Origin of the sequence: Priestia flexa, assembly GCF_021441905.1 — a bacterium.
GTDB classification, from domain to species: Bacteria; Bacillota; Bacilli; order Bacillales; family Bacillaceae_H; genus Priestia; species Priestia flexa.
Genome location: NZ_CP090431.1, coordinates 2413934 through 2529276, shown reverse-complemented (window position 1 = coordinate 2529276; position 115343 = coordinate 2413934). Strand labels below are relative to the sequence as shown.

The 115343-nt window shown below is 37.1% G+C and carries 118 protein-coding genes, 2 pseudogenes and 2 riboswitches; of the genes and pseudogenes, 88 read left to right on the top strand and 32 right to left on the bottom strand.

The genetic code is table 11. The annotated features are described in order from the left end of the window. Positions 1-15 precede the first annotated feature (15 nt). A complete protein-coding gene (locus LZP85_RS13055) occupies positions 16-621 on the top strand; it encodes an FMN-binding negative transcriptional regulator (RefSeq protein ID WP_061786052.1) in 606 nt (201 codons plus the stop codon). A 143-nt stretch (positions 622-764) separates the two neighbouring features. On the opposite strand, the gene LZP85_RS13050 is transcribed toward LZP85_RS13055, so the two are convergent. Continuing rightward, positions 765-905, bottom strand: a complete 141-nt coding sequence (locus LZP85_RS13050) for a DapH/DapD/GlmU-related protein (RefSeq protein WP_224840213.1) — start codon at positions 903-905, stop codon at positions 765-767. Next, positions 906-1325 (bottom strand): maltose acetyltransferase domain-containing protein, encoded by a 420-nt coding sequence (locus tag LZP85_RS13045; protein ID WP_224840211.1) that lies wholly within the window; start codon positions 1323-1325, stop codon positions 906-908. It abuts the gene before it with no gap. Between the two features lie 335 nt (positions 1326-1660). Between LZP85_RS13045 and LZP85_RS20895 the strand changes: the two are divergent. Both LZP85_RS20895 and LZP85_RS13040 read left to right on the top strand, forming a co-directional pair. Beyond that, a pseudogene (locus tag LZP85_RS20895) lies at positions 1661-1793 on the top strand (VOC family protein); the annotation flags it as partial. 195 nt (positions 1794-1988) lie between these two features. Continuing rightward, entirely contained in the window at positions 1989-2966 is a 978-nt protein-coding gene (locus LZP85_RS13040; RefSeq protein ID WP_025908326.1) for an HD domain-containing protein, read from the top strand. Between the two features lie 61 nt (positions 2967-3027). Here LZP85_RS13040 and LZP85_RS13035 read toward each other — a convergent pair whose 3' ends face one another. Then, a complete protein-coding gene (locus LZP85_RS13035; RefSeq protein WP_061786054.1) occupies positions 3028-3549 on the bottom strand; it encodes a cupin domain-containing protein in 522 nt (173 codons plus the stop codon). Between the two features lie 425 nt (positions 3550-3974). Between LZP85_RS13035 and LZP85_RS13030 the strand changes: the two genes are divergently transcribed. Next, the gene (locus tag LZP85_RS13030) at positions 3975-5222 is read left to right on the top strand and encodes an MFS transporter (protein WP_206833542.1); all 1248 of its coding nucleotides are present in this window, start codon (positions 3975-3977) and stop codon (positions 5220-5222) included. Positions 5223-5239: 17 nt separating this feature from the next. Here the strand turns inward: LZP85_RS13030 and LZP85_RS13025 are convergent, their stop codons facing one another. Both LZP85_RS13025 and LZP85_RS13020 read right to left on the bottom strand, forming a co-directional pair. Beyond that, a complete protein-coding gene (locus tag LZP85_RS13025) occupies positions 5240-5563 on the bottom strand; it encodes a DUF3889 domain-containing protein (RefSeq protein WP_025910949.1) in 324 nt (107 codons plus the stop codon). 519 nt (positions 5564-6082) lie between these two features. Then, a complete protein-coding gene (locus LZP85_RS13020) occupies positions 6083-7183 on the bottom strand; it encodes a GerAB/ArcD/ProY family transporter (RefSeq protein WP_119544009.1) in 1101 nt (366 codons plus the stop codon). A 418-nt stretch (positions 7184-7601) separates the two neighbouring features. Here LZP85_RS13020 and LZP85_RS13015 point away from each other — a divergent pair, with 418 nt between their 5' ends. Further along, on the top strand, positions 7602-7784 hold the full coding sequence (locus LZP85_RS13015; RefSeq protein WP_119544010.1) for a CsbD family protein: 183 nt from the start codon (positions 7602-7604) through the stop codon (positions 7782-7784). A gap of 250 nt (positions 7785-8034) precedes the next feature. Here LZP85_RS13015 and LZP85_RS13010 read toward each other — a convergent pair whose 3' ends face one another. Next, positions 8035-8577 (bottom strand): recombinase family protein, encoded by a 543-nt coding sequence (locus LZP85_RS13010; protein WP_226639033.1) that lies wholly within the window; start codon positions 8575-8577, stop codon positions 8035-8037. Between the two features lie 175 nt (positions 8578-8752). Between LZP85_RS13010 and LZP85_RS13005 the strand changes: the two genes are divergently transcribed. Continuing rightward, the gene (locus LZP85_RS13005; RefSeq protein WP_226639031.1) at positions 8753-10216 is read left to right on the top strand and encodes a SulP family inorganic anion transporter; all 1464 of its coding nucleotides are present in this window, start codon (positions 8753-8755) and stop codon (positions 10214-10216) included. 120 nt (positions 10217-10336) lie between these two features. On the opposite strand, the gene LZP85_RS13000 is transcribed toward LZP85_RS13005, so the two are convergent. After that, positions 10337-10810, bottom strand: coding sequence for an HPP family protein (locus tag LZP85_RS13000; RefSeq protein ID WP_224840269.1), 474 nt, complete (start codon positions 10808-10810; stop codon positions 10337-10339). A 369-nt stretch (positions 10811-11179) separates the two neighbouring features. Between LZP85_RS13000 and LZP85_RS12995 the strand changes: the two genes are divergently transcribed. Then, entirely contained in the window at positions 11180-13228 is a 2049-nt protein-coding gene (locus tag LZP85_RS12995; protein WP_226639030.1) for a glycosyltransferase family 39 protein, read from the top strand. A 44-nt stretch (positions 13229-13272) separates the two neighbouring features. Here the strand turns inward: LZP85_RS12995 and LZP85_RS12990 are convergent, their stop codons facing one another. Then, positions 13273-14190 (bottom strand): iron-hydroxamate ABC transporter substrate-binding protein, encoded by a 918-nt coding sequence (locus LZP85_RS12990; RefSeq protein WP_206833579.1) that lies wholly within the window; start codon positions 14188-14190, stop codon positions 13273-13275. 134 nt (positions 14191-14324) lie between these two features. After that, entirely contained in the window at positions 14325-14573 is a 249-nt protein-coding gene (locus LZP85_RS12985; RefSeq protein ID WP_206782472.1) for a SunI/YnzG family protein, read from the bottom strand. A gap of 102 nt (positions 14574-14675) precedes the next feature. Here LZP85_RS12985 and LZP85_RS12980 point away from each other — a divergent pair. From LZP85_RS12980 to LZP85_RS12970, 3 genes and pseudogenes are all read left to right on the top strand, one after another. After that, positions 14676-15067: pseudogene (locus LZP85_RS12980) on the top strand (group-specific protein). Next, on the top strand, positions 15060-15524 hold the full coding sequence (locus LZP85_RS12975) for a hypothetical protein (RefSeq protein WP_119543338.1): 465 nt from the start codon (positions 15060-15062) through the stop codon (positions 15522-15524). The pseudogene LZP85_RS12980 and the gene LZP85_RS12975 overlap by 8 nt, the downstream one beginning before the upstream one ends. Positions 15525-15647: 123 nt before the next feature. Further along, on the top strand, positions 15648-16220 hold the full coding sequence (locus LZP85_RS12970) for a hypothetical protein (RefSeq protein WP_119543339.1): 573 nt from the start codon (positions 15648-15650) through the stop codon (positions 16218-16220). 64 nt (positions 16221-16284) lie between these two features. On the opposite strand, the gene LZP85_RS12965 is transcribed toward LZP85_RS12970, so the two are convergent. After that, complete coding sequence (locus LZP85_RS12965) at positions 16285-16968, bottom strand: CPBP family intramembrane glutamic endopeptidase (protein WP_025910965.1); 684 nt, start codon at positions 16966-16968, stop codon at positions 16285-16287. A 143-nt stretch (positions 16969-17111) separates the two neighbouring features. On the opposite strand from LZP85_RS12965, the gene LZP85_RS12960 reads away from it, so the two are divergent. Beyond that, positions 17112-18068, top strand: a complete 957-nt coding sequence (locus LZP85_RS12960; RefSeq protein WP_078989430.1) for a GH25 family lysozyme — start codon at positions 17112-17114, stop codon at positions 18066-18068. 21 nt (positions 18069-18089) lie between these two features. Here the strand turns inward: LZP85_RS12960 and LZP85_RS12955 are convergent, their stop codons facing one another. Further along, positions 18090-19535, bottom strand: a complete 1446-nt coding sequence (locus LZP85_RS12955; RefSeq protein ID WP_226639028.1) for a magnesium transporter CorA family protein — start codon at positions 19533-19535, stop codon at positions 18090-18092. A gap of 106 nt (positions 19536-19641) precedes the next feature. Then, entirely contained in the window at positions 19642-20262 is a 621-nt protein-coding gene (gene lexA / locus LZP85_RS12950) for a transcriptional repressor LexA (RefSeq protein ID WP_025908269.1), read from the bottom strand. 145 nt (positions 20263-20407) lie between these two features. Between lexA and yneA the strand changes: the two genes are divergently transcribed. The 8 genes from yneA (at position 20408) to LZP85_RS12910 (ending at position 28602) form a co-directional block, all read left to right on the top strand. Beyond that, positions 20408-20743 carry a cell division suppressor protein YneA gene (gene yneA / locus LZP85_RS12945; RefSeq protein WP_025908270.1) on the top strand — a complete coding sequence of 112 codons (336 nt, stop codon included), beginning with the start codon at positions 20408-20410 and terminating at the stop codon, positions 20741-20743. Between the two features lie 75 nt (positions 20744-20818). Further along, entirely contained in the window at positions 20819-21490 is a 672-nt protein-coding gene (locus LZP85_RS12940; RefSeq protein WP_076512714.1) for a YneB family resolvase-like protein, read from the top strand. Positions 21491-21551: 61 nt separating this feature from the next. Next, entirely contained in the window at positions 21552-21782 is a 231-nt protein-coding gene (locus LZP85_RS12935) for a DUF896 domain-containing protein (protein ID WP_025908272.1), read from the top strand. Positions 21783-21962: 180 nt separating this feature from the next. After that, positions 21963-23969, top strand: coding sequence for a transketolase (gene tkt, locus LZP85_RS12930; RefSeq protein ID WP_061786652.1), 2007 nt, complete (start codon positions 21963-21965; stop codon positions 23967-23969). Positions 23970-24111: 142 nt separating this feature from the next. Continuing rightward, on the top strand, positions 24112-24552 hold the full coding sequence (gene sirA / locus LZP85_RS12925; protein ID WP_076512715.1) for a sporulation inhibitor of replication protein SirA: 441 nt from the start codon (positions 24112-24114) through the stop codon (positions 24550-24552). Positions 24553-24642: 90 nt separating this feature from the next. Beyond that, on the top strand, positions 24643-24855 hold the full coding sequence (locus tag LZP85_RS12920; RefSeq protein WP_025908276.1) for a YneF family protein: 213 nt from the start codon (positions 24643-24645) through the stop codon (positions 24853-24855). 230 nt (positions 24856-25085) lie between these two features. Next, on the top strand, positions 25086-26852 hold the full coding sequence (locus LZP85_RS12915) for an ABC transporter transmembrane domain-containing protein (RefSeq protein ID WP_226639027.1): 1767 nt from the start codon (positions 25086-25088) through the stop codon (positions 26850-26852). Further along, positions 26842-28602 carry an ABC transporter ATP-binding protein gene (locus LZP85_RS12910; RefSeq protein WP_404825976.1) on the top strand — a complete coding sequence of 587 codons (1761 nt, stop codon included), beginning with the start codon at positions 26842-26844 and terminating at the stop codon, positions 28600-28602. The genes LZP85_RS12915 and LZP85_RS12910 overlap by 11 nt, the downstream gene beginning before the upstream one ends. Positions 28603-28614: 12 nt before the next feature. On the opposite strand, the gene LZP85_RS12905 is transcribed toward LZP85_RS12910, so the two are convergent. Then, a complete protein-coding gene (locus LZP85_RS12905) occupies positions 28615-28791 on the bottom strand; it encodes an aspartyl-phosphate phosphatase Spo0E family protein (protein ID WP_076512718.1) in 177 nt (58 codons plus the stop codon). A 130-nt stretch (positions 28792-28921) separates the two neighbouring features. On the opposite strand from LZP85_RS12905, the gene LZP85_RS12900 reads away from it, so the two are divergent. From LZP85_RS12900 to LZP85_RS12885, 4 genes are all read left to right on the top strand, one after another. Next, positions 28922-29629 carry a cytochrome c biogenesis CcdA family protein gene (locus tag LZP85_RS12900; protein ID WP_100347012.1) on the top strand — a complete coding sequence of 236 codons (708 nt, stop codon included), beginning with the start codon at positions 28922-28924 and terminating at the stop codon, positions 29627-29629. Positions 29630-29748: 119 nt separating this feature from the next. Then, on the top strand, positions 29749-30108 hold the full coding sequence (locus tag LZP85_RS12895) for a response regulator (protein ID WP_025908280.1): 360 nt from the start codon (positions 29749-29751) through the stop codon (positions 30106-30108). A 144-nt stretch (positions 30109-30252) separates the two neighbouring features. Then, a complete protein-coding gene (locus LZP85_RS12890; RefSeq protein WP_025908282.1) occupies positions 30253-30816 on the top strand; it encodes a DUF2179 domain-containing protein in 564 nt (187 codons plus the stop codon). Positions 30817-30865: 49 nt separating this feature from the next. Next, on the top strand, positions 30866-31369 hold the full coding sequence (locus tag LZP85_RS12885) for a CcdC family protein (RefSeq protein WP_061786311.1): 504 nt from the start codon (positions 30866-30868) through the stop codon (positions 31367-31369). Between the two features lie 30 nt (positions 31370-31399). Here LZP85_RS12885 and LZP85_RS12880 read toward each other — a convergent pair whose 3' ends face one another. Then, on the bottom strand, positions 31400-31828 hold the full coding sequence (locus tag LZP85_RS12880) for a DUF2621 domain-containing protein (RefSeq protein WP_025908284.1): 429 nt from the start codon (positions 31826-31828) through the stop codon (positions 31400-31402). A 259-nt stretch (positions 31829-32087) separates the two neighbouring features. Between LZP85_RS12880 and gabT the strand changes: the two genes are divergently transcribed. From gabT to LZP85_RS12860, 4 genes are all read left to right on the top strand, one after another. Beyond that, positions 32088-33443, top strand: a complete 1356-nt coding sequence (gabT, locus tag LZP85_RS12875) for a 4-aminobutyrate--2-oxoglutarate transaminase (protein ID WP_035320142.1) — start codon at positions 32088-32090, stop codon at positions 33441-33443. A gap of 127 nt (positions 33444-33570) precedes the next feature. Beyond that, the gene (locus LZP85_RS12870; RefSeq protein ID WP_206833572.1) at positions 33571-34953 is read left to right on the top strand and encodes a sigma-54 interaction domain-containing protein; all 1383 of its coding nucleotides are present in this window, start codon (positions 33571-33573) and stop codon (positions 34951-34953) included. Further along, entirely contained in the window at positions 34937-36361 is a 1425-nt protein-coding gene (locus LZP85_RS12865; protein ID WP_206833568.1) for an APC family permease, read from the top strand. The genes LZP85_RS12870 and LZP85_RS12865 overlap by 17 nt, the downstream gene beginning before the upstream one ends. 14 nt (positions 36362-36375) lie before the next feature. After that, the gene (locus LZP85_RS12860; RefSeq protein ID WP_025908288.1) at positions 36376-37800 is read left to right on the top strand and encodes an NAD-dependent succinate-semialdehyde dehydrogenase; all 1425 of its coding nucleotides are present in this window, start codon (positions 36376-36378) and stop codon (positions 37798-37800) included. 52 nt (positions 37801-37852) lie between these two features. Here LZP85_RS12860 and LZP85_RS12855 read toward each other — a convergent pair whose 3' ends face one another. Both LZP85_RS12855 and LZP85_RS12850 read right to left on the bottom strand, forming a co-directional pair. Continuing rightward, a complete protein-coding gene (locus tag LZP85_RS12855) occupies positions 37853-39307 on the bottom strand; it encodes a carbon starvation CstA family protein (RefSeq protein WP_119543346.1) in 1455 nt (484 codons plus the stop codon). A 110-nt stretch (positions 39308-39417) separates the two neighbouring features. Continuing rightward, positions 39418-39648, bottom strand: coding sequence for a hypothetical protein (locus LZP85_RS12850; protein WP_119543347.1), 231 nt, complete (start codon positions 39646-39648; stop codon positions 39418-39420). A gap of 133 nt (positions 39649-39781) precedes the next feature. Here LZP85_RS12850 and LZP85_RS12845 point away from each other — a divergent pair, with 133 nt between their 5' ends. Beyond that, complete coding sequence (locus LZP85_RS12845) at positions 39782-39949, top strand: hypothetical protein (protein WP_167556114.1); 168 nt, start codon at positions 39782-39784, stop codon at positions 39947-39949. 114 nt (positions 39950-40063) lie between these two features. After that, positions 40064-40549: a metal-dependent hydrolase gene (locus tag LZP85_RS12840; protein ID WP_025908291.1), complete on the top strand. Its 486-nt coding sequence runs from the start codon at positions 40064-40066 to the stop codon at positions 40547-40549. A 16-nt stretch (positions 40550-40565) separates the two neighbouring features. Here the strand turns inward: LZP85_RS12840 and LZP85_RS12835 are convergent, their stop codons facing one another. Both LZP85_RS12835 and LZP85_RS12830 read right to left on the bottom strand, forming a co-directional pair. Beyond that, the gene (locus LZP85_RS12835) at positions 40566-42131 is read right to left on the bottom strand and encodes a PAS domain-containing sensor histidine kinase (RefSeq protein ID WP_206782477.1); all 1566 of its coding nucleotides are present in this window, start codon (positions 42129-42131) and stop codon (positions 40566-40568) included. A gap of 121 nt (positions 42132-42252) precedes the next feature. Next, on the bottom strand, positions 42253-43689 hold the full coding sequence (locus LZP85_RS12830; RefSeq protein ID WP_206782478.1) for a cryptochrome/photolyase family protein: 1437 nt from the start codon (positions 43687-43689) through the stop codon (positions 42253-42255). Positions 43690-43845: 156 nt separating this feature from the next. Here LZP85_RS12830 and LZP85_RS12825 point away from each other — a divergent pair, with 156 nt between their 5' ends. The 14 genes from LZP85_RS12825 to LZP85_RS12760 all read left to right on the top strand — a co-directional run bounded on the left by LZP85_RS12825 (position 43846) and on the right by LZP85_RS12760 (position 60032). After that, positions 43846-44394, top strand: coding sequence for a pentapeptide repeat-containing protein (locus LZP85_RS12825; protein ID WP_407681856.1), 549 nt, complete (start codon positions 43846-43848; stop codon positions 44392-44394). Between the two features lie 347 nt (positions 44395-44741). Further along, positions 44742-45431 (top strand): copper homeostasis protein CutC, encoded by a 690-nt coding sequence (locus LZP85_RS12820; protein WP_078989439.1) that lies wholly within the window; start codon positions 44742-44744, stop codon positions 45429-45431. 198 nt (positions 45432-45629) lie between these two features. Continuing rightward, positions 45630-46994 (top strand): aspartate aminotransferase family protein, encoded by a 1365-nt coding sequence (locus LZP85_RS12815; RefSeq protein WP_119544082.1) that lies wholly within the window; start codon positions 45630-45632, stop codon positions 46992-46994. Position 46995: 1 nt separating this feature from the next. Then, entirely contained in the window at positions 46996-48519 is a 1524-nt protein-coding gene (locus LZP85_RS12810) for a pyridoxal phosphate-dependent decarboxylase family protein (protein ID WP_206782480.1), read from the top strand. Further along, complete coding sequence (locus tag LZP85_RS12805) at positions 48497-50239, top strand: IucA/IucC family protein (protein WP_119544080.1); 1743 nt, start codon at positions 48497-48499, stop codon at positions 50237-50239. Before LZP85_RS12810 ends, LZP85_RS12805 begins: the two co-directional genes overlap by 23 nt. Beyond that, a complete protein-coding gene (locus tag LZP85_RS12800; protein ID WP_119544083.1) occupies positions 50239-50835 on the top strand; it encodes a GNAT family N-acetyltransferase in 597 nt (198 codons plus the stop codon). The genes LZP85_RS12805 and LZP85_RS12800 overlap by 1 nt, the downstream gene beginning before the upstream one ends. Then, complete coding sequence (locus LZP85_RS12795; RefSeq protein ID WP_206782481.1) at positions 50814-52097, top strand: lysine N(6)-hydroxylase/L-ornithine N(5)-oxygenase family protein; 1284 nt, start codon at positions 50814-50816, stop codon at positions 52095-52097. Before LZP85_RS12800 ends, LZP85_RS12795 begins: the two co-directional genes overlap by 22 nt. A gap of 6 nt (positions 52098-52103) precedes the next feature. Next, positions 52104-53261 carry an MFS transporter gene (locus tag LZP85_RS12790; protein WP_234561737.1) on the top strand — a complete coding sequence of 386 codons (1158 nt, stop codon included), beginning with the start codon at positions 52104-52106 and terminating at the stop codon, positions 53259-53261. After that, the gene (locus LZP85_RS12785; protein ID WP_119542832.1) at positions 53258-55063 is read left to right on the top strand and encodes an IucA/IucC family protein; all 1806 of its coding nucleotides are present in this window, start codon (positions 53258-53260) and stop codon (positions 55061-55063) included. The genes LZP85_RS12790 and LZP85_RS12785 overlap by 4 nt, the downstream gene beginning before the upstream one ends. A 413-nt stretch (positions 55064-55476) precedes the next feature. After that, positions 55477-57027: a gluconokinase gene (gene gntK, locus LZP85_RS12780; protein ID WP_119542835.1), complete on the top strand. Its 1551-nt coding sequence runs from the start codon at positions 55477-55479 to the stop codon at positions 57025-57027. Between the two features lie 63 nt (positions 57028-57090). Next, complete coding sequence (purU, locus tag LZP85_RS12775; protein WP_025908304.1) at positions 57091-57993, top strand: formyltetrahydrofolate deformylase; 903 nt, start codon at positions 57091-57093, stop codon at positions 57991-57993. 351 nt (positions 57994-58344) lie between these two features. After that, positions 58345-59139, top strand: a complete 795-nt coding sequence (locus LZP85_RS12770; protein ID WP_206833566.1) for a thymidylate synthase — start codon at positions 58345-58347, stop codon at positions 59137-59139. Continuing rightward, on the top strand, positions 59136-59615 hold the full coding sequence (locus tag LZP85_RS12765; protein ID WP_025908306.1) for a dihydrofolate reductase: 480 nt from the start codon (positions 59136-59138) through the stop codon (positions 59613-59615). Before LZP85_RS12770 ends, LZP85_RS12765 begins: the two co-directional genes overlap by 4 nt. Positions 59616-59642: 27 nt before the next feature. Beyond that, a complete protein-coding gene (locus LZP85_RS12760; protein ID WP_119542830.1) occupies positions 59643-60032 on the top strand; it encodes a lysophospholipid acyltransferase family protein in 390 nt (129 codons plus the stop codon). Here LZP85_RS12760 and LZP85_RS12755 read toward each other — a convergent pair. Then, entirely contained in the window at positions 60029-60271 is a 243-nt protein-coding gene (locus tag LZP85_RS12755; RefSeq protein WP_119542829.1) for a hypothetical protein, read from the bottom strand. The two genes, LZP85_RS12760 and LZP85_RS12755, sit on opposite strands and share 4 nt — an antisense overlap. 164 nt (positions 60272-60435) lie before the next feature. On the opposite strand from LZP85_RS12755, the gene ilvA reads away from it, so the two are divergent. The 7 genes from ilvA to LZP85_RS12720 all read left to right on the top strand — a co-directional run bounded on the left by ilvA (position 60436) and on the right by LZP85_RS12720 (position 67167). Then, positions 60436-61707 (top strand): threonine ammonia-lyase IlvA, encoded by a 1272-nt coding sequence (gene ilvA / locus LZP85_RS12750; RefSeq protein ID WP_119542828.1) that lies wholly within the window; start codon positions 60436-60438, stop codon positions 61705-61707. 172 nt (positions 61708-61879) lie between these two features. Next, entirely contained in the window at positions 61880-62131 is a 252-nt protein-coding gene (locus tag LZP85_RS12745) for a DUF2535 family protein (protein ID WP_025908502.1), read from the top strand. Positions 62132-62298: 167 nt separating this feature from the next. After that, positions 62299-63141, top strand: a complete 843-nt coding sequence (locus tag LZP85_RS12740) for a DegV family protein (protein WP_119542827.1) — start codon at positions 62299-62301, stop codon at positions 63139-63141. Between the two features lie 146 nt (positions 63142-63287). Then, a complete protein-coding gene (locus LZP85_RS12735) occupies positions 63288-64910 on the top strand; it encodes an ATP-binding protein (RefSeq protein WP_119542826.1) in 1623 nt (540 codons plus the stop codon). 48 nt (positions 64911-64958) lie between these two features. Next, a complete protein-coding gene (locus tag LZP85_RS12730; protein ID WP_078990521.1) occupies positions 64959-65516 on the top strand; it encodes an SCO family protein in 558 nt (185 codons plus the stop codon). A 214-nt stretch (positions 65517-65730) separates the two neighbouring features. Next, positions 65731-66582, top strand: a complete 852-nt coding sequence (locus LZP85_RS12725; RefSeq protein ID WP_119542825.1) for a GDSL-type esterase/lipase family protein — start codon at positions 65731-65733, stop codon at positions 66580-66582. Positions 66583-66594: 12 nt separating this feature from the next. Next, complete coding sequence (locus tag LZP85_RS12720) at positions 66595-67167, top strand: YpmS family protein (RefSeq protein ID WP_119542824.1); 573 nt, start codon at positions 66595-66597, stop codon at positions 67165-67167. A 45-nt stretch (positions 67168-67212) separates the two neighbouring features. Here LZP85_RS12720 and LZP85_RS12715 read toward each other — a convergent pair whose 3' ends face one another. Next, entirely contained in the window at positions 67213-67968 is a 756-nt protein-coding gene (locus tag LZP85_RS12715; protein ID WP_119542823.1) for a DUF4397 domain-containing protein, read from the bottom strand. Positions 67969-68270: 302 nt separating this feature from the next. On the opposite strand from LZP85_RS12715, the gene LZP85_RS12710 reads away from it, so the two are divergent. The 4 genes from LZP85_RS12710 to LZP85_RS12695 all read left to right on the top strand — a co-directional run bounded on the left by LZP85_RS12710 (position 68271) and on the right by LZP85_RS12695 (position 72133). Continuing rightward, positions 68271-68681 carry a hypothetical protein gene (locus tag LZP85_RS12710; protein WP_119542822.1) on the top strand — a complete coding sequence of 137 codons (411 nt, stop codon included), beginning with the start codon at positions 68271-68273 and terminating at the stop codon, positions 68679-68681. A gap of 87 nt (positions 68682-68768) precedes the next feature. Next, positions 68769-68909, top strand: a complete 141-nt coding sequence (locus LZP85_RS12705; RefSeq protein WP_119542821.1) for a YjcZ family sporulation protein — start codon at positions 68769-68771, stop codon at positions 68907-68909. Between the two features lie 158 nt (positions 68910-69067). After that, positions 69068-70465 carry an ATP-binding protein gene (locus LZP85_RS12700; protein ID WP_119542820.1) on the top strand — a complete coding sequence of 466 codons (1398 nt, stop codon included), beginning with the start codon at positions 69068-69070 and terminating at the stop codon, positions 70463-70465. A gap of 198 nt (positions 70466-70663) precedes the next feature. Then, on the top strand, positions 70664-72133 hold the full coding sequence (locus LZP85_RS12695; protein ID WP_206782486.1) for an NAD(P)/FAD-dependent oxidoreductase: 1470 nt from the start codon (positions 70664-70666) through the stop codon (positions 72131-72133). Between the two features lie 33 nt (positions 72134-72166). Here LZP85_RS12695 and LZP85_RS12690 read toward each other — a convergent pair whose 3' ends face one another. From LZP85_RS12690 to LZP85_RS12675, 4 genes are all read right to left on the bottom strand, one after another. Then, complete coding sequence (locus LZP85_RS12690; RefSeq protein WP_119542818.1) at positions 72167-74077, bottom strand: ABC transporter permease; 1911 nt, start codon at positions 74075-74077, stop codon at positions 72167-72169. Beyond that, positions 74052-74822: an ABC transporter ATP-binding protein gene (locus tag LZP85_RS12685; RefSeq protein ID WP_061785109.1), complete on the bottom strand. Its 771-nt coding sequence runs from the start codon at positions 74820-74822 to the stop codon at positions 74052-74054. Before LZP85_RS12685 ends, LZP85_RS12690 begins: the two co-directional genes overlap by 26 nt. Positions 74823-74952: 130 nt before the next feature. Next, the gene (locus LZP85_RS12680) at positions 74953-75954 is read right to left on the bottom strand and encodes a sensor histidine kinase (RefSeq protein ID WP_119542817.1); all 1002 of its coding nucleotides are present in this window, start codon (positions 75952-75954) and stop codon (positions 74953-74955) included. Then, positions 75951-76652, bottom strand: a complete 702-nt coding sequence (locus LZP85_RS12675) for a response regulator transcription factor (RefSeq protein ID WP_025910007.1) — start codon at positions 76650-76652, stop codon at positions 75951-75953. The genes LZP85_RS12680 and LZP85_RS12675 overlap by 4 nt, the downstream gene beginning before the upstream one ends. Positions 76653-77223: 571 nt before the next feature. Next, positions 77224-77378: riboswitch (cyclic di-AMP (ydaO/yuaA leader) on the top strand. 213 nt (positions 77379-77591) lie between these two features. Here LZP85_RS12675 and LZP85_RS12670 point away from each other — a divergent pair. The 9 genes from LZP85_RS12670 to LZP85_RS12630 all read left to right on the top strand — a co-directional run bounded on the left by LZP85_RS12670 (position 77592) and on the right by LZP85_RS12630 (position 86922). Continuing rightward, positions 77592-78818 (top strand): dicarboxylate/amino acid:cation symporter, encoded by a 1227-nt coding sequence (locus LZP85_RS12670; protein WP_025910008.1) that lies wholly within the window; start codon positions 77592-77594, stop codon positions 78816-78818. A 201-nt stretch (positions 78819-79019) separates the two neighbouring features. Continuing rightward, entirely contained in the window at positions 79020-80384 is a 1365-nt protein-coding gene (locus LZP85_RS12665) for an aspartate aminotransferase family protein (protein WP_076512735.1), read from the top strand. Further along, entirely contained in the window at positions 80377-81078 is a 702-nt protein-coding gene (locus tag LZP85_RS12660) for a CoA transferase subunit A (RefSeq protein WP_226639022.1), read from the top strand. The genes LZP85_RS12665 and LZP85_RS12660 overlap by 8 nt, the downstream gene beginning before the upstream one ends. Further along, positions 81063-81725, top strand: coding sequence for a 3-oxoacid CoA-transferase subunit B (locus LZP85_RS12655; protein WP_025910011.1), 663 nt, complete (start codon positions 81063-81065; stop codon positions 81723-81725). The genes LZP85_RS12660 and LZP85_RS12655 overlap by 16 nt, the downstream gene beginning before the upstream one ends. 12 nt (positions 81726-81737) lie before the next feature. Further along, positions 81738-83006 carry a peptidase gene (locus tag LZP85_RS12650; protein ID WP_119542815.1) on the top strand — a complete coding sequence of 423 codons (1269 nt, stop codon included), beginning with the start codon at positions 81738-81740 and terminating at the stop codon, positions 83004-83006. A 27-nt stretch (positions 83007-83033) separates the two neighbouring features. Beyond that, a complete protein-coding gene (gene ablB / locus LZP85_RS12645) occupies positions 83034-83870 on the top strand; it encodes a putative beta-lysine N-acetyltransferase (protein ID WP_035320758.1) in 837 nt (278 codons plus the stop codon). Positions 83871-83962: 92 nt separating this feature from the next. Further along, positions 83963-85366, top strand: a complete 1404-nt coding sequence (gene kamA, locus LZP85_RS12640) for a lysine 2,3-aminomutase (RefSeq protein WP_100347041.1) — start codon at positions 83963-83965, stop codon at positions 85364-85366. 16 nt (positions 85367-85382) lie between these two features. After that, positions 85383-85658, top strand: coding sequence for a YokU family protein (locus LZP85_RS12635; RefSeq protein WP_025910015.1), 276 nt, complete (start codon positions 85383-85385; stop codon positions 85656-85658). Between the two features lie 113 nt (positions 85659-85771). Further along, a protein-coding gene (locus LZP85_RS12630) for an IS3 family transposase (RefSeq protein WP_163071374.1) occupies positions 85772-86922 on the top strand; the annotation gives its coding sequence in 2 pieces (ribosomal slippage) (positions 85772-86045 and positions 86045-86922; 1152 coding nt in all). A gap of 68 nt (positions 86923-86990) precedes the next feature. Here the strand turns inward: LZP85_RS12630 and dat are convergent. Then, on the bottom strand, positions 86991-87839 hold the full coding sequence (gene dat, locus LZP85_RS12625) for a D-amino-acid transaminase (protein ID WP_025910016.1): 849 nt from the start codon (positions 87837-87839) through the stop codon (positions 86991-86993). 128 nt (positions 87840-87967) lie between these two features. After that, positions 87968-89005 (bottom strand): acyltransferase family protein, encoded by a 1038-nt coding sequence (locus tag LZP85_RS12620; RefSeq protein WP_119542814.1) that lies wholly within the window; start codon positions 89003-89005, stop codon positions 87968-87970. Positions 89006-89386: 381 nt separating this feature from the next. Here LZP85_RS12620 and LZP85_RS12615 point away from each other — a divergent pair, with 381 nt between their 5' ends. The 3 genes from LZP85_RS12615 to LZP85_RS12605 all read left to right on the top strand — a co-directional run bounded on the left by LZP85_RS12615 (position 89387) and on the right by LZP85_RS12605 (position 90856). After that, the gene (locus LZP85_RS12615; RefSeq protein WP_025910018.1) at positions 89387-89602 is read left to right on the top strand and encodes a YozE family protein; all 216 of its coding nucleotides are present in this window, start codon (positions 89387-89389) and stop codon (positions 89600-89602) included. A gap of 172 nt (positions 89603-89774) precedes the next feature. Then, positions 89775-90464: a hypothetical protein gene (locus tag LZP85_RS12610; RefSeq protein ID WP_025911466.1), complete on the top strand. Its 690-nt coding sequence runs from the start codon at positions 89775-89777 to the stop codon at positions 90462-90464. Positions 90465-90688: 224 nt separating this feature from the next. Continuing rightward, positions 90689-90856: a YozD family protein gene (locus LZP85_RS12605; RefSeq protein ID WP_064484042.1), complete on the top strand. Its 168-nt coding sequence runs from the start codon at positions 90689-90691 to the stop codon at positions 90854-90856. Between the two features lie 60 nt (positions 90857-90916). Here the strand turns inward: LZP85_RS12605 and LZP85_RS12600 are convergent, their stop codons facing one another. Further along, positions 90917-91945, bottom strand: a complete 1029-nt coding sequence (locus LZP85_RS12600) for a DUF2515 family protein (protein ID WP_119542813.1) — start codon at positions 91943-91945, stop codon at positions 90917-90919. Between the two features lie 112 nt (positions 91946-92057). Here LZP85_RS12600 and LZP85_RS12595 point away from each other — a divergent pair, with 112 nt between their 5' ends. The 6 genes from LZP85_RS12595 to LZP85_RS12570 all read left to right on the top strand — a co-directional run bounded on the left by LZP85_RS12595 (position 92058) and on the right by LZP85_RS12570 (position 95420). After that, on the top strand, positions 92058-92267 hold the full coding sequence (locus tag LZP85_RS12595; protein ID WP_076512741.1) for a hypothetical protein: 210 nt from the start codon (positions 92058-92060) through the stop codon (positions 92265-92267). Between the two features lie 8 nt (positions 92268-92275). Further along, positions 92276-93094: a serine/threonine protein kinase gene (locus LZP85_RS12590; protein WP_206782488.1), complete on the top strand. Its 819-nt coding sequence runs from the start codon at positions 92276-92278 to the stop codon at positions 93092-93094. A gap of 30 nt (positions 93095-93124) precedes the next feature. Continuing rightward, entirely contained in the window at positions 93125-93898 is a 774-nt protein-coding gene (locus LZP85_RS12585) for a sporulation protein (protein ID WP_119542811.1), read from the top strand. A 60-nt stretch (positions 93899-93958) separates the two neighbouring features. Further along, the gene (locus tag LZP85_RS12580; RefSeq protein ID WP_153301137.1) at positions 93959-94096 is read left to right on the top strand and encodes a hypothetical protein; all 138 of its coding nucleotides are present in this window, start codon (positions 93959-93961) and stop codon (positions 94094-94096) included. A gap of 74 nt (positions 94097-94170) precedes the next feature. Beyond that, complete coding sequence (locus LZP85_RS12575) at positions 94171-94818, top strand: phosphatase PAP2 family protein (RefSeq protein ID WP_076512813.1); 648 nt, start codon at positions 94171-94173, stop codon at positions 94816-94818. Between the two features lie 281 nt (positions 94819-95099). After that, positions 95100-95420, top strand: coding sequence for a hypothetical protein (locus tag LZP85_RS12570; protein WP_025911459.1), 321 nt, complete (start codon positions 95100-95102; stop codon positions 95418-95420). 54 nt (positions 95421-95474) lie between these two features. Here the strand turns inward: LZP85_RS12570 and LZP85_RS12565 are convergent, their stop codons facing one another. Then, positions 95475-95627, bottom strand: a complete 153-nt coding sequence (locus LZP85_RS12565) for a hypothetical protein (RefSeq protein ID WP_167556116.1) — start codon at positions 95625-95627, stop codon at positions 95475-95477. 198 nt (positions 95628-95825) lie between these two features. Here LZP85_RS12565 and deoD point away from each other — a divergent pair, with 198 nt between their 5' ends. The 3 genes from deoD (at position 95826) to LZP85_RS12550 (ending at position 99725) form a co-directional block, all read left to right on the top strand. Then, positions 95826-96530, top strand: a complete 705-nt coding sequence (deoD, locus tag LZP85_RS12560; RefSeq protein WP_119542810.1) for a purine-nucleoside phosphorylase — start codon at positions 95826-95828, stop codon at positions 96528-96530. A 49-nt stretch (positions 96531-96579) separates the two neighbouring features. Continuing rightward, a riboswitch (yybP-ykoY riboswitch) is annotated at positions 96580-96739 on the top strand. Positions 96740-97170: 431 nt separating this feature from the next. Continuing rightward, a complete protein-coding gene (locus tag LZP85_RS12555; RefSeq protein WP_119542809.1) occupies positions 97171-98619 on the top strand; it encodes a SulP family inorganic anion transporter in 1449 nt (482 codons plus the stop codon). Between the two features lie 632 nt (positions 98620-99251). Continuing rightward, positions 99252-99725: a DUF2975 domain-containing protein gene (locus tag LZP85_RS12550; protein WP_119543502.1), complete on the top strand. Its 474-nt coding sequence runs from the start codon at positions 99252-99254 to the stop codon at positions 99723-99725. Between the two features lie 233 nt (positions 99726-99958). Here LZP85_RS12550 and LZP85_RS12545 read toward each other — a convergent pair whose 3' ends face one another. Then, positions 99959-101125: an FtsW/RodA/SpoVE family cell cycle protein gene (locus tag LZP85_RS12545; RefSeq protein WP_025911454.1), complete on the bottom strand. Its 1167-nt coding sequence runs from the start codon at positions 101123-101125 to the stop codon at positions 99959-99961. Between the two features lie 341 nt (positions 101126-101466). Between LZP85_RS12545 and LZP85_RS12540 the strand changes: the two genes are divergently transcribed. The 13 genes from LZP85_RS12540 (at position 101467) to LZP85_RS12480 (ending at position 112702) form a co-directional block, all read left to right on the top strand. After that, entirely contained in the window at positions 101467-102012 is a 546-nt protein-coding gene (locus LZP85_RS12540; protein ID WP_206833561.1) for a hypothetical protein, read from the top strand. A gap of 72 nt (positions 102013-102084) precedes the next feature. Beyond that, positions 102085-102510 carry a hypothetical protein gene (locus tag LZP85_RS12535; protein ID WP_025911450.1) on the top strand — a complete coding sequence of 142 codons (426 nt, stop codon included), beginning with the start codon at positions 102085-102087 and terminating at the stop codon, positions 102508-102510. A gap of 232 nt (positions 102511-102742) precedes the next feature. Next, entirely contained in the window at positions 102743-103369 is a 627-nt protein-coding gene (locus LZP85_RS12530; RefSeq protein ID WP_025911449.1) for an FMN-dependent NADH-azoreductase, read from the top strand. A 285-nt stretch (positions 103370-103654) separates the two neighbouring features. Next, positions 103655-104152 (top strand): PTS sugar transporter subunit IIA, encoded by a 498-nt coding sequence (locus LZP85_RS12525; protein WP_234561736.1) that lies wholly within the window; start codon positions 103655-103657, stop codon positions 104150-104152. Positions 104153-104189: 37 nt separating this feature from the next. After that, positions 104190-105017, top strand: coding sequence for a PRD domain-containing protein (locus tag LZP85_RS12520; protein ID WP_061786010.1), 828 nt, complete (start codon positions 104190-104192; stop codon positions 105015-105017). Between the two features lie 224 nt (positions 105018-105241). Beyond that, positions 105242-106627 (top strand): sucrose-specific PTS transporter subunit IIBC, encoded by a 1386-nt coding sequence (locus LZP85_RS12515; protein ID WP_061786009.1) that lies wholly within the window; start codon positions 105242-105244, stop codon positions 106625-106627. Between the two features lie 90 nt (positions 106628-106717). Next, positions 106718-107665: a carbohydrate kinase family protein gene (locus LZP85_RS12510; RefSeq protein WP_206782491.1), complete on the top strand. Its 948-nt coding sequence runs from the start codon at positions 106718-106720 to the stop codon at positions 107663-107665. 169 nt (positions 107666-107834) lie between these two features. Then, on the top strand, positions 107835-108098 hold the full coding sequence (locus tag LZP85_RS12505; protein WP_061786724.1) for a hypothetical protein: 264 nt from the start codon (positions 107835-107837) through the stop codon (positions 108096-108098). Positions 108099-108130: 32 nt separating this feature from the next. Next, positions 108131-108904 (top strand): membrane protein insertase YidC, encoded by a 774-nt coding sequence (gene yidC / locus LZP85_RS12500; RefSeq protein WP_206782492.1) that lies wholly within the window; start codon positions 108131-108133, stop codon positions 108902-108904. A gap of 231 nt (positions 108905-109135) precedes the next feature. After that, positions 109136-110332 (top strand): TolB domain-containing protein, encoded by a 1197-nt coding sequence (locus LZP85_RS12495; protein ID WP_206782493.1) that lies wholly within the window; start codon positions 109136-109138, stop codon positions 110330-110332. Positions 110333-110366: 34 nt separating this feature from the next. Beyond that, on the top strand, positions 110367-110867 hold the full coding sequence (locus LZP85_RS12490; protein WP_119543498.1) for a GNAT family N-acetyltransferase: 501 nt from the start codon (positions 110367-110369) through the stop codon (positions 110865-110867). A 303-nt stretch (positions 110868-111170) separates the two neighbouring features. Beyond that, positions 111171-112013 (top strand): ATP-binding cassette domain-containing protein, encoded by an 843-nt coding sequence (locus LZP85_RS12485; protein ID WP_025911433.1) that lies wholly within the window; start codon positions 111171-111173, stop codon positions 112011-112013. 2 nt (positions 112014-112015) lie between these two features. Next, positions 112016-112702 (top strand): hypothetical protein, encoded by a 687-nt coding sequence (locus LZP85_RS12480; RefSeq protein WP_025911430.1) that lies wholly within the window; start codon positions 112016-112018, stop codon positions 112700-112702. Between the two features lie 26 nt (positions 112703-112728). Here LZP85_RS12480 and LZP85_RS12475 read toward each other — a convergent pair whose 3' ends face one another. The 3 genes from LZP85_RS12475 to LZP85_RS12465 form a co-directional block, all read right to left on the bottom strand. Further along, on the bottom strand, positions 112729-113589 hold the full coding sequence (locus tag LZP85_RS12475; protein ID WP_119543497.1) for a glycerophosphodiester phosphodiesterase family protein: 861 nt from the start codon (positions 113587-113589) through the stop codon (positions 112729-112731). A gap of 141 nt (positions 113590-113730) precedes the next feature. Beyond that, positions 113731-114357, bottom strand: a complete 627-nt coding sequence (locus tag LZP85_RS12470) for a class F sortase (protein ID WP_224840266.1) — start codon at positions 114355-114357, stop codon at positions 113731-113733. Next, positions 114357-115163: a DUF4397 domain-containing protein gene (locus LZP85_RS12465; protein ID WP_206782494.1), complete on the bottom strand. Its 807-nt coding sequence runs from the start codon at positions 115161-115163 to the stop codon at positions 114357-114359. Before LZP85_RS12465 ends, LZP85_RS12470 begins: the two co-directional genes overlap by 1 nt. Between the last annotated feature and the right edge of the window lie 180 nt (positions 115164-115343).

Sequence of the window (115343 nt, the reverse complement as noted above, 5' to 3'; positions counted from 1 at the left end):
AGGGGACTGAGGTAAATGTATATACCGAAGCATTACATGATTCAGAGTGAAGATATCATTTATGAGATTATTGATCAGCACGGATTCGGCACTTTATTTTCTCAGCATAACGGTGAGCCTTGTGCTACGCATTTACCACTGAATTTAAATAAGGAAGAGAAAACCTTATATGGGCATCTTGCTCGAGCTAATGAACAGTGGAAAGATGCTGTCGATCAACAAGTGCTGGCTGTTTTTCAAGGTCCACACTGCTATATTTCACCTTCTTGGTATGAGACAAACAAAGCTGTACCTACTTGGAATTACGTTGCTGTTCATGTATATGGACAGTTAGAGATTATTAAAGATAACCGTACCATAGTTAAATCGTTAAGTAACTCTGTGGAGAAATATGAAAAACCCGAAAGTTCTTATCAGTTAAAAGATGTTGATGCTAGTTTCGTAGAAGGTTTAAGCAGAGGGATTGTTGCGTTTAAAATGAATATTACAAAAATTGAAGCGCAGGCCAAGCTAAGTCAAAATCATTCAGTTGAACGACGAAAAAGAGTGATTCAGCATTTAGAAGAGAGTTGTCAGCACGATAATATGCAAGTGGCAGAACTAATGAAGAGAGAGTTGTAATTAAAGGGATAAAATTTAAATTAAAAAAGAGTGATTGTTTTGTTGAATCACTCTTTTTTAGCTAATTAAGATAAAAGCTTTAAGACTAAAGCAGCTCGGAAAATGGTTATAACAAGGAAATAATAATACAAAGTGCGAGGAGTTTAAATTTCTTCAATAACTCGACACGGATTGCCCATTGCTAATGAATTTTCAGGAATTGATTTAGTCACAACGCTTCCAGCGCCAATAACAGAATTTTTACCAATGCTAATGCCAGGCAAAATTATTGCATTTCCACCAATTCAAAAGTTATCATCAATAGTTACAGGTTTAGTCAAAGTACGATAAGGTGCCTCGTTTGCCTTATGGTTCGAATTAATTCGTTCAACTGCTTTTAAAGGGTGAGTCGCCGTATAAATTTGTACGCTTGGTGCAATTAGAACATTTTCACCAATGACAATTTTATTAGTATCTAAAAAGACGCAATTAAAGTTGATAAATGTATTTTTTCCAATTGAAATATTTTTACCGTAATCGCAAAAAAACGGCTTTTCAATCCAAACGTTATCGCCAACAAACTCACAAAGATTTTTTAATATACTTGTTTTATCAGCTTCTGGATTGCTACCAGGCTTATTAAATTCATCCATATAATAGCGTACTTCTTGGGCCATCTTTAGTAACTCAGGGTCTCTAGCGTTATAATTTTCACCGTTTAGCATTTTTTCTTTTTCAGTCAGGGTTTAGCTCCTTTATTAGATGAGATATGTATCATTCAATTAATAGTTTATCCACTTTAAAATAAAAAAGCGAAAAGTAATGTTTGCTTTTAAGAAAATAAGCCTTTAGTAATAAATGACTTTTCCTTCAAAGTATTATGAGCTAATCGGTAAAGAGCTTTTCTAACTTACATGTAAGTAGAAGGCTCTTTTTTGTATTTAAAACAAGCTTGAAACCACACATCTAAATTTCTAGAATGACGGAAACATTGTGTTTAGCTCAGGGGTTCAAGTTGTTTGGGAAAAGTTTGCAAACTACTGGGATGTAGAGCAACGACATGATAAAAGGGTTATATGAAGCGCATTTGTCTGTAAAAGATCTATCGATTTCTATCTTGGTTTATGAGAAGCTAGGGTTAGAACTGGCTTGAGCTGTGGGAAGGGAATGACTATCAAACAGTATACCATCCATAACTAAGACACGTAGCATTTGAAGTAAGCTATGGTGGTTTACAGTAGTCTGTCCGTCGATGGCTTCGCTCACTTGGAATTGAAGTAGGACCATTTAAAAAGTAGCTTTGTTGAGGTTACTGAAGAGCTGAACAGCGTGGAAAGGAAAATAACAATTAAAGGGTGGACATACAAATATAAATAGAGGAGAACAAGATGCTTATATACGATAAAATCTACGGAGAGTTTGATATAACAGGAGTAGTAGAAGAGCTAATTTTAAGCGAGCCTGTGCAGCGCTTAAAGGAGATTCATCAAGGCGGGGCAAGTTATTTAATTAATAAGGAGTGGAACGTAACAAGATTTGAGCATTCTGTTGGAGTGATGCTCCTCATTAAAAAATTAGGTGGCTCTGTAGAAGAACAAATAGCAGGGCTGCTTCATGACGTATCCCACACGGCTTTTTCACACGTAGTAGATTATGTATTTGATAAAAGCAATGAAGATTATCATGAAGATATTTATGAAACAGTTATTTCTGAATCGAGTCTTCCAAGAATTTTAGCTAAGCATGGATATGATTATCGTGAAATTTTGCTTGATGAAACGAAGTGGACAATACTTGAGCAGTCAGCTCCTGAGCTATGCGCTGATCGCGTTGATTATACGCTACGAGACATGTATTCGTACGGTTATATCTCGCTGGCAGAAACACAGCGCTTCTTACAAGATATTGTGGTCATAAACGGAAAAATACACCTTCAACATATTGAAGTTGCCGAGTGGTTTGTAGAGACTTATTATAAAGAGGTAATTGATTTTTTTATGAATCCGTTAGGTATTTATGGTGGCGATCGGCTGGCAAAAGTATTAAAGCAGGCTTTAAATAAAAAAATCATTACCAAAGATGATTTTTTAACAACGGATGATCAGTTACTTCACAAAATAAAGGCTTCAAATGATCAAGAAGTAGTAAGTTTGTTAGGACAAATTCATCCAGATGTAGAGGTGGAAGTAAATGAACAAGAGTATGATATCCATCAAAAGAACAAAATTCGACTTATCAATCCATCTATCTGGATAAATAATAAATTTGTATCTGCTTCTGATTTATCTAATTATGTAAAAGAAATGAACGAAGTAGCGTTATTTAAAGCCGAAATCGGTATGTATGTAAAGCTAGTTAAAAGTTAATTTATGTTTTCTAACAAAAAAGAGGCAATAGGATAAACTATTGTCTCTTTTAACTAAACATTTATTCCGACTCTGCTTCCATTGCATCTTGTTTCGTTTGATGAACAGTTCCGAACGGATGATTTGGCGGGGCATAAATAGAATAGAGCTTTAGAGGTGTGTCTCCTGTATTCGTTAAGTTATGCCATGTTCCTGCAGGTACGATAATGGCAAAATCATCTGAAACGTCGGTTTGAAACGTTAAGTTATCTTTTCGACTGCCCATTTTGACAGACCCTTGCCCTTGTTCAACGCGTAAAAACTGGTCTACGTCTGGATGCATTTCTAAACCAATATCTTCTCCTGGTGCAAGACTCATTAGCGTTACTTGAAAATGCTTTCCGGTCCATAAAGCCGTGCGAAACGTTTCATTTTGCTTAGTCGCTTCGTTGATGTTTACAACAAGTGGATTTGGACCGTAATCTCTGATTTCTCTCGTTTGATGGTTTCGGCTGCTTGCTGCAGGTGCAGGGTAATAAGGTGGATGAAACTGCTGATACATTTGATGATACCACTGATGGTAATAAGGGGAATTTGGATACATTATTTTTCCTCCTCTAACTAGGTGTTTTCCCTGTTCATCATATGCAGATAATGCCAGAAAGGGAGGAGGTGTGCTGAAAATGGGCGCTAAAAAGTTTGTGTTTCAACTCATTTTTGTAGAGTATATGGAATTCTTTCAGTAGTTAGCAATTGCACAAAGCCATTGTAGTAAGGAAGCAATTCCTCTGCTGTTTTAAAATCAACCCATTGAACTTCTAAAATATTTTCTTCACTAGGAATTTGTTTCGGCGCTTTTATAATACTTCCTCGAAATGCAATGAAAAAGACAATGAAATTAGAATATTATGTAAAAAAAGGCGCTGATTATGATAAAATAAGAGCAATCAGAATGAGCGGGAGGAAGTCCGATGTAAACAATCTCTTACACTTATAAGCTAAAAACTAAATAAGATGTGAGGGATTTCTATGTCAACATTTCATAACGAACAATCATTTCGTTTTCTTTGGATTGGACAAATGCTAGCGAATTTAGGTGATGTGTTATATATTGTGAGCTTAACAGCAGTAGTATATCACATGACTAAATCAGTTACCTTCATGTCCTTGATTCCATTTGTTATTACGATGACAGCGTTAGTAAGCGGTATCGTGGCGCCTTTAATGATCGAAAAGTATCAGTTGAAAGCAATTCTATCTTACTCTCAGGTTGGGAAAACGATTTTTTTGCTAGTGCTTTGTCTTATGGCACTGCATATAAGCATAGACCGTTTATGGCTAGTCTATATAGTGATTGGATGCATTTCTTTTTTAGATGGAGCGGCATCACCGGCGCGCAATGCGCTTGTTCCAAGCCTAATCGATGACGAGCATCTTGTAAAAGCAAACAGCTTTTTAGCTATGATTGATCAAATAACAAGACTTGTCGCCTGGCCTGCTGGAAGCATACTAATGATATGGTGGGCCCAAGTTAATATGCTATGGCTCACTTTTTTGCTGTTTACTACTTCATCTATTTTTATGTGTTTGATTAAAGTGGAACCCATAGAAAAGAGCGCAGAAGCATCACCTAAGCTAGGCGTGATTAAGGAAGGGTGGCAAATTATTTGGAATTCAAAGCAGCTCCGGATAATCAACGTGATGACAGTGTTAGAAACTGTGGCTGGAGGAGTTTGGATTGCGGCCATTATACTTGTATTTGTCGAAGAGGCTCTGGATCAAACACAAGCGTGGTGGGGAATTATTAATGCAGCTTTCTTTGCAGGAATGTTATTAAGCGGAGCGCTTGTATATCGCTATTCTAAAGTAATGGAGAAGAATTTAGGTCAAGCGATGATGTGGTCATCATTCTTCCTAATGGTTCTTACTCTTTGGTTTGGAACGACTTCTATAGCATGGTTAGCCGCTATGATTTCACTATTGTACGGGTTACCACAAATGGCGAGAGATGTTGCAGAAGTGACCATTATTCAAAGAAATGCCAAAAAAGAGTTGCTGGCTAAAGTGTATTCAGCAAGAGATACACTAATATACGGGTCTTTTGGAATTTCTTCATTGCTCTTTGGGTATATAACAGATTATTTCGGTGTTCGCATAACGTTTACAACTGCAGCAGGTTTCTGTTTGCTTTCCTTTCTTATTGCAATTCTGAATAGAACCAACCTTGTCCGGATATCAGGCGTTAATAATAGAAATAGAACAAACCAAGCTGGCTAATTTGCCACTTGGTTTTTTTATTCTTCTTTAAAACTTATCTTTGAGACAGCTTCTGACGATGTGTTAAATTCAATTGAAACAATTACCGTGAATTTTTGGTTGTTTTCATTTAACCAAAGCTTAAAGGTTTCTTTTGACATATTACCTTGCTGTTCTCTTTTTACATGCAAATAGTCATAAATAGCGGCTTTCGGGTACTTTTCTTTTGTTTTTTGCATCGCAAGCTTTCCCCACTTCGCGTAAGCTGGTTCTCTGGATTCTACTGCATGAGCGGGAGAAAACCAAGCAAGGTTAGTGAACGAAATAAAAGTGAGTGTTAAGCATAAAAGTAACTTTTTCAATGAAATCACCCTTCCTAATTTAAATTGAAATAAATTACGTTTCTATAGCATTATTTTTTAATATCTATGGCTTGTTGGCTGTTTGCAAAAAGCACAGTATTAAAAAGAAAGGACCGTTTAACATTGTGCTAGCTATCGTTAGTTTGTGAAAGTTGTTGAAAATTATGTTGAAATTCTAAAAAGCGAATACATACATAAAAGATAATGGCCTCTGTAGTGAGAATTGTTACACCTCAGTACTTCTGAATGGCTTTTGGTTTATTTAACCTCCTGATTATAAACCAACCAACCAACCGGGTTCTGATATTTGAGAAGAACGCTCCAAAATTTTATTCATGATGCTCTTTGTCGGAGCATTCGAGAGGGTTCGGCTGGTAGTTATTTTTAGAGGTGATAGAAGAAATGCTATAAGGAATAATAACAATTTATCTTTGCTCATTTCAAAAATATCTGATGTAAACATTAGAGAGAGGACAAATCGTATCCTCATACCTGTGTTCTAGGTAGTCATACGTGTGATTATTTGCTAGGTTGACGTCTTTTACGAAATAATCCAACTATGAAAAGAAGCAGTGGATATATCAATCCAAAAATTAAGCTATAGGAAAGCCATGTCTCACTGTCCCATACTTTTTGATAACTGATGCTTGGATAGACGGTAATGGATAAAACGATAACCATAATGGCAAATGGAAGAGTAAAAGCCTTATACTCTTTTAATCCAAAAATTTGTGCAAAGCTTGAAACGGTACCGTAAAAGTAAATAGATAATTTAAAGTACAAAGAAATAAACCACATGATCGCAATTAAGATTTCAATTCCTTGCAAAAATGTCCCTATATTAATTCGCATCGCTAGTTCATAACTAGGGTAGGAAGCACTTGCAGAGACAAAGGGACCTAAAACTAAGGTGCTTAATAAAATAAGGATACACATGATGAATCCTCCTATAATGCCACCTTTTAAAAACGAAGATTTTGCTTTTTTGAATCGATTTATATGTGCAGGAAATAGCATAAGTAAAGCAGGAAAAGTAAGATAGCTAATGTTAACAAAAGTAAATGTAGAGCTGACGAGTGATTTTAGGTTTATATCCGTTATGGGCTGAAGATTTTTAAAATCGCTTTGTGGTGCAATAAAGCAGATTAACGCAATGAAGGGTATGACAAACCATGGAAACAAAATTTGAGCCGATCTCGCTAAATTTTCTACTCCCGATCGAACACCAATCGCTACAACAAGCATAAATGCGATATTAATTAATAAAATAGGGGTTTCGTCAATAACCTGTGTGGCTAAGAAGCTCCCTAAGTAGTATAGAACTTCACCACAAAATAAAAATACAGAAAGAAAAAAAAGAAGAGATACAGCCTTTCCAATCCACTTTCCAAGAAGATATTCATTTAATTCAATTAGCGTTTTATTTGGAGAAAGGTTCCCAATTGCAACGTACAACTGTACTAAAATAACCCCAATCATAATACCTAAAAAAGCTGAAATCCATGCGTCTTGTTTTGCATCAGCAGCTATGGCTGATGGTACAACAAGAATAGCGCTCCCTACACAGTGTAGCGTGACTAATATTCTAAACTGAGTAGAGGATATCTTATTTTTCTTCATAGTCTTTTCACCTATTTTTACCTTAAAATCTGAACTAGAATATCAGTAAGAGGTCTTAAAAGGAACGCAATCCCATTTAAAGGGTTAGGGACGTCCTGCAATATACCTCTAGCAATAACCATGCTAAAGCTAATTGAAAGCAAAAAAATAAGCACTTTGAATTCTTTGTGCATTTTTGCTTTTAGTAAACGAGGAGCGTCAATCTTTAGAATAAATATAGAAGCTAAGATTATGCAGATAATAGGAATCATTTTTACTTCATGCACTCCTGTTATGTTGGTTATTTATAGTTATTACCTTAGTGAACGGTTTTTATCAGTTTAGTTAAAAAATGCTTGTTTTAAAATTAGAAATTAGTTTCATCATGAGATGCGTCGGGTATACAAAATATAACAAATCAAATATAGGAGGGGTTTCAATGAGTAATCAAAACCAAGGATTGGGAGATAAAGTAAAAGGTGCTGTTAACAAGGCAAAAGGTGAAGTGAAGGATCAAGTAGGTAACGCTACAAATAATAAAAACCTTCAAGCAAGCGGTAAAAAAGATAAAGCAAAAGGAAAGGTACAAGAAGGCGTAGGGAAGTTTAAAGACGGTCAATAAAATAAAAAAGCAGGCTTTGTATTGGACAAGCCCGCTTTTTTAATTAAACAAAGTATTATGAAATTAAAGTAAGTGGATTTTATGAAGTGATGAATGCTACTATTACATTATTGGTACGAACAATACCACCATACCCCTTTGACTTAAAGTCAAAAAATCCCTAGTTATCCCCTTGATAACTAAGGCCTTACTGGTCAATTTTAGTTTGATGTAGATGGAAAAAGCGCTGCTTGCGAGCAGCGCTTTTTCGTTATCCTTCTAAATATCGATATAGCGTAGATTTGCTAATTCCCGTTTTTTCTTTAATATCCGCTAATGTGTAGCTTTTGCTTTGGTACATTTCAATTGCCTTTTTTACATTTTCATCCGGTTTTCGTGGACGCCCAGTCGAAATTCCTTTTTTCTTCGCGCGTGAGACCCCTTGCTTTGTTCGCTCACTAATAACATCGCTTTGGAAGTCTAAAAGATGTTTTACCGTATGTATAAATACCTTTCCATTAGATGAGCTCGTATCAATGTCTTCATCAAGAAACTGAACGTATGCTCCTTTTTCTTGAATTGTTTCAAGCAGCTCCAAAAGATGTCTGGTAGAGTCAGCTAGCGTGAAGAAACGTTTAACAACTAGCTGATCATTTGCTAAAAGACTATCAATTAAGTTTGCTAACTGAACTCGTTTTTTTGCAGAGCCATGTTCTTCTTTTATAATAGTATCGCATGGAATTTTTTGTAGAGATAGTTCTTGATTCTTACAGTTTATATCTCCTTCGTAAGGCCTCATGTATCCAATAATCATCTCACTGCTCCCTTGCTAATTAGTGCATGTCTTTTATCATACCACAAAGAAAATTATAAACAAAAAGTATCAAAAAGGTTCCATTTTGGGAAAAAGAGTGGTAGACTACTTTTTGTTGAAGACGAATTCGGCTTGCGAGTAGCGAGTCAAAATAAAAGGATAAGAGGTGCAGGATTTGGTAGATAAAATTAAGCAAGAATGGTTTTCAAACATCCGTGCTGACGTACTAGCAGGAATCGTAGTTGCTTTAGCACTAATTCCAGAAGCCATTGCATTTTCAATTATTGCAGGCGTTGATCCGATGGTTGGTTTATATGCTTCGTTTTGTATTGCCGTTATTATTTCATTCGTTGGTGGTAGACCAGGAATGATTTCAGCAGCAACAGGCGCTATGGCTTTGCTGATGGTGCCATTAGTAAAAGGCTACGGACTAAACTATTTATTAACAGCGACTATTTTAACAGGAGTGATTCAACTTTTATTTGGTATTTTTAAAGTAGCTAAGCTAATGAAATTTATTCCAAGAGCGGTTATGATAGGTTTTGTAAACTCTTTAGCTATTTTAATTTTTATGGCTCAGGTTCCACATTTTTTTGGAATCTCTACTTTAACATACGTGTTTGTAGCAATTACACTCATCATTGTGTATCTTGTACCACGATTTTTTAAAGCAATTCCAGCACCGCTTATTGCCATTGTCGTGTTAACCATTGTGGCTATATCAAGTGGTGCAGACTTACGTACAGTAGGAGACTTAGGAGTAATTAAACAATCCTTACCATCGTTTTTGATTCCAGACGTTCCGTTTACGTTTGAAACCCTTACTATTATCTTTCCGTACTCTCTTGCATTAGCGATTGTTGGATTATTAGAATCGCTTTTAACAGCGACAATTGTAGATGATATGACGAATACTGAAAGTGATAAAAATAAAGAAGCAAAGGGTCAAGGTATCGCTAACTTTGTGACAGGATTCTTTGGTGGAATGGCAGGGTGTGCGATGATTGGACAGTCGGTCATCAACGTTAAGTCAGGTGGTCGAAGTCGCTTATCGACTTTCGTAGCTGGAATGTTCTTGATGTTTTTAATTCTGATTTTAGGCCAACTTGTTGTGCAAATTCCAATGCCAGTACTCGCTGGAATTATGATTATGGTTTCCATCGGAACGTTCGATTGGTCTTCTTTTAGGTACGCTATTACCGCGCCAAAAGGTGATGTGATTGTAATGATTGTCACAATGGCAATTGTTGTGGTAACGCATGACCTATCAAAAGGCGTTATTGCAGGCGTAATTTTAAGTGCAGTATTATTCGTAGCAAAAATCTCAAAGATTAAGCTTTATCAAAAGGTGGAAGGTTCCAACTTACTTGTTAACGTAGAAGGTCCTTTGTTTTTTGCTTCAGTTGAAAGCTTCGTAAATGCTTTTGACTTTACAGCTGATGCTAAATCTGTCGTTATTAACTTTTCCAATGCCAAGGTTTGGGACGATTCAGCTGTAGGTGCTATTGATAAGGTTGTGATGAAATATCGTGAATATGGAACGAATGTCACGATAAAAGGGTTAGATTCGACCAGTAAAAGATTAGTAGATAAGCTCGCGGTTTATCATCGCTCAAATGCTAAACCATCAGCTCACTGAGGTTAAAACTTTATCATTGGAGATAGGCTAATAATTATAGTCTTGATCTTGTTTGGATTAAAAAAACGGATACGTGTGTATCCGTTTTTTTTTTGAAGTTCGGTTTATAAAGTAACAAAGCTAAAACCAATGTGTCGGATACTGCCTTGCACGAAAGGCGTTATTATAGATGGTTGAAATAAACACGACTACCAAAGCACCGAAAATAATGGGAAGTAGAAAATTCCAAGTTACTTCATTATTAATTGCAACGAGAGCACTAGCTGCTGCTGGCGGGTGCATGGTTTCTGTCAGAGCCATAAGAAATAAGACAAATGCCAATGCAAACACGAGAGAAAAAACGCTTTTACCTAGTAAACTAAGTATAATAATTGCGCATGTTGTAGAAAGAAGGTGTCCCCCAATAACATGTCGAGGTTGTGAAAGTAAGCCTTTGTGAGCACCGAAGACTAAAATGCAGCTTGCCCCAAGAGGAGCTAAAGCCATAGGGTAACTTAGGTGTAAGACGATAAAACTAACGACCAGCATGGCAATTAGTGCACCTGCAGCAGAAACAGTTGAATCTATGTAATCAACTTTTCCATGTTGTCTCATAGTTCCTTTCATTTTCTTAAAATATGAAATAAAAACATTAGTAGATTGGTGAGCGTACTTTGTAAGTTTTTTTTCCACAGTAGTAATTAAAGCTCCTTTCTAAAACAGTTAAGTTAAATATAGAATGTTTTATCTATTTAAATATTCTATAATAAAAACTAGTTTGTTCAAGGGGCTATCAATTTTTCAGACTAATAGAACATTCAAGCTTGTAGGTAATTATTTAAATAAAAGCATCCAAAACTCGAGAAGATGATTTTAATAATAGGCACTTAAATAGATAATCATTCATAAATTTTTCACCGTTCATTTTCAGTTCACATTTCCTTGCTAAACTGTGTAACAAATGATGAACAAAAGGAGAAGTTTATGAAAAAAATCACGCAACGATTGGATTTAGTATTAGTTTTAACCTTGGTAGCTGCATTAGTATTAAATACATATAACATTTGGCAGGACGGGGCTGCGAACCAATATTATTTAGCTGCGGTGAAAAGCATGACTCAGAGCTTTCACAATTTCTTTTACGCTTCATTTGACCCGTCTGGCTTCGTGACGGTGGATAAACCACCTGTTGTGCTATGGATTCAAACTATTTTTGCACTTTTGTTTGGCGTGCACACATGGAGCGTGATCCTACCCCAAGCCCTTGCTGGAGTAGGATCAGTTTACTTACTTTATAAAATGGTTCAACCGACGTTTGAAGATGGAGCAGCTCGAATTGCTGCAATTGTCATGGCGTTAACTCCTATTGCAGCAGCAGTAAGCCGAACGAATAATATTGACAGTCTGTTAGTATTTACACTTCTTTTAGGTACTTGGTGTTTAATGAAATCGCTGAAATCAGGAAAGCTCCTTTGGCTTATATTCGCTTTTGGACTAATTGGACTGGGCTTTAATATGAAAATGCTTCAAGCATTTATGGTATTACCAGCTTTTATCGTCATGTACGCTGTTGCTGCACGGAAGTCAGTAAAAAAAAGAATTTTATCACTTATACTGTCTATGTTTGTATTAGCAAGCGTTTCGCTATCGTGGGCTTTGGTAGTAGATTACGCGTCAGAAGATAATCGTCCTTACGTTGGTAGCAGCCAAACGAATTCAGTTTTGGAGTTAGCTTTTGGTTATAACGGTACGGAACGTCTTTTAGGGCAAACAACAGGAAATGCAAGAGCTGGAATGGGCGGATTTGGAGAACAAGGAAGTGTTCAGGCATCAAAGAATATATCAATTCCTGACGACTCAGAAAGTGACGATGCTCAAGGGACACCTCCGTCAATGAACGGAAATAATCAGCCGCCGCAAATGCCTCAAAATCAAGGGGATGGTGGACCTCCAGGAAACAATAATTCAAGAGGGCCACAAGGAAGTGTAGGACCTGGAGGTAGCCAAAGTATGAATATGTTTGGAACAGGTGAAGCAGGTCCACTTCGATTATTTCAGTCGGCTTTATCTGGGCAAATTAGCTGGATGTTGCCTTTTGCATTAATGGGAATTTTAGCGGTAGCACTGACCGCATTTCGTGAGCGAAGAAAGAAAGAATGGCAAGAAGCGATGTTTTGGAATGCATGGCTGGTTCCAGTAGCCGGGTTTTTTAGCGTTGCGGGATTTTTTCATCACTACTATTTAATTATGCTTGCTCCTCCAATTGCCGCTTTGTGCGGGATTGGCTGGAGTGCAATGTATCGCTTATACAAAGAGCGTAACGATTGGAAAAGTTATTTACTACCCGCAGCAGTGGGGGTTACTGTCATCTTTCAAACGTATATTCTAGGCTCTTACACAGAGCAAATTGGAAGCGTATGGATGTATACATTAGGTATTGTAGGTGTAATATTGACAGTTGCTTTTGTTATACTGAAGAGTCACGACATAGCTAGAAAAAGACTGTCAATTATCAGTTTATGTATCCTTTTGATAGCGCCAATGTATTGGTCTGTGACTCCTATCCTTTACGGTGGAAATAGTGTACTCCCCGAATCAGGGCCGCAGCTTAGCAACTCAATGAACGGAGGTGGAATGTTTAGCTCAAACGTGAATAGCGAGCTTCTTTCATACCTTCGCGAAAATAATACGGGAGAAGAGTACTTATTTGCGACGTTCACAACCGTTACGGCCGCACCTTATATTATTGATGCTAATGAAAGCGTCATGGCATTAGGAGGGTTCAACGGTACGGACCCTATTCTAACAACGAGTGAGCTAGAGGGTCTTGTAAAGAAAGGGAAGGTTAAATATTTTTTACTGAGCGGGGATAACTCAGGAAATAGCGAACTTGTTAAATGGATTAAAATTCATGGTGTCGAAATTTCACAAGAACACTATTTAAGTGAAGAAGACCAAGGGAAGAATAATCTTGGTATGGATCGAGGTTTTGGTAGTAGAAACCAAGAGGCGCTTTATAAAATAGAAATATAGAATGAAGTAAAGGTACGAGGTGTCAAACCTCGTACCTTTTTCTATTATTCTTTAAGGAATGACTTTTCATAAAAGCTTAAAAGATGTTCTAGCGTAATAGGGTCGCTGTAAGTTGATGCTTTGGCGTTAATTTCAAACACATGTCCATTTTTTACAGCAGGGATGTTTTTCCACACTTCTGTTTCTAAAAATGAATTGTCGCCGTCTGCATACTTACTTAAAATCATATAATCTCCAGCAAATTCAGGAAGAAGTTCGGCAGAAATCGTATGAATTCCAGATTTAAGCGCCGTTTCTTTTACTTTTTCAGGCATTTTTAAACCCATAGCTTGATATAAAACTTCTGTTCCACGGGCATAGTTGTTTCCAAATACATAAAATTCTTTGTTGCCACTTTCAATAACGGAAACCGTCGCGTCTTTACCAATTTTCGTACGGATTTTTTCACCAGCTGTTGCCGCGCGCTTTTTAAAGTCTTCTACCCACGCGGTAGCCTCAGCTTCTTTATTTAGCAGCTTTCCAATTTCAACTTGCTGTGATAAATAGTCTAGTTTCCCCCATGTAAAAGCAACGGTAGGGGCAATCTGACTTAGTTTTTTAATGTTTTTCATTTCAGAACCAGCAATGATTAGGTCAGGCTCTAGCTCCATAATTTTTTCTAAATCATCTTCTGATACGACTTCTACCCCTTTTACTTTTTCTTTAAAAAGTGGGTTTGCGCTGCTCCATTCATCAATTCCAACAAGTTTGCCATCTAGAGACATTACGTTAGGACCGTTAGAAAGAGCGATAATACGCTTGGGATCTTTAGGAACTTCAACAGAACCATTTTCAGCTTCATACGTAAATGTTTCACTTTTGTTTCCACCTTCATTTTGAGAGGCCGTTTCTGCATTGTTACCACAAGCACTCACTAGTAGCGTAAGCAACAGCAAAAATGGAATAGTTAATCGCTTCTTCAGTGTAATCTACTCCTTTATATGTATTGTTAATAATGATAATCATTTTCAATTATAAAGTAGAAGAAAACATTGTCAATAAGAAAATACGAAATAAAAACCTTTGATGGTAGTATCAAAGGTTTTTAGACGAAGCTTTATGAAATTTCTTTTAAGACAGCAGGTACATTTGTTGTGAAAATAAGGTAGGTTTGATTTTTGGTTTTGATATAAATTCGATCGGTCGTTCCATATGGTGTACCGATGCGAATTGCGTCAGCTTGCTGTCCACCATACGTTTCATCTTTTTTGACCTCAATAATGTCTTCAAGAGGAATCGTAAACGTAGAGAACTGCCACTTAATAGTTAACACTTCGTTTGTCTTAGTGATGTTAATGCTAAGCATCGTATCATCCTTTCAAAGTTTATACTATTATTTTACAATTAAGAAAGGTTAAAAAGATAGATATTTTCTATAATTTGGATTTAAAAAGGTAGGGAAGTTGCTATGAATTTTTATATCGCATCAAGTTTTAAAAACAAAGGGAGTGTCCAGCGTTTAGCAAAGCTTTTAGAAAAGCAAGGACACATTCACACGTACGATTGGACAAAGAATGAACGTGCTTCTTCTATTCAGGAGCTGAAAGAAATAGGGCAATGTGAAAAAGACGGAGTGCAGCGCGCAGACCTCTTTATTTTAATCCTTCCAGGAGGAAAGGGAAGTCATATTGGGCAATTGCGTTTGAAAAGAAGGTCTATTTGTACAGTGAAAACAGCGGGTTAAATGATCTTCAAAACACAAGTGCTTTTTATCACCTAGACAGAGTTGACAAGTTTATGGGAACGCTTGAAGAGTTTTTTCACTATTTAATGAAATGTGAGGTGGCAACCCATGTCTGAAATTACATTTTTAGCATCATATAAGCCATTTATTATTCCTGATGAAATCGAAGAATACAACAAAAAAACAAACTTTGAACGAATAGAGGACTTAATATATTTAGCTGTTTTTGATTTAAAAGATACGGGCTGGTATGAAGAAGTAGGCGGATTGTTTACACTGCCGTACTTATATGAAATCCGTGGTGCGGACAACCGTTTATTTTTACTGTACCTTGAAAAGTATATGGAAGAAGGAGATGTATTAGAGCTATGGCACCTTCCTAATCAGCATGCTTCTTCAGAATATGAAAGGCGTCTACTGTCTGCTGCTGAACCAATCAAGATCAATGTGGGTAGCTTGACTTATGAAAATCAAACAGGGGTGTATCACTTGAATGAAAAAAAGTGGGTTGAAGAACTAAGTCACCGTAATTTTCTTACACCGTATGGGATTACAACAATTGTGAAGTATTAAATTATCAAAAAATATGTTTTAAACAATCAAATGTCACTAAACAACTCTTTATCTTCAATATCCCCACATAAAAACAAAAAAAGAGGGCATAGATAAGTGTACATTCTATAGAGGGGGATTTTCATGAGTGAGGAACAGTATTGGCAAACGATTCATAAAACCCAAGATAAATTAAATCGTTTATTTTATGATTATTGGAAGCAGTATTCAGACTTTGGAAACTGGCAGTTTTGGACTGTTTTAGCATTAGCAGTATTACCGCTTGTGTTACTTTGCTTTACAGTAGATAGAAAGCGCATATTTGAGCTCTTTTTCTTTGGGTACACGGTGCATATCCTATGGACTTATATTGATATTGCGCTTGGGCGTAGTAACCATCTTATACATACGTATTTTCTAATTCCGATATTACCAAACGCATCTAACATCACCGCTTCTGTACTTCCAGTTGGCTTTTTACTTCTCTATCAATATTGTACAAACCATAATAAAAACTTTTATATTTATACCATTGTACTAAGCGCGCTCTTTGCTTTTGGTTTAGCACCGTTAGAGAAAAGTGTAGGGTTAATTGAAGCGCGTAAGAGTATGAATTTATTCTACGTGTTTTTAATTGACTTAGGTGTTGTTTACTTTGCTTATTGGCTTACAAAATGGCTGTTAAAGATCCAAAACAAAGAGCAAGCTATAGATTAAATAAAAAAGAATGTTGAGTACTCAACATTCTTTTTTATTTAAGAGGTACAAGTTTTACCAACTTTTAAGCCAAAGCTGCCAGCGTAATCGCAATTCCGTTAAAAACGCCGTGGATAATCATTCCAGGTACCACAGAACCTGTTTTTTCATAAACCCAGCATAGAATACCGCCAGATATAAAATTAACTAGCAATGTATTGTAGGTTGGCAAATGAGCCAGCGTAAACAATACCGAACTGATAAGAGTAGCAGGGAGCACGCCCCATCTTCGAAACCAGCGATATAAAAAACCTCGATAAAAAATTTCTTCATAAACAGGAGAGACAATGCTAGCTGATATAAAACCAATCATGAAATTCATAACGGTTAAACGTGATTGAAGGCTTTCAGTTTTTTTGTTACTTGTACCAATACCCAGCAGCTCCATTGCTAGAACGGCCATGATACTTATAATAATTAATAGAAGAGTTAGCCAAACAATACTTATCCAAGCTCTTGGAGGGAACGCTTTTAGGCCTACTTCTTTCCAAGAAAGGTGGTTGGGCTTTAAGGCTACTACGTAAACGCCTAATGTGAAAAGGATGGCCATCAGCAATCCTGTTAATGTACCAGCATATAAATCATTTTGTAAAATAGCGTTCAGCTTTTTTTTGAAAAGGTATTCAATTAAAACAGGTATAACAATAAACACAAGACCTAACAATAGCGTTAGTTCTCTCCGACTCCATATACGCTTATTCCAATTCATTTCTTCAACTCCTAAATAATGGATGTCTTTATGTATATTAGCTGTATATGGAAAATATCCTTTTTTAATTTTGGGTGAGGTTATTGCTTTGCATGGATGTTTTTTTCTGCTAGGGTAATACAAAAGCATAGGAGTGTGATGATATGCAAAATCGTAGTGTACATAATCCATTAATTATTGATGTATCTCATCATCAAGGGGAAATTGATTGGGAACGAGTGGCTCGAGCAGGAGTGCAAGGTGCATATATTAAGTTAACAGAAGGAAAAACATTTACAGATCCAAGGGTATATGAGAATTATGTTGAAGCTAAGCGAGTGGGTTTGCTTGTCGGCTTTTATCACTATGCACACTGTACCAACGACCCTAAACAGGAAGTGGCTTTCTTTTTGCAGCAGCTGCAGTCAATGAAGTTTGATTTTCCCCCATGCTTAGATTTAGAAGTAAATAAAGGGAAAAATGCTGAGTTTGTCTCTAGGTTTGGCCGAACGTGGCTAGAAGAAATGGAGAAAAATACTGGTGTACAGCCTTTGTTATATAGTGGGTATCACTTTGCTAAAACATACTTCACAAAGGAGCTTTCCTATTATCCTCTTTGGATTGCTCGCTATAGTAGCAGTAACCGAACGGAAGGATTTGATTGCCCGGGAAACCTATTTACTTGGTCAGAGTGGACCATGTTTCAATTTACCGATCAGGGGAAAGTTGACGGGATTTCAACATATGTCGATTTAAATGAAATGAACGCTGCTTTTTTTCAGTATGTCAAGGAGTCGAAGCCAAGCTTACTAAGTACCGTAAAAACGTCTTTTCAACAAATGAAAAGTCAATTTGTGAAAAGTTCTAATCCGTCTCTACCTAAAGGCATGTTAAAAAAGGGAGCGAGAGGAGAAGAAGTGTTTGTACTCCAAAAAGCGCTTGCTTCCGTTTACTTTTATCCCAATAAGTTCGCTCCTAATCATGGAATAGACGGAATTTATGGAGCCAATACAGCTAATGCTGTTGCTCGCTTTCAAAAAGTCTATTTGCCAAAAGAAGTGGATGGAATTTACGGACCGAACGTTCGATTAAAATTAGAAGAAGTGATGAAAGGAAAATAACGAGCATAGAACCTATGCTCGTTATTTTTGAAGACGGTCTTTAATTAGTTTATATAAAGCATTTATTCCTAGGCTAATGCTAATTGTAATTCCTGACAAAGCAACGATAAAGGCGATGTACTCAAACAATGAATAATCTTTTATTGCGCTCCAGTTTAGGTTTTTATTCCAGCTTTCAATAACTAAATTCATTCCGTAAATACCGGATAGCACAGTATAGATGGTCAAAATCAACAGTAGGTAATTATGACGTTTCCCTGCAATTTTTTCTTGATTTTGATATAAAGTCCCAAGTGTTTCCTTCACTTCTTGGTAGAGTGAATCAATGTGAAAGGTCTTTTTGAAAAGTCTAGAAAATTCTTGTCCTTCCGTTCGAGAACTGATTTCTAAAAACAAGTACTTACCTGAAAAGAGTGTGATAGAGCGGATGAGTCGCTCAATAGCGTTTTGGTCTTTTTCAAATGTAAGCTGCGAATATTGATAAGATAGTTTCAACAGTACAATTTTATAAAAGAAATGTAAAAATAGATTATAGTAGTGCTGACCAAATAGGTGATTCATTAACATTTGATTCGTCTCTTCATCGGCTGAATGTGAAATACAAGAAAAAACGTGGTCTGTTACAACATAGTATGTTTCGGGCGTCCATCGCTTGTAGACGTGTTGATCATTGTATTCATCAATATATTCTTGGTTTCTAGCTGAAATAAATGGTTTACCGCCAGTATCATAGCTGTTCAGTTGTCCAGTTCGAAATAAGGTGCCACTGCTAATAGGCTGTTCATTGTTGACGGTTACGTAACTTAGTACGTACATCCGTTCATCAATAAAATAAGGCAGGCTTCCAAAATGTTTGCTGTGCTGTGTTTCTTGCTCAATGTAAGGCTTTAGAAACGGTGTTAAGTTTGAAAAAATATAATCTTGTACTTTATCATAGGTTTTATTTTCGTATGTAATGGTCGCTCCGTGCTCTTCAGCTAATTTAGGCTCTAATACGCGAAACTGATTCATAAACTCAATGACGTCATCGTACGAATAATGGTTTCCCTTTACTTCGATACGAATCGTCATTACACCGATTTCAAATGGGCATAAAAAAATATCAATAGACAAAACTTCACTTAGAATTGTTGACGCTTTTGTTTCAAATGTAATTTCTTGATTCACCTTTTTTGAAAATCGAATGAGCCCTGTTTCTTTTGGTGATTGAGGAAAGAGAATACATTCGATATAAGGAAGAAAGTATTGATCAAGGCTAGCGTGGGAAACAAAATAGTCTTTGCTATAAAATTTCTTTTCTAAATCTGTATTCTCTAGAGAAAAAAAGTCAAATTCATGCTCATAAAGAGCTGAAACTAAATCTTTTTTCTCTTTTCGGTTAAAAGAAAAAGGAAACAAGAACATGTTCATTGCACGATTCGGTGTAATATCTTGAAAAGGAGAGTTCATTGCTTGCCACTTATCCACTGAGAAATTCCCTCCCTTATGCTTTTCATTATTGCTCTTTAAGTAATATACCTATATTTGACCAAAAAAAAACATAAAAAACCAGCTGGGTTCCAGCTGGTTTTTCTTAATGAATGGAGCGATATACTCCAATGACTTTTCCTAAAATAGTTACATGACGTAAGATAATAGGTGCCATTGTGGAGTTTTCTGGCTGTAAGCGAACGAAATTATCTTCTTTAAAGAAACGTTTGACAGTTGCTTCGTTGTCTTCCGTCATTGCTACAACAATATCGCCGTTATTAGCTGTTTGCTGTTGGCGAACAATGACCATATCTCCATCTAGTATACCGGCTTCAATCATACTTTCTCCCATAATTTCTAACATAAATACTTGCTCATCTGGAGAGGCGTACTTGTCAGGTAACGGAAAGTATTCTTCTACATTTTCAATTGCAGTAATTGGAAAGCCTGCCGTAACTTTACCGATAACAGGAACATTTATAACTGCACTTTGTGGAATGCTTACATCGGCCTCTGCTTGAAGAACTTCAATTGCTCTTGGTTTTGTGGGGTCTCTACGAATTAGACCTTTACTTTCTAAACGAGCTAAGTGCCCGTGAACTGTTGAACTAGATGCTAAACCAACTGCTTCACCAATTTCGCGAACAGATGGGGGATATCCTTTTAATTTCACTTCATGCTTAATGAAATCTAGTATTTCTTGTTGACGTTTTGATAGCTTCATACATTTCACCTCATTTTTAGCTATTCTTTGCTATAAATTATATCATGGCTATATATAATATACAAACATAAGTTCGAAAAAAACCCATTGACAGAAACGGATGTTCGCAATAAAATGAGAACATATATTCTTAGGGGGATTTGAAATGAGACCATTAATAGAATCTATTAAACATTATACTACCTTTTTTGTGGTTATCGCCGCACTTACATATGTCTTGACGTTGCTATTAGGAGCAGATAGAGTGGAGTTAGAAAAATACACAACTGTTACTATTGCAAAGGGTGACACTATTTGGGAATTATCTCAAGAATATAGTAAGCATCATAATTTATCACCAAATGAATTTGTAGAATGGGTCCAAAATATGAATGAGCTAACTGTTCCATCTACACAGTCGCTTTCTCCGGGAGATCAGTTATATATTCCGGTATTGAAATCTGATTTAGCAAGTGATCATCAGATTGCTTTTGATAAGTGAACTAGAGCTACGAGTCCTCTACTGAACGATGGTAGGGGTTTTAGTGTTTGGAAATGAAGAAAGGGAGCTAGAAAGATGAAAGCAGTTATCTATTGTCGAGTAAGTACGGATAAAGAAGCCCAAGAGACATCGTTAAAGAGGCAGGAAGAAGAGTTAATGCAACTTGCTAAGATGCATAATTTTACAGTTTGTGAAGTTATTTCTGAAAAAGCGAGCGGCTATGAAGTTGACCGAGAAGGAATATTAGAAGTCTTAGAATTATTAAAAGCAGAAGACGTTTCTACCCTGCTTATTCAGGATGAAACACGACTGGGGCGTGGAAATGCAAGGATTGCTTTACTACACGCGTTAAATAAAGAGAAAGTAGCAATTTACACGATTAGTCATCAGGGACAGCTACAGCTATCAGAAGCTGATTCCATGTTGTTAAACATCATTAGCTTGGTGGAAGAACATCAAAGAAAATTACATAATGCAAAAATTAAACGAGGTATGAAAAGAGCAGTTGCCAATGGGTATCACCCGGAGCATAATTTAAAAAACCAGCATGTAAACTCAGGTAGAGAACGAAAGGAAGTTCCCATAGAAGAAATTGTACAACTACGTAATAATGGCTTAACATTTGCAGAAATTGCTGTCACGCTAAAAGGCTTTGGTTATAAGGTATCAAAAGCAACTGTACACCGTCGCTATCAGGAGTACTGCGACGACCAAGGCGAGCTTCTTGCTAAAAAACAAGAGATTTAGTAAGATGTGTAGTATTGTATTATGGTTTAAACTGTATTAAAAAGCGAGGAGTTCTGACAAAATGTTGTCTAAAGATAAAATGGCACGAATCAATCAACTATCTAAAAAATCAAAGGCGGAAGGTTTAACAGAAGCTGAAGCACAAGAACAGCAAGAGCTTCGTAAAGAATATTTACAAACGTTCCGTCAATCAATGACAAATCACCTTCATACGATTAAAGTTGTTGATGAAAAAGGGAATGACGTAACCCCTAAAAAACTGAAAGATAGCAAAAAGAAGCGTCTACACTAAGGCGATGGTTTGCTGTGGTGCAAAAACTAGGGAAATGAGTTTCTCTAGTTTTTTTGTATATTTTTGCGTTTGGAAACGAAAAATGTAAAAGTACGAAAAAAAACGAATCAAATATTGTACAAAATCGTTAATCATTAGTATGATTACATATATACATAGTTTTGAAAGGAATGAAGAGTTATGACACAACGTATTGAAGATCTTTCAATTGCAACAATTCGTACTTTATCAATTGATGCTATTGAAAAAGCAAATTCAGGTCACCCAGGTATGCCAATGGGAGCAGCTCCAATGGCGTACACGCTATGGACAAAGTTTATGAATATTAACCCATCAAATCCAGATTGGTTTAACCGTGATCGCTTTGTTTTATCAGCAGGACATGGTTCAGCACTTCTATATAGCTTATTACACTTAGCAGGCTATGACCTATCAATTGACGATTTAAAAAACTTCCGTCAATGGGGAAGTAAAACACCAGGTCATCCAGAGTATGGTCACACAGCAGGTGTTGATGCAACAACTGGTCCATTAGGACAAGGAATTGCAATGGCAGTTGGTAAAGCGATGGCTGAGCGTCATTTAGCCGAAACATATAATAAAGAGGGACTTGAAATCGTTGATCACTTTACATACGGTATTTGTGGTGACGGAGACTTAATGGAAGGTGTATCAGCTGAAGCAGCTTCACTAGCAGCGCACTTAAAATTAGGTCGCCTTGTCGTGCTTTATGATTCAAACGACATCTCATTAGACGGAGATTTAGACCGTTCATTCTCTGAAAACGTAGAAGATCGTTTCAAAGCTTACGGATGGCAAGTAATTCGCGTAGAAGATGGAAATGACTTAGCAGAGCTTTCAAGTGCAATCGAAGCAGCTAAAGAAGATCTTTCTCGTCCAACTTTAATTGAAGTAAAAACAACAATTGGTTATGGTTCTCCAAACCATGCGGGAACATCAGGTGTTCACGGTGCGCCACTAGGTGCAGATGAAACAAAATTAACAAAAGAAGCGTATAGCTGGACGTTTGAAGAAGATTTCTATGTGCCAGAAGAAGTTTATGCACACTTTAAAGCAACGATTGCTGATGAAGGTGCAAAGAAAGAAAAAGAATGGAACGACGTTTTTGCTCAGTATAAAGAAAAACATCCTGAGCTAGCAGCTCAATTTGAATTAGCTGTACAAGGTAAACTTCCAGAAGGTTGGGAACAACAATTACCTGTATATGAAACTGGTTCAAGCTTAGCAACTCGTGCTTCATCAGGTGAAGTATTAAACGCAGTAGCACAAGCTGTTCCTCAATTCTTTGGTGGTTCAGCAGACCTTGCTGGTTCAAACAAAACAATGATCAAAGGTGCAGAAGACTTTACTGCAAAAGATTACAGTGGACGCAACATCTGGTTTGGTGTTCGTGAATTTGCAATGGGCGCAGCGCTTAACGGTATGGCTCTTCATGGTGGTGTAAAAGTATTCGGCGGTACGTTCTTCGTATTCTCTGATTACCTACGTCCAGCAATTCGTCTAGCAGCATTAATGAAGCTACCTGTTACGTATGTATTTACGCATGACAGTATTGCAGTTGGTGAAGATGGTCCAACACATGAGCCAATCGAGCAATTACCTTCATTACGCGCAATGCCTGGTCTATCAGTTATTCGTCCAGCAGACGCTAACGAAACGGCTGCAGCATGGCGCTTATCATTAGAGTCTACAGATACGCCAACAGCGCTTGTGTTAACTCGTCAAAACTTACCGACTCTTGAAGGTACGAGTGAAACTGCTTATGAAGGTGTTTCAAAAGGGGCTTACGTTGTATCAAAAGCAGGCAAAGAACAGGCGGATGCACTTCTACTTGCAACTGGTTCTGAAGTAAGCTTAGCAGTAGAAGCACAAAAAGCACTTGAAGCAGAAGGTGTTTCAGTAGCTGTTGTCAGCATGCCATCATGGGATCGCTTCGAGAAGCAGTCAGCTGAGTACAAAGAAAGTGTTATTCCAAAATCAGTGAAGAAGCGCTTAGGTATTGAAATGGCTTCGACATTAGGTTGGGAGCGCTATGTAGGTGACGAAGGTCAAGTTCTTGGCATTAACCATTTCGGTGCTTCTGCTCCTGGTGAAACAATTATGAAGGAATTTGGCTTTACAGTTGATAACGTTGTAGCAAGAGTAAAAAGCATGTTAAATGCATAATTGATAAAAAAGAGCAGGTCCTTCGGACCTGCTCTTTTTGTTTCGACAAAAAAACAAAAGAATTTTTGCATCAATAGACAACCATTGCAATGTGGACAAGCTATAATAAAAAAATAAAAAGGCGAAAGTAAGGAGGAGAAGTATGAGAACATATGAAGTATATTTAATGGAAGACGAAGTAGCAAAAGCATATTTTCAAAGAGAGAAGCTTGTTTTTCAACTATTTGTGGATTATAAAATGAAGAGAGGCTTAGAAGATCAATATCTTCAAAAGCAGGTTGAATACATTACAAGACCCCTTGCTATTTCATATATTCAGCGCGCGATACTTCAAATATTTTCTCAATACCCTCACTTCTTTATACACAATGATCATTTTGTTTTAGAATACCCACACAAAAAAAGCCGGGCTTCGCTGAAAATAAATAGTCGATGTATAACGATTGAAGGAGATGGAAATGTTGATGCAGAGACCGCTTTCTTTGAAGTGCTGCGAAAGCTTGATGCGTGCTATCTAGCAATTAATTACGGGACAGAAGAGTACGGATGGCTAAGGCCTGTTAAAACAAGAAAATATGTGTAATTATTTAAGGAAATTAGTCTGGAAATATTGTATATTGGCGAATGATTTAGTACACTGTAAGGTAGACAACACGAAGGAGGAAGTTGTAGTATGTGGCCATATATTCTAGTTGGTATTCTAGCATTGCTTGCTGGGGTAGCGCTAGGATTTTTCATTGCTCGTAAATACATGATGAGCTACTTTAAGAAAAATCCACCAATTAATGAACAAATGTTAAAAATGATGATGATGCAAATGGGCATGAAACCATCACAGAAGAAGATTAACCAAATGATGAAAGCGATGAACAGCCAAATTAAATAACGGTTAATTGGACAGACACTCTCAGCTTAAAGGGTGTCTTTTTTGTACACTAAGTATTTGTAAGAGGGAAAGGGATAACGCAAATATCGTTGCGTTATAAAGAGCTTTAACTGCTTACGCGTATATAATATAAGTATGTACTGACGATAGTATTTGATTGTGTTAAAATATGTAAGCAATATAATGTTTGAATTGTTAGAAAATATAGAAAAAACAGGGGTGGTGGGGTTATGAATATATTTCGTGATTTGGGATGGTTTTTTAAGCAAGAAAAGAGAGCGTATATCATAGGGATTTTACTTTTAATAGCGGTTGCTTTACTTCAGCTAGTGCCACCTCGTGTTATTGGGTGGGCAGTTGATGCTATTGAAAAAGGAAGTTTATCAAAAGAAACGCTCCTTCAGATGGTGCTCTTGTTAGGGGCAGCCGCTGTCGGCTCATATGGTATGAGATACATATGGCGAGTTATGATTTTTGGTGCTGCTGTTAAGCTGGCACGACAAATGCGCAATACGTTGTATGAACACTTCACGAAAATGAATCAAACATTTTATCAAAGTAAACGTACGGGTGACCTGATGGCTCACGCAACGAATGATATTCAAGCTATTCAACAAACAGCGGGAATTGGCGTTTTAACATTTGCGGATTCTGTTATTACGGGCAGTGTTGTTTTAATAACAATGGCTGTAACAATCAGCTGGAAGCTAACGCTAATTAGCTTATTACCCATGCCTTTAATGGCCTGGCTAACGAGTAAATATGGCACAATGTTACATCAAGGGTTTGGAGAAGCACAAGCGGCTTTTTCTTCATTAAATGATAAGGTACAAGAAAGTATAACGGGTGTAAAAGTTGTAAAAACGTTTGGAAAAGAAACCTCAGAAGTCGATATGTTTACGAGACAATCAGCTGATGTTGTTCAAAAGAATATGAAAGTAGCGAGAATTGATTCTTTATTTGACCCTACGATTTCTTTTATTGTGAGCTGGTCTTTTTTATTTGCTCTTATTTTTGGATCACGAATGGTCGTAAGCAATGAGATCACGTTAGGAGAACTAGTTACATTTACTACGTACCTTGGGTTGTTAGTGTGGCCGATGCTAGCGTTTGGTTGGCTTTTCAATATCGTAGAAAGAGGAAGGGCTTCATATGATCGAGTTTTTGCTCTACTACAAGAAAAAAATGAGATTGTTGAAAGTGAGAAACCTATTACAAAACGCCCTAATGGAGCGATTACGGTACAAATTGACCGCTTTGTGTATCCGGGTACAGATGAAGCAGTTCTTAAAGATATCCACTTTTCCTTACAGGAAGGCCAAACGCTTGGAATTGTAGGAAAAACAGGAGCTGGAAAAACAACTTTACTAAAGCTTCTTATTCGTGAATTCGATTTAACGGTTGGAGATATTTATTTTGATCAACATAGCATTAAATCTTATAGCTTTGATTCTTTATATAATAGTATTGGTTACGTTCCCCAGGACCATTTCTTATTTTCAACGACAGTAGGAGAAAATATTGCCTTTTCAAACCAAAATGCTTCCCATTCGGATATAGAGCGAGTGGCACAATTGGCACATGTTCATGAAGATATCACGTGCTTTACAGATGGATATGAAACCATTGTAGGAGAAAAAGGGGTTTCTTTATCAGGTGGACAAAAACAACGATTGTCGATTGCGCGTGCACTATTACAAGATCCTCAAATGCTTTTTTTAGATGACTCGCTTTCAGCAGTTGATGGGAAAACTGAAGCCCTTATTTTGAAATCTTTAAAGCAGCACCGCCGCAATAAAACAACGGTTATTACTACTCATCGACTGAGTGCAGTTGCACATGCAGATTTGATTTTGGTCATTAAAGGTGGACGAATCATTCAGCGGGGAAGGCATGAAGAACTTTTAAAAGAACACGGGTGGTATCAAGAGATGTATACAAGGCAGCAGCTAGAAGAGATTGTGGAAGCCGGAGGCTATGAATATCATGAAAAATAAACAAGTATTAAGGCGGTTAGTAAGATACGCAGTTCCCCATCGCAAATCCTTTGCGCTTGCATTTTGTTTATTGTTGGTGGCCACCACAGCGGATTTATTAGGTCCCATGCTTATTAAAGTGTTTATTGATACGTATTTAACAGAGCGTTACTTTCCTGTAGAGCCGCTCCTTTTATTAGGAGTTGGCTATATAAGTTTGAACATGATCAAGGTCGTTATTCAATACTTTCAGCAGCTCAAGTTTCAGGGAATTGCTTTAAACATTATTCAGCAAATAAGAATTGACGTGTTTTCACATGTACATAAGCTTGGGCTCCGCTACTTTGACCGAACGCCAACGGGTAGTCTAGTTTCACGAATCACAAACGACACGGAAGCAATTAAGGAAATGTTTGTCGAAGTGATTGCGGTATTTATTCAAAATGGTGTCTTTTTAATTGGTATTTTTATAGCCATGTTCATTTTAGATATGAAGTTAGCACTTTATTGCTTAGCGCTTTTACCATTCATTTTCGTATTAATGAAAACATATCAGCATTTTAGTGGGATTTATTATACACAGTTAAGAGAAAAGCTCAGCCAGCTCAATGCAAAGATTCACGAATCGTTACAAGGTATGGGGATTGTTCAGGTATTTAGACAAGAAAAGCGTCTAAGACGTGAATTTGGAGATATTAACGAATCACATTACCAAGCTGGTGTACGTAATTTAAAGTTAGACGGCTTACTTTTAAGGCCAGCAGTTGACGTATTATATGTTCTTGCAATTATTGGTGTACTTAGCTACTTTGGTATATCAGTTTTAGATAGCCCAGTAGAAGTGGGTGTGTTATATGCTTTTGTAAACTATTTGGAGCGCTTTTTTCAGCCAGTTAATGAAATGATGCAGCGCCTTTCAATGTACCAACAAGCCATGGTCGCTTCAAAGCGAGTATTTGAATTAATGGACGAAGGTGAAAAAGCACCGTCTTTTATGAAAGACTCACAAGCTACAATTAAACGAGGTATGATAGAATTTAGAGGAGTTACTTTTTCTTATGATGGAAAGACAAACGTTCTATCAAATATTTCCTTTTTAATAAAAGAAGGTCAAACCGTAGCGTTAGTGGGACATACAGGCAGTGGTAAAAGCTCAATCATTAATCTTCTTCTAGGATTTTATACGCCAAAGCAAGGTGAAATCCTAATTGATGGTCAGCCCCTTCAAACGTATAGTGAAGAAGAAATTAGAAGAAGAATTGGTTTGGTATTACAAGATTCATTTATTTTTGCTGATACGGTTAAAGCAAATATCTCTCTTCATGATCCTTTAATTTTAGAAGAAGATGTACGAGAAGCGCTGAGATTCGTACAGGCAACACCTTTTATTGAAGATTTACCGAAAAGCTATAATGAAGTGCTTGTTGAAAGGGGGGCAACATTGTCAAGCGGCCAGCGTCAACTCTTATCATTTGCTCGCACAATGGTACGTAAACCAAAAATACTAGTTCTAGATGAAGCAACAGCACATATTGATACAGAGACAGAAGATGCTATTCAAGCTGTTTTAGGGAAGATGAAGAGAAATAGGACAACGGTGGCAATTGCTCATCGATTGTCTACTATTCAACATGCAGACGCTATCCTAGTGCTACATAAAGGTGAAATTGTAGAAAGAGGTACTCATGCAGAGCTGTTAGAAAAGCAAGGTCTTTATTACAGCATGTATCGACTCCAGAACCATCAAGGAAAGGCTGGTGGAGAGATATAAAAAAACAACTTCTTAAGTAGAAGTTGTGTCGGAGTGCTGTGAAGGAGTGTTATTATAGATGTTTAGTAGATGATCTAATTCTTGACTATGCTTAATAGCAGGGGGAGAATTTAATCCACTAACTCGAACGACCCGAATCAGCTCTTCACGCTTCTTTTCAATCTCTAACAATATATTTTGTTTCAGCAATAGAACTGGTCCCTTCTCAATAAAACTTTTACCTAATTATACAAGATAATGGCACTTTTTGAAAAGGAATAGATGAGTCATTTTGATGACAAAATGGTAACAGATTCTAAACAAATGGAGTGAATCAGAAATGGCTGATGTGAATTTATTTTTAGCATTTGGAGCAGGATTTTTATCGTTTATTTCACCATGCTGTCTACCGCTGTATCCGGCTTTTTTATCGTATATTACAGGTGTCTCAGTAGGGGATCTGAAAGAAGGGAAAAACGTACATCAGCGCAAAGCTCTTTTACATACAACCTTTTTTCTACTAGGCTTTTGTTTAATCTTTATTGCAATTGGTTTTGGCACTTCTTTTATTGGAAGTTTATTTGCGAACTATGGAGATTTAATTCGTCAAGTGGGAGCCATACTCATTGTGTTTTTAGGGCTTGTAACAATTGGAGTCTTTAAGCCGAAGTTTTTAATGAAAGATCGCAAAGTACAGTTTTCTAATCGACCTACAGGTTTGTTAGGTTCTTCTCTTATCGGAATGGCTTTTGCTGCAGGGTGGACGCCATGTACAGGACCTATTCTTGTATCTGTTATGGCTCTAGCAGCTACTAATCCTAGCTCAGCTATGCTCTACATGATTGCTTATTCGCTAGGGTTTTCAATTCCATTTTTTATCATGTCGTTTTTTATAGGTAAAATGAACTGGATAAAGCGTCATATGAAAGCAATGATGACCGCTGGTGGATATGCAATGATTGGAATGGGAATCATTTTATATTTTGACTGGATGACCAAGATTATTATTTATACAACGAGCATCTTTGGAGGCTTTACAGGGTTCTAGATAACGAAGTGGTGTGGCTTGAAAAAAGTTGGAATCGTTGATAAAGTAATAAGTAAAAAGTCCTATTTCGTTTCGTTGGAAAAGACCAGAGGTAGATAGGGGAAGACGGAGGGCTATAATTGTCAAGAATACTAATTGTAGATGACGCAAAGTTTATGAGAGCAACGTTAAGAAGTATTATGGAGAATGCTGGTTACCACGTAGTTGGAGAAGCGGAAACAGGTAAAGAAGCCATCGAAAAATTTCATGACCTTCAACCTGATGTTATAACGATGGATATTACAATGCCGGAGCTAAATGGAATTGAAGCGGTTAAAGCCATCAAGCGAGTTGATCCGAATGCAAAAATTATTATGTGTTCTGCGATGGGACAACAAAAAATGGTTGTTGAAGCCATTGAGGCTGGTGCAAAAGATTTTATTGTAAAACCTTTTGAGGAGTCGTCAGTGTTAGAAGCTATGAAGCGCTTGCTAAACTAGTAAAAAAACAATAGTTAATTAAATTGAAGACGCTTATATTAAGCGTTTTTTTTGTTAATAAAAATTTATTTTTATGTATTCCTTAACGATATAGAGAGTGATACAATGAAACCGTGAAATTTGTATTTTAAAAGAGGTGTAGAAGTGAAAGAGATTATATTAATATTGATTTTGCAACTAGTTTATGTACCAATCTTAACGTTGCGAACGATTTTCCTAGTAAAAGGAATGAGTATGTACGCCTCGGCTTTTGGTTTTTTAGAAGCATTAGTATATGTATTTGGTTTATCCCTCGTCTTTTCAGGTGACCAAAGTATTGTAGCTATGATTGTATATGCTGTTGGATTTGGTGCTGGTATTATATTAGGTGGATATATTGAGTCACGCTTAGCGATTGGCTATACGACATTTTTAGTGAATTTAATGACAAAGAATGAAGAGCTAATTAACCGCCTTCGTCAAGAAGGTTTTGGAGTTACGGTCTATCAAGGTGAAGGAAGAGATAGCGCACGTTATCGTTTAGATATTTTAACAAAAAGAAGTCGTGAAGAAGAGCTATTAGATTTTATAGAAGAATATGAACCTAGAGCATTTATTATTTCGTACGAGCCTCGTAAATTTAAAGGCGGATTCTTATTAAAAGCAATGAAAAAGCAAAAAGTAAAATCTAAGCAGAAACCGAAAAATGACCCTTCGCATTTAAAGTAAGACAAGATTTCACATTCTTTTGCAGTTGTTTTATAATAGGAAGTATACTATGAGTAAAGAAGGGGTTACTTTGATTTATGCTTCCACGATTTTTGCTGTTTTAATGGGTTCATTCATTATTTTTATGAGGATGAAAGCATCTGAAAAGCCGGTAAATGCTAAAAAAATCATTTTACCACCTTTTTTTATGAGTACGGGAGCGTTGATGTTTATTTTTCCAGTTTTTCGAGTGACTGGAGCTGAATTTTTAGAGGCTTTGATAGTTGGCCTGTTCTTTTCATTATTTCTAATAAAAACATCAAAGTTTGAAGTGCGTGATGATGATATTTATTTAAAACAGTCAAAAGCGTTTATCTTTATTATTATTGCATTGTTACTCATTCGCGTTGTCATGAAACTATATTTAAGCTCAACAATCGATGTAGGCGCTCTTGGGGGGATGTTTTGGATTTTAGCGTTCGGTATGATTGTGCCATGGCGCATTGCGATGTATCGTTCGTATAAAAAACTTGAGCAACAGCTGCAGCACAACTTGATGAATAAAATGATTTAAAAAGGTGTCCATACGGGACACCTTTTTTGTCTATTCAAATAAATGTTGATACGGAGAATGATCGATACGTTGAGCTTTTAATGTTTTTAACAAAAACTTATGATCTCGTTTTGGAGTTGCCGTAATGTATCCTCGAATAATTAAATCTTCCGTAATACTTGCGGCTTGCTCTTGAAGTGCAAGTTCACCGATTTTACCGGCGATTTTTTGCCTAGCTACGTCGCGAAATAGCTCAGGAACAGGTTGTACAAGCGTTTCCAATAACTGTTTTTGTTCATTAGACCACAAGTGAATCGTTTGCTCTAAGTAATAGTCTTGCCAATCAAGAATTGACTTTCCATCTTCTTTTGGTAACCGCTTTAAAAATTTTCGAAACATAAAAAAGCCACCGATTGCAAACAAGCTAACCAATATGACAACCCATAGTACAATGAACCACAAAAACCATCCCTCAAGCATTTTATCCCCCCTATGTATTATGCTCTTAGCAATATATAGCTTTTGTCTTTATTATAGCGAGGAGTGGATAAACGTGGCAACAGCTAGTTTAGAAGAATAAAAAGTCTATATAAGTCACAAATGACTTGATTGAGTCATTTGTGACTTATATAGAAAAAGAAAATTGTTCAGAAATGTCGAAAAAATTAAACTTTTAGAGTTGGCACGCTTCTTGCATATTAAAAGAGTGAGGAAATTAACTAGTGAAAGGAAGATTATAATGAGCAGACAATTCAGTCAGGTAGATAAAAACTTTCCGGGTAAAAATGCAAAACAACTATTAGAGCGTAGACATAAAGCTGTGCCAAAAGGTGTGAGTTACGGTATTCCAACATTTGCTGAAAAGGCAGAAGGTGCTTTAGTAACAGATGTTGACGGCAATACGTTTATCGATTTTGTTGGTGCTATCGGAACAATTAATGTCGGTCATGGACATCCAAAAGTAAAAGAAGCGCTTCATAAGCAAGTTGATCGATTCATCCACACAGGTTTTAATGTAGTGATGTATGAATCATACGTAGCATTGTGTGAACGATTAGCAGCTATTGCACCAGGAAACTTTGATAAAAAAGTATTATTGTTAAACAGCGGTGCTGAAGCAGTGGAAAATGCTGTGAAAATTGCTCGTAAATATACAAAACGTCAAGGCATCATTTCGTTTACTCGTGGTTTCCATGGACGTACATTAATGACAATGACGATGACAAGCAAGGTAAAACCGTATAAGTTTGAGTTCGGACCATTTGCTCCAGAGGTATACAAAGCTCCTTATCCTTATGCATACCGTAGACCAGAAGGGTTAACTGAAGAAGCTTATGAGGACTATATCATTTCAGAGTTTAAAAACTTCTTGAATAATGAAGTAGCACCTGAAACAGTAGCAGCAGTAGTTATGGAACCAATTCAAGGAGAAGGTGGCTTTATCGTTCCTGGCAAGCGCTTCGTTCAGGAAGTATATAACGTATGTAAAGAGAATGGAATTTTATTTGTTTCAGATGAAATTCAAGCCGGTTTTGCACGAACAGGTCGTTATTTTGGAATTGAGCACTTTGATGTTGAGCCGGATTTGATCACAGTATCAAAATCATTAGGTGCTGGCGTACCAATTAGTGGCGTTATTGGTCGAGCTGAAATTATGGACGAATCTAATCCTGGGGAACTTGGTGGAACGTATAGCGGAAGTCCTTTAGGCTGTGAAGCAGCGTTAGCTGTATTAGATATTATTGAAGAAGAAGGGCTAAACGAGCGCAGTGATGTTCTTGGGGAAATTGTGCGCGCACGCTTTGAAAAGTTAAGCGAAAGCTATGATGTAATTGGCGATATCCGAGGTCTTGGATCAATGTGCGCCGTAGAATTAGTAAAAGATCGTGTTAAAAAAGAGCCAAATAAAGAATTAACGCAAAAAGTTGTGCAAGAAGCAAATAAAAGAGGGTTATTGTTGCTAAGTGCAGGGGTTTATGGCAACGTACTTCGCTTCTTAATGCCGATTGTCATCACGGATGAACAGCTTGAAGAAGGGCTGCAAATTGTGGAAGAATCGTTAGCTGCAAGTGTACAACAACTCGTGAATGTATAAAAATAAGAATGGTGAGACAAGGGCCACCCGCTTGTCCTTTGTCTCTTAATAGAAGTACCATTTTCGTTACCAAACTTTTCTGATAAAATGAATGAATACTATTTTTGATGAAAAGGTGATTTAGTTAATGAGCAACAGCGAGAATATGTCTTATATGAATCAAGAACTTTACGATATCTTTGAGTCATCCTTTGATGAAGTTTTTGTTACGGATGCGCAAGGTTATGTCGTGATGGTAAATTCACAGTGTGAAAAAAATTACCATCTGAAAGCGGAAGAGTTTATTGGAAAGCACGTAAAGGAGCTTCAAGAAATGGGGATTTTTTATCCCTCGGCGACGCTTCAGGTAATTGAATCCAATACATCGCTAGAACTTGTGCAAAAAACAAGTTCAGGTAGGTATTTGCATGTTCGGACTCGTCCCGTTTTTGATGAAAGTAAGCAGTTGAAAAGCGTCATTAGCTATTCCCGTGATTTAACGGATTTAATGCAGTTGAAAAATAAAGTAGAACAGATGGAAGAGCAGCTGGAGAGTTACCAAAAAGAGATGTCTGATTCTGTAGAGCTAGAGGGCATTGTTACCAATAGCAAAGCAATGAAGAAAGTGTTTGCTATTGTTCAACGAATTGCTTCTGTTCATACAACCGTTCTTTTACTTGGAGAAACGGGTGTTGGAAAGAGTAGGGTGGCAAAATTAATTCAGCAGCTAAGTGTTAGAAAGAGTGCTCCTTATTATGAAATTAACTGTGCTGCTTTACCAGATCAGCTAATTGAATCGGAGCTGTTCGGTTATCAAGGTGGAACATTTACAGGAGCGTTTCGTGAAGGGAAAAAAGGTATTATCGAGCTATCAAACGGAGGAACCTTGTTTTTAGATGAAGTTGGTGAACTATCGTTACAAGCACAAAGTAAATTGCTTCATGTGCTTCAAGACCGCACCATTCGGCCTGTCGGTTCAAGTAAAACAATTCCAGTAGATGTGCGCATTATTGCTGCAACCAATCAAGATTTGGAGGCGATGGTGGACAAAGGGTTATTTCGAAGAGACTTATATTATCGTTTGAATGTAGTCCCCATCACAATTCCTCCTTTACGTGAACGGGCAGAAGATATTTTACCGCTGGTCTATCAGTTTTTAAATCATTTTAATGCAGTGTATGACCGCAAAGTGGAGCTTTCACCAAAAGCATTGGATGCGTTTAGTAGACAGGAGTGGAAGGGGAATGTGCGAGAAGTTGAAAATATGATTGAACGTCTTGTCGTTACAAGTGACAATGTAGTAACGCTAAAAGATTTACCATTCGAACAGGACTTTTCAGTTCATAAACACACTCGTACATTGCCAGAAGTCGTAGAAGAAATAGAGAGAAAAATGGTGGTCGAAGCTTATGAAAAGTACGAATCTTCTTACAAAGTTGCAGAGCAATTAGGGATTAGTCAGTCACAAGCGAATCGAAAAATAAGGAAGTATCTAGAGGGGATGGATGAAGGAGATGAGCAAGCAACCTAAGCAATTGGATAAGGTGTTATCAAAATTCGATGTATTATGTTTAGCTATTGGAGCCATGTTAGGCTGGGGTTGGGTCGTACTATCAGGTACTTGGCTAAATTCGGCTGGGTCATTAGGAACGTTAATTGCTTTTTTAGTTGGAGGATTACTCGTTATTTTTGTAGGACTTACTTATGCTGAATTAGCATCAGCTATGCCAAAAGTAGGCGGAGAGCATGTATTTGTAAAAAGAGGCCTTGGAAAAAAGGCTTCGTTTGTAGGTTCATGGGCAATCGTTTTAGGGTATGTATCTGTAGTAACGTTTGAAGCAGTAGCGCTTCCTACGGTTCTAGACTACTTAATTCCTAATTATCAAACAGGATATTTATGGACAATCAACGGCTGGGACGTTTACTTAACGTGGGTATTAGTTGGAAGTGTAGGAGCCATTATTTTAACAGCCATCAACTATTTCGGTCTCAAAACAGCGGCCTTTTTACAGGTTGTACTAACAGTTGCAATTGTTGGTATTGGTATTCTTTTAATTTTGGGATCAGGGATTAACGGAGATACAAAGAACTTGGACCCATTATTTATTGGGGGAGCAGGTGGCATCATGACCGTACTAGTCATGGTACCGTTCTTATTCGTTGGTTTTGATGTTATTCCTCAAGTAGCAGAAGAAGCTAATTTACCGGCAAGAGAAATTGGTAAGATTTTAATTATTTCTGTAAGTGCTGCAATTGTATTTTATATGTTTATTGCTTTGGGCGTAGGGATGGCATTAGATAAAGGCGCTCTAGAAATTTCGCAATTAGCAACTGCTGATGCGATGGCGGCAGCGTTTAATTCACCATTATTCGGGAAAATTTTGATCATTGGCGGTATTGCAGGAATTGTGACGAGTTGGAACGCATTTATTATCGGGGGAAGCCGTGTTATTTATGCGATGGCGCAAGATGGAATGTTGCCAGCATGGTTTGGTCGCCTTCATCCTAAATATAATACACCTTCCAATGCGGTTATTTTTTTAGGGGCATTAGCAGTGTTTGCTCCATTATTGGGCAGACCTGCACTTGTATGGATTGTAGATGCAGGTGGATTAGGAATCGTTATAGCTTACTTAATGGTTGCGTTATCGTTTGTAGCTTTACGTAAAAAAGAACCGCAAATGGATCGTCCATTTAAAGCAGGAAAAACAACTTTTATCGGTTGGTTAGGAGTCATCTTTAGCATTGGATTCATTGCATTATATATGCCTGGAATGCCAGCTGCTCTTATTTGGCCGTATGAGTGGGTTATGGTACTAGGCTGGACCCTTATCGGAGCATATTTCTTTATTAAGATGAACAAAGGGGTTTATCATAGCAATGACGAAGAAATACAAGTAAACGATACCGACAGCTCGGTTGATGCGAAAATTAATTAAAGGAGTGATCATTCATGAAACAAGCAAATCTATATATTAACGGTGAGTGGGTAAAAACGTCTGAAACGTTCGACGTTGTGAATCCAGCTACAAATGAAGTGGTAGCTTCAGTTGCCAAAGGTGGGGCTAAAGAAGCAAAATTAGCAGCAGATGCAGCATACGAAGCATTTTTAGAATGGTCCAAGAAAACAGCAGAAGAACGCGGAAAATTATTAATGAAATGGCATCAGCTAATTGAAGAGTATACCGACGAATTAGCTGAAACAATGACAATTGAGCAAGGAAAACCATTAAAAGAAGCAAAAGGTGAAATTGGATATGCGAACGGATTTGTATCATGGTATGCAGAGGAAGGTAAGCGAATATACGGTGAAACAATTCCGGCATCAGCTCCGAACAAGCGCTTATTTGTTCATAAACAACCAGTTGGTGTAATGGCGGCTATTACGCCTTGGAACTTTCCTGCTGCAATGATCACACGTAAAGTTGCTCCTGCTTTGGCGGCAGGTTGTACGGCTGTCATTAAGCCAGCTGAACAAACTCCTTTAACTGCATTACGCTTAGCTGAATTAGCAACGGAAGCAGGTATTCCAAAAGGAGTAATTAACGTCGTTGCCGGAGATGCGAAATCAATTGGTGAAGCTTGGATGGAAGATGGTCGTGTTCGTAAACTGTCATTTACAGGTTCAACAGCTGTTGGAAAGCTATTGATGAAAGGCGCAGCAGATACAATGAAAAAAGTATCACTTGAGCTTGGTGGACATGCACCGTTTATCGTAACAGAAAGCGCAGATTTAGATAAAGCAGTAACAAATGCCATCGCATCTAAATTCCGCAATGCTGGTCAAACATGCGTATGTACGAACCGTATTTATGTGCACGAAAAAGTTGCAGAGGAGTTTACAAAGCAATTTGCACAAGCAGTTTCACAACTAAAGATTGGTAACGGTTTAGAAGAAGGAACAGATATTGGACCGCTAATCGACGAAAAAGCGTTAGAAAAAGTTCAGAAGCAGTTAGATGATGCAGTAGAAAAAGGTGGAGATGTTGTCACTGGTGGATCTGTTTTAACAAAAGGAAGTGGTTTGTTTGTAGAGCCAACTGTTGTCAAAGGCGCTACAGATGAAATGCTTTGTATGTATGAAGAAACGTTTGGACCAATCGCTCCAATCGCTACTTATCGAGATGAAGCAGAAGTAATTCGTCGTGCGAATAATTCACCATTTGGTTTAGCAGCATACGTATTTACTGAAAATATCTCAGAAGCAATCCGTATTGCAGAAGCTCTTGAATATGGAATTGTGGGGTTAAATGATGGCCTGCCATCAACACCACAAGCTCCGTTTGGTGGCTTTAAAGAAAGTGGACTTGGTAGAGAAGGAAGCCACTTTGGAATTGAGGAATACTTAGAAGTAAAATACATCTCATTAGGACTTTAATTTAACAAGTGAAAAAAGGTAGCTCCCAGAAAATATGGGAGCTACCTTTTTGTTATCCAGCTGCTTGATTGGGTGACTTTGGATGTGTATAGTCAATTTCCAAGCCGCTTGCGATATTTTGTTTTGCCTTTTTAAAGAATAAAAATAAAAAGATAATGCTTACTGCAAATGCAATTATATAAGATACGGTTATTGGTAAATTAAATCCGATTGGTGCATTCATAATATAAGTTGTCGTTGCCATCGTCATAAACAATGCTGGAATCGTTGAAATCCAATGATTAGCCCCTTTTACAATTAGATACATCGATGCGATCCATAGGGCAATGACTGCTGTTGACTGGTTAGCCCATGAGAAGTAGCGCCATAACAACGTGAAATCAATTTTAGTTAAGATAAATGCAATAACAAATAAAGGTGCAGCGATGATTAAACGATTCGGCAACTTAATTTGCGAAAAATTCAGATAATCAGCGATGATCATACGAGCGGAGCGGAAAGCCGTATCGCCTGATGTAATAGGCAAAATAATGACTCCGATAATAGCAAGCGTACCCCCAATTGCACCAAGCATCAACGTTGATACTTCAGATACAATGGCTGCTGGACCACCACTGTTAATAATACTATTTAAATCACGACCATCAAACAAACTCATAGCTGCCGCAGCCCAAATCATTGCAATTGCAGCTTCTGCAATCATCATACCGTAGAAAATTTTGCGCCCGGATTTTTCATTTTGCAATGTACGTGAAATAATTGGTGATTGCGTGGCGTGAAAGCCTGATAATGCACCACAAGAAATCGTTAAAAATAAGAGTGGGAAAATTGGAATGTTATCAGGGTGCATATTTGTAAACGTTAACTCTGGAATAGGTGCCCCTGTTACAACAAGCATGGCTCCTACACCAACTGCGCTGATAATTAGAAATGCACCAAAGATTGGATAAATACGTCCAATAATTTTATCAATCGGTAAAATTGTAGAAAGAATATAATAAACGAAAATAGCAAAGATAATGATAGTCAGCGGAATGGTTCCATTGGCTAAGTCATTGATTAAAGCCGCTGGTGATGTAATAAATACAGTTCCGACTAAAATGAGTAGTAAAATTGAGAAAACGTTTACAATGTGTTTTGAAAAAGTTCCTAAAAATTTTCCAGCTAATTCAGGAATATGAGCACCACGGTTTCGAATGGAAATCATACCAGTTAAATAATCATGTACAGCACCTGCAAAGATTGCTCCAATTACAATCCAAACAAACGCTACGGGACCATAAAGCGCTCCCATAATAGGTCCGAAAATTGGACCAACACCGGCAATATTTAATAGTTGAATTAAAGAATTCTTCTTATTATTCATCGGTACGTAGTCAATGCCATCTTTCATTGCATAGGCAGGAGTTGGTCGAGAATCTTTCACTCCAAATACGCGCTCGACTACTTTTCCATAAGTCAAATACCCAATGAGTAATAGCACAAACGAAAGTAAAAATGTAATCATCGTATCAGTCCTTTACTAAGTATTATGAAAACGGTTTCTTAAACTTAGTATACTAGAAAGTTATTAAAAGAAAAAGGACCTTTTAGTCAAATTTAGTAAAAAGACAGATCCTAAGAAGAATCATCTTGAACGTAATGTTTAAAGTCTAAAAACAAAAAACAAAACTCTTCAAAGGAAAAAGTATCAAATGTTTCACAAGAGTAAGTATCCAAAAAGTCTTCAATCATATGACGGGGGATAGATTGAAATAGTCCCATTGCTTTAAACGAGTGCTCAAATTTATGATATAAAGGTTGTAATCCATAGTAGTCAAAGACATCCTGCAATTGTTCTGTATGCATTTTTTATTCCTCCTTTTTAAGTAGTATGACCATGTTGAATGAGAAAAATAAAATGAGTTTTGTGTAAAGGCTAGATTTTCTATTTCGAAGAAGCTATGCTAAAAGGATACACTGGTGATAAAGGAGAAAAAACATGTTTATGTACGTCACAATACTAGGATTTTTAGCTTTTGCACTGTATGCTTGTACATTTGTGTATGCCATCATTAATAAAAGTGGACAAGCAAAGCAAAATGGAAAGCGCGCACTGATTGGCTTCTTAGTCATGGCTGTAGGTTTAATCGGTATGCAAGTGTCATAGTTTGAGATTTCTTTGACAATTTTGCCACCTTCACTTATAGTTAACCATGAGCGAACGTATGTATCTATTTTTGAGTTTTCGTTCATAAATTGAATAAGAAAGAAGGTGGCAAAATTGAGATACCATACACATATTGCAACATCGATTGCTGCCGGTGCAGGAGTAGCGATTCAGACAGATGTCGCTTTTACTTTTCCATACGTCGTAGGCATAGCCATTGGATCATTGCTCCCCGATATCGATGAGCCAAACTCATACGTTGGACGAAGATCGTTTGGGCTTGCAAAAGTAATTAAAAGCATTTTTGGGCATCGTGGAATTACACATTCACTTCTTGTTTGTGGACTTATTTTTTATTTATATCAGCTATATTCATATGAATGGTTGTTTGGGATAGCGTGTGGCTATATCTTTCATGTAATAGGCGACTTCTTTTCAAAAAGAGGTGTGCCTTTATTTTGGCCCATTGTACGAAAGAAAATAAAATCGCCTCTCACATACGAAACAGGGAAACCCTCAGAACAGCTTATCTTTTACATAGCAATAGGTCTTATCATTTATTTCTTGTACAAATATAGCTTATATTCTCAGCTGTTTTAATGTTAAAAACCCCGACTTAACTAGTCGGGGTTTTTAACATTAAGATAGAATTGGCTTCAACATGTGTAATCGGTAACATAACGTCAATTGTTGTACCTTCTTGAAGCATGCTTGTTACGCTAAGTGTACCTTTATGCTCATGTATAACCTTATTACAAATAGTTAAGCCTAATCCAACGCCGTGCTCTTTTGTTGTATAAAAAGGTTGACCAATTTTTTTTATTCGATCAGCATCCATGCCACAACCATTGTCCATAATTTGAATAGTAACGTGCTGTTGATTTACCTTGTTAAAAGAGACCGTAATTTGTCCTCCAAGAGGCATCGCATCAATTGCATTTTGAATGACATGTATAAATACCTGCTTTAATTGATGGGGTTGTCCATGAATGACAAAGTTACCGTGAGCAGTATTGTATTCATAAACCACTTTAATGCCTTGGTGTATAAAAGCTTGGGAGAAACGTTTTGTCACATCTTTCAATAAAGCAAGTAAATCAATGGGCTCGTAAGGTTGAACTTCTTGTTTGGCTAAACTCATAAATTCATTTACAATTTGTTCAATTTGATCAATTTCACTTTGCATCATGCGACGATAAGCAATATCCTGAGCACTTTGATATTCTTCACTAAACAGTTGTAAGAAACCTTTAATCGTGGTTAAAGGATTTCTAATTTCATGAGCAATACTTGCAGCTAATTCCCCAATTGCTGATAATTTTTCAGCATTTCTCATCATTTCTTCAAGCTTTCGCTGTTCTGTTATATCACGAGAGACGAACACAAAACCTTCAACTTTTCCATCATTAACAATAGGTACGCCTTTTCCTTCAAGCAAAATAGAAGTGCCATTAGCATGTAGCTTTCGATAATGAAAAGTACTTGCTGTTTTTGTTAACTTCATGTTTTCAATTCCAGTTGCTACTTTTGCATGATCATCTTCATGTACATGAAGAAGTACATCCTTCCCAATTAAGGAACAAGGAAGAAGGCCGAGTGTGTACTGGTAAGAGGGTGAAGCATATTCATAGCAACCATCGATTCCGACTACGCAAATTAAATCGTGCGTGTGAGAGAGAATTAAGCGATGGCGAATTTCACTTTGCTTTAAATGCTCTTCCGCTTCTTTACGAGCTTGAATATCACGAGCGGTAATAACAACGTAGGTTACTTGATCATCTTTTACAGATGGAATCCCTCGCCCCTCAACCCAAATATAAGAGCCGTCGTCTTTTAGTAAACGATATTCTGCACTCATTTCAACTTTTAATGAAAACACTTGATTTAATTTATGTCGTATCTGATCTATATCATCAGGATGTATTACGCTAAAGTTTAAAGACTGTCCTTCTTCTGTTGGTAAATAACCTAATACGGATAAATGAGAAGGGGAGTTATAAATTAAATGCCCATGCTGGTCCACAACGGTGATTAAATCTCGCATATTATCTGTAATGATTCGATCTTTTAGCTGATGAAAAGATAACGCTTGGTTTTCGTTAAATTGATATTTTACAGGTGTACCACACATTCTGCAAAAATTATATTCTTCTTGATAACCGCAAGATGAACAAACAGGCATCGAATCACTCCAATCTTCCGTAAGGTAAAATATAGGCTCTATGTTATATTATACCTCATTCTAAACAGTTCTTGGTAGAAAGAAAACCCAAAAGAGAAGTTCTTTCGATAGATACAAAGTCTCATTTTTGGGTTTGTTTTTTTAAAGAGTGATAATGATGTAAAGCTCTTTCACGTGCAAATTTATGATCAATAATAGGAAGTGGATAATCTTTTCCTAATCTTAAATTAATCTCTTGAAGCACACCTTCTGGGGCTTTCCAAGGCTCATGAATATATTTTGCTGGCACGTTTCTTAATTCAGGAAGCCATTTTTTGATATAAGTACCTTCAGAATCGAACTTTTCAGATTGTGTAATAGGGTTGAAAATTCGAAAATAAGGGGCAGCATCGGCTCCCGAACCAGCTACCCACTGCCATCCCATCGTATTATTAGCCAAGTCAGCGTCTACAAGTGTATCCCAAAACCATTCAGCACCATAATGCCAGTGAATTAATAGATGCTTGACTAAAAAAGAAGCGGCGACCATACGAACTCGATTATGCATGAATCCTGTTTTCCACAACTGTCTCATGCCTGCGTCTACAAGTGGATAGCCCGTTTGTCCTTGTTGCCAAGCGCGTAAGCTCTCCATATCATTTTTCCAGTTGAAAGCTATAAATTTCTTATTGAGAGGCTCTTTAATAGTAGACGGAAAATGATATAACAAATGATAAGCGAAATCACGCCATACTAGCTGTCGGATAAACGCTTCAGCTTGATGAGTAAAGGTTGAGTGCTTTACTTTTTCCACCTTAGACAATAAGTAGTGATAAAGAACTCTTACTGATAGCTGACCAAATGCTAAGTAAGGTGAAAGCTTTGAATCAATTTCTTTAGAAGGAAAGTCCCTTCCTGTATCATAGTGTTTAATGCTGTGTTTTAAAAATTGGCGAAACATATTAATTCCACCTTTTTCAGTAGGTGTCCATGTTTCTTTTATTGTCGCTGCCCATGGGATAGTTGGCAAAAGATTTAGTTCGTTTAGTTCACATGTTTTAATTGAAAACGGGAGCGCCTTTAACTTCGTTATTTTTGGAACAGCTGCAGGTATACGAGATTTCTGTAGAGCTTTATAGAAAGCAGTGAATACTTTATAGGGTTCACCGTTCGGTTTTTTTATGGAGGAAGGCTCTTTTAGTAAAAAACCTTCGAATTGACGAGCTGTAATTCCATACTCATCACAGAGGCGAATTAAAAGTTGCTCTTGCTGTTTTATATCTGGTTCATAGTTAGTATTCCAATAAATTGCGGTAGGGTTTACTTCTTTAATGAGAGATTCAATGGTTTCTAATCGAGAACCTTTTCGAATGACTAAAGAACTTCCACATTGTTGAATAGACTGTTTAAAATCCTCTAAAGCATGATGTAACCACCATTTTGATGCTTCCCCCATAGAGTCTGCCTCATCATAAATGAAAATAGGAATGGCTAGGCCATCTTGACAAGCGTGATACAGAGCTGGATTATCTACAAGGCGAAAATCTTTTCGAAGTAATACAATGGTTGGATTAGCCATCATAAACGTCCTTTCTTTCAATAGTTTGCTATCTAGTATAAACATAAATAATTCGATTGCCCAAGTTTTAATATGTTGCCTATTTTTAATAGGACGAAATTCGAACGGAAAGAAAGGTGAATATGTTAAAACGGTAATAGTAACGGAAGGAGCCCTATAAATGAAACATGTATATGGAAGTTTACCAACTCCAATGCACGATCCTCGAATGAATCAACCGACACAAGGAATGCCGATGCAAGGAATGCCGATGCAAGGAATGCCGATGCAAGGAATGCCGATGCAAGGAATGCCGATGCAAGGAATGCCGATGCAAGGAATGCCGATGCAAGGAATGCCGATGCAAGGAATGCCAATGCAAGGAATGCCGATGCAAGGAATGCCGATGCAAGGAATGCCGATGCAAGAAATGCCAATGCAAGGAATGCCGATGCAAGGAATGCCGATGCAAGGAATGCCGATGCAAGGAATGCCAATGCCAGAAATGCCGATGCAAGGAATGCCGATGCAAGGAATGCCAATGCCAGAAATGCCAATGCAAGGAATGCCGATGCAAGGAATGCCGATGCAAGGAATGCCAATGCCAGAAATGCCAATGCAAGGAATGCCGATGCAAGGAATGCCAATGCAAGGAATGCCAATGCCACCAATGCAGGGGATGTCGATGTCAGGAGGAGCAGACTGTGGATGCGGTCAGAAGCCTAGCAATTTGATGCCTGCAATGAATCAAAGTATGAATGCACCACTTGTACAAGGTGAAAACGTACAGATGCCTTCTAAGTCCATGATGCCTATGGGTCCAATGCATAATGCGAATAAGCGAAGTCCCGGATACTTCTAATAAAAATGGTTAAAAAGCTAGGATTCTAAAGTTATAGAGTATAATTGTTGCATTTTTATAATAAAAACGTCATGAGAAATAACCAAGTTTTCAACGGTTATACCTGACGTTTTTTGTTCGTAAGGAAAAAGACATCTTTTCAAGCATGGTACGATATTGAAGAGAGTTTACTATGCTCTAGATTAATGAAGAAGAAAGGGTGTTTATTGTAATGATAGATGTGATTGCGACGACATTGCATGATGCAAAGCTAGCTCAAGAGAATGGGGCAGATCGAATTAGTATTTGCACGAGTATTAATGAAGGTGGCATTACCCCAAGCTATGGGTTAATTAAACAAATAAAAAAAGCGATTACCCTTCCTGTATACGTAATGATTCGACCTCATAATCAGTCGTATCAATACAATGAAGACGATATTCAAACGATGGTTCATGATATCGAAGAAGCAAGGAAACTGGGAGTGGAAGGAGTAATCTTAGGCTGCTTAACGTCAGAGAAAACCATTGATGAAGAGACGTTAAAAGCTTTACTAAGTGCTTCTAAAGGAATGGATGTGACGTTTAACTTAGCTTTTGATGACTTACATAATCAAGAAGAAGGGCTTCGGAAATTATTGAATTATCCAGAAATAAAGCGGGTTATGACGTCTGGAGCTGATAAAAGTGCGTTAAACGGAATTCCACAAATCAAAAAAATGTTGCGTCAAATGAGAAATGAAAATCTTATATTTGTCGGAGCTAAGGGGTTAAAACCAGAAAATTTACAGGCTTTTCTATCGGTTACCAATCTAACAGAAGTATGCATTGGAGCAGGTATACGAGTTAATTGCCAATATACACAGCCAATAAATGAGAAAAGTGTGCAAAAAGCAAAAGAAATTATGAATAAAATGCAATAAGAGAAAAAGTGCTACGAAGTAAAGTAGCACTTTTTTTAGTAGAATCAGCATTAAAAACTGCCAGTTAACACAGAGGAGTTTAGGAAAAAATGCATATTTTTAGAAAATTAGTTGACATTGAAAATCATTATCATTTATCCTTATACATGTAATTAGTAGTGAAAATCATTATCATTTAAATAAATAGGAGGATTATTCATGTCTATTTCAATAACAAATCAATCTACAAACGAAGCGTTACTTTCACAGCAAGAACTTCGAGAATCGAATGCAAGATCTTATCCAAGAAGAATTCCAATTGCTATTCAAAAAGCGGAGGGAGTCATCATCACAGATATGAACGGCAAAGAGTATATTGATTGTTTAGCAGGAGCGGGCACTTTAGCGCTTGGTCATAATCATGAAGTAGTCCATGAAGCGATTCAACAGGTACTAGCTGATCGTATTCCTTTACATACATTAGATTTAACTACGCCGGTTAAAGAAGCGTTCGTAGATGAGTTATTTGCAAGTTTACCAGCTAATTTTGCCCAAAAAGCAAAAGTGCAGTTTTGTGGACCTACGGGTGGAGACGCCATTGAAGCAGCGTTAAAGCTTGTAAAGACGGCTACAGGGAACCGCACAATTTTATCGTTCCAGGGCGGCTACCATGGTTCTACTCACGGCACATTAAGTATTAGCGGAACAACAAGCCCTAAAGAGCGCATTCATGCTTTAGTTCCAGATACACATTTCTTACCTTATCCTTACGAATATCGTTGTCCTTTTGGAATCGGTGAAGGTGGTCATGAAGCAATTAGCACATACATTGAAAACTTATTAGACGATCCAGAAAGCGGTATTGTTAAACCAGCAGGAATTGTAGTTGAAGTTGTTCAAGGTGAAGGAGGTTCAGTACCTGCTCCTATCGCGTGGTTGAAAGAGCTTCGTCGTATCACAAAAGAGCGTCAAATTCCGTTAATTATTGATGAAGTGCAAACTGGAATTGGTCGAACGGGTAAAATGTTTGCTTTTCAGCATGCTGATATTGAGCCCGATGTTCTTGTGCTGTCAAAAGCAATCGGGGGTAGCTTACCACTATCTGTTGTTGTATACGATAAAGCGTTGGATCAGTGGGAACCAGGTGCTCATATTGGAACTTTTCGTGGTAATCAGCTCGCAATGGCAACGGGAAAAGCAACGCTTAGCTTTGTGAAAGAGCATGCTTTAGATGCACATGCGCATGATCTTGGAATATACATGCAAATGCAGTTAAAAGCCATCCAGTCCGATAGCTTTTCTATTGGAGATGTTCGTGGTCGAGGGTTAATGATTGGAGTGGAAATCATCGATTGGTCTAAGCCGGCAAATAAGATTGGAACCCATCCTGGAAATGGAGAGCTAGCGAAGGTGATTCAGCAAGAGTGCTTTAAGCGAGGGGTTATCCTAGAAGTTGGAGGCAGACATGGAGCAGTCATTCGCTTATTACCACCTTTAATTTTAAGTCAAGCTCAGGCTGATGATGTGCTAGAGCGCTTTAAAGAAGCGGTAAAAGCAGCAGAAGCTAAGTGGGTGACAAGGTAAGATGGAACAAGATTATCAACAATGGTTTCTATCTAAGGACAATCAAAGCGTAAGAACGTATAAGCAGTTAATGAATCAGTCTATAGAGATGATTTCGAACTATTATGAAACAATTGAAAAGCCTTATCATCATTGGGAGCTAGAAGATCGCTTTGAACACTTTAATGATGAAATGACATTCAAAGAAAATGGACGTGCGTTCGCAGAACTGAAAAAGTCAATAGAACAGCTTGTTTTAAGGCATTCTCTGCATATTTCTCATACTGGAGCAATGGCGCATTTGCATTGTCCACCAGCTATACCTGCTTTGGTCGCAGAAGTCTTTATCACAGCTCTCAACCAATCGATGGACTCTTGGGACCAAAGTCCAATTGCGACTTATATAGAAGACGCAGTTATTAAAGAGTGCGTTAAACAAATCGGCTATGAAGAAACCGCAAGTGGCGTATTTACAAGCGGTGGCACGCAGTCAAATTATATGGGGATGCTACTAGCTCGCAATGATTATTGTAAGCGAAAGCTTAAAGCAAATGTACAAGAAGAAGGTCTACCCCCTGAAGCAAATAAACTGCGAATCTTTTGTTCTGAAAAAGCGCACTTTACGGTTCAGCAATCCGCTGCGCAGCTTGGTTTAGGGATGAATGCAGTTATTCCAGTTAAAACAAATGAACGCTACGAGATGTGCATGGATGATTTATGTGCAAAGGTAGAGCTTTCTAAAGAAAGTGGAGAGCTTCCGATGGCCATTGTAGCCACAATTGGAACCACTGATTTTGGAAGTATTGATTCTCTTCATGATATTCATCAACTGGCAGCAACTTATGATATGTGGGTTCATGCCGATGCTGCGTATGGAGGCGGCCTGTTGTTTTCAAAAGCTAATAGACACCTAGTTCAAGAGTTAAAGCTTGCAGACTCTATTACGATTGATTTTCATAAATGGTTTTATCAGCCCATTAGCTGTGGTGCTTTCTTTGTGAAAGCTGAAACAGCTTTTCAGCATATTCAGCTTTATGCAGATTACTTAAATCCAGAAGAAGATGAGCATCTTCACCTTGTTAACCGCAGTATTCAAACAACTAAACGGTTTGATGCCCTCAAAGTTTGGCTAACGTTTCAAATGATGGGCACATCAGCCTTTGGTAAATTGATTGACCAAACTATTCAAAATGCGAGACAGCTAGCTGGATACTTACAAGAAAATTCAATGGTTAAAGTTATGAACGAACCGATGATGAACGCTGTTGTATTTAAGTATCAGTGTAAAAGGCTAGCGAAAAGTGCGGAAAATCAAAAGTATATTGAAAATAAGATTAATACAATGATCCAGCAGCAGTTATATGAAAAAGGAACATATATTATAGCGAAAACAAAAGTAAACCAAGAAGCATGTTTAAAAGTAACAATGTTGAATCCAATGATTGAGTTAGAGAACCTAAAACAACTTATAAAAGAAGTGATTCAGCTTGGAAACGAGTTGGAGCAGAAGGAGGAAGCATTACGTGAATGCGCAACAATCAGCTAATTTTATTACAATGCAAAATGTAGTGAACTGCTATGTGAGAGAAACAGGAAAGGGGAAATGGATAAAAGTAGGGGAAGGTGAAGAACTTATTTTAACCCTGGAAAAGCAGCCCGTCACGCTCTATTTCCCAGCTTATTATCGTTCTCTAACAGGGCGTCATTTATTAAACGAGCAAATGGCATACCAAGTAGAAGGTCATGAGCGCCAGGAGCTAGATTTGTTAACGCTATTAGCGCTGCTAATGAAAGAAGTAACGGAAGACTTACTTCAAATAAACGAATTGATTGTTCGCGTGCTATTAAGCTACGAAAATATGAAGCAATTTATCGAAGTGAGACAAGCGGAACTTCAAGAGTGTTACGGGGCTGATAAAAGCTTTTTACAATCAGAACAAGCACTTTTAATTGGACATCAGCTTCATCCAACCCCAAAAAGCAGACAAGGCATTTTGCCTGAAGAAGAAACAATATTTGCTCCAGAGCTAAAGGGGAAGTTTCAACTACACTATTTTTACGCAGAAGCTTCATTGGTCAAAGAGGGGTCTGCGCTGGAACAAGCAAGGTTAGTTATTAAAAAGCAGTTGGTAGAAGATGAAGAAGTATCAGATGAATTCAAAACTAACTATTGCCAAGACGATGAGAATGTATTGATTCCAATGCATCCACTTCAAGCAAGATATTTACTTGGGAAATCAGAAGTTTGTGATTGGATTCAAAGCGGGCGACTTTCATATCTAGGTCCTCAAGGGCAAGCGTTTTATCCTACTTCTTCTGTGCGAACTGTATATAACTCAAGCGCAGACGTCATGTATAAGTTTTCGATACCAGTAAAAATTACAAATTCACTTCGAGTCAACAAACGAAAAGAGCTGTACCGAGGTGTAGAGGTAACGGAACTTTTACGTGCTGGTTTAGAAGAAGAGCTACAAATTTATCATCCTGCTTTTCACATTATTAAAGATTTTGCATACGTAACGCTTGGTGAAGAAGAGATTGGCTTTGAGGTTGTAATTCGAGAAAACCCTTTTAAAGGCTCACAGGGTGATTCAACGACTCTTTTAGCGAGTTTATGTCAAGATCATGTGTATCGTCATCATACACAGCTTCAAGAGATTGTTCATCGTTTAGCCAAAGCTGAAAATCGATCACTGGAAGCTGTTAGTCAAGATTGGTTTAAGCAGTATTTAGACATTTCATTAAAGCCAATGATGTGGCTGTATACAGAAAAAGGAATTGCGCTTGAAGCTCATCAACAAAACTCGATTATCAAATTGACAAAAGAAGGCTATCCACAAGCGTTTTATTATCGTGATAACCAAGGCTATTATTTTATGCGCTCTAAACAAGAAAGCCTCAAAAAGCTTATCAAAGACTTGAATCAGATGAGCGATACAGTTTGTGATGATGCGGTTGCTGAAGAAAGATTCCGTTATTATGTTATCTTTAATCATTTATTTGGTTTAATTAATGCTTTTGGTACAAGTGGACTAATTGAAGAAAGCAAGTTGATTGAACAGATGCGTACGGTCATTTCAGAATATGCAAAGAATGATCATACAAATCTAGTCAAGAGTATGCTTTCTCAAGAGAGCTTGCCTTGCAAAGCCAATTTATTAACGCGCGTTCATGATATGGATGAACTAGTTGGAAGTCTAGAAACACAATCTGTTTACGTAGACGTGACGAATCCGCTTGCGGTTCTAGAAGGTGTATATAAATGATGGTACTGGCTCAAAGTGACTACCCTATTACAGTATGGGATACCAACACAAAAAAAGAAATTACGTTTCGCTATGTAACGTTTGAACAAGATTTTGACCGCTTGCATAGCTGGATGCATCAAGACCACGTCATTCCGTTTTGGAATTTGGACAAGCCAAGAGCCGAGTATGCCTCTCATTTAAAACGTTTTTTAGCGAACAAACATCAGCAATTATTAATTGGTGAAATAGATGGGCAAGCGATGAGCTACTGGGAGTCGTATATCGTCTCCCAAGATCTAATCCGTCATTATTATGACTATGAAAAAGGAGATCAAGGCATTCATCTATTGATTGGCGAGCCAACTTATCTTGGCAAGGGGTTTATTTATCCATTAATGCTAACGCTCATGAAGAGAATGTTTGAAGTGCCAGAAACCAAGCGTATTATGGCTGAACCGGATATTCGAAATGAAAAGATGATTTATGTTTTTGAAAAGTGTGGATTTCAACAGTTAAAGACGGTAGATCTTCCTGATAAAACAGCAATGCTTCTTTATTGTCAACAAGAAGTGTTTGAAAGTAGGTGGAACGCATGGATTCAAGGAGAATTTTAGAGGTTATTGGAGTGGGCATTGGGCCATTTAACCTTGGCCTAGCAGCTTTATTAGAAGAAACAGAATACTCGTATAAATGCTTTGATCAGAAGTCTCAGTTTAACTGGCATCCGGGTATGCTTTTAGAAGGAGCTACGCTACAAGTTCCGTTTATGGCGGACTTAGTGACAATGGTTAATCCGTCCAGCCCGTATAGCTTTTTACGTTATTTACACGAGCATGCGCGATTGTATCAGTTTTATTTCTTTGAAAAATTTCACATTCCACGAACTGAATATAATCACTATTGTCAATGGGTGGCTAGTCAGTTAAAAGGGCTACAATTCAACAGTAAGGTTCAGAAAATTGAAATAGAAGAAGAGCAGCTATATAAAGTAACAGTTGAGGAAGATGGTGAATCAACTGTTTACTACGCGAAAAATGTAGTAGTAGGGGTAGGTACAAATCCAACCGTTCCAGCTGATTTTAAAGATTTGCAAAATAATCGATTCTATCATTCGGCTTGCTATAAGCAAAATCGTGATGAAACAGTTAAAGCTCGTCATATTACGGTCGTTGGTTCTGGGCAAAGTGCCGCTGAAGTTGTGTATGACTTGTTGCAACATCAAGAGGAAAACAACTATGAACTCCATTGGTATACAAGGTCTAAAGGGTTTTATCCAATGGAGTATTCAAAGCTCGGGTTAGAGCATTTTTCACCAGAATACACGCGTTATTTCTATCACTTAAATCAGGATAAAAAAAGAGATGTGTTAAAAAATCAAGATCTCTTATATAAAGGAATTAGCTTTGATACGATTGCTGACATTTATGAACATTTGTATGAACGAACCGTTGGTGGAAAAGCTTCTCCTATTCATATGCAAGCACTAACGGAGGTTCAAAGTGTTAGTCGAGAAGAAACTGGCTATAAACTCACCCTTTATCAATATGAGCAAGATGAAGTGAAAGAGTTGAAAAGTGATGTTGTTATTATGGCTACAGGATATGCTAGCAGCTTTCCATCATGCTTAGAAAGTTTACAATCTCATCTACTAGTTGATGAAAGTGGGCAGTTGCAAATTGATGAGCAGTTCAAAGTCAGGACTCAACCCGTTGAAGTCAATTTGTTTATTCAAAATGGAGAACTTCATACACACGGCGTGGGAGCTCCAGATTTAGGGCTTGGTCCTTACCGGAATGCGATTATTATTAATCAAATTGCAGGAAAAGAAATTTATAAAGTTTATAGTAAGAATGTATTTCAACAGTTTGGTGTGTAAAGTAAAATGATTCGCTCGTGGATTATATTTACGTGCTTGTTTATGACGGTGGTGTCAGAAGTTCTTCTGTCACCTTTTTACCCCCAATTTTTCACAGATTTCTTTCAGGTTAATGGCTTACAGGCAACATCCTTTTTTATTATTTGTTGTCGAATAGTCGTCATTATTATGACACCAATTTGGGGGTTGCTTTTAAAAAAGTGGAAGATTGAAAAAGTAAGCGTCTATGCTCTTGTTAGTATATCCATTTGTAAATGGATGTTGAGTGAAAGCAGCAGCTTTTCCATGTTTCTAGCTTTTTCACTTCTACTACTTGTATTTCAAAGTTGCCTATACTTACTTTATCCACACCTGGTAAGCACAAGCGAAAACAAAGAGAAAAAAGCAGCAACTTATCTCTTGGCGTTGAACGGCGGAATAATCCTAGCAAGTCTGGCTGGAAGCTTCGTCATTTCATGGGAAATGCCGCTTGTAATTTATAAATTCTTTGCGTGCATTGATTTGATTTTTGCAGCTGTTTTTGCGAGAGGAATGAGTGGATCCAAAAGAGTAAAGGACAAAGAGGAGACCGTTCGTTCCCTTTTTCCAAAATGCCTAATTGGCTATTTACTTGCTGTTTTTCTTTTTCACATCGCTCACAATATGGTGAGACCATACTTTACGATTTTTGTTTCAAGTGAATATGGAGTCGATGAATGGTTAAATGCAGTGCTTTACGTTATGCCAAGTGTCATGGCTATTGTACTAAAGTTTGTGCTGCCTCCAGGAACGTTCAAGCGCTCTAATATGATGCATGTGTTATACGGAGTATTAGCGTTTAGCTCAGTCGTATTGATCATGCAAGCTTTTACATCATCGTTAGTTTTTTTTATAATCAGCAGATGTTTATATGGGATAGGCTTCTACATTAGCCTCCTAATTATCGATCTTTATCTTTTTAAGCAAAGCAATGCGGAGACGGTTTCTTATTATAGTTGGATGCTAACGGCACAAAATGTTGGCTTGCTTTTAGCGCCGCTACTTGCGCTAATACTTGTTCAAAATGGCAAGCTACATATACCTCTTATTGGTGGTGGAATGGTATTACTGGCAGCAGTTCTATCATTTATCATGGCTCAGCAGAGGTTAAAATTCTATAAACCGGTAAAGGAGAATAAAGGATGAAAATAACAGATACGAATTTAACGGTATTTACAAAAGAGCGCTGGAATAAAGCAAATAATCAATTGCTTGCTAAAATGTTAGAGGAGTTTATGTATGAAAATATTATTACTCCACACGAGGTGAAGGTAAACGAGGAAAGCTCGTTGTATGAATGGAAAGACCCTCGTGGAATTGTCTATCGATTTGAAGCGAAAAAGCGCTTGTTTGATAGTTATGAAGTGTTAGTAGAAACAATTTATATAGAAGAAAATAATATGCTGATTAACTCTTCAAGAGCACTACAGCTATTAATTAGTCTGTCTGACCTTGATGAAATGTCGTTTTCAACAGCTGGACATTTAGCTAAAGAATATATGCATACCCTTGTGGCTGATCTTCATTTACAAGAACGTCTCAGTGCTGATGAACTAGCAAATCTTGACTACGCAGAGCTTGAAGGTGAAATGACGGGACACCCTTGGATTACATATAACAAAGGACGAATTGGTTTTAGCTATAATGACTATATGAAATTTGCTCCGGAACAAAAGCAAAAAATTCAGTTATCATGGATTGCTGTGTCGAAAACTGTGAGCTCTTTCCATTCACTCACATCACTTCAGTTCCAACAAGTAATGGAACAAGAGCTAGGTGAAAAAACAGTAGAAGTATTTGAAAATCAATTGCAGGAAAAAGGTTTACAACCAGCAGACTATTATTATCTACCTGTTCATGAATGGCAGTGGAAGAACATGATTATTCCTCTATATGCACACTATTTAGCGGAAAATCTCATTGTCCCAATGGGGGAAGGAGATGATTATTATCTTCCGCAGCAGTCAATTCGCACATTTGTTAATACAACAAATCGCAATAAATATCATGTAAAGCTACCAATGAGCATTTTAAATACGCTTGTATATCGAGGTCTTCCGAGTGAACGGACGGTTATTGCACCTCAGGTAACAAAGCATATAAAAGACATTCGCGACAATGATTCATTCTTGCGAGACATATGTAAAGTAGGCTTGTTAGGAGAAGTAGCCACTTTAAATGTAGACCATCCGACATTTGCAGCAATGAAAGATGCTCCTTATCAATATTTAGAAATGCTTGGCGTCGTGTGGAGAGAAAGTATTTATCAAGAGTTAGAAGAAGGAGAGCAAGCTATTACGCTAGCAGCACTCTTGCATGTGGACTCTAAGGGTAAAGCATTGGTATCGTCTTATATAGAACAGTCTGCCTTATCTGCTTCACAGTGGGTAGAAGCATTAATGAGCGCAACTCTTCCGCCGTTATTACATTACTTATATCAATATGGAACGGTGTTCTCACCTCATGGTCAAAATACAGTTCTTGTCTTAAAAGAAGGTAAGCCAGTCCGCATTATTATGAAAGATTTTGTTGATGACGTAAATATTAGTGATCAATCATTTAAAGAATTACAAAGTTTAACGCCCGAATTAAAAGCTGTATTGCGGAGCGAGAAACCAGATGGCTTAACACAATTTATCCTAACAGGTTTATTTATTTGTCACTTCCGTTATTTAGCGAAAGTGCTTGAAAATAAAGAAGGAATAAGTGAATATCAATTCTGGAATAGTGTTAGAAGTGAAATACTTGAATATCAAAAGCAATTTCCAGAGCTTCAAGAGCGCTTTGAACTGTTTGATTTGCTTCGTCCATCTGTGACTAAGCTCGCATTAAACCGAAATCGTATGTTCGATTACGGGTACAATGACGGTGAAGATCGACCACATGCGAGTGAACATGGGGAAGTAAGGAATGCGCTTCATGAAGTTGCAGTTATAAAACAAGTCTAAATATAAAGAGGCAGAAACATAAGTATTTTAGCTAACGAGATATCCGAACTATTAGAAGTTAACGACTTTTGATAGTTTGGGTATCTTTTTGTTCATTCCAAACACAAGTTGAAAAAACCTAGTGGAATGAAGCGTAGGACACGTAACTCCTCCCCGCGGAAAGCGAGTGTCTGCAGTGATAGGGAACAAACTGGTTATTGTAGCCTAATACTTTAAAAAAGGCATAATTCGTCTTGGAAAAGCCATCATTTCGTTATATCCCAACCTGTTTTTATGTTTTAAATGCAAGGCATCAGGTAAAAAGAGTAATGTGTAATTCGTCTGCAGAAGCATGGTTTAAATCATTTTAGGAAAACCTCATAAATAAAGAACGCAGAGAGAAAAGGTTGGTGTTAAGTAACGTGACAACATATATGATAGGTGTTGATATTGGAACAACAACAACAAAGTCAGTTTTATTTACTGCTGATGGAGAAGTGAAGGAGTCACATCATGTTGGTTATCCTCTTCATACGCCGGATGCCCTAACAGCTGAGCAGAAGCCAGATGAGATTTTTGCGGCTGTGCTATCAACAATTAAGAAAGTAATAGCCAAGGGAAAGGTTCATAAAGATAAATTAAAAGTTGTATCTTTTAGCAGCGCGATGCATAGCCTGATTGCTGTTGATAAGAGTGGTGAGCCACTTACAAATTGTATAACGTGGGCGGATAAGCGAGCGGCTACATATGCAGACAAGCTGTGTAACCAACGAATGGAGCTATATAAGCGAACGGGTATGCCTCTTCATCCTATGTCTCCTCTTGTTAAGATTAAATGGTTAAAGCATGAGCACCCCGAAATCTTTGAAAAAACAGCTAAATTTATTTCAATTAAAGAATATATATTCCATAAGTTATTTGATGAATATATAGTAGATTACTCCATTGCTTCTGCAACAGGCATGCTTAATTTAGAAACAAAACAATGGGATGAAGTCGCGTTAACAAATGCAGAAATCTCTCCTTTGCAACTATCCACGATTGTGCCAGCAACTCATGTGAGCAAAGGCATTAAAAGCGAACTTGCTCACACGCTTAAAATTAATGAAGACACTCCTTTTGTAATAGGGGCAAGCGATGGCGTATTGTCTAACTTGGGCTTAGATGCTATCGATCAAGGTGAAATTGCCATTACAATTGGCACGAGTGGAGCAATTCGAACGGTTACAAAAGAGCCTGTTCTAGATAAAGAGGGCCGAACATTTTGTTATGCATTTACCGACGATCTGTGGGTTGTAGGCGGCCCTATTAATAACGGTGGGATGATTTTACGATGGGCAAAAGATGAATTGGCCAAAAGCGAAGCTGCAGTTGCCGAACGCTTAGATGTTAACGTATATGATTTACTTACGAAAATGGCTGATACGATTCCCCCTGGAGCTGGAGGACTCATTTTTCATCCTTATTTATCAGGAGAGCGGGCTCCTTTATGGGATGCAGACGCGAGGGGTTCATTCACCGGACTGTCTCTTCATCATGGTAAGGAGCACATGATTCGCGCGGTTTTGGAAGGGATTATGTACAACTTATACACAGTGTTAGAGCCTCTTGAAGAATTAATTGGGCCTGCTCGTGAAATTAAAGCTTCAGGTGGATTTGCTCGCTCTGAAGTATGGAAGCAAATGATGGCTGACATTTTTAATGCAGAAGTAAGAATTCCAGAAAGTTTTGAAAGCTCTTGTCTTGGCGCAGCCGTACTAGGCCTTTATGCAATTGATGAAGTTGAATCGGTAAACGTTGTAGAGAAGATGGTTGGGAAAACTACACACCTAAAGCCAATTCCTGAAAATGTGGAAGTATATAAAAAAATTCTGCCCGTCTATCGAGATATTATGAATAGTATGAAGCCTCATTACGCGAAACTAGCAGAGCTTCAGCATGGAGAAGAATCGAATCCTTACTCTAAAAATAAGAATGACGCTTGATAATCGGTAGACTTTCATTATAATGATAGAATAGTCTGTACATTCAAAGAGAGAGGGAACTTTATGAAATCGCACATTGAGCAACATGTAACATCATACAAAGAAAAGTATAAAAACAGAGGTCGGTTGTTAATCAGCTGTTCAGATCAGCCTGGAATTGTGTCAGCTGTATCTACGTTTTTATTTGAACAAGGAGCAAATATCGTAGAGTCTAGTCAGCATTCAACCAATCCAGAAGGTGGAACATTTTTTATTCGTTTTGAATTTGAATGCGACCGCTTGGATGAAAAAGGATCAGCAATGGAAGAAGCTTTCCAATCAATTGCAGAATCATTTTCAATGGAAGCGAAATTTACGTACGCACATCGTTTAAAACGAACGGCGGTCTTTGTATCAAAAGAGCTACATTGTTTATTAGAACTCCTATGGGCATGGGAAAGCGGTGATTTAATGAGCGATATTGCTGTAGTCGTTAGTAATCACGAAGATGCGCGTGAAGTCGTTGAATCTTTTGGTATTCCGTTCTATCATATTCCTGCAACAAAAGAAATTCGTGCTGAAGCGGAAGCACAGCAGCTACAATTATTGAAGGACTACAACATAGATTTAATTATCTTAGCACGTTATATGCAGATTTTAACGCCGACATTTGTAGCAGAGAATCCATATCGTATCATTAATATTCATCATTCGTTCTTACCTGCTTTTATTGGTGCAAAGCCATACGAGCGAGCATACAAGCGTGGTGTTAAGTTAATTGGTGCTACCTCACACTACGTAACGGATGATCTAGACGAAGGACCCATTATTGAACAAGATATCGAACGAGTAAATCACCGAGATGATGCGGAAGAGCTGAAGAAAAAAGGACGCTTAATTGAGCGTACCGTCTTAGCAAGAGCAGTAAAGTGGCATTTAGAAGATCGAATTTTAGTTTACGGTAATCGAACAATTGTATTTAATTGATGAAAAGAGGCTGGGTCATAAGAATTTCAGCCAATGATCTATCCGAGCTATTTAAAGTTACCTACTTTTTATAGTTCGGATTTTTTGTTGGTTCGGAAAACAATTTTGAAAACAGAGTGGAATGGAGCGTAGGACATTTGAATCCTGCGGGAAAGCGAGTGTCTGTGGCGCAACCGAACGAATGTGTTCTTACAACCTACATCGTTTAGAAACAGGATGATTCGTCTCCCAGAAGGAATCAGTTCGTTATGTCCCAGCTTTTTTCTATGAGAAACCCTGCACTTTCTCATAGACATGAGAAAAAATCGCCTATACAATAGAGAAAGACTTTTGAAAAAGGAAGTGTCGGAAGTGAAACAATATCTCGACTTATGTGAACATGTATTAAAACATGGAACGAAAAAAGAAGATCGGACAGGAACAGGAACAATTAGTACATTTGGCTATCAAATGCGATTTAACCTCCAAGAAGGTTTTCCTGCTTTAACCACAAAAAAACTTCATTTAAAATCAATTATTCATGAATTATTATGGTTTTTAAGCGGTGATACAAACATCAAATATTTACAAGATAACGGTGTACGTATTTGGAACGAATGGGCTGATGAAAACGGAGAATTAGGTCCTGTCTATGGTCACCAATGGCGCTCTTGGCCAACACCAGAAGGAAGTACGATTGATCAAATCACAAATGTCATTCATCAAATTAAAAATAATCCGGATTCAAGAAGGTTGATGATAAGCGCGTGGAACGTTGCGGATGTTGATAACATGGCGCTGCCGCCATGCCATTGCTTATTCCAGTTTTACGTAGCAGACGGTAAATTATCTTGTCAGCTATATCAACGATCAGCCGATATTTTTTTAGGCGTACCTTTTAATGTTGCATCCTATGCGCTTCTGACAATGATGGTTGCGCAAGTGTGTGATTTAGAACCAGGTGATTTTGTTCATACGTTTGGTGATGTTCATATTTATACAAACCATCTTGAACAAGTAAATCTTCAGCTAACGCGTGAACCTCGCTCGCTACCAAAAATGAAGATTAATCCAGATGTCAAATCTATCTTTGACTTTAAATTTGAAGATTTCGAGCTTGTTGAGTATGATCCGCATCCTCACATTAAAGGGGCCGTTAGCGTATGATTTCGTTAATTGTAGCAATGGACAACAACTGCTTGATTGGAAAAGAAAACGATTTACCTTGGCGTTTGCCAGCTGATTTACAGTATTTCAAACAAACCACAACGGGTCACACAATTGTAATGGGGCGAAAAACGTTTGAATCAATTGGTAAACCTCTTCCAAATCGAAACAACGTTATTTTAACAGGAAATAAAGACTATCACCATGAAGGTGTAAAAGTTATTCACTCTGTTGATGAACTAGTATCGCTTGAAGGAGAAAGTGAACTGTTTGTGATTGGTGGCGCAACAGTGTATGAGCAAACTATGCATGTGGCGACTCGTTTATACGTTACGCATATCGACGAGGTGTTTGAAGGAGATACATACTTTCCTGAAATTGATTCATCTGTTTGGAGAGAAGTATCAAGAAAGCAAGGTGTTAAGGATGAAAAAAATCCTTATGCCTACTACTTTACAGTGTACGAACGTGCATAATGAAATAACTACCCATAGCAAGTGAGTATGTTTATTGATCGGGTCAATCGCAGAGCATCGGTTCAAGCTTTAAAAGATAGTGTTTGTCTACTTAAAGAGGGACATTCAATGGTCATTTTTCCAGAGGGAACACGGAGTAAAGGCAAAGGAATTGGTGAGTTTAAAAAAGGAAGTATAAGAATTGCATTAGATGCTAAGGTGCCAATTGTACCTATTGCTATTCCAGGAACATCGAACATTATGGAACAATGTAAAGTTGGATTTCAAAAAGCAGATGTAACCATACGGATTTTACCTCCAGTTACAACGCATTTAGATGCAGGAAGTGATCCAAACGTGATTCATCATCAAGTTCGTGAGCGAATTATTCAAGCTTTAAATAATCATCATCAAGTGCAATCAAAAAGCGTCTCTTAAGTGAGACGCTTTTTTTGTTCAATAAATTCCTGTAAATGATGAACTAACTGTCTGAATTCTTCTGGGTTTACAAATTGTTGTTCATTCCAATGTTGTTGGACCCACTGTGTAAGCTCAGAAGCTGAGTTAAATACTTCTCCACTTGTATCCGCATTCCTCAGCATGTATCGTCCGTTATCATCATCAATAGTTACTTCACAAGGAATGGCACTATCAATGCTTTGTAACGTATACTCCATGTTAATCACCAGCTTTCTATCTTTCTTTTTTACTGTTTACTATACTGGTGAAAATATGCTAATTAAAAAAAATCAAAAGATTAACTAAAAATAATGATTTTTCTAAATTTTATGTGATATAATGTACAAATTAAAAAAAGGTAGGAAGAGGAAGGAAGTTGGTTATGAAACAACAAGTAGATAATCGAACAAAACATGTACAGTTAGAGGACATCATGATTGCGAATCAAATGATTAAAGATGTTGTTGTACATACACCACTACAGCGCAACGATGTGCTTTCTGAGCGTTATGAATGTAATGTGTACTTGAAGCGTGAAGATCTGCAAGTCGTTCGTTCATTTAAAATTCGAGGAGCGTATAATCGAATTAAGCAATTGACAAAGCAGGAATTAGAGCATGGAATTGCGTGTGCAAGCGCCGGTAATCACGCACAGGGAGTGGCTTACGCTTGTCGCCACTTGAACATTGATGGGAAAATTTTCATGCCTAGCACTACTCCTCGACAGAAGGTCAACCAAGTTAAATTTTTAGGGAGAGACAATGTAAAGATTGTTTTAACAGGTGATACGTTCGATGATTCGTATGAAACAGCTATTCAGTGCAGTGAAGAAGAAAAAAGAACGTTTATTCACCCTTTTAACGACGTTGATGTAATTGCGGGACAAGGAACGGTTGCTGTTGAAATGTTTAACGATTGTGAAGACGAAATTGACTATGTGTTTGGAAGTATTGGGGGAGGCGGTCTAATTTCAGGTGTAGGGACTTATGTGAAAAGCATTTCTCCTAAAACAGCAGTCATTGGCGTAGAGCCAGCCGGCGCAGCTGGAATGCAAACGTCTTTTGATAGAGGAGAAGTCGTAACCCTTGAGGCCATTGACCCGTTTGTAGATGGGGCAGCCGTAAAGACTGTTGGTAGCGTATCCTATGAAATCAGCCGAGAAGTGGTTGATGATATCGTTATTGTTCCTGAAGGGAAAGTCTGTACAACCATTTTATCTCTTTATAATGAAAATGCGATTATTGCAGAGCCAGCCGGTGCGCTTTCTATTGCCGCTTTAGACTCTTATCGCGAACAAATTAAAGGTAAAACAGTGGTGTGCGTTATCAGTGGAGGGAATAATGATATTGGTCGCATGCAAGAGATCAAAGAACGTTCCATGATGTATGAAGGTTTGCAGCATTATTTTATTGTGAATTTCCCTCAGAGAGCAGGAGCACTACGAGAATTTTTAGACGAAGTGCTTGGACCAAATGATGACATTTCACGCTTTGAATATACGAAAAAAAATAACAAAGATAGCGGCCCAGCATTGGTTGGCATCGAATTAAAACATAAAGAAGATTATTATCCATTAATTAGTCGAATGGATAAAAAAGGATTTCCTTATACGGAAATTAATAAAGAAAGCAGCTTGTTCCATTTATTCATTTAAGATTGATGCAATAACCTGTAATAAAATAACAGCATTACAAAGGAATGTCTCATTGTACGTCGAATAAGATGTCTATGAGACATTTTTTCTAAAAATAAAGTAAAAATGAAAAGACAAGTAATTAGTTTACCATGTATAATAAAAGAAACGGGTAAAAAGAGGGTTGATCGCCTTGCTATTGAAAAGCCTTGAATTTAAACATGAGAATGGTCAAAAAGTAAAAATTATTGATATTCCAGTATTGGAGGAAGATAGCACATTTCGGTTTATGATCTCTGTAAAGTTAAATACCTTAATAACAGACATTATGAAGAAATCAATGCCGAAAAAAACCTACTCGTTTCAAGAATATTTAAAACGCGTGTTGAAATGGAAAGATTATGAACAGCTATTTAAGTCTGACGCATTAAAACATAATGCTTAAAGAGAAAAAGTTGACTATTCTGAATTTTTCAGCGTAGTCAACTTTTTTATGTTTTACGTGAAATAGTTGTATTATACTAGCTTAATAATAAGTACTTTAGGATATTACTGTAATCAAGTTTAGAACAATGCTATAATGAGCGCAAAGGATTTTGTAGGGGTGAACTCATGACGAAAATTAAAGTGGTAACGGATTCAACGATAGATTTAACCGTAGAGCAAGCAGCTCAATATGGTATTGAGATTGTCCCGTTATCGATTAATATTGATAATGAAACATATTTAGATCGAGTTGAAATAACGCCAAGTGATTTTATTGAAAAGATGAAAAGGTCTGATGTATTACCAAAGAGCTCCCAGCCAGCGGTTGGAGCCTTTGTTGAAGTATACGAGCGCCTAGTGAATGAAGGATACGATGTTTTATCAATTCATATGACAGGTGGTATGAGTGGTACAGTACGTTCTGCAGAAAGTGCTGCTAAGATGGTAGATGGGAATATTACCGTAGTGGATTCTATGTATATCTCAAAAGCTCTCTCTTTTCAGGTGTTTGAAGCTCTTGATATGATTCAACAAGGGTGTGAAATGAATGAAATTGTCCAACGTTTGGATGAAATTCGCCGTAATACGACGCTGTTTGTTGTAGTTGATACGTTAGAAAACTTAATAAAAGGTGGACGAATTGGTCGAGGTAAAGCGCTAATTGGTTCGCTACTAAATATTAAGCCTATTGCTTCACTTGCTGATGGTGTGTATACGCCTGTTGCAAAAGTTAGAAGTCATTCTCAAATCGTGAAATTTTTGACAAAGCAAATCGTGGAGGAAACGGCAGGTAAGCAAATTAAAGGAATCGGATTGGTGCATGCGGAAGGATTTGAACTAGCTCAAAAGCTAAGAGAATCGATAATTGCTGCCTGTGGCTATGAAGATTTTACAATTGAAGAAACAACACCTGTTATTTCTACTCATACAGGAGTTGGTGCGATTGGATTTATGTACTTTGCTGAATAAACTGAAAGTGATCTGTCTGGTGAGCAGGTCACTTTTTTGTTGGAAAAATCATATAGACTTCAACGTTAATAGTGGTGAAAAGATGTTATAATAGTGAGAAAGTAACCATCGTATGTTTAGCAAAAATTTCTATATGGAGTGCAAACATGAGAAATTATATTCGAAACTTAAGCGTGTTTAACAAAACTGTTTTGTTCTCCACGTTAATTGTTATTATTGTTGGAGTTGGGACAGCTTCGGTTAGCTACTATCTCCAAAACGTAACGACCAAGCAGCTACTCACTCAGAATGCACTAACGACAACAAAGCTTTGGAAAGAGACGTTATCTCCTAATGAGATTACGCAATTTGTTAAGGCAGAAGATTTACCTAGCTCTTTAGCTCGAACAGGGATAGAGAAACAGTTTGAGCGTATTTATAAAGCAAGTCCAGAATATTTACAAGGTCATCTATTTACAGTAGAACCTTATGAAAATCATGGATTTAAAATAGTTGTTACTGCTAATCAAAAGGTGCGTCAACAGCTTAAACCTTCCATGATCTATTATGGCGAAAAAGAGTTTTATACCCATTTTATGAAAGCGAAAACAGAAAAAACGGAAGCGGTAACAGATACATATACGGATCAGTTTGGCACGTGGATTACTGCCTTTTCTCCCATTTTAAATGAAAAAGGCGAAGTCATTGCTATGCTTGTAATTGATGTTGATGCTAGCGTAATGACAACCTATCAGCAGCGCTTGTTTTCGTTACTATTTATTGCTCTTGTTTTTCTATTTACGATTATTATTTTTATTCAAGATTGGGGTCTACGCGTAGTTATGGCTCCTCTTAAAGAACTAGTAGAAGGTATTAAATCGGTTAGTCATGGTAACTTTCAAGTTAAATTGCAGCAGAAAGATGCTTCAGAAATCGGTCAAATCAGCCAGCAGTTTAATGTAATGACCCAAAGGTTACAGCATTTGTTTCAGCAGGTTGCTGCTACAAAAGAGCAGTTAGCAGTAAAACAACCGAGTTTGGAGTCTAGTGGAGACTTGGAAAAAGCTTTGGATGAGCTTGAAATTATTATGGAACGAACGAAACTTCAAAAGGAGCTTCAGCGTGCAGAAAAGATGAATGCAATTGGTCAGCTAGCTGCATCTGTCGCACATGAAATTCGAAACCCGATGACCGTGGTAAAAGGTTTTTTACAGCTGTTTCAAGATAACCAAAAGCTAACAAAAGCAGAGTTAGGTTATATTCATTTAATGATTAGCGAAATGGATCGAGCTGAGGTTATTATTAATGATTATTTATCCTTAGCACGTCCAGGGGTAAAAGAAGTAGATATCATTGACTGCATCCTAAGCGTAACAAGTTTAGTAGATTTATTATCTTCATATGCACTGTTAACAAGCAATATTGAAATTGAAATTCAAACGAATCAGTTAGCATACGTTCGAGGCAATAAGAATGAATTTAACCAAGTACTTCTCAACATTATGAAAAATGGTATTGAAGCTATGCAAGATGGTGGAAAGCTTTCTGTGTCTATTGATGTAAAAGATAATCAAGTTCATATTGCAATTAAAGATACTGGTGAAGGAATGACCCAACAAGAGTTAGAGAGACTAGGAACAGCTTTTTACTCATTAAAAGAAAAAGGGACAGGGATTGGGTTAATGGTATCATACCAAATTGTAGAAGAAATGAGAGGCAAGATTACTGTTGAAAGTGAGAAAGGAAAAGGATCTACGTTTATTGTTTCAATACCAGCATATAAAACGTAAAACATTGTATCGGGGGGGAAAATATTGAAAAACAACAATCAAAAGCTTATGCTGCTGTGTTTGGTTTTAGTTATCGTTTTAGCAGCTTGTGGCTCACAAATTAAAGACCCTTTAAACTGGAAGCTCAATTCTTTTATTTATACAAATCAGGAGAATAAAGAAGTTAGCCTAGATGATCTTAAGGGGAAGGTCTGGGTCTCTAACTTTATTTTTACCAACTGTGAAACGGTTTGTCCACCAATGACTGCTCATATGGCTAAGCTTCAGAAAATGGTGAAAGAAGAGGGACTCGATGCCAACTTTATTTCTTTTAGCGTAGATCCTGAAAACGATTCACCCGATAAACTGAAGGAGTTTGCCGCAAAATTTAATGCGGACCTTTCGAATTGGCACTTTCTAACGGGTTATGCACAACAAGAAATCGAAAAATTTGCGTTGGACCAATTTAAAGCTGTTGTTAAAAAGCCAGAAAATGATCCGCAAGTTATCCATGCTACAACTTTTTATTTAATCGACAAAGAAGGTACCGTTATGAAGTCTTATAGTGGTGTGGGAGATACTCCGTATGACGAAATTATTAAAGATATGAAAACGTTAAGTAAGTAAAAAGAAGGTATCTATGAGTTAAAAGTTATATTTTAATTCATGGTTACCTTTTTTTAGAATAAACATTCTTATCCATTTTTCTACATATACTATAGACATGGGAAAGACCTTCCTTGACAATGTATGTTACTATATAAAGATATATAAATGCGCTATAGTAAATCTAGTCAAGTAAGGCGACAACTAGAATACAGCATAGTAAGTAGGTGTTGTGATGAAAAAATGGAGAAAAATAATCGTGGCAAGCGTGTGCTCTGTCACTTTAGCTAGCTGTTCTCAGCCTACCTTTCTTGTCAATCAAGAAGACGTTGTAGATCAAAAAGAAGTGCAGCTTACAGAAAAGGAACAAATACCAAAGGGCTTTTTCCCTGTGGAATTAGAAGCTGTTGCGATAGGTGATTCGTTAACGGAAGGTATAGGAGATGAATCCAAAAAAGGTGGATACGTACCTTTTATTGAACAGTATATTGCCAAGCAAAACGAAGTGGAAAATGTAACAATTTCTAACCTGGGTAAAAAAGGAAACCGTACGGACCAGCTGTTGGCAAGATTAAAGGATCCATCAATTGCGAGCAAAGTTTCAAGAGCAGATATGATTTATGTTACAATTGGCGGTAACGACGTAATGAAAGTTGTGAGAGACTATTTTTACGATATTTCAATTAAAACATTTGAAACAGAAAAATCAAAATATGAAAAACGTTTAAATGAGGTTTTTCAACGAATTCGAAAGCTAAATCCAAATGCACATATTTACTTAATAGGATTTTATAATCCATTTTTTAAAACGCTAAGCGATATGAAAGAGATTAATGTTGTAATTGATGAATGGAACCAAGCAAGTCAACAAGTAGCAATGAATTATGAAAACGTAACATATGTTAAAATTGATGATGTCTTTTACGATTCTTCTGACAATCTTTTAGGAAAAGATGAGTTTCATCCTAATAAAAAAGGGTATGAATTAATGGCGGAACGTATTAGCAATGCAATGGAAGAAGAAGATCCTTTATTGGGACAAAACAAAGAGAAAGTACGGGAAGAAGAACTGAACGGAAACGAGTAAGGAGCTTATGAAATGAAGAAGTGGAAATGGTTATTTATTGGATTATTAAGCGTTAACCTTCTCTTAGTGGTTATAATCATTGGTCTTATTTTTCAACCGGCCGATGAAGTAACACCGCTGAAGTCTGGTGAAATAGAGGGAGATGCTGAACTAACGATTTTAGCTAAAAAAGAAGATTTAAATATACTTATTGATAAATACTTAAAAAGAGAGCTTAATAATCAGCCTCTTAATTACGATATCACGCTAACAGATGTTGTGCAGCTAGACGGAACCATCGAGGTTTTTGGGGATGATATTGATATTCGAATGACCTTTACTCCTGAAGTGCAAGATAATGGAGATATTGTTCTTGAACAAGAAACACTATCGATTGGGAAAATCCAGCTCCCGGTAAAAACAGTACTTCGCTATGTTAATAATAATTTTAACCTTCCTGAATGGGTGACAATTGATCCGAAGAGCGAGTCTGTATATGTGGCTCTTCAAGAGATGGAGCTTCAAACAGATTTTAATGTGAAAGTTGAGAAGTTTGACTTAGAAAATGATGATATACGAGTCAAGTTAATTTCAAAGAAAGAATAGCAAAAAAGCTCTCAGTAATAGTTTATTACTGAGAGCTTTTTTGTGTTAGCGATCTTGTGAAATTAAGGCTTCTAATGCAGGATTTCCTTGTGCGTAGCCGACAGCATAAACGGTATAAGCTCGGTTTGGACGCAGGCTGAGAGGTGGGATAGATAAAACAACATCATCTGTTCCTGCTATGCGTACATCAAGCTGTACAAACATTGGAGATAATCCTAGATATTTAGTAATTTCTTTAAACGTAACGTCAGAAAAGATCACGTCTCCACCCCGAGCAGCAATATCAACTGCTGGTGCATCAGGAGACAAATGAATAAACCTCATTTTTGTTTCGCCATCTGGAACTTTACTATCATCATAAATAAAAAGTAATTCTAGCTCATTTAAATTATTTACGGCAGCAACCGTATATTTTTGGTTCCCTTCAAACGTAAACGACTTTGTGAGTAAAGGTTTTTCGGTTTGGCCAGCAGGATAAATTGAGATTGTGTAGCGACCCGGGTCCCCTAACGGTAAATAATCTGTTTCTTGTTTGTAAGTGAGATTTCTAATAACACGTCGGCCATTTAAATAAATATCGACGGACGGTGCATCGGGAGAAGCGTGGAAAATTCTAGCCATTGGTTTAGCTATTCGTGACCCTTGTGCATTTTTACCTGCTAAAATTGCTTGCTGCACATAATATAAATGCTTTTCGTAATAAGCAATGTGACGGGAAGGATCGCTATATTTATAGTAGTTTGATAAAAAATCATATTTCATTGCTTTTTTAATGTATTGGTCAAATGAATAATTAGCCATGCGTTCAGCTCCTCTGTTTTACGGAGTAGGAAAAAGATGTCTATACGTAACCAAACATATGCTAAAACTCATAAATTATGCTGTAAAACAATTGACCAACTTTCATCTTGCTTTTAATTGAATAGAATGAAGCATAACCGTTAATGAATAATGGTTATAGGCAAAAGAGGTGAAGAGGATGAAGTTGTTTTATGAGAAGATGCTCAAAATCATGCTCATTGGATTTGGGTTCATTCTTCTATTACTGCATTTCATTGTCTTATCATTTTAGTTACTAATTTACGAAAAGGGGTGACTGCATTATGAAAGGAAGCGTGTGGTTCACCGTCTTTCGGTATGTACTTGTGTGTTATGCTGTTGTTTTCACCCTCATTGTCGCGAGTTTACTGCCGGCTCTCTTTGGATTTACTGTAACCTTACAGCAAGAAAATGGACCAGGAATTCCTAGTGGATCAGTGGTTGTGTTTCAGTCATCACAAGATATAGATACCGAAGGAGTTGTACTAGTTAATCAACAAGATGCATTAGTAGTAATGAAAGCGAATAACCACTTGCCCGATGAAAGCATAATGGGAGTGTATTCTTATCATCTTCCATATGTAGGCTTCCTACTTACAATCATGAAGCAGCACTGGGCCGTTTTTTTATTTGTAACACTTTTTTGTTTTATTCTTCTTGGAACAAAGAGCTTACAGACGAAAAAAGGAGAGTGAAAATGGGTATTCGCACATACACATCGCATTTTCAAAACATAAAGTAACAATGTGCTAAACGAATATCACGAATGAGGAGAGATTGCTATGTATAATTATGGTTGTTATGATCAATGTCAATATCCGGTTGGGGGGTATCACCACCACTGTGGGTCAGGAAATTCATTTGCATTAATTCTTGTGCTGTTTATTTTATTAGTTATTATTGGATGCAGCTACATCTGCTAGTTTATTTAAAGAGCTCTTTTCATACTTCGGGGTGAAAAGAGCTCTATTTATGTAGAGAGTAAGACAATATTTTTGTTTAAAAAAATAAAAATATTTTGCCAAATGTTCTTTTTCCATATTATACTATAATTACTATCCTAATAACTGAAGGTGAACATATGGATCAAGAAAGGCTATATGAACAGCTATTTTCAATGTCGTTAACACCCATGCTTATCATGGATCTTAATGGAGAAGTTCAAGCTTTAAATGATGCTTGTGCACATCTATTTAAGAAGGAGAAAAAGCAACTTCTTTCTTCCAATGTTTTTCAGCATATTAGTCAGTTTTTAATTAAAAAAGCTGATATTGCTCCTCTTCATAGCCATGAAGAAGAAGTGGTTGTGTTAAACAAGCAAATAAACCAACAAGTACCCATACATATTCATATTCAGAGAATGAAAGAGCAGCCGCATCTTCTTGTTGTGCAGTGGAAAGAATTTTCTTCTAGTTTTGAAAAACAAGAGGAAGTTATTCGGAAAATGAAGCAGTACAAACAGTTTGTACAGCAGAGTCAAGATGCTTTTATTGTCACCCAAGAAGGAAAGATTCAGTACATTAACCCCGCTGGTGTGCGCATGCTTGGAGGAACTAAAAAAGAGGACTATCTAGGACGATATTGGCTTCATTTTATTCATCCAGAACATCTAGAAATCGTTAAAAAACGAATGAATCAGCTGATGAAAGGAATGTCTATTCGTCCTCGTGCAGAAGTGAAGTTATTGACTAAGCGTGGAGTTGTGAGTATTGAATCTTCCGCAACGAAAATTAAATTTAAAGGCGAGGATGCTATTCAGTATATTATTCGTGATGTAACGGATCGGAAGAAGTATGATGAAATGGCAAGTAAATCTGAAAAACTCATGATGGTGAGCAAGCTAGCAGCGGGCGTAGCGCATGAAATAAGAAATCCATTGACTGCAGTTAAAGGGTTTGTGCAGCTATTAAATGCATCTCAGCAATATAATAAATCCTATCATGATATTATGCTAGAAGAGCTGAATCGCGTTGAATCAATTATCCAAGAATTTTTAACGTTAGCAAAACCTAAAAGTGAGCATCCTTTTAAGAAAAAGAGCCTTCACCAAATTTTAAGTCATGTAACGTTATTGCTTACTACTCATGCAAACTATAAGAATAGTGAAATCAAAAGCTTTCTCGAAGGGGATATTGAAATTCTCTGTGAAGAAAATGCATTAAAGCAAGTATTCATAAATCTTATTCAAAATTCATTGGAATCGATGGATAAAGGCGTGGTAACGGTTAGAACAGAAAAACGAAATGGATATGGCGTAGTAACAATTGAAGATCAGGGTTGCGGAATAGACGAACAATCATTAGCTCGTTTAGGAGAACCGTTCTATTCTACAAAGCAAACGGGAACGGGTTTAGGGCTAATGGTTAGCTATCAAATTATTGAACAACATCAGGGGCATATTTCATTTACAAGTCAAATAGGAGTGGGCACAAAAGTTGAAATTGCGATTCCGCATGTAAAAGAGCCAGTGAATGTATAGTAGCAGTACTATTTATTCGCTGGTTTTTTTATTCGTGCGTAAAAGGCGAATGTTATATTTTTATTTTTTTATAACGTTCGTGTTTATTGTTGACGTAAGCGTTTTTGTCTGATATAGTATCAAATGGCTAGAAGATAACCGAATAATAAATAAAAAACGGTTGATGAAAAATAAAAAGGTTAACGGGGGAATGTATTGATGAATCAAAACTATGATGTAATTGTTGTAGGAGCAGGCCCAGCTGGAATTTTTACTTGTTATGAATTAACGCTAAAACTACCTGAAGCAAAAGTGTTGTTAATTGATAAAGGACACGATATTTACCGAAGGAATTGTCCGATTCTTCAGAAAAAAATTGTGAAATGTCCGCCGGCGAATAATAAAAAAGATTTTGCAGGCTGTTTGCCCGCTTGTTCAATTACCAATGGATTTGGTGGAGCAGGCGCATATTCAGATGGGAAATTCAATATTACAAGTGAATTTGGGGGATGGATGACGGATTATCTCCCTGAATCACAGGTGGTAGATTTAATTAAATACGTAGATGAAATTAACTTAAAGCACGGGGCAACAGATTCGATTACAGACCCGTTAACTGATAAAGTACGTGAAATTGAAAAACGGGGCTACGCAGCAGGCTTAAAACTACTGCGTGCGCAAGTTCGTCACTTAGGGACGGAACAAAATTTAGAAATTTTGAAAAGCATTTATGAATATTTAAAAGAACGCATCGACATGCAGTATAAAACAGAAGTTGCTGATTTTGTTACAGAGAAAATTGATGGGAAGCACATTGTACGCGGAATTGAGCTTAAAAATGGGGAAATGCTAACTGCTGATAAAGTGGTAGTATCTCCAGGGCGAGATGGTTCAAAATGGATGACTGACTTATTAAAAAAACGTCGATTAAAAATGATTAACAACCAAGTTGATATTGGCGTTCGTGTTGAGACTTCAGATATCGTAATGGAAGAGATTAATAAGCATCTATACGAAGGTAAATTCATTTATAATACATCAGTTGGTACGCGAGTAAGAACGTTCTGTAGCAACCCCTCAGGACATGTAGTTGTTGAGAATCATTCTGGAATCATGCTTGCAAACGGCCACGCTTATAAAGACCCGAAGCTTGGAAGTAAGAATACGAACTTTGCGCTGCTTGTATCTCATAAATTCTCAGAACCGTTTGATCAACCAAATGAATATGCACATGAAGTATCAAGGTTAGCAAATATGCTATCAAATGGGGGATTAGTTGTACAGAAGTACGGTGATATTCTAAAAGGTCGTCGCTCCACACCAGCTCGTATTAAAGAAGGTTTCTTAGAGCCAACGTTAAAAGAAGCAGTCCCAGGAGATCTTGGGCTTGTTCTTCCTTACAACACAATGAAGAGTCTAATTGAAATGACGGAAGCATTAGATCATGTAACGCCAGGCTTAGCTTCTGAACACACGCTTTTTTACGGAGTAGAAGCGAAGTTTTACTCTGCACGTCCAAAACTAACGGATCGCTTTGAAACAGAGATTTCAGGCTTATATGTTGGAGGAGACGGAGCCGGCATCACGCGAGGATTAGCTCAGGCAAGTGCTTGTGGCGTATGGGTGGCACGAGATATTGTTGAGAAATTAAAAGATGAAAAAAGAAAAGAACAGCCAGCAATGGTATAAGAAAAAGCGGACGCATAGGTCCGCTTTTTTTATTTACATAATAGCTTTTTTAATATGTTTTAAATAACGGAAGCGAATGAATAAGAAATACACTACCTGAACAGCTCCAAATCCAAGCAGAACGACTGCAGTTTCCTTAACAACTGAGAATTCAAATAAGCCTTGAAGAGCTTTAAACGCAAACACGCTGTGTACAAACGCTACAAGAATGGGAACAAAAAATAATAAAACAAGCTGAGGCGTAATAATTTTATTGAGCTCAGACTTAGTTAAACCAACTTTTGCAATCATTTGATACTGGCGCTTATCATAGTCAAGGTCTGTATACAAACGGAAGTATAAAAAGCTTCCTGCTGCAATGAAGAAGACACAGCCGACTAAAAGTGCCACGAAAAGAGCAGTGCGATACATTTCCATCATCATATTGTAATCATATCCAGCTGATGAGAAATAGAAAGCTGGATCACTCGTATAATTCCCAGTATAAATGCCGTCTTCTCCGTTATATAAACTTAAGCCAATGTCTTTTGTTTCGACCCAATCTTTAGTTACAAATCCGTAATAGTGAGTTGTTGACGTAGGGTTTTTAATTTGTTTATAAAGCTCATTTGGAATGACGTACAAATCATAGCCGATCATTCCAGAAGAAAAGTAAGGTGCATCAATAATTTTTGCTACGTTGAATGTTAGATTGCTTTCACTTAAAGTAATGGGTTTCATCTTTTCATCTAAAAACGTATTATAAGTGACTGTGCTGACATAATGACCTTCATTTTCTTTTAACTTAAGTGGTTTTTCACGAGCTGCAATAGCCATCGCATTATAATCAGACAAGGAGATAAGCTCAACTTTTTTATTCGTTTCTTTTCCTGTTTGTTCGATTAACGTTACTTTGATTTCATTATACGATAAGTCGTTTTTATTAAAATCATCTCGAATGGCTTGTACCTGTGCTTTTTCGTTCGGGTTTTGATCCGATGATTGATAGACAACGGGAATTTGAGCACGTTCGTCGAATAGCTTTTTTGAGCCTCCCATCGCCGATAAGGTTCCAATTGCACAAAAAGCAACGGTTGATACGATTGTTACCATGAAAAACATACGAGCGTTATCTTTCATTCTGTAAGCTAAATCTGAAATGGTAATAAGACGAGTATGATTCCAGTAAAAGCGCTTGTTTTTCTTGAACATTTTTAATAAGAAAACACTTAGCTGCGTATAGAAAAAATAAGTTCCCACAATCGTCATAAGGATAACGATAAAAAAGCGATAGCCAATATTATACATGTTTGCTGTCCACGCTAAGTAATAGCCGCCAATTAATAAACCAGCAGCCAGTAATGATAAAATAATAGAGGTTTTAGGTTCAGGCTTTGGTTTTGATGTAGACTGAAACAAATCTAACAGTTTGTTTGTGCGTACAAAAAAGCTTGTGAAAAATGAAATAACAAGAAATAAAACGGTAAATGCAGCTATTGTTAAGGCGAGTGCTTCCCAAGGAACTAAAAACGAAAGGGGTTTTTCCATGCCAATAACGTAAGATCCAACCATTAAGTAGAGCTTGCCGAGAAGCATTCCAACAAGAATTCCCGTAATGATGGCTGAAAAACCAATGATCATGTTTTCTAAAAAAATCATGGTGTTTAGCTGACGTTTAGACATTCCATGCATAATAAAAATTCCAAATTCACGCTTGCGAGACTTTAAAAATGCGCTGACAGAATACAGGACGAAGAAAAACGAAAATACATAGATAATATATTCAGCCGCCGTCATGCCCTTTTTTGCCATTTCTTTTGTTACACCTTCTGTGACCCCAGGATGAAAAATAAACATTGCATAAAGAAAAAAAACGGCTACAGAAAAGGCGCTGCTTAAAAAGTAAGCTGCATACGTACGCTTATTACGCATCACGTTTTTAAATGCGAGTTGTCGAAAGCTCATGTGCGTCTCCTCCTAAAACTGATAGCATATCAATAATTTGCTGATAAAAAGCTTGACGATTATTTCCGCGGTAAATTTCGTTATAAAGCTGTCCATCTTTAATGAAAATTACGCGATTGCAATAGCTAGCTGCGTGCGCATCATGAGTAACCATCATCATCGTTGCGCGTTCTTGTTCATTTAAATGCTGCAGGGTTTCCATCACATCTTTAGATGCTTTGGAATCTAAGTTTCCAGTTGGCTCATCAGCCAAGATAAGCTGTGGATGGTGGATAATTGCTCGGGCAATGGCGGCTCGTTGCATTTGTCCGCCTGAAATTTCGTACGTGCGCTTTTTTAAGATATGTTCAATGCCGAGTTTACTAGTAATAGCAGCTACTCTCTTGGCCATTTCGGAGCTTTTTACTTTGTCTAAAGCAAGCGGTAAAATAATATTTTCTTCAACAGTTAATGTATCTAATAAATTAAAGTATTGGAAGACAAAACCGAGCTCGCGGCGTCTAAAAAGTGCAATCTCTTTTTTCTTAAGTTGATGAGGATTGCGGTTGTTAATGATTACTTCTCCAGCCGTCGGTGAATCAATGGTAGAAACCATATTGAGCAGGGTTGTTTTCCCGCTTCCGGACGGCCCCATAATGCCAACAAATTCTCCTTTTTCAATTGAAAAGTTAACGCCTTCTAAGGCTTTGTAAGAAACGTTTCCTTCATATACTTTTGTTAAGTTATTGACTTGTAAAATAGGCATAGTCAAACTCCTTTGTAAATGTTTTTTCTTTATAGCCCTATCTTATTGAAATTTGATCTAACGTGCCATGTACTAAGCTTACAGGAATCTTACACTTTTGTAAGAAAGCAAGAGAAGGCTAATCTATATATTAGCCTTCTTGGGTACGAGCGATATTTTGTTGAAAAATTAAGCGTATGGTAGTTCCTTGTCCTTCTTTTGATTCAAGCTCTATCTGATGGTGGAGCTGTTTACAAATTTCTTTTACGAGATAGAGCCCCATCCCTGTAGATTCTTGATATTTCCGACCGTTTTCTCCAGTGAAATAGGGATCGAACACCCGCTTTAGGTCTTGTGATGGAATACCTATTCCTTGATCTTTTACTTCTAATATAACCTGTCTACCTCTTTCAAATGCTGAAATGGTGATGCTTTGATTAATTCCAGCAGAATAGCGGACGGCATTAGTAATAAGCTGTGAACAGGCAAAGTGAATCCACTTTTCATCAGAAGCGACGATGTACTGGGGCGGAACGTTAACTGTTGGAAATACGCGGTTTCGAATAAAAAAGCGTTTATAACTCGAAATAAGGCTAGTTACAACTTTATGTAGAGAAACACTTTCCGCTTGAAAATCATGAGTGAAATCATTCAATCTCGATGTATATAATACAGTCTCTAATCCTTTTTGAATTCGATCCATTTCATCTTGAATGCTCATAAAGATAGGTTCATCTTCATTTTGAATCATAAGGTGAATAACAGATACAGGAGTTTTCATTTGATGAACCCACTGATTCATAAATGTAATATGTTGATTAAGCTTATTTTGATAGTGATACATTTCATTATGAAAGCTTCGAAATTGACTCTCCAGCAGTTCTTTTAACGCTTCTGAAAGCGGGGACTCCTCCTCAGACAATATGCTGTCTTCTGACTTATGTAAGGGATTTGACAGGTGTTTATAAAATGTTTTGTTTGTATAGTAGCGATAGCATAAATAAGTGATGTAGATAACGGTGCTGATTAAAATAGCATAAAGAACAGTAAAAATGTCTCGAAAACCATCTAACGCAAAAATCGTACATACTAAACCCAATTGGATAAGATAAAAAAATGTAAGAGGAAGATGTTCTTTAAAAAACAGCTTCATGCTTTATTTTCCTCTTGAATCCGCAGCATATAGCCTGTACCTCTAATTGTTTCAATCGCTTTTTCGATACCAACATCCCCTAGTTTTTTACGCGTACGCGTCATGTAGACATTTAGAGTATTATCATCAACAAAAAGCTGGTCGTCCCAAATTTTTTCGAGTAATCGATCTCTGCTAACAACTCTTTCTGCTTTATCTAACAATGTTTCAATGAGCTTGCTTTCTGTTTGGCTAAGCTCAACTTCTTTGCTTTGGTAGCGTAATAGTAACCTTTCAGGATATAAAGTTAAGCCGGCGTGCTCTACAATTCGCTCCTGGTTAGTAGGTGCATAGGACCCGTATGCGCGTCGTAGTTGGCTATTTACCTTGGCAATCGCGACATCGTAGTCAAAAGGCTTGGTTAAATAATCATCTGCTCCACTTTCTAACGCCATCACTTGGTCCATTTTTCCATCGCGTGCTGAGATGAAAATGATAGGGCAAGTGGAAAGAGTACGGATTTGTCTGCACCAATAAAAGCCATCATATTTTGGTAAATTCACATCCAATAAGACAAGGTTAGGGTGGTGCTTTTGAAAATCATCAAGTACATCTGTAAATGACGTAACGATATGTACGAGTAAATTATATTTTTCAAGATGTTCTTTTAATAAAGAAGCAATTTTTTGATCATCTTCTACAATTAAGACGGTAAACATGGTTAGGGCTCTCCTCTATAGATAAAAATCAATATATTGTTCTTTATAGTTTATCAAAAAGAGAGGGGAGATTGAAATGGATTTTAGAAAAAAATGTAATTTATGAAATTGCTCGCCAAAAAAGTAAAGTTTAAATTAGCTAAACTTAATTATGGTGAAATTCAGAAAAAAAGATTTACAGATATACATTAAACCAGTATAAAATATGAATATAAAAATGATAATGCTTACAATTATTGTATAAAAATAATATTTAATGAATATTAATTATTTTGTTTTAAATGTTATAAAATGGATTTCTTCTTTATGTGTTTAGTATTACTATACAATTTGTTAGTTGTTATTGGTATGAGGTGCTATTTTAAGTTGGAATGTCGTTTGGTAAAGAATAGTTTAGTTTATAACGAACATAAATACGAATATAAAATATACATAAAATGTGAGAAAATGTGACATGAAAATAAAAAAAACGACAGTATTTTGAATTTTTTTTGTATATTATCTTGACAAAGTGATAGGAAATGAATTTTAATAAAGAAGTAAGTTATTGCAGTTTAAAACTATTACATCAAAATAACAGTTGCTTAATTTCAGATTGAAAGAAAGCGGGGGACCCAAATTTGTGCAGACAAGCACTAGGGGTGAATCTTAACTTAATAGTTAAGTAGGGTAACTCACATACCCGAATCCGACAGCTAACCTCGTCAGCATTTTGTGGGAGAGTACATGGAAGGTTTGAAAACCAGAGAGGGCTCTCATGGTTTTTTTTGTACACTTTTTTCGATGATTTTAAAAAAAAGCAGCTGGAGCTCGTTCTATTCTGAAAATTTCAAAAATAATATAAATTAAAAGTAGTTATTCTTTTTGGAATATTCAACCTGTTAATCTTGGTAGTTATTAAATTAATAATATAATTTGTTTATATGAGGGGGTTCATCAATGAAACTATCAACAAAGATTATCATTGCACTAATTATTGGTGCTGTTGTAGGTGTCTTGTTAAATACGTTTTCACCAGGGACGTTTACAACACTAGATAAATATTTATTTACGCCGCTTGGGCAAATCTTTTTAAATCTTATTAAGATGCTTGTTGTACCGATTGTCTTTTTCTCAATTGTACTTGGCGTTGCAGGTTTGGGAGATCCGAAGAAACTTGGCCGCATCGGCGGTAAAACAATTGGTTACTTTTTAATTACGACAACAATTGCTATTACAATTGCTATTATCTTAGCATTTATTATTAAGCCAGGCACAGTTGGAACATTCGACACAGCAAATGCTTCCTTTGAAGCACAAGAAGCACCTCCTGTAGGTGAAACATTACTAAACATGATTCCTACTAACCCAGTTCTAGCAATGACTGAAGGAAACATGCTTCAAATTATCGTATTCTCAATCTTTATTGGATTTGGAATTACGATGTTAGGTAATAAAGCAAAAGGACTATATAACATTATCGATCAAGGTAATGAGCTTATGATGTACCTTGTAAACTTAGTGATGAAGTTTGCTCCATACGGTACGTTTGGTTTAATCGCAACTGCGGTTGGTAGCCAAGGATGGGGAGCGATTAAAGCAATGGGGCTTTACATGTCAGTAGTTGTGCTTGCGCTATTTGTTCACGCTATCTTAACGTACGGTGGATCTATAGCGCTGTTAGCAAAGCGCAACCCAATTGAGTTCTTTAAAGGCTTTGCACCAGCTATGACTGTTGGTTTTAGTACATCAAGCAGTAATGCGACGTTGCCAATTGCAATGAACGTAGCTCAGAAAAATCTTCGTGTACCGGAATCCATCAGTAGTTTTGTTCAGCCATTAGGTGCAACAATTAACATGGATGGAACAGCAATTATGCAAGGGGTAGCAACTGTTTTCATCGCTCAGGTGTACGGAGTAGATTTATCATTCAGTGCACTAATTACAGTTGTTGTAACAGCAGTTCTTGCAAGTATTGGAACAGCGGGTGTTCCAGGTGTTGGACTTATCATGTTAGCGATGGTACTTTCAGCAGTTGGCTTACCAGTAGAAGGTATCGCATTAATCATCGGTATTGACCGCTTGCTTGATATGATTCGTACATCGGTTAACATTACAGGGGATGCTGCGTGTGCAGTAATTGTTGCCGAGTCTGAAGCAAGAAGAGCTGAAAAAGCAGGAGCTTAATGTAATGCATTAACCAGTAGGGGATGACTGGAGAATGACAAACAAAGGATTTTTGATACGATAAAAAGGCTCACTCTTTACGTTTAAACGTAAGGAGTGAGCCTTTTTCTGTTTTAGTGAAAACAATCCTTTTTACTTAGCAAAAACAGTGTCCATATGGCATAGAATCTAATAGAAGTCTGCTGACAAGGAGGAATCGCGATGAATGATAAGTCTTTATCGAACTTGATCAAACCACTGTTAAACGCTTGGTATCCTACGATTTCTCACGGAACGGGAGTTTATTTGTATGACGTGGAAGGCAAAAAATATTTAGATGGATCATCTGGTGCCGTGACGGCAAACGTTGGACATGGTGTTCAAGAGATTATTGATAAAATGAATGACCAAGCAAAAAAAGTTGCGTTTGTCTATCGCTCTCAGTTTACAAGTGAACCTGCTGAAAGCTTAGCAGCACGGCTCTGTGAACTGAGCAATCATCATTTTCAGTTTGTGTTTTTTGTTAATAGCGGGACAGAAGCAACAGAAACCGCAATGAAAATGGCTATTCAGCATTGGCAGGAAAAAGGGAAGCCTCAAAAAATAAAAGTATTATCAAGATGGATGAGTTATCACGGCATTACGATTGGTGCTTTGTCCATGTCAGGGCATGCGGGTAGAAGAAAAAGATTTGTACCTTTACTAGAAGAATACCCTTCTGTTTCACCACCTTATTGCTATCGATGTCCATTTGAAAAAACGTATCCATCCTGTGATTTAGCGTGCGCAAACGAACTCGAAAGAGTCATTAAGCGTACAGGAAGCGAGCAAATTGCTGCTTTTATTACGGAGCCTATCATTGGAGCAGCTGGAGCAGCTATAACGCCACCTGATGGATATTACGAGCGAATTCGAGAGATTTGCGATAAATATGATGTTTTATGGATTGTAGATGAAGTAATGACGGGGATGGGGCGTACAGGAAAAGTTTTTGCTTATGAACATTGGAAAGCCAAGCCGGATCTTTTGACTCTTGGTAAAGGTTTAAGTGCTGGATATACTCCAATTGCAGCAACAGTTGCTACTAAAAGCGTACTAGCGCCCGTATTAAATGGATCTAATCTCATTATGAGTGGGCATACATTAAGTGCAAATCCGCTTTCTTCAGCCGTTGCGTTGGCCGTGCTGGATTATATACAGAATCATTCTTTAATAGAAGCAGTGGAGAGTAAGGGAGCATATTTATATGCGAAGCTTAAGAGCTTGCAACAGCAAGTAAACATTATCGGAGATATACGAGGGAAAGGGTTATTGCTAGGATTAGAGCTTGTTCAAAACCTGAATTCTAAAGCTTCATTTCCTTCATCGTTTGAATTAACGTCTAGGGTTATTCAAAAAGCTCAAGATAAAGGCCTTTTATTATACCCATCTCAAGCTGGAGAAGATGGAGTAGAAGGAGACGGAATTATTATTTCACCTCCATATACTATTACGTCACACGAAATTGATGAGCTGGTGGGATTATTAACTGTGACGATGGTTGAGATTGAAAAAGAACTGGGGGGAGAGGAAGAGAAAAATGAATAATCTTCAAAATAGGTTTCATAAAATGATTAAAAGCACAGATGTTATGAGCTATGTTCAAAATGATATGACAATCATGTTTGGAGGGTTTGGAGGGGTAGGTACAGCTCCTACTGTAATTGAAGAAATTTTAAAAAGTGATGTTAACGGGTTAACGCTTATTTGTAATGATGCAGGTTTCCCAACCATTGGTGTAGGAAAGCTTGTATGTGAACAGCGAATTAAAAAGCTCATTGCTTCGCACATTGGTTCGAATCCGGTTGCTGGTAAACAGATGAACGATGGAATACTAGAAGTAGAATTTTCTCCTCAAGGAACGCTTGTTGAGAGAATTCGAGCAGCCGGAGTGGGCATCGGTGGGGTATTAATTGATGTGGGGATTGAAACTGACGTAATTTGTGTGGGAAAGCAAATGATCACTCTATCAGGCAAAACGTTTTTAGTTGAGACGCCGTTAGAAGCAGATGTATCGATTGTTTACGCTAAGAAAGCAGATGAATTTGGAAACTTGCTGTATGATAAAAGCGCTCGTAATACGAATCCGCTTGTAGCTATGGCTGGAAAAGTAACGATTGCTGAAGTAGAAGAAATTGTCCCATTAGGTGAACTTAATCCTGATTCAATTGTGACTCCAGGTGTATTTGTAAACTATATTGTACAGTCAAAAGGGGTGAATTGGAAATGGGTTTGGGAATAGATAATCGTCATCGAATTGCTAAGAGAGCTGCTCAGGAAATTGAAAATGGAATGATTGTAAATCTAGGTATTGGAATTCCATCGCTTATTCCAAACTATGTTCCTTCGGCGATAGCGGTTATGTTTCATGCGGAAAATGGAATTGTTGGAATCGGTCCTTCTCCATTGGAAGGGCAAGAAGATGAAAATGCTTGCAATGCAGCGGGTTATCCTATTACTACGCTTTCAGGGTCTTCCTATTGTGATAGTGCAATTGCTTTTGGAATGATTCGAAAAGGATACGTTGATATGACTATTCTAGGAGCGCTAGAAGTCAGTGAACAAGGGGATTTGGCAAATTGGATTGTACCAGGAAAGCGAGTACCTGGTATGGGAGGAGCGATGGAATTAGCGCAAAAGGTTAAGAAAGTTGTTGTGCTAATGAATCATACCAATAAAAATGGTGAACCAAAGCTTGTGAAAACGTGCTCTTTACCTCTTACTGCTAAGCGCTGCGTGGATTTAATCATTACGGACCGAGCTGTCTTAAAAATAGAGAAAAATCACTTGCTTTTAATAGAAGTAATGTCTCCTTATACTGTGGAAGATGTGCTGCAAGCAACTGATGCAACAGTAGAGCTGAGCGATAGCATCAAAATAATTCCCTAAGGAGGTTGAGATATGACAAATTGGCAAGGGGAAATTCAGAGCTGGTTGACGGAACATAAATATGAAATAGTTCGGTTGTTGCAACGTTTTGTACAGGAAGCAAGCGTCCAAAGAGATGAAAAATATGTTCAGGCGATTGTGATTGAAAAGCTAAGACAGCTTCAGTTAGCCATTGACATATGGGAACCGGATATTAAAGAACTGCGTAAAAATGAAGCATTTGTCTCTACTCGAACTAACTTTCAAGATAGTCCTAATGTAGTAGGTACCTTAAAAGGAAGAGGAGGAGGGAAATCTATTCTATTAAACGGTCATATTGACGTGGTACCAGCAGGAGATTTAGCACACTGGAGAGACGAACCATATAGTGGAATGGTAAGAGACGGTAACGTATATGGACGAGGAAGTACAGATATGAAAGGAGGAAATGTAGCTCTTCTTTTTGCTATTCAAGCGTTACAAGAGCTCGGTGTTTTATTAAAAGGTGACGTTATCTTTCAAAGTGTAATTGAAGAAGAAAGTGGAGGAGCGGGTACGCTTGCCTGTGTGTTAAGGGGGTATAAAGCAGATGGAGCAATCATTCCTGAGCCTACAAGCATGAAAATCTTCTCTAAGCAACAAGGTTCGATGTGGTTTCGTTTAACCATACATGGTCGATCTGCTCACGGAGGTACAAGATATGAAGGAGTGAGTGCAATTGAGAAAGCAATGCTTCTTATTGAGCATCTCCAGCAGCTAGAGAAAAATCGCAATGCTCGCATTGTTGATCCGTTGTACAAAAATACGCCCATCCCTGTGCCAATTAACATAGGTACGATAAAAGGCGGATCGTGGCCGTCTTCAGTTGCAGATGAGGTGATAATTGAAGGGAGAATTGGGGTAGCACCTCATGAAAAGATGAAGGATGTGAAGGAAGAAGTAGAAGAATGGTTGAAAAAAATTAGCGTGCAAGATTCTTGGTTTGATTTTCACCCTGTGGATTTAGAGTGGTTTGGAGCGCATTGGCTGCCAAATGAGTTAGATACACAGCACCCCCTTATTTCATCTCTCTCTCAAAGCTATGAGCGAGCAATGAGTCACCCTCCTACTATTGAAGCGTCACCTTGGGGAACGGATGGAGGGATTTTATCTCAGGTTGGTAAGATTCCAACAGTTGTTTTTGGTCCAGGAGTTACGGAAGTTGCTCACTTTCCAAACGAATATATTTCTATTGAATCTGTTATAAAAGCCACTGAAATTATTGCTCTTACTATTATTGATTGGTGTGAAATTGCCGACTGATAAAGGAGGGGAAGCAATTTGATTGAAGTGAATAGACGGGACTTCAGCGCGCTGTGCATACAAGACTCTTTTAATAAAAGACTTCGAATTGAGGATTACCGAGGGAATATTTCTAGCATGATTTACTATATAAAGAGAGAGCTGAATAAGCACCAGTTAGAAAAGGTAATTATAAAGTCTCGCTACGAACAAGTTCAAAGCTGGTTGCAACATGGGTACCGTTTGGAAGCCACCATTCCATCTTATTTTAATGGAAGCACTGCTTACTTAATGACTTTTTATGAAAGCCAAGAGCGACAAGTGCACAATCATTATGCAAAAGAAAATAATCTACTTCAAAAAGTCCAGTTATTACCGCTAAAGTGCCCAGAAACATTGTTGTCACCTTACAAATTAAGGAAAGCTATAAAGAGTGACGCCAAACAGCTAGTAACATTATATAAAACAGTATTTACTATTTATCCATCTCCCTTACATGATCTAGTCTACGTTCAAAGCATGTTAGAAGACGGAACACCTTTCTTTATTGTTGAATATGAAGAAAAAATTGTAAGCGCAGCTGCTGCAGAAATTAATACGCTTTATAATAATGCAGAATTAACAGATTGTGCCACCCTTCCATCTCATCGCTCGCTTGGCTTAATGAAGCATTTGATGGTTGAAATAGAGAGAGAATTGAAAAAGAAGTATGTTTATTGTGTATATACAATAGCTAGAGCGCTTTCATTTGGGGTGAACGCAGCTTTTCATCAGCTTGGCTATGCGTACAGTGGGAGACTTATTAACAATTGTTTGATTTCCACGGCGCTAGAAAATATGAATGTATGGTCAAAGGATTTATCAACCTTAACAAGTGAGTCTTAGGATAAGAAAGTCACATAAAATATAACCATTTACTAGGCGTTCACATATAAAGTAGTAGCACAGTCTAAATTGTAATTAAGGGAGGAGTTTTTGTGTTACATGACTTATATAAGCCGTCACGTCATTGGAAAGACATCGAACTTTGGAAAGATGTACCGGAAGAGAAGTGGAACGATTGGATTTGGCAATTAACCAATACGATTCGAACGCTTGAGGATTTAAAAAAGGTCATTCATTTAACACCCGAAGAAGAAGAGGGTGTTCGAATTGCAACCAAAACGATTCCATTAAATATTACACCTTACTACGCTTGGCTAATGAACCCAGATGACCCGCGATGTCCAATCCGCATGCAGTCTGTGCCAATTGGCCAAGAAATGCATAAAACGAGATATGATTTAGAAGATCCTTTAGAAGAAGATGAAGATTCACCTGTACCTGGACTTACACATCGTTATCCGGACCGAGTTTTATTTCTTGTTACTAATCAGTGCTCGATGTACTGTCGTTATTGTACTCGAAGACGATTCTCAGGACAAATTGGAATGGGTGTTCCTAAAAAACAACTGGATATGGCAATTGAATATATTGCTCAAACAAAAGAAGTGCGAGATGTTCTAATATCTGGTGGCGATGGACTGCTAATTAATGATCAAATTTTGGAATATATCTTAAAAAATTTACGCGCTATTCCCCATGTTGAAATCATTCGTATTGGCACAAGGGCACCGGTTGTTTTTCCGCAACGTATTACAGAAAATTTATGCTCCATTTTAAAAAAGTACCATCCAGTCTGGCTCAATACTCACTTTAATACATCAATTGAAATTACAGAAGAAACGAAAAAAGCATGTGAAATGCTTGTAGATGCTGGAGTGCCTGTGGGCAACCAAGCAGTTATCTTATCTGGCATTAACGATAGCGTACCAATTATGAAGAAGTTAATGCATGATTTAGTGAAAATCCGTGTCAGGCCTTATTATATTTATCAATGCGATTTATCAGAAGGAATCGGTCACTTTAGAGCACCTGTATCAAAAGGCCTTGAAATTATTGAAGGGCTAAGAGGACATACGTCTGGCTATGCTGTACCTACCTTTGTAGTAGATGCTCCTGGTGGAGGCGGTAAGATTGCTATTCAACCAAACTATTTAATTAGTCAAAGTGCTGGTAAGGTTGTACTTCGAAATTTTGAAGGGGTCATTACGACTTATCCAGAACCGGAAAACTATGTCCCTAACCGAGCGGATGACTATTTTTATTCAATTTATCCAGACGCGAAGCAAAAGGAATCTTCCATTGGAGTAGCAGGGTTGATGAATGAAACAAACTCAACGCTTATTCCAGAAGGTTTAGGGAGAGTAAACAGGCGTAAGTCGTATGAAGCAGATACAGCACATGCGACCCTAAAAAATAAGCGTGAAAAGCGCGACGAGTTAAAGGAGAAAAAGTTTCAAGCGCAAGCACAAAAAGAAAAAGATTCCACTTCATCTTGAGGAGGCAAATACAATGATGGTAGAATGCGCATGGTGCGGCGAAAGCGCTGGAGAAAAAAGCGTTCATACCGCTTTTTGGGAACTTCCAGATGGAACAAGAGGAATTGAAATCACAGATGTACCTTGTATTAAATGTTCTGCCTGTGGAATGTATTATCAAGAAGAAGAAGTGATTGAAGAAATAGAAACACAGCTGCTGCTTGTAGATACAAAACTGTTGCCAAAGGTTATTTCCTATAAAGAGTTACTAGCAACACCGCGTTTGTTAAAGCGTAATTACTTTAAATTTTAATAAAGAGCCCTTATTTTTCGGGACTGACCCCATAAAGTGAGACAAATAAAAAACACCTTTAAGTTGAAAACTGGGTATGTAGTACCTAACAATCACTTGGAGGTGTTTTTTCTATGGGAACAAGAGTCAGTTATCCAGTCGAAATAAAGTTAAAAGCGATTGAAATGAGGTTAGCCGGTGTACCTGTAAAAGAAGTATTATCACAACTAAACATTCGGAATCCTACTCAATTAAAAACATGGATGAAGTGGTATCAAAATGGGGATGTACACCGGTTGGAACAGCCAGTAGGCAAGCAATATGCCTATGGAAAAGGTCCTGATTTTGAAAACGAGACAGCTAAGTTAAAGACTGAGAACCGACAATTAAAGCAACAAATCGAGATTTTAAAAAAGTACAAGGAATTGGAAAGGAAGTGGTACCAGAAATCGCAGTGAACCTAGTGGAAGAGTTAAAAGAACAAATCCCTATTTATCAAATCTGTTTCCATCTTGGTATTCCTCGGTCCACTTACTACCGTTGGAAGCAGCATAGTCAACAGGATACACGAAAGAAATGGATGGAACAGCAAGTGGGTGAACAATGTCGTGCACACAAGTTTCGATATGGCTATCGGAAGATCACAGCTGTACTCAAGCGAACCATGAAGATTAACCACAAGTTTGTGCAGCGTACCATGCAGAAATACGGTTGGCAATGTCGCGTTAAACGGAAGAAACGGCAGCGAACAGGGCAACCTTATCAGGTTGCAGAGAATGTATTAAAACGTGACTTTCGAGCTGAACGCCCTCTTCAAAAGCTCGTGACTGATATTACGTACTTGCCTTTTGGGCCGAAACCATTGTATCTTTCAAGTATTCAAGATTTATTTAACGGAGAGATTATTGCGTATTCCATAGGTGATTGTCAAAATGTCGCGTTTGTTTTAGACACGCTTAACCAACTCCCTTCTCTACCGGAAGGGTGCACGTTGCATAGTGATCAAGGCTCTGTGTACACATCGTATGCTTATCAACAAACAATTAAAGAGAAAGGCATTATCATGAGTATGTCCCGAAAAGGGACGCCTGCAGATAATGCCTCAATTGAATCGTTTCATTCCTCACTAAAGTCTGAAACGTTCTACCTTGACGAGTTGACATACACTACGACTACCATCATAGAGCAAACCGTCAAAAGCTATATTACGTATTATAACCATGCCCGTATTCAAACAAAATTAAACAACCAGTCTCCTGTACAATACAGAAAACGGGTTGTTTAAAAGGTGTTTTGATTCCTGTCTCAAAAACAGGGGTCAGTCCCTTTCAAATAAGGGCTCTTTATTTTTTATTAGCTTTGTATGTGTACTTGCTGTTCTCGAAATATTTGATACGCATTGGTTAATTTATCAATAATGGGACGTGTTGATGACAAATGCTGCTCATCAATACGTGCGATCGGTAAAATACCAATGGATGTACTCGTGACAAACGCTTCATCAGCTTGTTTAATAAAATCAATTGTCATATGCTGTTCTCGTACTTGAATGCCTTCTTCTTTTGCGCAAGCAAGGACATTGGTTCGAGTAATGCCACATAAAATTTGTTTTGTGGCTGGAGTTGTATATAAAATTTGATCCTTGATGACGAAAACATTGCTGCTAGAACCTTCCGTTATGTATCCGTCTTTTACAAGGATGGCTTCTTTGCATCCTTTAGAGGCAGCTGCTTGCTTTGCAAGGATATTTGGAAGTAAGTTTAATGATTTAATGTAGCAGTTTGCCCAGCGCTCATCTTCTAAAAGTAAAGTGGAAATACCTTTTTCGTAAGCCTCATCAGGCATTTGACGCGGGTGTCTAATCGTCATAGATAGCTCTGCTTTGGTATCTGGAAATAAATGATTACGAGGAGAAATTCCACGCGTTACCTGCATGTAAATATCTGCTTCTTCCAACGTAGACTTTTGTATTCCTTCTTCAATTATTTTCTCCAAATCAGTTCTGCTAAACGGCAGCTCAATTAATAACGCTTTTGCGCTTCGCTCAAGACGATCTAAATGTTGAGAAAGTGCTAGAGGTGTTCCCTTGTATACGCGAATGAATTCATATACACCATCGCCAAATTGATGTCCGCGTTCATCAATAGGAATTACTTTTTCGTTAATATCTCGAAATTGTCCATCATAGTAACCAAGTTCCATTTCTATACACTCCTTCTTTCTCTTATAGTGAAACGTTACCACAAAATTCAGTAAAATGAAATTAGAAAGTATTTGAGTCATATAGACAAAAATCTCACCTCTTGCTAGAAGGTGAGATTTTTTCTTGTTTATGGGAACGTTCGTTTAATGGCTAATGAGAATTTTTCAATTGCCTTCTTTGGCGTAATGAACTGAATGAATAGTTTCGTACCAGTAATGATCCAATCAACAATACGACTACCTAATAGAAGCGTTACTAAAATAGACATGGCTGTTAAAACCATAATGCTCCAAAAGCTAGCATCTAAACTTTTGGCAAATTCGGTAGTGAAAAACCACTTTAAAACAAATCCATGTAAAAGGTAGACATAAAGCGAACGCTGTCCGATGCTAGTTAAAGCAAAAGGACGGGTTGGAATTAAGGCCATAAATGCAAAAGATACAATAAACGCAATGGCATAGTGAGACAAGCGCATTAAAAATTCGCCTACGCTATTGTATGTGTTTGTACCATAAAGCATGTCCGTATAAACGGTTTCATTTAAAAAGTAATAACTTGCTGCTAGTGTTACAACTAAGATAGTGGAAGCAATGACTCGATTTTTAGCTGTTAAAAGATTTTTAAATGGTTCTTCTCTCTGTGACAAGTAATACCCCATCAAAAAGAATGGGAAGAACACAAACATGCGGCTAATACTTAGTATTTTTTCAAATCCATCAATGTTAACAAAACCAATTCCAACACCTAGTAGAATAGAAGCTGTCATGCTGATCCACATTGGGAACTTTGCGAAAAATGGCAGCATTAATTTCCAAAAGATTAAGCTAAGTAAGAACCACATTGCCCATCGCGGTACTAAATACTGTAGTGTGTACGTTTCATTCGTATAAAGGGCACTATAGTAAAAAGTGTAGATGGTTTGAAATGCTAAGTAAGGGATAGCCACTTTGGTAAAGATTTTTTTGTAATATCCTTTTTTATGAAAGTTTTTTGAAAAATAACCAGCTAGTAAGATAAATACTGGCATGTGGAAAATAAAGATAAAGTGATAAATGGATAACATACCTTCGCTATCTGTACGATAAGGTGAAATCATATGCCCAAATACAACTAAAAAAATTAATACAAATTTAGCGTTATCAAAATAAGCATTTCGTGTACTCATAGTATTCATCTTTCCTTATTCTTTGCTGATTTAAACGTGCTTCAGCAATTTTTTATTGTGCTTTCAGTAGCAAATTAAATCATGAAAGTGAAAAATTTGCAATTTATATTTTTACTATAAAAACTGTCGAAACAGCGTTTTTGTTACATTTGTGCATCGTTTTTGTCACATTCACTTAAAGTGAAAAACAAAATGCTTGATATGACAACTTGTCTTCTTTACTATACAATGCAACTAGAACATAAATCTGTAACCATAATGTAATGTTTCTCATGTGTCTAGGTCAGGATTCGACGTCATTCACAAGAGACTGTTTAAATGGTAGTCTTATAGCAAATAAAACGTGAGTAAACAACGCATAAAATACAGGGGGAACAACGTATGAAGTCATTTTATCACTACATGATGAAATTTAGGTTAAATCCAAAAAATGATCTAATAGGACAGTTAGCACGATTTGTGTATGAAGACCATAGCTTTCCTAAAACGGCAGATGATTACAATGAGATCAGCTCCTATCTCGAATTAAACGGTGATTATACGATGAGCATGTCTGTTTTTGATGAGGCATGGGAGCTATATGAAATGAATCAGTAAGGTGTTTAAAACAAAGGGCCTCTATACGCTGCGTGTAGAGGCCCTTTGTTTTTTTGTGAAAATCAGCGTATTTCAGGCTTGATTGAGGTGATGTTATACTTCCCCTTTTACTATTTTTGCATATACTATTGTAACTTTTCAGTAGGTGTTAGTTTAACAAGGAGGTGCGACGATGGCAGGCAAGAAAAAGCCTAAATACCGCATTGGGGATACAATCGTTGTAACGATCTATGGGACCGTTGGCACCATTACAGATATAAAAGTGATGGATGGACTCTTTGTATATGAGATTAACCATAGTGAAGGTCTGTTTTTAGAAGACACAATTGAGTTATTAGAAGATTATGACGGACAGATCTTAGTACAAGAACGCGTTGAGTTGGAATATAAATATTTCTTTGGTGACATTGTTCAAGTGTTTAATTACGGAAAAGAATTGTTTAAAATCATTGGCATTCGCACAGAAATATGGCGATATAAAGAAGACGCATGGGAAGATATTGTGTATGAACTATCCCGTGTTACTGACGGAGAATGGCTTGAAGCTAGTGAAGAAGAGCTTATTCTCGTGACTCCTCATGAGGAAACAGAAAACTATGTACAAAATATCGATATGTTGTATTTAGGAAAAGAAATTAAAAAGACGGAGTTGCTACCGACGATGAAAAAACAAAATGGACATGGAAAAGAAGAGATGAAATTAACAAAAGAGAAGCATGAAATTATAAATGGTTTGTTAGATGTTTATAACGATTACAAAACGTTGCATGAGATGTTTCAAGATGATGAGTATGTAGAAGTAATGAACTTAGTATTGAAACATTTACACAAGATTTCCAAATCAGAGCAAGATAAAGCGTAGCACCATGTCTGTTATTATAAGCGTATGTTAGAAAGGGTAAGCTATACATAGAAAGAGACGTATAGCATTGAAAATTTTAGACATACTCTTGTACTTTTGCTCATAAAAGTATATAAAGTAAAGTTTGAGCTAGTAAGATTAGATATTTGCTAGTCCTTTGCTTTGCTATTTTGCGAGCTCATGAAGCTACGCTTGCCCGCTGAGACGGGGTGAGGAGTGATATTGTGAAAGAAATCGAAGTAGTTATTGATACAGAGGAAATCGCTGAGTTCTTTTACAATGAACTAATAAAGCGGGGGTACGCTCCAGCTGAGGAAGAGCTAGGAGAGTTGGCTGATATTACATTTGATTATTTGATTGATAAATGTATTATCGATGAGCAAGAAGAATAAAGAGAGATAATAGCAATTTAATAGCGGTACTTTATGTAACGACGAGGCAGCTCGTCGTTTTTATATTATAGTGGGCATATCCAGTTTTGCTAAGTATGAATAAGGTGAGGTCCCTACAAACCAATCAGACTGATTAAAAAATGTATGGACGCGGTTTCCCCAGCACATATCTAAAGGTAAAGTAGATGAAGGAGCCTTAAAATGGTTAAATTTTGAGTGTAGACTTGATGAATAATCTTGTCTCGCTCCGGTATGCTTTACGCTATCTGCAAACGAATAAGTACCTGAATATAAATGACTATGAAGAAACAGAAGTGCATAAAGCAATTTCCCCGCAATAATTCGATTTTTAAGGGAAGAAAATTGTGAAATGTTTACTCCAACTAAAGCTAATTGGTTATTACTTTCATAAGGAATTAACACCTGGGTCATACCGAGAAAGCTTTGTGCATAAAACTGCCATGTATCCAGTACGTCTTCTTTTGTTTTTCCATCTTGAATGAGCTTGTTTTCAATATAATGCTGTTCATTCACAATTAAAGCAAGAGATAGTAAATGTTCTTTTTTCATAGGTTCATTTATGAATTCAGTCCAAATGGGATGCATAAATGCGGATACTCCTAAGGCGGTAAGTAAGTGAGACAGATTTTGCCCATTCTTTTGACTTTCTTCATATAACAGTAGTTGAGAAAAAGCATCTTGAAAGATTGCAGCGTTTGCGCGCTCTAAAAATAGAAAAAAAGCATGCTGTTGAACAGGAGAAAGAAGCTTTTTGGCGAAAGTAGTTTGCAAGTCGGTCATATAGTAGCCGCCATTTCTAGAAACGAGGTGAGCTAAAAACGCCCATTTTATTTCCGGGTAACGCTTATAAAATTCCAAATAAGCATGGGTTCGCGTAATGTTGTTTTTATTGTGCAAGCGAACGTTTTTTTTAATTCTTTGAACAAGCTTAGACTCTTTCTCATTTAGTTCAAAAGTGTTAGAAAAGGAAGATAAAATAGCTAAAGATTGCGTATTTAAGTGTGCTAAGTTGTTCGTTGTTTCAATTGTCATAGTCTTGTTGACCTTGAATGGAAGTGAATAAATCATAAAAGTTCTCCTTTTCGTTTTAAAGCAGCTAAACGGGGAATAAAGTTTTTGAAACCTTTATATTATTAGTACGTATAAAGGGTAATAAGTGTTAAGAAAAGAGGGAGTTATTATGATAAAAAAACTATTGAATTCAATATTAGGATCAAAAAAACATCATCGCTACAGCAGCAGCGATTACCACCGTCGCCGTCCACGACACTACAGCAGCAGTGACTACAAAAAAGGACGTCACTATGATAGTCGAAGTCATTCAAAGTATGGACATCATCATTATAAGCGTAAGAAAAAAAGCTTTTTCTCCAGCTTTTCTTCTAGCTGATTGACAAAATGAAGCACTTTTTTAAATCAATTCAACGATTTCTAATGGACCGCCCTTTAAAACAAGGCGTATTAATTAAGAACCGTTATGAAATTGACCGTGTTTTAGGAATGGGGAGCTATGGTATTACATACCTGGCAAAGGATCAAAAGCTTGGAACACAAGTAGTAGTCAAGCAGCTGCGTAATACGAAACAAAAGCTTGACCAAGGCATGCGAGCTTTTCAATATGAAAAAAAGATATTAGCAAGAATAAATCATCCTCAAGTCCCTCAGCTACTGGATGTAGAGGAAAGTAGCGCTGGATTTTTCATTATAATGGACTATATTAATGGAAAGACGTTTGAAGACTTAATATTTGAACATCACTATAAATACAAAGAAGAAGATGTAGTTCAAATATTGCTACAAGTAATAGAAGTGATTGAATCTCTTCATAATGAAGGAATTGTCCACCGTGACCTGCGAATTCCAAACATTCTTAAGGTCGATGATGTTATTTACATCATTGATTTTGGTTTAGCACGTTTTATCGGAGATGATGAACAAGTCGAAGGCTTAGTAACAGAACAGCAGTATATGAGAAGAACAACTGTTCAAAGTGATGTATATGCTTTAGGGCATTTCGCGCTGTTTTTGCTGTACTCAAGCTATGAACCTAATTCAAGAAAAGAGAAGAGTTGGGAAGAAGAACTTTTGTTATCACCAGAGCTTACAGCAATCATTCGCAAAATGTTACAATCCGATGGCTATTATGAAGATATGATGCACCTCAAAGGGGATTTGCAGTTTATTGCTGATAAAAAGACGAAGGCTTTAAACTTTTAATATAGTGTAGAAATGGGGAGGTTGGAATTAATGGCTTTATTTAATAAGATATTAGCTCGAATCGGTATTGGTGCTGCTAGAGTAGATGCAAAGCTAGTAAACGACGAGTTTCGTGCAGGTGAAAAGATTGAAGGGATTGTAGAAGTATATGGAGGCAATGTTGAGCAGACGATTGACCGAATTTACTTACGTCTGTTTACATCATATGTAAAAGAAGTAGATGATAAAAAGGTCAAACAAGATATACAGCTCAATGTATTCAAGATTAATGAGCCGTTTACTATTCAGCCAGCTGAAAAAAAAGAAATCCCTTTTACTTTCCAACTACCTGATGATACACCCGTTACGCTTGGAAAAACACGAGTATGGGTGGCAACAGGTTTAGATATTAAAGATGCGGTAGACCCGTCCGATATTGATTATGTGAAAGTTCTTCCTAATTTGATGGTTACAAGCGCGATGAAATCAATGGAAGACCTTGGCTTTCGTCTTCGTCAAGTGGAATGCGAAGAGGCACCAAGAAGAATGCGAAAGCGACTTCCTTTTGTACAAGAATTTGAATTCGTTCCAGCTAAGGGTCCTTATTATGGAAAGTTAGACGAAGTAGAAGTAATTGTTCAATCATTAGGTAATGGTCAATATGAACTGTTGTTGGAAATTGATCGTAAAGCTCGAGGGTTTAGTGGCTTTTTATCAGAGGTATTAGACGCTGATGAGTCTCTTGTGCGGGTTACAGTGTCTGAAAGTGAGATTGCTCAGCTATCTGCCACTCTAGAGCGAGTTATTTCAAGATATAGCGTATAAGTTAGGATAGTCTGTCTTTCTTCTTCACATATTAAACGTGTGAGGAAGGGAGGGAAAACCATGTCTCATAAAACAAGTAATCAAACACATCAAAAAGGAATGAAAAAGTCGTCACGTCAACAGCCAGAATTCTCAAATGAATTTGCTATGAACCAGGCACCAAAGCCTGAACACTATAAACAGCCTAAAAAAGACTAACGACTGCATAAGGAGCATGTATTTGCATGCTTCTTATTCATTCTTCTTTATCGTTTAATGGAGGAGAGCACAACATGTTAACGCGAAGACAATATATTGTTACTGTCTGCCTGGCACTTGCCTTATTTGTGATTCTAATGCTAACGTTTGACACGGCTTTTGTAAAAGAGTTAGATTATGATGTATTACATACAATTTTTGAGTGGAGGACAAGCTGGCTAACACCATTTTTTATTTTTATTACAACGTTAGGATCATGGTATGTTACGGCACCAATTTGGCTTGTCCTTGTTATACTGTTGATGTATAAACGCCAAGGCATATCAGCCTTATTCATTACCCTTGTGTTTTGGGGGGTACGAGGGTTAAATTGGCTTTTAAAAGAAATTTTTGAACGTCCAAGACCTGGATGGAGTCAGCTAATTGACGCATCACACTACAGTTTTCCAAGCGGCCATGCGATGAATTCGAGCGCATTTTTTGTGGGACTATTATGCCTTGTTTTAGCGTATTCCAAGACACAAAGTGTGAGAAGTATCGCCTATACAAGCTTTATTCTACTAATCATATTAGTTGGGTTCAGTCGAATGTATTTAGGTGTCCATTACTTAACAGATGTATTAGCCGGTTATGCTTTGGGTATCTCTTGGGCGATTAGCATGTATCAGCTCTATCGTAAATTCATGCAGTCTTCTTTAAAGAAATACCAGTTCCCGACATAATATATACCATTACAAATTCTTAACGAATATTTCATTTTATTGATTTAGAACCAAACGGTTATCCACTGACTTTAACAAGATGATACACTAGTAAAAGCATGGCGAACGCCATGCTTTTTTGGAGAGATTTATGCTAAGGTAGTTTAATTATAAAAGAAAGTATGAATAAAACATGTATTTGAAATGAAGGATTTTGATCTATCTATCGCTAATATAAATGACATAGTATTAATTCATACATAGGATGCAGGATAGAACATTGAGGTTTGGAGGGAAGACATTTGAATGTGTGGACGAATTTAAAAAAACAGTTAAATATCATTACGGAATACGATGTTACAATTATGCAAACAGAAGAAAAAGGAGAAAGAAGAGGATATAAACCGGTTCATCGTTTAACGGTCAAAGCTCTCGACCATCAAGATGCAGCGGTTAAAGTCTTTCAACAGTTCAACATTGCTGACAATTTGCCAAAAGAATGCAATGCTCGTTTTATTAGTACAGGAGATATTTTATTAATTGATGAAGGTACTAGAGGAAAGTATTATTATAAACTTTGGACGGATGGATGGCAAAGAGTAAATCGGATTCACGTCCGGTAAATCAATTATTGATAAAGCAAAGCGACCAATCAGGCCGCTTTTTTAATAAAAAAGTTAATAGTCGCGCATATGGTGTCCAGGACCATTTTTGCGTTTATTTGCTGTATGCTCATCACCATGTGCCTCTTGCTCCGCAATAATGGCTTCTTGAGGAATGTGGTTGTTTTTCTTTGGTGAATTAATGCGATTACGATGTTTTTTGCCCATATGATCACCTCATTTATTTAAAAATAGTGTTCTTGAGTAGCTTTCCTCGAAACATGTTTTTCATTACGCCATTTTTTTCAGTACATAGTTCAGCAAAAATGTTGGAATAATGAAGGGCAGAGAAAGAAATCAGTAATTAATTCGACAAATTATGTTATAGTGAGAAGGTAACATTTTTACACAATAGGAGGTACAAAGATGAGTGTACATATTGGGGCAAAAAAAGGTGAAATTGCAGAAACGATCTTACTCCCTGGAGATCCGCTTCGTGCGAAATACATTGCGGAAACATTTCTAGAAGATGTTACTTGCTACAATGAAGTTCGCGGAATGTTAGGATTTACAGGAACATATAAGGGAAAACGTGTTTCCGTACAAGGAACAGGGATGGGCGTTCCGTCTATCGCTATTTATGTAAATGAGTTAATGAATGAGTATGGTGTTCAAAACTTAATTCGTGTCGGAACTTGTGGGGCGATTCAAAAAGATGTAAAAGTTCGTGACGTTATTTTAGCTATGTCTTCATCAAGTGATTCACAAATGAATCGCGTGAAATTTGGACATATTGACTATGCGCCAACTGCGAATTTCGACTTATTAAAGCGTGCATATGACGCTGGAGTTGAAAAAGGATTACACCTAAAAGTAGGTAACGTTTTCACTTCTGATCAATTCTACAATGAAGATGGACAACTAGAAAAGCTAGCTGCACACGGTGTACTAGCAGTTGAAATGGAAACAACAGCACTGTATACGCTAGCAGCTAAATATGGGCGTAATGCGCTGTCTGTTTTAACGGTAAGTGATCACATCTTTACAGGTGAAGAAACAACAGCTGAAGAGCGTCAAACAACATTTAATGATATGATTATCGTTGCTTTAGAAGCAGCAATCAATGAGTAATAAATAGTTGAATTCTGTTCGCAATTCCCTTATAATATCTTTATGAATAAGATTCCTTAAAGGGGAGTAGCGTCAGGTTTTTCCTGAAATAAAGTCGACATTTCGTAGAGAAATCTACCGGCTTTATTGGCATAGTAAAACAATGTCTAGCAAGACCTTTACCGATTAGTGGTGAAGGTCTTTTATTGTTTAAATGAGAGATAAAAGATGTAACCATAATCGTTTGTTCTTATTTTTATGTTAAAAAGAGGAGAAGCGATGGTTCGTTGAAACGAAAAAAGAAACTATTTTTAATGGTAGCATTCCTTGTGTTGAGTAAATTATTTTTACTTGCAATGTTGACCTTGGAGGTGAAAAATCCGCCTCGATTTCAACATTTATTTGGCTTAATTCCAGTCAGCTATTCATTAAATTATACGGAAGTTCCACCTCGACGTTAATGAGTAGGACTTCACTAAAAAAGAGCGTGCAGTTTACGCTCTTTTTTAATGGTGTAAATTAGAAAAGAAATCGGTTCAACACGATCGTAAAAAATATATTTTCAATTCAAAGAAGATATGGTACGATAACCTACGTTCAAAACGGCTTTGGTTTTCGTGAGAGTCGAAAATCAATTTACTATATACTATGAGGTGATTTAGTGAGCGTAGCAGCTATTAAGCAGCAGTGGTTTTCAAATATCCGAGGAGATATTCTCTCAGGAATGACCGTTGCACTTGCATTAATTCCCGAAGCACTTGCATTTTCCATCATTGCAGGAGTAAATCCTATGGTAGGTCTATATGCTTCTTTTTGTATGGCAATTGTCATTGCATTTACTGGGGGAAGACCAGCAATGATTTCTGCCGCAACTGGTGCAATGGCTCTTTTAATGATTGATCTAGTGAAAACTCATGGGGTTGAGTATTTGTTTGCGGCGACAATCTTAACTGGAATTATTCAGCTCGTTTTAGGTGTGCTGAAAGTTGGAAGGTTTTTATCATTTTTACCACAAACGGTTATGTTTGGTTTTGTTAACGCGTTAGGGATTTTAATTTTCACTGCTCAATTTCAGCATTTTAAAGGTGCGAACTGGGCTATGTACGCGATGGTAGCAGGAACATTATTAATTGTATATGTATTCCCTCTTGTAACTAAGATAGTTCCAGCACCGTTAGTAGCGATTGTATTTATGACGGCCATGGCCATTTTTGGTGGAGGATTTGGCTTGAAAACGGTAGGAGATATGGGAGAGATTACGCGTACACTACCAGCTCTTCATTTTCCAGCAGTAGAATTATCACTAGAAACATTATTGATTATTCTACCGTATTCACTACCGTTAGCGATTGTAGGTTTGTTAGAATCATTACTAACTGCGACAGTTTTAGATGATATGACGGATACAGATTCCAATAAAAATAAAGAGGCACGTGGACAAGGTTTTGCTAACATAGTTACAGGTTTATTCGGTGGAATGGCAGGATGCGCTATGATTGGACAATCTGTAATCAACGTAAAATCAGGTGGACGTGGAAGACTTTCAACACTTATAGCAGGCGTGTTTTTATTATTTTTAATTATGGTGTTAGGTGATGTTGTAAAGCAGATTCCAATGGCCGCGCTTGTTGGCGTCATGTTTATGGTAGCGGTAGGCACGTTTGATTGGCGATCTGTTAAAGACATTCATAAGTATCCTGTATCGGATTCTGTTGTTATGATTGCAACAGTTGTTGTTGTACTGCTTACACATAATTTAGCGCTAGGAGTTATGGTTGGTATTGTCATTAGTACGGTCGTGTTTGGTTGGAAAATGGCGAGATTAACAATAATAAAAGAAGAAGAGTCTGATCGAATAGTTTATCACGTTAAAGGTCCTCTTTTCTTTGCAACAACAACAGCTTTTGTAAATGCATTTCATTACGAAGATGAACAAGCAATAATTGTAGTTGATTTTTCAAACTCTTACGTTTGGGATCAATCTGCAATGTTAGCCGTGGCGAAAGTTATAGGAAAGTATGAAAGCAATAATAAAAAGGTAGTATTACAAGGGATGAACGGTGCTACCAAAAAAGCGATGGGGCGAATTGGCTTAGACTCTTCGATATAGATAGCATAAAGAGGTGACTATTCACCTCTTTATTTTATTGAAAAGTCTTTTCCAAAATGACAGAGTTATTGAGGGTGAATCCACTATACAATTATGTTGTTTCTTTTTAAGTAAATCATATGCTTTGCGTCGATATTGATAATCAAACATCATGATCACCTCGCAAACTTAAAATTGTAAGCGATTACACATTTAATTTTACCAGAATCTAAACAAAATAAAAAGAGCGGAGTCTATACTAACGGGTTCGGTTTTTGAGTGAAAAATAACAAATAAACAACATAATCGGAGACACAATTCACATATGAATTGGTTGTCTCTTTTTTTGTTGATCCATCAATGGTTTTACTTACTTAATAATAGAATTGATATTAGAATTCGCAACCTAATTGGTATGACTGCATAAGTTTATGCGGAGTTGTTAATTATAGTGCTAAAATTGCTGTGACTTGAACATTTCTTTGTAATGAGAAATTCTTTTTATTGTTATTTATAATCAAAAGGATATTAAAATAACAATAATAATTTAATCAAAAACAATAATAATTTAATCAAAAACAATATTAATTTATTGAAAAACGATAAAATACATATTATAATCATATTGTCATTAAATAAGGGAGGTGTTTTAAATAATTGTTAAACGAGGTTCCACCACTTTCTTAAAGGTCATTATTTTTCTAATCGGAATTGCAGTGTTTACTTTGTGTATTTATTGGATGCCTGTGTTAACCATTAAAGACGTAGAAGCACATCCTGGTGGGGATTACTCGCTATATCCCCTTTTAGTATGTGCGTATGGAATTTGTATTACATTTTCTTTTACGCTGTATCAAGTATATAAACTATTAACCTATATCGAAAGGAACAACGCTTTCTCCGAGTTATCTCTTAAATCTTTAAAGGTTATAAAAAAATGTGCTTTTACAGCCATTTTCTTCATTGTATTAATGATAATAAGCTTAAAGGTGATTTCTATAATCACAGGAGATGATGCAGCAGGACCTATATCGATAAGTTTGATAGGAATTTTTGCAACAAGTATCCTCACAGCCATTGTGGACGTACTTCAGAAGCCATTAAAAAATTTCCTAGATAAAAAATAGGTATAATTTTATTATTAATTTCCCTACCGTTGAGTATAAAAATGATAATGGAACTTATTCATAATCAAAAAAGAAGCGAAAATATAAAAAAGCAGTTGGATTACGAAATCCACTGCTTTTTTTGTTACCAATTTACTGTTGATATTAATGTTAAAACAGTAACGAATTGGGCTGCGAGTTTTGATTTTGTGCTTCAAAACCGAACCCGTTAATTCTATACCGCTCTTTTTATTTTACTCTGTACCAAACATATATCGTTTTTGGTGCCAAGATATCCCAAACATTAATCCAATGGCAAACATACTACCCATTAGGGAGCTACCACCGTAAGAAATAAATGGTAGAGGGATACCTGTAATTGGTAATACTTGAATCGTCATACCGATATTTTGAAAGACGTGGAAGGTAATCATCGTAATGACACCTACGCATAAATAAGAGTTAAATTCATTTTTTGTTTCTAATCCAAGCTTAATTAAGTAATAAATAAGAAGGAAAAACAAGCTGATAACAATGCTTCCTCCTATAAAACCGAACTCTTCACCTATTACGGCAAAGATAAAGTCTGTTTGACTTTCTGGAATGTAAACAACGCCATTTCCCGGGCCTTTTCCGTTGACCATCCCAGAACCGATAGCATTCAGTGATTTCACTAAGTGATATGCTTCACCTGTGCTGTAAGTGGTTGGGTCTAGCCATGCATAGATCCGACCAAATTGATACTGCTTAACACCTAAATATTTTTCAAGGAAATCAGGAGCATAAATTACTAGTGCAAGAATGCCGGCACCTATTGAACCAAGCCCTAAAAAAGCAGGAACAATTAGCTTCCACGTTACTCCCGATACAAAGACCAGACCTACAAAAATCGCTAATAAAACAAGCGCAGTTCCTAAGTCAGGTTGCTGCATCACAAGAAGCAGAGGAAAACCTAATGTTGCCCCCATTTTTGCTAGTAATAAAAGGTCTTCACGTATCGTGCGAATGCGATATTTTTCGTTGTGCTTAACAATAATATTACTCAATACAATAATCAAGAAAACTTTTACAAACTCAGAAGGCTGTAATGAAAAGCCAGGTAGTGTAAACCAACTTTTTGCACCGTTAATTTCTCGAGCAATACTGCTCGGCGCAATAATTAAGAAAATTAGAAGGAAGTTTCCAAAACCATAGAAGACCCACGAGAGTTTTTGTAATTGATCAGAATCTAGTCGCATTACAAATGCAATAATTACCGCTCCAATTACGTAGAAAGCAACTTGTTTAATAACAAAGTTTGAATCATATTGTCCAATAGTTTGTGCACTATTAATAGCAGTAATACTTACGCAGAAAAAAAGAAAGAGAAGAAAAGCTAAATTCCAGTCAAATCTACTAACATTTCGTTGATTTTCACCCATACTATTCACCTATCAATATCGAATCTAATTATATTCTTAATGTGGCACGCTAGTGTTAAGCCACAAAAGATATCTTCACTATGATGAAGATAATATCATACAGCCTCTTATTATACATGAATCATTCTACAATATAAATAGGTCAAACGATAACATTTTGCCTTTTACATCTTTTTGCTAGATTTTTAAGGTGGATAGGACTAAATCTAGCAATCTTATCATAGAGATTACTATATAAAAGATAATTTAATCAATTGCTAATCACTAGTAAATTTAATAGATAAAAATGAAAATTGAGTGAAAGAGTCTCTTATATAATAGAGGAAAAGGAGGATTAGCTTATGATTTGGGGCGTGATTCTTGTAGGCTTATTCATTTGGTGTTCCTGTTACTATACTGTGTGTCACCATGGTTATATATCAACAAAAGCTGGCAATTTAGCTGCTGTATATACGGCAATGAGCACAAGCTTTATAACTGCTTTTACGATGTTTGTATTAGTGGAAGAAACGCTTATGTTCTCAAGTATTTGTGCTGCTTGTGCAGGTATAGGAGTAGGATGGTTTATTGCGATTCCTTTCACAGTGAAAACAATTATAGGTGGTATTGTTAGCGGTGTTATTGCTAGTTTCAGCTTTTATACAATCCATCTCTTTTGGTCATATAGCAACGGGATTTTATGGGGGATTTTTATTTTAATCTCCATAGTAGGAAGCAGCCAGTCTCTCTTTAAAATTTTAAAAGAAATTCCTATGTTTGAATCAGTTTTTGTTAAACGTTGCATTCAACACCCCTTTGTTTTAACTCCAATATTCGTTTTGATCTTTTTTGTATATCAATTTATTGAACGATGCATGCCGCAATATGATCCTACTCGAAAAACCTAGTGTATGGATATTCACCTATTCAAAAAGTGAAGCATATAGTAATTTAAATGCACATTGGAAAGGAGAATATATATGTATCGATATTATTACGACCCTCGCTTTCAAATTATATTTCCAGGACAGGGTGGGCAAGGTTTTCCACCGCGACCACCAGGACAAGGTGGAAGCTTTTTACCACCACCTCCACCACCAGGGCAGGGAGGCGTACCAGGTTTTCCACCACCTTCTGGTCAAAGTGGTCCCCCAACAGGTCCACCGCCTGCTTTTACACCTCAATTAGCTTCTTCGGGAGGACCATCTCTTTATGCTGTAGATCCTGGTTCGATAGCAGGTTGTCTGTATAAATACACGTATATCTGGGCAAAAGGTGGGCGGTCATATTGGTTCTATCCAACATATGTCGGCCGCAAATCCGTAGCAGGGTATCGTTGGACTGGATTCAACTGGATATATGCTGGGATTGATTTAGATCGAGTGAACGAATTTCAGTGTTATTAAAGAGGGTGGGACATAAGTATCTCAGTCAATGATATATCTGAACTATCGCGAGTTAACTACTTTCGATAGTGCGGATATTTTTTTTGTTTCGGAAAAATTTTAAAAAAATCATTTAAACGGTTGACGAATAAAGAACAGAATCATATAATAAATCTTGAATTCGAGATAATAAACCAAATTAAAATCTTGAAATGAAAATAAATGATTTAAAGATAAACGGGAGATGAGAACTATGACAAACGTGTTATATGTAAAAGTAAATCCACAAGTTGATGAGGCGTCCTTCTCAACACGCTTAGCTCAAGCATTTTTAGATGAGTATCAAACGGTGAATCCAAGTGATACAGTAACAACAGTCGACCTTTATAAAGAAGGCGTTCCTTTAATTGATTCTGATGTGTTAAGCGCTTGGGGGAAAGCTGGAGCAAATCAAGAGCTAACAGAAGATGAAACAGTAAAAGTTGAGCGTATGGGAGCTTTATTAGAGCAGTTCTTACAAGCTGATAAAGTAATTTTTTCAGCACCGATGTGGAACTTAAGCTTTCCACCACTTATGAAAGCATATATTGATAACATTTTGATTGCTGGGAAAACATTCAAGTACACTGAAAGCGGACCTGTTGGATTAGCTACTGGAAAGAAAGTAGCATTATTAGAAGCGCGCGGCGGTGTTTATAGCGAAGGACCAGCTGCAGAACTTGAGTTTACGCAGAAATACTTCCGCACTGTAATGGGCTTTATTGGTATTCAAGATGTTGAATTAGTTGTTGCTGAAGGCATGGCTTATGCTCCAGCAGAAGCAGATCAAATTTTAGCTAATGCAGTAGAGAAAGCAAAAAGTGTGGCAAAGACATTTTAATAAGTAGTGAAAAAAAGAGTATGGTAAAGGCTATACTCTTTTTTATATTTCAGCGAGTTAAATCAATTTCAATATTATTCCATTGAAAGAACTTTTTTGTTTACAATACATCGTAGGCATGTTTAAATAATGAACATATTTATCTCAATATCCTGATCTAATAAGGGGAGCATTGTATACAAATGTTGAGGATATAAGAAGAAGTTTCTTCTTAATAAAGCTACGTTTTTCAAAGGTAATAACGGGGTATGCTACCAATAAAATGATAAAGGAAAGGTGATTAACATGTTTAAAAAACTTTTTGGCGGTAAGACGAAATCTAAAGAAACACTAGTAACGGCACCAATGACTGGCAAAATCCTTCCATTAGAGCAAGTTCCAGACCCGGTGTTTTCTCAAAAAATGATGGGCGATGGATTTGCTATTGAACCAACGGATGGACAAGTAGTATCTCCAGTGGCAGGAGAGATAGTCCAATTATTCCACACAAAGCATGCTGTCGGATTAAAAACAGAAGCAGGTACGGAAGTACTTATACATATTGGACTGGAAACAGTAGCAATGGAAGGGGAAGGCTTTGAAGCGCATATTCAAGCGGGCGATAAGGTAGAAGTAGGCACACCTCTTATTACGTTTGATTTACCATTAGTGACAGAAAAAGCGAAAAGTATTATTACGCCTGTTGTCATTACAAATAGCGACGCAGCAGATTCATTTGAAATTGTAGCAAGTGGTGATGTTCAAAAAGGACAAACTCAATGTGCGAAAGTGACAATGAAATAAATTTGTCACCTTCTTCCTGCTGAGGAGGAATAACCGGTTGAAGATATTTAAAGTATTAAACAACAATGCAGCCGTTGTAAAAGAAGGAAAAATTGAAAAGATTGTAATGGGCCCGGGGATTGCCTTTCAAAAAAGCAAAAATGATATTTTAAATAAAGCCAAAGTTGAAAAAGTTTTTGTAATGAAAGAAGAAAATGAAAAATTTCAAGAAATATTAAAAAGCCTACCTGAAGAGCATATTCAAGTGGCAGAAGAAATTATTTCGTATGCGGAACAGCAGCTAGGCGTTACGCTTAGTGATCATGTTCATATCGCTTTAAGTGATCATTTATCATTTGCAATTGAAAGGTTATCTCGAGGAATTTTAATTCAAAATAAACTTTTACATGAAATTAAAGCACTATATCGTCCGGAATACGATATAGGTGTATGGGCGATTGAACAAGTTTCTAAACGTTTAAAAGTTCAGATGCCAATTGATGAAGCAGGTTATATCGCTCTTCACATTCATACAGCTAAATTGCATACATCCAATATGGAACAGGTAATGATGAATACAACAATCATCAACGAAATGATTGAGATTATTACAGAAGAACTTGACCTTAAAATTGATGAAGAGAGCATTTCGTACCAGCGACTACTCACTCATTTACGCTTTGCGTTAAATCGAATTGCTGAAGATGAGCCTTTTCATTCAATGGATGAAGATATGTTGAACATGCTGCAAACTAAGTACAAGCGTGCTTATACATGTGCTTTAAAGATTGGAGCATTTCTGAAAGCCGAATATGACATAAATTTTCCACCTTCTGAACTTGGCTATATTACGCTCCATATTGAAAGAATTGGTCAAAGGGCCTAAAAAAGTCTTGACGAACAATGTCGAAATAGATACAATGAAAGCGTATTAATTGAATAAGCGGGATTGTGACTGGTTAAGCAGGCAAGACCTAAAATGCGTGAAATATGTATGCACTGCTGTTGTGTATATGTATTTGAGTACGCGTTTTAGGTCTTTTTTGTTGTCATCTGGCTAGTTGAATCGCAGAAACTATATTAAAAACATGTAATAAAGGGGGAGTTCGCATGGATGTGAAAGACATTGCGAAAAAGCTTGTTCCGCTTTTAGGTGGAAAAGAAAACGTTACCAGCGCTCAGCACTGCGCTACGCGCTTGCGTTTAGTCATTCGAGATGAAAGCAAAATTGATCAAAAAGGTTTAGATGAAATAGACGATATTAAAGGTGCTTTCTCTAATTCAGGGCAATTTCAAATCATTTTTGGCACAGGACTTGTTAATAAAGTCCATGCAGAATTTATGAAAGAGTTAGGTGTAGAGAATCAAACAACAGAGCAGCCTGCAAATCATCAAGAAGAAATGAAGAAAAAGATGAATCCTTTCGCAAGGTTTGCTCGTATGCTTTCAAATATTTTTGTTCCGATTATCCCTGCCATTGTTGCAAGTGGTTTACTAATGGGGCTACTTGGAATGATGAAAGCATTTAAGTGGGTTTCAGAAGACAGCTCACTTTTCATTTTACTAGATATGTTTTCAAGTTCCGCGTTTATCATCTTGCCAATCTTGATAGGATTTTCAGCTGCTAAGGAATTTGGAGCGAATCCGTATTTAGGAGCCGTAATGGGTGGAATATTAACTCATCCAATGCTATTAAACCCATGGACCTTAGCAGATGCCAAGCCTGAATATATGGACTTTTTTGGATTAAGTATTCCGTTAATTGGCTATCAGGGTACCGTTGTACCGATTTTACTTGCGATTTATGTGATGAGTAAAATTGAAAAAGGGTTGCGTAAAGTTGTTCCAAACGCAATTGATTTACTAGTAACACCATTTTTGACGGTTATTGTTACAGGGTTTATTTCTCTGTTATTTATTGGACCATTTGGAAGATATATTGGTGATTTGATTTCAATTGGTTTACAATCAATGTATGATGTAGCGGGTGTATTTGCTGGTATCGTGTTTGGTGGTTTGTATTCCACGATTGTATTAACAGGACTACAACATAGTTTTCATGCAATTGAAGCAGGACTTCTTGCAAACCCTGATATCGGAGTTAATTTCTTACTTCCTATATGGGCATGCGCTAATGTTGCACAGGGTGGTGCCGGATTGGCCGTATATTTTAAAACAAAGAATGCAAAAACAAAGAAAATCGCAATTCCAGCCGCTGTTTCTTCGTTTCTTGGGATTACGGAACCAATTATCTTTGGTGTAAACTTAAAGTTACGTAAACCATTTATTGCAGCAGCTATAGGTGGTGCTGCTGGTGGTGGATATGTTGTGTTAACGAATGTTGTTGCAAACGCATACGGTTTAACAGGTATCCCGATGATGGCTATTGCAGCTCCACTTGGGATGAGTAATTTAATTAACTATATTATTGGAATGGTTATCTCGGTAGGAGTAGCATTTATTGTTACGTGGTTTATGAAATTAGAAGAAGAATAAAGAAGGTAAAAGAAAAGTAGGAGTAAAATGACAGTTCATTTTACTCCACTTTTCTTAATTTATACTCATAAAGAAAGAGAGGGGAAAAAAATGAAAAACGGTGTTATTTCATTAGGAGAAGCATTAATTGACTTTATTCCGTTAGATCATACGAATCTTACATATCAAAAAAGTCCAGGGGGTGCGCCTGCAAACGTGGCGGTAGGAGTATCAAGATTAGGCTTGAAATCCACATTCCTAGGGAAAGTTGGGAATGATGTATTAGGTCATTTTTTAAAAGATACGCTTGATGAATATGGTGTTAATACAAACAACATGCTGCTTACAGATGAAGCACGTACAGGAACGGTTTTCGTTACGTTAGATAAAGACGGTGACCGCAGCTTTAATTTTTACATTGATCCAAGCGCAGATCGCTTTTTTCACGAAGCAGAAATTGATGAAGAGCTATTTAAAGAAAATCGTATTCTTCACTTTGGTACGATTTCAATGATTAGTGAACCTTCCCGCTCTGCCACTTTGAAAGCTGTAGAACTCGCGAAGAAGAATGATGTTCTTGTGTCATTCGATCCTAATGTTCGTTTAACGTTGTGGAAAGACGAAGAAAAATTGAAACGTACCATTCTAGAGATGCTTCCAAAAGCAGATATTGTAAAGCTTTCAGAAGAAGAGCTTGCTTTTATTACCGGAAAAGAAATGATTGAAGAAGGAGTGGAAGCGTTAAGCCATTATGCTATCCCGCTTTTAATTATTACATTAGGAGCAGAGGGAAGCCTAGCTGTATCTTCTAAAGCAAAAGTAGCTATTTCCGCTATGAAAGTGAACGCTGTTGATACAACAGGTGCAGGAGATGCCTTTGTGTCTGCTATGCTTTATTCCATTAATCAATATAATGGTCAACTTTCAGACTTGACAGAAGAAGAGCTTACTTCTTTTGGACGCTTTGCAAGTGTTTCTGGGGGACTAGCAGCTTCAACAAAAGGTGCGATGACGGCATTACCTACAATTCAAGAGATTGAAAAGCTTCTTGTGAAGTGAAAAAAGCTCATCTGTTTAGCAGATGAGCTTTTCTATAAAATATAAGCCTTGATGAAACTTTTTCACAAATAAACCGTAGAAGATAAAGACGTACGTATTGTGTCAGCACATTGTAAATGCTACACTACTAGTAGATTCATTAACTACAGTTTAGAAAGAGAGTAAACATATGGATTTTTATCATGATTTGTTTCTATATGTTCCGTACTTAACTGCCCTTATGGCTTATGTAGTCTGCTATTATATGCTTCGGGAATCGAGGTATGTAGCGGTACGCACAGAGGAGCTAAGAGAATCGACTTGTATTCAAACTAGCGTAGCAGTATTTACGGCATGGAAGCGTTTGAAGACGCTTATTCATGTATATAGAAAAACACCGGTAAAAGAAAAAAACACAGATGAAGAAGACCCTTTCCTTCTTATTTTTGCTTAATGTAATCATTTAAACAATTAGGAGGAAAGAAAATGAAACGACATTATAAATTAGTAGCAGTTTTAGGAATGGTATTAATTGCATTAGCAGGGTGTAGTACACAAAATCCTGTTACGTCTACAAGCGGTGGATTTTGGGATCACTACTTTGTATATCCACTGTCTCTTGCTTTGACAAAGGTAGCAGAATTCCTTGGTGGTAGTTATGGTTTATCAATTATTGCTGTCACGATTATTATTCGTCTAGTCTTATTACCGCTTATTTTAAAACAGCAAAAAAGCACGATGGCTATGCAAGCATTACGCCCGGAAATGGAAGCTATACAAAAGAAATATGCAGGTAAAAAAGATCCTGAAACGCAGCAAAAGCTTCAAAAAGAAATGATGGCTTTGTATCAAAAACATCAAATTAACCCACTAGGTGGATGTTTACCTATTTTAATTCAAATGCCAATTATTTTTGCGTTTTATAACGCCATTGCACGTACGGGAGAAATTGCGGAACATTCATTTTTATGGGTAAGCTTAGGTGCTCCAGATCCATACTTTATTTTACCAATTGTTGCAGCTATTACAACATTCTTACAAATTCGTGTAAGTATGACGGATGAAATTCAGCCTCCAATGAAGATGATGATGAACATTATGCCAATCTTCGTATTAGTAGCCGGTTTTACACTTCCGTCAGCTTTAGCTCTATATTGGGTAATTGGTAACTTATTTGGTATTGGACAAGGTTATTATTTAAAAAAGAGAATGACGTTACTAAAAAGTAAATCAGATACTAAACCAGCTCCTACAAAATAAAGAAAAAGGCAGTCGTAGTTATATACGATTGCCTTTTTCTTTTGGTTAACAACATTTTACTTGTGAAAAATGATATAAATTGGATTAACTTACATATTTCTAAGGCATAACCAAAAAAGACTTCTAAGCAGAAGTCTTTTTTTATAGGTTTTTGTCATGAGATGTTTGGATTTGTGCAAGGATAAGAAGAAGTAGATGTGACAGATAAATTTAATTAAAAGGAGTGACAAAATGAGGCGCTTTTTCTTATGCTTCTTCATGATATTATTGCTTCCAAGTACAGTTGAATCAGCTTCTAACTTCAAGGTAAGTTTTATTCGAGATGGTGACGTGTGGGTTTATGAAAACGGAAAAGAAACAAAACTTTCTTCAACTAATGAGGCAAGTGAACCGATTTGGTCAAAGTATGGAGCTTATATCGCCTATAAAAATGGAGAATCGTTGATGGTAGCTAGCGTAAAAGGCAAGCAAATTGAAATTGAAAAAGATGTCCAAAGTTATCAGTGGTCACCAACTGGTATGGAGATAGCTTACATATCAAACGACATTTTAACTATCTACAATGTTAAACAAAAGAAAAAAAGCCACGTAGCTCTTGGCGTTGATCAGTTTTCATGGTTCCCAGATGGTAAACAATTTTTAATAACGGAGTCAGCAACCTTATCACCGAGAGGTTGGGGAGCGGTTAAATTATATACGGTTGAAAAAAATGCAAATCTAGATATAAAAAAGGTCGAACCTTTTGCAACCTTACCTCATCCAAGCGACTCTTTTTTTGCTTATACAACGAGCGAATTTAAGTGGTCAGAAAATGGACATTGGATTAGCTTTTTAGCTATTCCGACAGCTTCTATGTCAGCTGATGGAAACACGCTATGCGTTATAACTTCTGAAGGTAAAGCGTTTCAATCAATCGGTACAATGCTAAACGTATCAAATTGGTTTAAGTGGTCTCCCCATCAGCAAGAGCTAGCTTTTATTAATGGAGAAGGTCGGATTGCTACTGAAAATAAAACGTTCACGTTAAAAGAAATGCCCGTTTTTAAAGAGCATATTTTTACTCCAAAAGGTTTTGCTGACTGGGATTTTACGTGGGCAGCAAATAAGCAAATTATTATTTCACGAGTACAAGAAGCGGATTGGTCAAACGACGCTAAGAAACGCCCGCTTCCCTCACTTTATACAATTAACTTAGCAAAAAACCAGCAAGAAAAATTAACTAATCCTTTAAAAGGCTGGGGGGATTATGCGCCAACATATATCAATCAGTCCAAGCAAACCCTATGGATACGTACAAATCGTAAAAGAGCCAATATTATGGCTGGTAGTACAAAGCAAGAAAAAATACTCATTAAAGATGTCGATGTGCCTGATAATTATTATGATTTATATCGGTGGAATGATGTTTTCACTGTATACGAGCCCTAACATGTAAGACAATAAGCGAAAACCAGGTGAGGATATGAACATTCGATTGTTAACCAAAGAAGATGCAGATATTTATTGGGAACTACGTTTAAGAGCTCTACGAGACCATCCAGAAAGCTTTGTTTTAAGCTATGAAGAAGAATGTGAAAAAGAAGTGTCAGATATTCGTAAGCAATTTCCTACATTTGAAGACGAGTTTATCATGGGAGGGTTTCTCGATGATAAACTTGTTGGAATTGTAGGTTATAAAAAACAAAAACCTTTAAAAGTTCAGCATAAAGGAGATATCTGGGGAATGTACGTAGCTCCTGAAGCAAGAGGAATGGGGCTTGGGAAATCACTTTTAAAAGCAGTTATTGAACAAGCTTCAAAATCAACGGAGCTGCTGCAAATTTATCTTGTGGTCGCAGCTAATAATCAAGGAGCAAAAGCTCTGTACACTTCTTTAGGATTTAATAGCTATGGGTTTGAAAAACAAGCTCTACATGTAGAGGATAAATTCATTGACGAAGAGCATATGGTTCTTTATATGTAGAAGAATCAAAGGGCTGAGAAATAAGCATTTCAGTGAACTAGATATCCGAACGATTGCGAGTTAACTGGCAATCGTTCGGATATTTTTGTTGGTTATGGAAATAAGTTAAAAATGGAGTGTCTGCAGTGCAATGCAAAGAACGTGTTTCTATAACTTACTTATGTTAGCAACGTCACGATTCGCCTTTGAGAGTTAATTTTCTTGTCTAAAAATGTATGTGAAGGCACTATTTATGTAGTAAATATGCTACTATTTAACTAACCATTATTTATTATATGTTTTACTAAAGGAAGGACAAGTAAAATGGAATCATTAATTCAATTGAAAAATATCTCAAAATCATACAAAAAGCAAACGGTACTAGAGAACGTCCATACAACTTTTCAAAAGGGAGAAACAGTAGCGATTGTTGGCAAGAACGGTGCCGGAAAAAGTACGTTGTTAAAGATTGTAGGAGGGTTAATTAAGCCAACCAAGGGGAGCGTAACAATTGATACATCCATTGGTTTACCGGCCTTTGTGGTTGAACAATTCCCTCAAGAGCTTCCGTTTCGGCTTCAAGATTATCTATTTCATATGGGACGTATTCAACAAATCTCGAAAAAAAAGCTACTGTTAAAAATTGAAGAGCTGCTCGAGACCTTTGATATGACCGAGTATAAATACGAAGAAATTACTTCTTTTTCAAAAGGAATGAAGCAGAAAGTAAATATGATGCAAGCGATGCTGGGATCTTCAGAGCTTCTTCTTCTTGATGAACCGTTATCTGGTCTAGATGCCAAAGCGCAGGTTGACGTTGAGAAAGCGTTTAGACGATTAAAAGATCGAGGAATGACAATTATTTTTACCTGTCATGAAGAAAGATTAATTCAAGTAACGGCGGATCGAGTGATTACAATTGGTGCTCACAAAATACTTCGCAGTCAGCGTATTGAATGTATAGATAAACTGGCTGTTATTGAAGCAGATTTTATTATGAATAAGCCTATTCGAGAGCTGAAAGGTAAGTGTGCTAAGGTTGAGCAACACGGCAGTCGCTATACGCTTTATATTAGAAAGCAAGACATGAATCAATTGCTCAAAGAGCTAATTGATGTGCGAGCGGATATTCATCGTGTAGAAATTATTGAAAGGGAAGACTATTAGAAATGATTGCATTGATACGATATCATTATCTTACATATTTAAAGTCATATCGGTATATTCCGCCATTGGCTTTGTATTTAATCTTATTAATTATTACCTATACATACACACCAAATCCGGTATTAGACAGTTTCTATAATACTTCTATTTATTTATTCTTTATCTTTTCGTGGATTACAATTTCATTTATGCACGCGGAAAATAGTAAGCAAGAAAGAATTACAAGGCTGCATGTGAGGAAGAAATCAGTTTATTTCATCAGTAAAATAATCAGTGCTGTAGTGCTGTCAATTATTCTAAGCGCTGTTTCAATTTTATATCCAATCGTCTTTGACATGTTTTCTTCAATGCCCACTGCTAAGGAGCAAGTGTTTGGATATTTACTGCATTTAGTAAGCTGCTTAACAAGCATGAGCGTGTCATTATTGTTCACTCGTCATATGCTTCGCACTGGTAATCTTTCGTGGTTTGGCCCAGTGTTTGTGTTGGTATTAACGTTGGCAGTAGCGGGTGTTCCTTATCCTTATGAAGGTTTGCAAATGGTTATTTATTTATTGCCGCCAATAGCAGCCCTGATACACTTTATAAGTGAGGATATTCATGTTTGGATAGGCTTTTGTTGGGGGCTTGCTTACTCAGCTGTCGTCATAGGTTTTTATTTATCAATTGTCCGTAACCGAGATATTTAACTTTGCTCAGTACAATAAAGCCCCTTTTACACCGGGAAATTAAATGTAAAAAGGGTCTTTTCATAAGGATGAACGACTTTATATAGACGGTCAGGATAATTAGTGAAAATACCGTTCACGCCCCATTGAATTAACTTTTTCATCTCTTTTGTATCGTTTACCGTATAAGCATGAATGTCTAGTCCATATGATTGGACCATTTTTATATAGCTTTTTGTTAACGTCTTTGAACTTGGGCCAATTCCATCAGCATATCGATGAATATTTTTTAATTGATGTGACGTTAATAAGCCTTGTCTATAGGAAACTAATTGAATGAGCATAATGGAAGGTTCTAAGTGGTGGAAAGTCCGCAAACTTTCATCACTGAACGATTGAATAATAAGCTGTTGTTTATTTATAGTGTACTTATCTAAAAGAGCCATTAGCTTTTTTTCCATACCGGGATATTCATGAGGTGATTTTGTTTCAATATAATAACGAATGTCGTTTCCAAACGTGGCAAAAATTTCGTCAAGCGTTGGAATATAAGCTCCTTTTCGCTTGCTAGAAAACCAGCTTCCCGCATCTAAAGTCTGCAGTTGCTTTACGGTTTTATTCTTTACATATCCCGTTCCATTCGTTGTACGGTGTAGGGCATAGTCATGAATGGCAACTAATTGACCATCTTTAGACATATGCAGGTCAATCTCAATATAGTCACTTTTCATTTTTTGTGCCAGCTTATAGGCTTCTATCGTATGCTCTGGTTCATGGCCAGAAGCTCCGCGGTGAGCAATGATAAGCGGGTCTTTTTCAGCCGTATTAGCGATGTTGGTGTTACTAATAAAAAAAGCAACCCCTACTAAGCATGTAATTGAAAGTACAATAAGCCATTTTTTGTGCATATAGTAGCCTCCTGTTCATCTGCTTTTATTTTAAAGTAGTAAGGAAGTGCGTGTAAACGAAGATTTCGTATTTATTAGTATGTCCGATAGAACAAGATGTTTTCATGGATATAGTGGAAAAATCATAAAAGTAGCCAATGCTTATTGAGCATTGGCTACTTTAGTATCCTGAAGTTTTGTATAAACAACAAGGCGTTCTTCATGTGTTTTATTTTGTTTATCGAATAATCCTGTACACGTTATTAAATTGAGATGATGATCAAACGTTGGGCCGAAGATTTCTCGTAAAGGTGCATCTTCACGCGGATAGGCTTTTTTATCAGTAACAACAAATGTAAGTACGTTACCCGATTCATCAGATACAAAGATCTCATCACCCTTATCAAGTTTATGAAGGTTGTAAAAAATTGCAGGTCCTTCTTTATCATCAACATGCCCAGCAATAACAGCATTTCCTTCATTTCCTGGCTTTGTGCCTGGTTCAAACCAAGCGACATCATCACCGTTATCAGGAACATCCATTTGTCCATCATTAGTTAAGCCGGTTTTTTCAATCAGCGCTTGAATGTCTAACTTTGGTATTGTAAGCTGAGATGGGGCAGAAACATCAACCGACGCTTGTGGGGGCGAATTTGTTGATTTTGTTTCTGCCATTTTTACTTTTTCAGGATCGGGCTGTGAAGTTGTTGCGACTGACTGAGCTGAACAGCCAACTAATCCTAAAAAAGCAGTGCATATAATTGGTAGAGCCCATCTCATGTTGTTCATTAATTTTCGTAGCCTTTATGACGACGAACAACAAAGATAGCAACTGCTCCAATTCCTAATAGAGTTAATACAGGAAGAAGGGAGTCATTTGATTGCTCAGAAGCTCCACCCATACCTGTTTTGGGCATTTCAGAAGGCATTGCCGTATTGTCTTTTAAAACAAGTGGCTCAAGGCTGTCAGCAGTATTTACAGCAAGTACCGTGTAAACTGTATTTGCTTCTAAGTTTGTACCTGTAAGGTCTAATACTTTCGTATTACCATCAGTAGTTGTTACTTCTAAATCATATGTGCCAGCATCTACTTCTGTATAATCTGTTACTTGTTTAAATGATGCATTTTCAAAAAGGGTTAGACCGTTTGCAACGCCTACATTTACTGCAGGAGCATCAGGAGAGAAGTGACCTACGCGCACTTTTGTTTTTCCTTCTGAAGCATTCATATCATCTTCAAGCACTTTTAACTCTAAATTAGCAACTTTGTTAATTGCAGCTACAGTATAAGCTTTTCCAGCTTCAACTGTTAAGTTTGTAGAAACGACAGCTTCTTCTTTTCCTTTTGTACCAGCAGCATAGATGTCAACTTTATGTTCACCAGAAGATAGATTTAAATAATCAGTAGCATCTTTGAAAGCAGCACCTTCAACAGCAGCTTCTCCATCAACGTATACGTCAACCTCAGGTGCGTCTGGTGAAGCGTGAACAACACGTACCATTGCATCGTTGCTTGCAGCTGATGCGAAATGCCCAGTAAAAGCAAGTAATAAAACAGTCATTAAAGAAGCGATACTAACTTTAATTTTTTTCATTTGCTTCATTCTCCTTTTGTATACTTTTTGTTTAACATTTGCGCAAATGTTGTACAATTATTTTATATCCAATATGTAATTTTGAAAACTTTTAAACTGTTTTTTAATTTGAATGTTTTTTGAAGATGAAAAATGGTTGTGTAACCTTACAATTGTTATCATCTACAAGTTTATCCAATA

Coding starts and splice junctions, on each gene's coding strand:
- LZP85_RS13055 (WP_061786052.1), top strand. CDS start 16: ATGTATATACCGAAGCATTACATGATTCAGAGTGAAGATATCATTTAT.
- LZP85_RS13045 (WP_224840211.1), bottom strand. CDS start 1,325: ATGCTAAACGGTGAAAATTATAACGCTAGAGACCCTGAGTTACTAAAG.
- LZP85_RS13040 (WP_025908326.1), top strand. CDS start 1,989: ATGCTTATATACGATAAAATCTACGGAGAGTTTGATATAACAGGAGTA.
- LZP85_RS13035 (WP_061786054.1), bottom strand. CDS start 3,549: ATGTATCCAAATTCCCCTTATTACCATCAGTGGTATCATCAAATGTAT.
- LZP85_RS13030 (WP_206833542.1), top strand. CDS start 3,975: ATGTCAACATTTCATAACGAACAATCATTTCGTTTTCTTTGGATTGGA.
- LZP85_RS13020 (WP_119544009.1), bottom strand. CDS start 7,183: ATGAAGAAAAATAAGATATCCTCTACTCAGTTTAGAATATTAGTCACG.
- LZP85_RS13015 (WP_119544010.1), top strand. CDS start 7,602: ATGAGTAATCAAAACCAAGGATTGGGAGATAAAGTAAAAGGTGCTGTT.
- LZP85_RS13010 (WP_226639033.1), bottom strand. CDS start 8,577: ATGATTATTGGATACATGAGGCCTTACGAAGGAGATATAAACTGTAAG.
- LZP85_RS13000 (WP_224840269.1), bottom strand. CDS start 10,810: ATGAGACAACATGGAAAAGTTGATTACATAGATTCAACTGTTTCTGCT.
- LZP85_RS12995 (WP_226639030.1), top strand. CDS start 11,180: ATGAAAAAAATCACGCAACGATTGGATTTAGTATTAGTTTTAACCTTG.
- LZP85_RS12985 (WP_206782472.1), bottom strand. CDS start 14,573: ATGCTTAGCATTAACATCACTAAGACAAACGAAGTGTTAACTATTAAG.
- LZP85_RS12975 (WP_119543338.1), top strand. CDS start 15,060: ATGTCTGAAATTACATTTTTAGCATCATATAAGCCATTTATTATTCCT.
- LZP85_RS12970 (WP_119543339.1), top strand. CDS start 15,648: ATGAGTGAGGAACAGTATTGGCAAACGATTCATAAAACCCAAGATAAA.
- LZP85_RS12965 (WP_025910965.1), bottom strand. CDS start 16,968: ATGAATTGGAATAAGCGTATATGGAGTCGGAGAGAACTAACGCTATTG.
- LZP85_RS12960 (WP_078989430.1), top strand. CDS start 17,112: ATGCAAAATCGTAGTGTACATAATCCATTAATTATTGATGTATCTCAT.
- lexA (WP_025908269.1), bottom strand. CDS start 20,262: ATGAAGCTATCAAAACGTCAACAAGAAATACTAGATTTCATTAAGCAT.
- yneA (WP_025908270.1), top strand. CDS start 20,408: ATGAGACCATTAATAGAATCTATTAAACATTATACTACCTTTTTTGTG.
- LZP85_RS12940 (WP_076512714.1), top strand. CDS start 20,819: ATGAAAGCAGTTATCTATTGTCGAGTAAGTACGGATAAAGAAGCCCAA.
- LZP85_RS12935 (WP_025908272.1), top strand. CDS start 21,552: ATGTTGTCTAAAGATAAAATGGCACGAATCAATCAACTATCTAAAAAA.
- tkt (WP_061786652.1), top strand. CDS start 21,963: ATGACACAACGTATTGAAGATCTTTCAATTGCAACAATTCGTACTTTA.
- sirA (WP_076512715.1), top strand. CDS start 24,112: ATGAGAACATATGAAGTATATTTAATGGAAGACGAAGTAGCAAAAGCA.
- LZP85_RS12920 (WP_025908276.1), top strand. CDS start 24,643: ATGTGGCCATATATTCTAGTTGGTATTCTAGCATTGCTTGCTGGGGTA.
- LZP85_RS12915 (WP_226639027.1), top strand. CDS start 25,086: ATGAATATATTTCGTGATTTGGGATGGTTTTTTAAGCAAGAAAAGAGA.
- LZP85_RS12910 (WP_404825976.1), top strand. CDS start 26,842: ATGAAAAATAAACAAGTATTAAGGCGGTTAGTAAGATACGCAGTTCCC.
- LZP85_RS12900 (WP_100347012.1), top strand. CDS start 28,922: ATGGCTGATGTGAATTTATTTTTAGCATTTGGAGCAGGATTTTTATCG.
- LZP85_RS12885 (WP_061786311.1), top strand. CDS start 30,866: ATGAGTAAAGAAGGGGTTACTTTGATTTATGCTTCCACGATTTTTGCT.
- LZP85_RS12880 (WP_025908284.1), bottom strand. CDS start 31,828: ATGCTTGAGGGATGGTTTTTGTGGTTCATTGTACTATGGGTTGTCATA.
- gabT (WP_035320142.1), top strand. CDS start 32,088: ATGAGCAGACAATTCAGTCAGGTAGATAAAAACTTTCCGGGTAAAAAT.
- LZP85_RS12870 (WP_206833572.1), top strand. CDS start 33,571: ATGAGCAACAGCGAGAATATGTCTTATATGAATCAAGAACTTTACGAT.
- LZP85_RS12865 (WP_206833568.1), top strand. CDS start 34,937: ATGAGCAAGCAACCTAAGCAATTGGATAAGGTGTTATCAAAATTCGAT.
- LZP85_RS12860 (WP_025908288.1), top strand. CDS start 36,376: ATGAAACAAGCAAATCTATATATTAACGGTGAGTGGGTAAAAACGTCT.
- LZP85_RS12855 (WP_119543346.1), bottom strand. CDS start 39,307: ATGATTACATTTTTACTTTCGTTTGTGCTATTACTCATTGGGTATTTG.
- LZP85_RS12850 (WP_119543347.1), bottom strand. CDS start 39,648: ATGCATACAGAACAATTGCAGGATGTCTTTGACTACTATGGATTACAA.
- LZP85_RS12845 (WP_167556114.1), top strand. CDS start 39,782: ATGTTTATGTACGTCACAATACTAGGATTTTTAGCTTTTGCACTGTAT.
- LZP85_RS12835 (WP_206782477.1), bottom strand. CDS start 42,131: ATGCCTGTTTGTTCATCTTGCGGTTATCAAGAAGAATATAATTTTTGC.
- LZP85_RS12830 (WP_206782478.1), bottom strand. CDS start 43,689: ATGGCTAATCCAACCATTGTATTACTTCGAAAAGATTTTCGCCTTGTA.
- LZP85_RS12820 (WP_078989439.1), top strand. CDS start 44,742: ATGATAGATGTGATTGCGACGACATTGCATGATGCAAAGCTAGCTCAA.
- LZP85_RS12815 (WP_119544082.1), top strand. CDS start 45,630: ATGTCTATTTCAATAACAAATCAATCTACAAACGAAGCGTTACTTTCA.
- LZP85_RS12810 (WP_206782480.1), top strand. CDS start 46,996: ATGGAACAAGATTATCAACAATGGTTTCTATCTAAGGACAATCAAAGC.
- LZP85_RS12800 (WP_119544083.1), top strand. CDS start 50,239: ATGGTACTGGCTCAAAGTGACTACCCTATTACAGTATGGGATACCAAC.
- LZP85_RS12795 (WP_206782481.1), top strand. CDS start 50,814: ATGGATTCAAGGAGAATTTTAGAGGTTATTGGAGTGGGCATTGGGCCA.
- LZP85_RS12790 (WP_234561737.1), top strand. CDS start 52,104: ATGATTCGCTCGTGGATTATATTTACGTGCTTGTTTATGACGGTGGTG.
- LZP85_RS12785 (WP_119542832.1), top strand. CDS start 53,258: ATGAAAATAACAGATACGAATTTAACGGTATTTACAAAAGAGCGCTGG.
- gntK (WP_119542835.1), top strand. CDS start 55,477: ATGATAGGTGTTGATATTGGAACAACAACAACAAAGTCAGTTTTATTT.
- purU (WP_025908304.1), top strand. CDS start 57,091: ATGAAATCGCACATTGAGCAACATGTAACATCATACAAAGAAAAGTAT.
- LZP85_RS12765 (WP_025908306.1), top strand. CDS start 59,136: ATGATTTCGTTAATTGTAGCAATGGACAACAACTGCTTGATTGGAAAA.
- LZP85_RS12760 (WP_119542830.1), top strand. CDS start 59,643: ATGTTTATTGATCGGGTCAATCGCAGAGCATCGGTTCAAGCTTTAAAA.
- LZP85_RS12755 (WP_119542829.1), bottom strand. CDS start 60,271: ATGGAGTATACGTTACAAAGCATTGATAGTGCCATTCCTTGTGAAGTA.
- ilvA (WP_119542828.1), top strand. CDS start 60,436: ATGAAACAACAAGTAGATAATCGAACAAAACATGTACAGTTAGAGGAC.
- LZP85_RS12740 (WP_119542827.1), top strand. CDS start 62,299: ATGACGAAAATTAAAGTGGTAACGGATTCAACGATAGATTTAACCGTA.
- LZP85_RS12735 (WP_119542826.1), top strand. CDS start 63,288: ATGAGAAATTATATTCGAAACTTAAGCGTGTTTAACAAAACTGTTTTG.
- LZP85_RS12730 (WP_078990521.1), top strand. CDS start 64,959: ATGCTGCTGTGTTTGGTTTTAGTTATCGTTTTAGCAGCTTGTGGCTCA.
- LZP85_RS12725 (WP_119542825.1), top strand. CDS start 65,731: ATGAAAAAATGGAGAAAAATAATCGTGGCAAGCGTGTGCTCTGTCACT.
- LZP85_RS12720 (WP_119542824.1), top strand. CDS start 66,595: ATGAAGAAGTGGAAATGGTTATTTATTGGATTATTAAGCGTTAACCTT.
- LZP85_RS12715 (WP_119542823.1), bottom strand. CDS start 67,968: ATGGCTAATTATTCATTTGACCAATACATTAAAAAAGCAATGAAATAT.
- LZP85_RS12710 (WP_119542822.1), top strand. CDS start 68,271: ATGAAAGGAAGCGTGTGGTTCACCGTCTTTCGGTATGTACTTGTGTGT.
- LZP85_RS12705 (WP_119542821.1), top strand. CDS start 68,769: ATGTATAATTATGGTTGTTATGATCAATGTCAATATCCGGTTGGGGGG.
- LZP85_RS12700 (WP_119542820.1), top strand. CDS start 69,068: ATGGATCAAGAAAGGCTATATGAACAGCTATTTTCAATGTCGTTAACA.
- LZP85_RS12695 (WP_206782486.1), top strand. CDS start 70,664: ATGAATCAAAACTATGATGTAATTGTTGTAGGAGCAGGCCCAGCTGGA.
- LZP85_RS12690 (WP_119542818.1), bottom strand. CDS start 74,077: ATGAGCTTTCGACAACTCGCATTTAAAAACGTGATGCGTAATAAGCGT.
- LZP85_RS12685 (WP_061785109.1), bottom strand. CDS start 74,822: ATGCCTATTTTACAAGTCAATAACTTAACAAAAGTATATGAAGGAAAC.
- LZP85_RS12680 (WP_119542817.1), bottom strand. CDS start 75,954: ATGAAGCTGTTTTTTAAAGAACATCTTCCTCTTACATTTTTTTATCTT.
- LZP85_RS12675 (WP_025910007.1), bottom strand. CDS start 76,652: ATGTTTACCGTCTTAATTGTAGAAGATGATCAAAAAATTGCTTCTTTA.
- LZP85_RS12670 (WP_025910008.1), top strand. CDS start 77,592: ATGAAACTATCAACAAAGATTATCATTGCACTAATTATTGGTGCTGTT.
- LZP85_RS12665 (WP_076512735.1), top strand. CDS start 79,020: ATGAATGATAAGTCTTTATCGAACTTGATCAAACCACTGTTAAACGCT.
- LZP85_RS12660 (WP_226639022.1), top strand. CDS start 80,377: ATGAATAATCTTCAAAATAGGTTTCATAAAATGATTAAAAGCACAGAT.
- LZP85_RS12655 (WP_025910011.1), top strand. CDS start 81,063: ATGGGTTTGGGAATAGATAATCGTCATCGAATTGCTAAGAGAGCTGCT.
- LZP85_RS12650 (WP_119542815.1), top strand. CDS start 81,738: ATGACAAATTGGCAAGGGGAAATTCAGAGCTGGTTGACGGAACATAAA.
- LZP85_RS12635 (WP_025910015.1), top strand. CDS start 85,383: ATGGTAGAATGCGCATGGTGCGGCGAAAGCGCTGGAGAAAAAAGCGTT.
- dat (WP_025910016.1), bottom strand. CDS start 87,839: ATGGAACTTGGTTACTATGATGGACAATTTCGAGATATTAACGAAAAA.
- LZP85_RS12620 (WP_119542814.1), bottom strand. CDS start 89,005: ATGAGTACACGAAATGCTTATTTTGATAACGCTAAATTTGTATTAATT.
- LZP85_RS12615 (WP_025910018.1), top strand. CDS start 89,387: ATGAAGTCATTTTATCACTACATGATGAAATTTAGGTTAAATCCAAAA.
- LZP85_RS12610 (WP_025911466.1), top strand. CDS start 89,775: ATGGCAGGCAAGAAAAAGCCTAAATACCGCATTGGGGATACAATCGTT.
- LZP85_RS12600 (WP_119542813.1), bottom strand. CDS start 91,945: ATGATTTATTCACTTCCATTCAAGGTCAACAAGACTATGACAATTGAA.
- LZP85_RS12595 (WP_076512741.1), top strand. CDS start 92,058: ATGATAAAAAAACTATTGAATTCAATATTAGGATCAAAAAAACATCAT.
- LZP85_RS12590 (WP_206782488.1), top strand. CDS start 92,276: ATGAAGCACTTTTTTAAATCAATTCAACGATTTCTAATGGACCGCCCT.
- LZP85_RS12585 (WP_119542811.1), top strand. CDS start 93,125: ATGGCTTTATTTAATAAGATATTAGCTCGAATCGGTATTGGTGCTGCT.
- LZP85_RS12580 (WP_153301137.1), top strand. CDS start 93,959: ATGTCTCATAAAACAAGTAATCAAACACATCAAAAAGGAATGAAAAAG.
- LZP85_RS12575 (WP_076512813.1), top strand. CDS start 94,171: ATGTTAACGCGAAGACAATATATTGTTACTGTCTGCCTGGCACTTGCC.
- LZP85_RS12565 (WP_167556116.1), bottom strand. CDS start 95,627: ATGGGCAAAAAACATCGTAATCGCATTAATTCACCAAAGAAAAACAAC.
- deoD (WP_119542810.1), top strand. CDS start 95,826: ATGAGTGTACATATTGGGGCAAAAAAAGGTGAAATTGCAGAAACGATC.
- LZP85_RS12545 (WP_025911454.1), bottom strand. CDS start 101,125: ATGGGTGAAAATCAACGAAATGTTAGTAGATTTGACTGGAATTTAGCT.
- LZP85_RS12540 (WP_206833561.1), top strand. CDS start 101,467: ATGATTTGGGGCGTGATTCTTGTAGGCTTATTCATTTGGTGTTCCTGT.
- LZP85_RS12535 (WP_025911450.1), top strand. CDS start 102,085: ATGTATCGATATTATTACGACCCTCGCTTTCAAATTATATTTCCAGGA.
- LZP85_RS12530 (WP_025911449.1), top strand. CDS start 102,743: ATGACAAACGTGTTATATGTAAAAGTAAATCCACAAGTTGATGAGGCG.
- LZP85_RS12525 (WP_234561736.1), top strand. CDS start 103,655: ATGTTTAAAAAACTTTTTGGCGGTAAGACGAAATCTAAAGAAACACTA.
- LZP85_RS12515 (WP_061786009.1), top strand. CDS start 105,242: ATGGATGTGAAAGACATTGCGAAAAAGCTTGTTCCGCTTTTAGGTGGA.
- LZP85_RS12510 (WP_206782491.1), top strand. CDS start 106,718: ATGAAAAACGGTGTTATTTCATTAGGAGAAGCATTAATTGACTTTATT.
- LZP85_RS12505 (WP_061786724.1), top strand. CDS start 107,835: ATGGATTTTTATCATGATTTGTTTCTATATGTTCCGTACTTAACTGCC.
- yidC (WP_206782492.1), top strand. CDS start 108,131: ATGAAACGACATTATAAATTAGTAGCAGTTTTAGGAATGGTATTAATT.
- LZP85_RS12495 (WP_206782493.1), top strand. CDS start 109,136: ATGAGGCGCTTTTTCTTATGCTTCTTCATGATATTATTGCTTCCAAGT.
- LZP85_RS12490 (WP_119543498.1), top strand. CDS start 110,367: ATGAACATTCGATTGTTAACCAAAGAAGATGCAGATATTTATTGGGAA.
- LZP85_RS12485 (WP_025911433.1), top strand. CDS start 111,171: ATGGAATCATTAATTCAATTGAAAAATATCTCAAAATCATACAAAAAG.
- LZP85_RS12480 (WP_025911430.1), top strand. CDS start 112,016: ATGATTGCATTGATACGATATCATTATCTTACATATTTAAAGTCATAT.
- LZP85_RS12475 (WP_119543497.1), bottom strand. CDS start 113,589: ATGCACAAAAAATGGCTTATTGTACTTTCAATTACATGCTTAGTAGGG.
- LZP85_RS12470 (WP_224840266.1), bottom strand. CDS start 114,357: ATGAACAACATGAGATGGGCTCTACCAATTATATGCACTGCTTTTTTA.
- LZP85_RS12465 (WP_206782494.1), bottom strand. CDS start 115,163: ATGAAAAAAATTAAAGTTAGTATCGCTTCTTTAATGACTGTTTTATTA.